Genomic DNA, 112589 nt, shown 5'->3' on the forward strand with positions numbered 1-112589 from the left:
GCCTCGGTCGCGGCGGCGTTTACGTAACTGACCGTTCCGTCGGCGACGGCGACGACGGGGTCGACGATGCGCTCGAGGGCAGCCGGCTGACCGTCACCGATCGACTCACCCTCCCGCGGCGCGTCGGGCTCGTCCATGAGCCTACACAGGGAGGCGTCGCCTATGAAGTGTGGTGGTTGCTCACCCGCCTCGGGGTCGAGCCCCGTGGCATCCGCCTCGAAATTCGGTGAACTCGAGCTAGAGCCGGGTCGAGAGACGCCACCCCGGCCGTTCATTCCCCAGGACCATGGTTGTTAATAACAGACAAACTTATGTGACGTTATCACATACCATGGTCCATGGCAGCAAGAGACGGCAGAAACGGAAGTTCACCGTTCGATCGACTCCGACAGAAACTCGATGCAACCGGGTTCCGTTGCCGAGACTGTGGATACGTCGACGAAAACGGCAGCTGGCAGGCGGCTACCTCGGGAGCGCAGGTCACGTACCAGCACAGCTGTCCGAAGTGCGATGCAGTCTCGACTCGTGATCTGCGTCTCGAGTGAGACGATCCCTTCTCCGGTGCTCAACGGACGGTGAGCGACGTGGCTGTCTCGACGTAGACTCGCTCTCCAGCCGATCGAGTTCCCCAGCGCAACGCCGTCGTACTCCAGACTCGAGGAGCTACGAATAACACGTCCGTTCGACGCACTGGTCGAACAGCCTCGCGAGTCGGTCGGCGACCGGCCCGCCGCCGATATCGACGCCGTCTATCGACGCGACGGGACGGAGTTCCCACGTCGAGTTCGTAAGAAAGGCTTCGTCGGCCTCGCGGACCGTCGCTGGCACGTACCGTCCCTCGTGAGTCGAAATTCCGGCCTCCATCGCCAGCTCGAGGACGGCCTCGCGGGTGATCCCTGGCAACACGGGGCCGTCGGTCGTCGGCGTATAGAGCGTGCCGTCGTCGACGAAGAAGACGTTGCTCGTCGCGCCTTCCGCGACGTGGCCGTCGACGTCGAGCAGCAGGGCCTCGTCGCCGTCTGTGAGTTCGGTCCGGGCGAGGATGCCGTTCAGGTAGTTGTGGGTCTTCGCCGCCGCCGGAATCGCCGCGTCGGGGATCCGGCGTGTGGAGACGGTCTCTACCGTCGCCGGCCCGTCCCAGACGGGTTCGCCGTCGAGACCACCCCGTGGAAGGGGGGCGACGTAGACGACGACCGTCGGATCGACCTCGGGGTCGGGGGTGAGTTTTCCGGGCTGGACGCCGCGAGTAATCGAGAGGCGGACGTACGCGTCCGCGAGGTCGTTCGCAGAAAGCGTCTCGTCGATCCGCCTGCGGAGGTCAGTCCGCGAGAGGCCGTGGTCGATCGCGAGGACGTCGCAGGTTCGCTCGAGGCGGTCGGCGTGGGCGGGCCACTCGAAGAGGTCGCCGCCGTACGCTCGCAACGTCTCGAAGGCGGCGTCGCCGTACCGAAAGCCGCGGTCCTCGACCGAAACGGTCGCCTCGCCGGCAGGGACGAGTTCGCCGTCGACGTGATACAGCAGTTCGCTCACGAGGTCTCCCTCCACTCGCGAGCCATCACACAGAAGTTCCGGATCATCCGCTTGCCGAACTCGAGCGAGGTTTCCCGGCCGCAGGCGCCGTCGTCCGTGCCGTCGGCGTCGCGCGTCAGGATGCTCTCGGGGTGAAACTGGACGCCGACGTGGGGCAGTTTCCGGTGGCGGACGGCCATCAACACCTCGCGTTCGTCCGTGGTCGTCGCGGTCTCACACAGGGCGTCGGGAAGCGCGTCGCGTTCGACAGCGAGCGAGTGATACCGACCGACCTGAACGCGCTCGGGAAGTCCCTCGAAGACGCCGTCGCCGTCGTGGGAGACGACGGAGGGTTTACCGTGGACGACCTCGGGGGCGTGGACGACGGGCGCGCCGTGGGCCGCACACAGCGCCTGGTGCCCGAGACAGACCCCCAGGATCGGGTACTCGGTCTCGGCGAACAGGGGACTCGAGATTCCTGCCTCCGCGGGCGTGCCGGGGCCGGGTGAGACGACGATTCCCGTCGGATCCAGTTCGCGCACGTCCGCGAGCGAGATCGCGTCGTTGCGCCGAACGACCACCTCGTCGGCGAGTTCACCCACGTACTGGACGAGGTTGTAGACGAACGAGTCGTAGTTGTCCACCACGAGCACGCGCGTTTCGCTCGGGTTCGCGGTCACGGCCGATCACCGTCGGTTCCGACCGCCATCGCCGCCCGCTCGCCGAGTGCCTCGTCGACGGCGGTCACGAGCGCTCGCGCTTTGTCCAGGGTCTCGTCGTACTCGCGGTACGGATCGGAGTCGTGAACGATCCCCGCACCGACCCGGAGGTGGTACTCGTCGTCGTGGCGGACGAGCGTCCGGATCACGATGTTCATCGTCGCCCGGCCGTCGAAGCCGAAGACGCCCACGCTGCCCGTATAGGGGCCGCGGCGGGTCGCCTCGCGCTCGTCGATGATTTCCATCGTCTTCGGCTTCGGCGCGCCGGTGATCGTCCCGCCGGGGAAAACGGCGGCGATCGCGTCGGCGAGCGTCGCGTCCGCACGCAGGCGGCCGGCCACGTTCGAGACGAGGTGCATCACCGCCGAGTAGCGATCGACCCGGCGATACTCACTGACCTCGACGCTGCCGTACTGACAGACCTTTCCGAGATCGTTGCGTTCGAGATCGACCAGCATGGCGTGTTCGGCCCGCTCTTTCTCGTCGCCGAGCAGGTCGGCCTCGAGTGCCTCGTCCTCGTCGGGCGTCTCCCCGCGCGGACGGGTGCCCGCGATCGGCTCCGTCCGGACGAACTCGTCGTCGCGCTCTAAGAGCAACTCGGGACTGGCACTCACCAGATCCACGTTTCGGAACTCGAGCAGACAGGAGTACGGCGCGGGGTTGACCCGCCTGAGGGCGTCGTAGGCTGCGACGGGATGGACCGCCGCGGGCGCGACGAGCCGTTGGGAAACGTTCGCCTGGAAGGTATCGCCGTCGCGGATCGACTCCTTGACCGCCCGGACCCGGTCGGCGAACGCTTCCCGGCCGCAGTCGCTCTCGAACGTCGCCGTCGCCGCCGTCGTCGGCGGCTCGCCGACCGAGCGGTCGCCCTCGCGGATTCGCTCGACGAGTTCGAGCGCTCGTTCCTTGCCCCGTTCGTAAGCCCGCTCCGGATCGTCCTCGAGGCGAGGACAGGCCCCAATCCGTAGTACCGTCTCGCCGTCTCTCGGCTCCTTCCAGGCCGCGAGCCGGTCGTAGACGGCGACCTCGAGGCGTGCCAGCCCCCGATCGTCGTCGGCCGATCCCGGCAGTTCCTCGAGTTCGCGAGCGACGTCGTACGAGAGCCAGCCGATCGCGCCACAGGGGTAGGGAATCGAGCACGCTCCGCGGACGAGCCGTTCGCCGGCGAGCAGTCCCTCGAGTGCAGCGAGCGTGGGTGAGCCGTCCGAGCGGGCGACGGCGTCCGGGCCGACGGTGAGTCGTTCGACCGGATCGACGCCGAAGTATCCCCAGCCCGACTGACCGCCGGTCGTCTCGAGGATGGCTCCGCCATCGTCGTCTCGTGCGCGTCTGTAGGCGAGAAACGGGTCCGTGACCTCGAGGCGGACCTCGACGGGGATCCGCACGCCGGACGGAGCGTCCCGCGCGACGCGACGAAACGCCTCGAGCGTGGTCACGACCCGGGCCATGGCAGGAACGTGAACGCGACCGACTAACCGTCTTGCGGTTCGACGGCCGCCGAGGCGGGTTATCGAACCTCTGCACGGTCGATCCAGCCCTGAATGCGCGTCGCCGAGATGTCTGTCTCCTCGGCGAGTGCCTCGGCATCCGCGGCCGCGAGGTCGCGTACGGTCTCGACGCCGGCGTCGGCGAGTCGGTCGGAGTAGGCCGGCCCGATACCTTTGATGTCGTCGACCGGCACCGGCTGGACCGACTCGCCGGCTTTCTCGTCCGTCGGTGCGGCGTCTGCCTCCGACGGACCGGTCGCCTCCGCGGGCTCGGCCGCCTCGTCTGGACGCTCGCTTTGCTGGGTCAGCGAGTCGGTCGCGGCTGCGGCGTCGCTTCCCGCCGCGGCCGACTCCTCGAGGTCGGCTTCCTCGTCGGTGCCGTCTCCGTCGCGTTCCTCGGCGGTCTCGTCGCCTTCCACGAGATCGGCCGCTGCCGGTTCTTCGTCGCCGGTCGGCGAGACAGCGTCGGTCTCGGATACCTCTGCGGGATCGCCCGGAACGGCCGCGTTCGATTCGGTCGCGTCGTCCGACTGGCCGCCCTCGCGCTCAACGGTCACTGCGACGTCCCGGTCGCGCCGTCGCTCGGAACGGGAGTCGCCGAGTCCGAGCAGCGACTTCAGTTTCTGGAGGATCGCCATTACCATCACGTAGGTTGCGTCGTCACATAAAGTCGTTCGATCCTGGCAGTAGTCGGAAACGACGTGTTCGGCACGCCTCGACTACAGCCGTTCCCGCAACGCCTCGTTCATCACCTCGACCGGCGCGTCCGCGCCCGTCCAGCGCTCGAAGGCCTCGACGCCCTGGTAGAGCAACATCCACGCGCCGTCGATCGTCGCCGCCCCGCGATCCGCCGCCTCGCGAAGTAGCCGAGTCTCGAGCGGCCGATAGACCGCATCGAGAACCGTCAGGTCGCCGTGTAACGCCTCGGCCGGGACCGGCGAGACGTCCTCTTCCATCCCGACGCTGGTCGCGTTGACGAGCACGTCGGCATCCGCGAGCAGGTCGGGAACCGACTCGAGGTCGTGACCCGACGCTCCCGGGACCTCGTCGGCGAGGTCGTGAGCGTTCGGTTCGGTCCGGTTCGCAATCGCAACGGTCGCGCCGGCGTCGGCGAGCCCGAACGAGATCGCCCGTCCGGCCCCGCCAGCGCCGACGACGACCGCGCCGGCCCCCTCGAGGTCGACGTCGACGCGTTCGAGCGCCCGGAGCGCGCCGCCGGCGTCGGTGTTGTGTCCGGTCGGCGGCCCTTCGCCGGAGAAGTCGATCGTGTTGACCGCACCGATCCGCCTCGCCAGCTCGTCGGGTTCGACGTGTGCGAGGACGTCCTGTTTGAACGGGATCGTTACGTTGAGCCCGCGAACGCCCAGGGCGTCTGCGCCCTCGAGCGCCGTCTCGAGGGTCACTGGATCGGGTTCGAACGTGACGTAGCGTGCGTCGATGCCGAGTTCGTCGTAGGCCGCCTCGTGCATCGGCGGCGACAGCGAGTGGGTGACGGGGTTTCCGATGAGACCGAATACCTGCATACCGGCTCTCGGTGCGGCGGGGTCAAGAATCGGTCGGAGTTTGGCAAGTTCCCGTCGTGATCAGATGGAACGTCGTGTCCGGCAGTTTTTCGTAGGTTCCCTCCTTTTAGCTGCGTATGTCACAGCAGATCGCTCGGCGGGACACGCGTTTCGGGACGAGCCGGCGACAGTGGTTGGCGATGCTCGGTGGTGGGAGTGCGATGGCACTGGCCGGCTGTCTCGGCGACGACGGAACGGGCGAGGCCGACGGCGAGGTGCCGATCGACCACGACGAGACGCCGGAGGAGCTGCCGGCCGTCTCCGGGTCGTACGACACGAACACTCCCGCGTCATTCGAGACGCTGAATCCGATCTATAACACCGAGTCGGGTGCCGGAACGGCGATCGGCAGGGCGCTCGACCAGGGATACACGTTCGACGCGAACGACGAGCTCGTTCCGTTGCTGTACGACCTCTGGACGGACGACAACGAGGTCTGGGTGTTCGAACTCCGGGACACCCTCGAGTTCAGCGATCCGTACGGCCAGGTGACCGCCGACGACTTCGTCTACCTGATCCAGGAACTCCACCAGGCCGACTGGGCGGCGACGGCAAACGCGGTGGACTGGGCCGACGTCACCGTCGTCGAGACCGGCGACCTCGAGTTCCAGGCCGAGCTGCCGAGTCCGTCCCCACTGTATCCGGAGTCGTTCGACCCGCTCGAGTACCCGATCCCCAGGGAGCTGGTCGAACCGTACGTCGAGGACGAAGACCTCGAGGGGCTGCAGCAAAACGACGAACTGCTCGAGTTGACGTTCACCGGCAACCTCGGTCCGTACGTCCTCGAGGAGTGGGACCGCGGGTCGGGAACGACCTACAGCCGCAACGACGACTACTATCTGCAAGACTACGCCGACGAGCTCTCGCCGTGGTTCGAGAACGCGCCGTACTTCGAGGAGGCCTCGATCGATATCGTCGAGGAACAGTCCTCCCGGCTCGGCCAACTCGAGACGGGCGAGGTAGACGCGACCGGCATTCCGCCGGAGCGGTTCCAGGAGTTCGACGAGGATCCGACCGTCAGGGTGCTCGAGATCTTACAGCCGTTCAACCAGATCATGGCGATGAACATGCGCGACAACGGCTGGAACGCGGGACCCGGCAACCTGTTTCGGATCGTCGAGTTCCGACAGGCGATCTCCGCCGCCATCGACAGAGAAGAGATCATCGAGGGCGTCTATCGTGGCACTGCGGAAGAACACCACACCTGGCAGCCGGCGTGGTCGGAGTGGTACCCCGGCGAGGACGCGATCACGAAATTCGGCGTCGGCGATACGTACGGCGAGGCGGTCGCCCGCGACCTCGCCGAGGACGCGTTCGCACAGTCGGCGTACGACTACCAGTTCGACGGCGACGAGCTCGTCACGCCCGACGGTGACCAGGTCGTACTCGATCTGCATCACAGCGCCGGCCAGGAGACCGAACAGCTCTACGCCGAGGTCATCGCGGACGAACTCGAGGCGAACCTCGGGATCGAGGTCGAGGTCGAGCCGATCGACGGCGTACGGTTCGCCCAGGACTTCTGGACCGCCGATCCGGTCGGGGGGACGGACGAGGTCCGTGGCGAGGAGGTCAGCTGGGACGGGATCGCCAACCCGAACAATCCCGGGCCGCGGGACGTGACCTCGGACGAAGCCTGGGACATGTCCGTCGTACTCGGACTGAACACCTACCCGCGAAATCCGCTGACCAATCAGGCGTTTTTCAACGGGGCGAACGCCCGCTACAACCCGACCGGCTGGTATCCCGAGTTCGACGCCGCGGGACTGATGCAGGAGGCACTGACGGCGACGACCGAGGAGGAAATCGCAGACGCGATGGAGGAGCTGTTCGTCCGCATCTCAGAGGAACAGCCCTACATCATGCTGGTGTTCGGCCCCGACATCACCGGCTACAACCCGGACCTTCGCGGACCGATCACGGCGTTTTCGAACGGCTGGGACTTCGCTGCGTGGCACCTCGAGGAGTGAGACGATGACGGGCGATAGGGAAACGCGACCATGGGACTGACACGGTACGTCGCTGCACGGCTCGCCTGGGCGGTCGTCGTCTCGCTGATCATCGTCACGATCGCGTTCGTCTTGCTCTCGTTCGCGCCGGACCCGAACGTCCAGCAGGCGGCGACCCAGGCCGCACTCGAGGGCGGCGATCCCGAGGCGGCCGCGGAGCGAGTCGAACAGCTACGCGGGCTCGACCAGCCGATGCACGTCCGGTACGTGGACTTCGTGACGGGCGTGTACACGCTCGAGTGGGGCTGGTCCGACAGTCGCAACCAGCCGGTGACCGAGGCGTTGCTGGAGTCGCTGTACTATACGGCGCAGTACTCGATCCCCTGGACGATCCTGACGTTGCTTCTCGGGCCGCTGGTCGGCGTCTACTCGGCGGCCAACATGTACAGCTGGCGCGACCACGCCGTGACGGGCTTCGTCTTCGCCGGCTACGCGATGCCGAATTTCTTCTTCGCACTCGTGTTGTTGCTCGTGTTCGGGATCTGGCTCGAGTGGATTCCGGTGGTCTACCAGACCGGGGTGCCCGTGTTCAGCCTCGCAAACGCCATACAGCTGATACTGCCGGTGTTCGTCCTCGTGACGGGGTCGCTCGCCGCGACGGCACGGGTCGCCAGAAACGAGTCGGCCGAGTTCATCAACGCCGAGTTCATGAAGACGGCGAAAGCGAAGGGCGTCTCGCCGTTCCGTGCCTACGCCTACCACGTCATGCGCCCGACGATGGTACCGCTGTCGACGACGCTCGTCGGACAGTTGCTCGCGCTCTTTTGGGGGTCGTCGCTGCTCGTCGAGGTCATCTTCGGCATTCCGGGTCTCGGACGGACGACCTTCGACGCGGTGATCGCACAGGATACGAACCTCGTCCTCGGGGCGACGCTTACGTTCACGTTTATCGCCGTGGTCGGGAACCTGATCGAGGACGTCGCCTTCACCGTTCTCGACCCGCGGATCAGCTACGACGACAGGTAACTATGGCAACGAAAAAACCGGACCAATTCGATCAGGTCGACTGGGACGAGCTTTCGACCGGAACGCGAACCAGACTCTCGCTCAACACCAAACTGGCGGCGCTTACGGTCATTCCGGTGCTCGCCCTCTCGCTGTACGACTGGCAGTTCGTCGGTCCACGCGAGACGATCGCCGAGCAGCTGGGTGCGCCGTTCGGACTCGCCGGTGTCGTCGAGACGGCGGGGCTCGCGTTCGATCCCGACCCGGTCGATTACATGTTCGCGGTGACGTTGCTGCTGTTTCTGTGGTACATCGTCGTGCCGATGGTACAGAATCCGCGGCTGACGACGTACTACTGGAACGAGTTCAAGCGAAACCGGCCGGCGGTGGCGAGTCTCGTCTGGCTCGGGTTCGTCTTCGTCGGTGGGTTGCTCGGCCCGCTGTTCGTCGACGAGCCGGCGACGAACGTCCGGGAGGGCCACCAGCCGCCGGCGTTCTGGGAGATCAACGCGGCACACACCGGCCAGTGCGTCGGCGACGTCGTCGACGGGGCCTGTCAGGGAACCTGGCAGTATCCGCTGGGGACGACGCGAGCCGGCGAGGACGTCTTCGCGTACGTCGTCCACGGGATGACGGTCAGCATGCAGATCGCGTTCATCGTGACGTTCATCGTCGTCGTCGTCGGTATCTCGGTCGGAACGATCAGCGCGTACGCCGGCGGCTGGGTCGACGAGTTGTTGATGCGCGCCACCGACGTCGTGCTCTCGTTTCCGACGCTCATCATGTTCCTGCTGATCGTGTACATCTACGGCACGACACTCGGCGTGTTCATCATCATCTTCGCCGCCTTCGGCTGGGGCGGAACGGCGCGATACGTCCGGAGCAAGGCGCTTTCGGTCTCCGAAGCGGAATTCATCAAGGCGAGCAAGATGAGCGGCGCGAGCCTCCCGCGGGTAGTCGTCCGTCACGTGATCCCGAACACGGCAAGCAGCATCATCACGCAGCTGACGCTTCTCATTCCCGGATTCTTGCTGTTCGAAGCCCAGCTCGCATTCCTCGAACTCGGCGCGGACGTTCCCTCGTGGGGACGGCTCATCGAGGCCGGGCGACACGACCTGTCGTTCGCGCCGTGGATCGTGCTCGTGCCGGGGTTCGTCCTCTTTCTGACGATTCTTGCCTTCAACTTCGTCGGTGACGCGCTGCTCGACGCGTTGAACCCCGAAGCGAACGCGGAAGTCGACAGAACGGAGGCGATCGAATGAGCGGGAACGATACGTTGTTGGCCGTCGAAGATCTCACGACGACGTTCGAGACCGAGTCGGGGCGGCTCGTCGCCGCAGACGGCGTCGACTTTGAGGTCGACCGCGGTGAGACGGTCTGTATCGTCGGCGAATCCGGCTCCGGCAAGACCGTCGCGACGGAGTCGATCACGCGACTCGTCGCGGAACCGCCCGGACGCGTCGAGGGGTCGGTTCGCTTCGACGGCCAGGAGCTTACGGAACGAAGCGACGAAGAACTCCGAGACGTTCGCGGAAACCGGATCGCTCACGTCTTCCAGAATCCACAGGAGGCGATGAACCACTGTTACAGCGTCGGCTGGCAACTCGTCGAGGCGATCCAGGTCCACGACGACGTCTCCGAGGAGCGGGCCCGGGCGCGAGCGGTCGAGTTGCTCGATCGGGTCGGCATCGCGAACGCGAGCACGCGGATCGACGACTACCCCCACGAGTTCTCCGGCGGCCAGAAACAGCGGCTCATGATCGCGATGGCGCTCGTCACCAACCCAGACCTGCTCGTCGCCGACGAGCCGACGACCGCCCTCGACGTGACCGTCCAGGCACAGATTCTCGATCTGCTCTCCGAGCTCCAAACCGAGCTGAACATGGGGCTGTTGTTCGTCACCCACGACTTAGGCGTCGTCGCAGAGATCGCTGATCGGGTCGTCGTGTTGTACGCCGGCAAGGTGATGGAACGCGGTGACGTCTACGACGTCTTCGACCGGCCCGCCCACCCCTACACGCGGGAACTGCTCGCGTGTCTCCCCGGCAGGGGCGAGACGCTTGCAGGCATCCCAGGTTCGCTGCCGGATCCGACGGATCCGCCGGACGGCTGTCGGTTCGCCGATCGGTGCGAACACGCACGCGAGGCGTGTACGGTCGGCGACCAGCCCCCGGAACGGACGATCGAGCCGGGCCATGCCGTCTCCTGTGTCTACTACGGGCCGGAGTACGACGACGCGGTCGTCAGCTCCGAGCTCGATCGGCCGGGGCCGAACGACCCGGAGGTGAACCGATGAGTCCCGAGCCGTTGCTCTCCGTCCGAAACCTGAAAAAGTATTACCCGATCACACGCGGGCTGCTCTCGCGACGGGTCGGATCGGTGAAAGCGGTCGACGGCGTCAGCTTCGACATCTACCCCGGCGAGACGCTGGGGCTCGTCGGAGAGAGCGGCTGTGGCAAGTCCACGGCCGCGGAGACGATCGTCAGACTCGAGGAGCCGACCGACGGAAAGGTGATCTTCAACGGGGGCGGCCGCGACGGATCGACACCCAGCACCGACGGTACACGTCCGCATCCAAACGACGTAACCGAGTTCGACGCGGCGGAACTGACGGCGTTTCGTCGGGACGTCCAGATGATCTTCCAGGATCCGTCCTCGAGTTTCGACCCGCGGATGACCGTCGGCGGATCGATCGCGGAGCTGTTGTACGTCCACGGGATGACCGACCGACACAGACGACGGGCGATCGTCGAGGACCTCCTTGAGCGCGTCGGCCTCTCGGCGTCGGACTACGACCGGTACCCACACGAGTTCTCCGGCGGCCAGAAACAACGGATCGCACTCGCCCGCGCGCTCGTTCTCAACCCCGAACTCGTCGTCGCCGACGAGCCGGTCTCCGCGCTCGACGTCTCCGTCCAGGCGGAAGTGCTCGCGCTGATCGACGATCTCCAGCGGGAGTTCGACCTGTCGGTGCTTTTTATCAGCCACGACATGGCCGTCGTTCGGGAGATCTGTGACCGCGTCGCGGTGATGTATCTGGGCGAGATCGTCGAGATCGGCGACACCGAGGCGGTGTTTTCGAACCCACAGCACCCGTACACGGAGGCGCTGGTCTCTGCGGTGCCGACGCCCGACCCGCACGCGAGCCGCGAGAGCATCGAACTGCGTGGACCCGTCCCCGAACCGTCCGACCCGCCGAGTGGCTGCCGGTTTCACACCCGCTGTCATAGGGTCGTCCAGCCCGAGGGCCTCGACCTCGAGCAGTCACACTGGCGCGGACTGTTGACTCTTCGAGCGGAGCTCGAATCCGGCACGCTCGAGGTTGCGAAGTTCCGCCGGAGCGCCACGGAAGACGAGCCCGACTCGACAGAACGGGACGATAGTGCCGTCAGACGGCGGATCCGAGCCGAGTTCGGGCTCCCGGAGACGCTCTCGGATCCGGACGCCGAACGAACGCTCACGCAGGCGTTGAGACGGCTCGTCGACGACGACGGCGACCGCGCCGCAGAACTGCTCGCCGAACGGTTCGTGACGCCGTGTGAGACGACCGAACCGGCGGTTACCGATCACGGGGACGGACACGGATCGGCCTGCATCCGCCACCGCGACGAACACCGATCGATCGAACAGGTCTCGAAGTGACGCGGCCGACGCGACGACGAGCACCCCGCCCCGCCCCGCGGCAACGCTTTTTAAGGCCCCGGACGAAAAGCCGGTGATGGATCTCGACAACCATGCCGAGGAACTCGCCTCCGACCTCGGTGTCGACAAAGAGGAGGTCAAAGCGGACTTATCGAACCTCGTCGAGTACAGCGTGCCGATCGACGAGGCCAAAGGGAGCTTGCGACGCAAGTACGGCGACGACACGGGAAGTGGCGGGACGACGCCGTCGACGGTCGACGTCGCCGAGATTACGTCCGACTCGAGTGCGGTGACGGTCACCGCACGGGTGTTGACGGCGGGGAAGCGATCCATCCGCTACCAGGGCTCGGATCACGTCATCGTCGAAGGACGACTCGCCGACGAGACGGGGGTCATCGACTACACCGCCTGGGAGGAGTTCGGCCTCTCGCCGGGCGATACGATCACGATCGGCAACGCCTCCGTCCGGGAGTGGGACGGTGAGCCCGAACTCAACCTCGGCGAGAGCACGTCGGTGTCGTTCGCCGACGAGGAACTCGCAGTACCCTACGAGATCGGCGGCGAAGCCGACCTCGCCGACCTCGAGACGGGCGACCGCGCACGGACCGTCGAAGTGCAGGTCCTCGAGTGCGACCGTCGGACGATCGACGGCCGGGACGGCGAGACCGAGATTCAAAGCGGCGTTTTCGGCGACGAGAGCGGCCGACTCCCCTTTACGTGCTGGGAGCCCGATCCTCTCCTCGAAGAGGGCGCGACCGTCCGGATCGAGAACGCTTACGTCCGGGAGTTCCGGGGCGTTCCCGAGGTCAACGTCTCCTCGTTCTCGACGGTCGCTCCCCTCGAACGTGAGGTCGACGTCGGCAGCGACGCCACGGCGATGGCGATCGGCGAGGCGGTCGCGACCGGCGGCGTCTACGACGTCGAACTCGTCGGCAGCGTGCTCGCGGTGCGAGACGGCTCCGGATTGATCCAGCGCTGTCCCAAGTGCAACCGGGTCATCCAGAAAGGACAGTGTCGAACCCACGGCGACGTCGACGGCGTCGACGACCTTCGGGTGAAAGCGATTCTGGACGACGGCACCGGCACCGTCACCGCCGTCCTCGACGACGAACTCACCGAGTCAGTCTACGGCGGGACCCTCGAGGACGCCTTAGAACAGGCCCGCGAGGCGATGGACCAGGAAGTCGTCGCCGACACGATCCGAGACCGAATCGTCGGCCGGGAGTACCGTGCGCGTGGACACCTCTCGGTCGACGAGTACGGCGCGAACGTAGACGTGAGCAGCTTCGCGGAGTGTGACGACGATCCGGCCGCGCGTGCGGCGGCCTTCCTCGAGGAGGTAGAGACATGAGCGCGAACGGCGAGGGTGGTGGCCGGGAGATCGCCTACCGGCTCTTTGCCGCCGAGTACGACGACGCGACGCTTTCACACACCGAAAGCGACGAGGAACGCGCGCCGAACTACGTCGTTACGCCGACGGGCGCGCGGATCAATCGGCTGTTCGTCGTCGGCACCTTGACGGAGGTCTCGCGAGTCAACGAGGAGATGGTTCGGGCCCGCGTCGTCGATCCGACGGGGGCGTTCGTCGTCTATGCCGGCCAGTACCAGCCCGACGAACTCGCCTTCTTAGAGCGGGCCGAGCCGCCATCGTTCGTCGCCGTCACCGGAAAAGCCCGCACGTTCGAACCCGACGACGGCGACCGGGTCTACACCTCGGTTCGTCCCGAAAGCATCGCGACCGTCGACGCCGACACCCGCGACCGCTGGGTCGTCGGCGCGGCCGAACAGACCCTCGAGCGGGTCGCGACCTACGCCCACGCCGCGGGACTCGAAGCGTCCGGCGGCGGCCTCGCCGATGCCTTGCTCGAGGCCGGTCTCGAGGACGGACTGGCACACGGTATTCCACTCGCACAGGATCACTACGGGACGACGCCGGCGTACCTCGAGGGGCTTCGCGAGCTGGCGGTCGACGCGGTTCGGGTCGTCGCCGGCGATCGCGATCAGGTCGAGCCGTTCGATCTCGGACCGGCCGATACGAGTGCCGACGCGTCGTCGTTCGCGACGCTCGCGCGGACGGGCGATCGTGAATCGGACGAGACGCGTTCCGAGCCATCGGACGAGACGCGTTCCGAGCCGATACCGGCCGGTGGCGTCGCCGAGACGACCGGCGAAACCGAGCCCGAGACCGAGACGACCGACGACGCCCCGGCGGTCGAGACGAGCCCTGACGCGACCGACGAGGAGCCATCCAGCGTGGTGACCGCTGGCGACGGCTCGAGCATCGACGAGGAGTCGCCGTTCGGAGTGGACGAGAGCGAAGACGACGCAGACGAGGACGAACTCGGCGACTTCGAAACTGGCGGCCTCGACGACGAGATGTACGAGATGGACGACGAGGAACGCGAGGAGCTCGAAGCGAAGTTCGGCGCGGAGTTCGCGACAGGAGCTGAACTCGACGAACCGGGCGAGGCGGACATCGACGTTCCCGAACCCGACGAGGCGGACATCGACGTTCCCGAACCCGACGAGGAGATCGCTACGGACGACGACGCCGACGAAACCGACGCTGCCTTCGAGGGCGATCTCGAGGACGCGTCGGAAGACGGCAGCGACACCGAATCCGACGTCGAAGACGAGTCCGATGTAGAACCCGCTGTCGACGACGAACCAGCTGTCGACGACGAGATCGACCTCCAGTCGGCCGTCGTCGAGACGATGACCGACCTCGACGACGGCGACGGTGCCGACCGCGAGGCGGTGATCGCCACGGTCGTCGACGAGACCGACGCGAGCGCGGACGACGTCGAGGAGGCGATCCAGAACGCCCTGATGAGCGGGCGCTGTTTCGAACCCGACGACGACACCCTGAAGGCGATCTGACCGCGTGATCGCATGAGCCGGAATCGACGGTCCGCCTCACCGATTCTCGAGCCAGTTCCCGACGAACCAGCGGCCGTCGCCGACCTCGGAGCCGAACGGGCGCTCGTGATCGCCGACTACCACGCCGGCTACGAGGCCGGCCTGCGATACGAGCGCGGTCTCGAGGTGCCGAGTCGCGCCGACGAGCGCCGCGAGCGTCTGCGTTCGTTGCTCGAGCGAACCGGCGTCGACCGGCTTCTCGTCCTCGGCGACCTGATGCACTCGATCGGCGACCCCGGCGGGGCAGAACGGGGCGAACTCGAGGTGTTGTTCGAGTCGCTGCCGGCAGACGTCGGCGTGACGCTCGTGAAAGGCAACCACGACGGAGCGATCGAGACGTGGCTCGATCCCGACGGGGCCGAACGTCGACAGCGTGACGTGACCGTCGTCTCCGGGGACGGAACGCGAGTTGGGTCACTCGGTATCTGTCACGGCCACACCTGGCCCGCACCCGAGGTGCTCGCGGCCGACGTCGTCTGTCTCGGTCACGAACATCCCTGCGTTCGCCTCGAGGACGAGGTCGGGGGCCGTCGCGTCGAACCCGTCTGGCTGCGCGGACAGCTCGATCCGACACCGTTCGCGGATGAGTACGACGAGATGACGTTCGCCGACGGCCCACCTCGGCTCGTCGTCGTGCCGGCGTTCAACGACCTCGTCGGCGGGACCTGGGTGAACGTCTCTGAGCAGTCGTTTCTCGCGCCGTTTCTCCCCGACGGGCTCGACGCGGGCGAGGCGTACCTGCTCGACGGGACGCGGCTGGGCCCGTACCGAAGTGTTTGATCTCCCGACGCGTTTCCCGTCTCCGGGACGTCGATCACTCCTCGAGAATGCCGTCGTCTTTCACGTTCGGCGCGCCGACGACGAGTACCGTCCCGTCCTCGCGAGCCGCGAGCTGTCGCCAGGGTTCGGGCGGAACGAGCAAGCAGTCGTCCCTCCCGAGTTCGACGACCGATCGGTCGTCGTCTCGTTCGATCGTCACGTCGAATCGGCCCTCGAGGACGACGTACAGCTCTTCCTGTTCGTCCTGGCGGTGGTAGGCGTTTTCCTCGCCGGCCTCGTACTCCCAGACGGCCGGTCGCATCCGCTCGGCCTGGAGGTCGTAGCCGATCGACCGCAGCGTCGGTCCGTCCTCGAACTCGCGTGCTTCGGCGTTCTCGAGTGATACTTTCGTGTACATACGCCGGCGTTCGTCGGGCGTCGTGAAAAAATCACGCCCGGTATCTGGCCGCGCTCGAGTCGACTCAGGCGGGCGTCTCGCTCGAGTCGATCCCGTCGATCCGGACGAAGCCGTACTCGCAGTCGACGCAGTGCCACTTCACTTTCTCGCCGAGGTGAACCGTCGTACTCGCTACACGGTAGAAGGTGTCGGCACCGCACTCCGGACACTCGTGCTCGAGTTCGTGAGCCATACCGGGAGTCGAACCCGAATCGAGTTCAAGGTACTGATTTACCCCACAGGCGGTCGATCGTCTTCCGATCGACATCGGAGTTAAGTGACGAGCCTGCGTCCGCTCGAGCATGACGATCTACACCGGCCGCGGTGACGAAGGACAGACCGATCTCCGAGATATGACCCGGGTTTCGAAAGCGAGTCATCGCATCGAGGCCTACGGCGCGGTCGACGAACTCAACGCGTTGCTCGGAACCGTCCGGCCGACGGGATACGAGGACGTCGACGACCGCCTCGAGGCGATCCAGAACCACCTCCACGTCGTCCAGGCGGACTTCGCGAACCCCGAAGCCGGCGACGACGATCCGGTCGTCGAGTCCGACCACGTCGAGACGATCGAAGACTGGATCGACGAGTACGACGAGGAACTCGAGCCGCTAACGTCGTTTATCCTTCCGACGGGAAGCGACCACGGCGCACGGCTCCATCACGCACGCACCGTCTGTCGTCGTGCCGAGCGACGGGCGGTAGCGCTCGCGTCCGAAGAGCCGGTCAACCAGCAGGCGATCGAGTACCTGAACCGGCTGTCGGACGGGCTGTTCACGCTCGCTCGCGTCGTCAACAAACGCGACGGCGAACCCGAAGACGAGCCGTCCTACTGAGATCGGCGACCACGCCGACGAGCGCGTCGGCTCCCTCGGAATCTGCTTCGACCGGCTCCTTCCTCGAACGTTCACTCCGTGGGCAGCGACCGCTGATCGACGTATCCGGACCCTCGGCTCACTGACGAAACGCCGTCTCGAGCGATGGCAGCGACGCGAGGGGCCGTCTGCGGCCACGACCTATCCTGTCCTTTGACACCGGTCTTTATTTGCGTGGTACAGACTCCCATCCGGATCCATGAACAAGCACTTCGAAGACGCCTGGTACTACCTCACCCGCGCCAGCGAACACGCCAGACTCGGCCTCGAAGAACAGCTCGAGCCGGTCACGACGAAATTCCGCGAGCTGAGCGGCCACGAACCCGAACCCGAACCGGACCGTCTCGAGGCATTGCTCGCAGACGCTCGAGGACGTGATCGCGTGGGATTTTCGAAAGGAAGGCTTAAGTTGGACCGTCAGGTACCGTCGAACGCGGGTTGGTGATCTAGTCCGGTTATGATACCTCCTTCACACGGAGGAAGTCGGCAGTTCAAATCTGCCCCAACCCACTCGTAATTTAATCGAAGTTGAATCACGCGACGGCGGTTGATTCGAGGGGATACGCCCCCTGTTCTCGCGGTGCATTGATGCGCTCGATGCACGATCGTATGAGCGACCATCCAGCCGGGTAGCGAATCGTTTGAAGGAGCAGTCCCATAAACCCCGACGATCGGTTAGGGTCGAGAGCAACGACGCACCCCCGGACTCGGTGCGTGCCGCGACGATCGTTCCCCGAGCGAGAGTAAGCGACGACGGTCCAAACCAAGCGCACCCCCACCCCGGGGTAGGGGGTTCTATGCGCCACCAAAACGTACAGTAAGTAATGACAGACCCGACCGAACACTCCCCCGAAGACGTCGAATCGATGGAGCACTACGAACGCCAGCAAATCGCCGGTCAATACGGGGTAGACGCGAATCTCTCCGGGGACGAGTTACTAACAGAATTGAAAAACGCCGTGCGGGAACCAACGCCAGGAGTCGCCAGTCAGTACTCCCGCGAGGACATCGAGAGCATGGAGTACTACGACTGGCAAGCACTCGCGCCCGATCTTGGTGTTGAGCCGAATCAGTCCCCAAACGAACTCGAAGAGCAGCTGCTAGACGCAGTCGAGAGCAGTGAGAGCAGCGACGACGAGAACGACGAGGCGCAACCCGAGGCACAGGACGAACCCGTTGAGGACGCGCGTGAGAGCGACGACGATGAGAAGGAACCGGTCGAGACTGAGCAAGCAGAGTTGGTCGCGTGGGAGCGTGACGAACCCGAGAATGAGATCGATTACGAGTCACTACGTTTCGAACCCGAGACCGACGACGAAGAAATCGATACGCGAGTAGACATCGATATCGCAGATTACTACGACGACTCACCTACTGAAGACGCAAGACAGGGCAGTGACGAGACGGACGGGGAAGGCAACGGGGTAGCGAGAGTAGCGAGAAAGCTTAGAGTCGAAGGTGAGACGCGTCACTTGAGGAAAGAGTGCATCACGTGCGCGTCGCCCGCGACGATTCACTACGGTGATGAGAAAGCGCTGTGCGAAGGGTGCAACACGATCTACCCGATTGACTCGCTCGCACCGAACCGTGACAACAACGACGACGAGCAGGAACCGGTCGAGCACCAAGGTGGAATCGAGAGCGAATGCCCGTCTTGTGAAGGGCGAGTGACTTGCGCCGGTGCGCGCGCCGTGTGCCGCGAGTGCCAGTCAATCTTCCGAGTCGATCGAGAGAGTGACGATGAACTGACTCTCGCAGACGCGTTCTCAGCGTAAGCGCACCCCCACCCCCCGGGGGAGGGGGTAGAATTACTGATTATACTACTATCATAGACCCCGTTTTTGGAAGATAATGACCCTAAACACCCCCTTCAAACCACCGTTCCGACGCGTCAAAATCGTTTAGAAGTGTTCTAAAGCTCTTAGCAACAGCGCCATCAACCCCGTTAACCCCCACCCCGGGGGTACCCCCACCCCCGGGGAGGGGTGTAGTTAGTGCACGTTTTGTCCAGAAATCAGCGAGTGAACCAGTGACGACGCGAAACCGACGACGGCGTTATAGTGAGAGCGAACAAGTCGTGCAGAGAGCGGCGAAAGTAGTTGACCCGTGACCGAACGTTTTGTCCAGAGTCGAGTCGTGGCCGCACGGGGAATTGTCGTCGGTGAGTCGATCATGCAGTGACGGATCGATTGGTGACGGCGGCTAGGGTACCCTCACCAGCACCCTCCCCACCAAAAACGCAAGAAGGCGTACGGGTCGAGTGAGGGTGGCTAGGGTGGTTAGGGTGGAGACCAAGGGTATCCCTATCTTTACCCTTCTATGATCTTATGTTCTTGTTTTAGTTCTTACCTCTTCATTTCCAGCTTCTGAATTTACCCTAGCCACCCTAACCACCTACCAGTTATCCTTACGCCGTATGGCGATTTTAGTGGGGAGGGTAGTGGAAAGGGTACCCTCTCCACCCTCTCCATCGACTCGGTGAATATGGGTTGACTCATCGATTCTCAACTGGCGACGGCAACGGTTGTAATTTGGTCAGATTGTGAGTCTCTAACCCGGACTGTGAGTAGAGTAATAATCCTGATATTGATTTTGTAAATTGGTCAGAACGGCATTCTCTCGCACGTACTCGTAGTCTCGCCAGTGTCAGTTAGTGGGTGAGTCGCGCAAAGGTTTTATAAGGATACGAGACTTACATAGGATTAGACGGAAACCCAACCGGCACTGATCGATACTTCAAATCCACTTCCCACTTCGATTCATTCCCGCCGGTCAGAAAGCGACGACCCACGCACTCGACTCAATTCAATTCACTTCCGCGTGGTTCACTTCCGACTCACTTCCCGGGTCGTCGCCGGTTCCGTACACAAGCGAACATCGGTGAACCACGATGGAAAACCCAAACACAACAGACACGAACGGAGACAAGCCCGCCCGAATCACTTTCGATAACGGCGAGACGACAGAGACGATCGACGCAGCGCACCACTTTGTGAACAAGGATCGGTGCGTGTGCATCTACGAGTTCGCGCGCGAAACGGGGATCGATCTGCGAATCCCGCTCGAATCTGTGTACAGCATCGACACGCGCGGTAGTGTAGTCGAGAAAATTTGTAGTTCTGGTTGCAACGGGGGTGAGCGGTAATGGCGACGAACGACGAGACCCCACGCGAAATGCAGCAGGAAGACGTCTTCCGTGCGATTTGTCCAGTTTGCGAGTCGCACGACGTTTACACTCGACCCTTCGAGCACGTGTGTTGGTGTCGTGGATGCGGTGAGCAGGCGGATGAAGTGACGTGCGCGTTAGCGTGGGAATCCAAGTATCTGAGCGAAGAGGAGCAGGAACAGCGCGAGCAGGATCGATACCGCTACGACATGGTTTTCAGCGCACCGCGAGGTGAGCGATAGATGGCGAACGACGACGGTGACGAGTGGGCGGATGAGCGGTTCGGCGACGCGGGCGGTGCGAGCGGTGACGACGAGCGCATGGAGGGTCGACACGTCCCTGACGGGGACGACGAGTACGAACAATTCGATCTTGGACTCGGTGAGAGCGACGATGAAAGCGATGGGAGTGTCGAGTACGACGCCGATCAATTCTTCGCCGAGAGCGATGAGAGCGATGAGAGTGACGTTTTAGAGGCGGAGTACGGCGCGGAAGATCTCACTCTCGAAGAAGTGTTCGCCAAGATCGAGCGCGACGGTGTCGACGCGGTCTCGATCGAGACGCGCGAAGAGATCGTGCAGGCGCACGAGGAATCGACTCTCGACGTGTTAGGCGAGGTCGGTGCGGTGCACCCCTCGAATCTCGAAGTGTACAGGTGGTACGAGGTGCTTGAGCAGTACAAGGCGATCGAAGCCACTCCGGGCACCCCGAAGCGCCCAGCTAGAGAGTTGGCGGTGAAGACGCTTGAGTACGAGTACGAGTGGATGTGTATTAGCGACCGGTCGAAGCCCGGGAAGTACGACTTGTGGACGTACGACGCGGAAACCGGGTGGTCGAACGACGGGTCGAGCGTGATCCGTGAAGTGATGTCTGAGGAGTTGGACGGTCACGCGACTGAATCTGAGTGCAATCACGTTGAGCACTTAATCGCTAACAGGCACAAGGTGCACAGTGACGAGTTAGACGCTGGCAACATTGACGAGACGTTAATCCCGCTCGAAGACGGCGTTCTCGTGCTCGAATCCCTGGATTTAGACGATGACGGTCGGATTGATCCAGGGACCGCGGAAATCAAGCCTCACGACCCTGAGCACCGCTTCACGTACAGACTTAACGCCGCGTGGAATCCGGACTCTGCGAAACTCGAAAGAGTAGACGCATTCCTCGAAAATCTCACGTCGGACGCGACAGGCGAGCGAGACGAGGACTTGATTTGGGAATGGTTCGGTCACACCCTTACCCCAGAGTACGAACCGAAAGGATTCTTCATTCTGCACGGGAACGGGAATAACGGGAAAAGCCTGTTATTCGAACTGTTAATCCAGGTTCTCGGTGAGGAGAACACGTCAGGAACTCCGCTCTCGAAAATCGTTGATAACCGGTTCTCGTCGTCAAGAGTCGTTGATCGAATGGCGAATATCGCGCCGGACATCGCCGGAACGATCATTTCGGACATTAGCGATTTGAAAGCGCACACTGGTAACGACAAGGTCGAAGTTGAGCCGAAGGGGAAGCCCGCGTACGACGCGTACAACAGCGCTACGATGTTGTTCGGGGCGAATGAGCCGCCCGCGTTCGTTGAACAGTCGGACGCGGTGAAAGACAGGTTGTATCACGTTGAGTTACCGTACCGTTTCGTCTCGGATCCGGACCCGGATGATCCGGCGCAGAAACAGGCTAAGTCACGTTCAGAGTTACTCGATGAGCTCACGTCGGACGGTGCGCTCGCAGCAGTACTGTACCGAATGGTTGAGGGTGCACGGCGCATCCAAGTGCACGGGGATTTCAGCGACGATCGAACGCCGGACGAGCGGATGGAATCGTACGAGGAGGAAGCCGATCCGATCGCGTCGCTGGCGCGTTTCGCGTTCGAGAATGACCCGAGTGCCGCGGTTGCGCTCGACGACATCAAAACCTTGTACGATAAGCTGGCCCCGCAGCGTGGTTGGCCGCAGAAGGATAAGAAAACGATCGGTAAAGGACTCGGTCGGTTAACGAGCTTAACGTTCTCGACCGGTCACTACTTGCGTTCGTGGGGTTCTGAAGACGGTGACCGCCCGCACGTGTACAAAGGAATCAGATTCACCGGGGACGCTGTCGACACACTCGGTGAGGACACGACTCACGCGGACAGGTACCGTGAGCAGTTAGGACTCACTGACGAGTCGGGTGACGACGAGTCGAGTGACCCGGTGACGCCGCTCAACGAGTTAGAACCGGGACGGTTCGACCTTCGAGGAACGATCGATAACGTGCGTGACGAGCCGGTGCCGTGGTTGGACGATCAAGGAGTTGTGCGTGACGAGACTGACTCGTACAGGTACGAGATCGTTGAGAGTCGAGAGTTCGCGGACGCGGGCGAAGGAGCGGAAGTGCTTGTCAAGGACGCTATCGTCACGTCGGATGAAGCCGATCTTAAGATCCAAGTCGTTGCCGGGTTGACGGAAGTGCTCGTCATCGATACGGGTGACCGGGACGATGATCAGCGCCGAGTAGACGAAACCCCAGCCAATCCTGAAGAGCTTGAACCGGAATCGAGTGAAGGAGACGAAGCGGTACCAGTGCCGGAAGACGCCCTCGAAACCGTGACTGACGAGATCGAAGGTGTGAGTGACAAGACGGGTGACTGGGAAATAACGACTGTCGAAATCGAAGGCCCTGGGAAACTCGACATGTGGTACGTCGATCACCGTGACGTAGCGCACGATCGTGAGAGAGGACCGTACAAGGTTCACGCGCACGAGAACGGTTGGACTTGGATGTACGTCGGTGAGATGGAAATGTTCTCCCGTGCTGAGGATCGACTCGACGAATTAGTCCCTGTTGAAGAGCACATCGAACAGACAGAGACACCGGAAGCCCCGCCTCAAAGTCAGCGGAAAACAAGCATCTACCACCGGGTTAGAAAGGTAGATGAGTCGCAGGAAGATGAAGGCGCGGACGTGTCGACAGTCGTTGCTATTGAAGCCGGGAATCTCTGTTTACACCCTTCGACAGTACAGCGAGATATTGAGTCGATGATTGAATCCGGTCGTCTCACCGAAGTCGCCGAAGGGCGGGTGATGCAATCTTGAGCCGAGCGCAACGGGTCAAGTCGCGCTCAAAGTCGGCGAAGCTACGCCCGTACAAAGCTGATTTACTCGCAAATCTCCCGCGCCCTGAGTACCGGTGGCGGTGGTCTGAGTGCGATTTGTCGCCTCGAATCCTTAATTGGCTTCGAGACCGCGGGCACGTCGAGCAGGTTCGGCGAGGTTGGTGGCGGACAACCGGAGAGATAGCCGAGTACGTCGAGAATCTGTTCGACGAGGAACTCACGTGCGAGACTGGCGTACGCGCGATCGGTGGTGAACCAGGCCGGTACGACCCCGAGCGTGATTACGAGGACCCGGCGGAATCGATCGATCCAGGAACCGCGCAGCGTACGATCGACGGTGGCGAGTACCTGCTTCCAGAGGAGTTCTGGAGTCCGTATGCGAACGCGGAAGTTGAGCAGGCGCGCGAGTCCGGGCGGGAAGGCGGGTTGAAAGCTCATCAAGATCCAGAGGATATCCCGCCCGGTCAACTCACGATCGACGATCTCACTGACGACGAGGAGTAACCCTTCTAAAATTTCTGGTTGCGTGTAGTTGAAACCCGTTCTCAGGCCTTCTAACCATTGTTCTCGAAGGGTGCGTGACTGTGAGTCTCGGAAGAGCGACTGTGAGTCTCGCCCTACCCCGTGAGTCGCTTAGGGTTCTCGACCCTAACCCCCCTTTAGAGCTACCAGCGCGCACTCTCGGTTGAGGTTCGACAAAACATGAGTGTGATTAACCTGTCCTCGAACGGGGCAGGGTACGGACGAATCGACACGGAAGACGCAATCCTCGCGCCAGCATTCTTGATCGGTTCACTAGTGATGAGCGGTATCGCTACGATCGAAGTGTTCGGGTTCAATCTCGCGGATACGGCGTATTCCGCGGCGGGTCTTGACCCTAGCTGGGCGTTCATCATTTCAGTACTCGCTTTAGCGGGTGCATGGGTGACGAACGAACCTGACCTCTCGAAGATGGACGACGAGTACACGTACATCGTTGCGGGTATGAGCGGTATACTCGTTGCTAACGAGTTCTGGGCCTACGCGCACGACTTGATCACGACGAGCGACGCAATCGGTCTCGTCGTAGTCGTGATCATGGCAGCCGGGTTCTACGTCGTCAGCTACCTCGGGTAATCGGGAGGTACGGACGTGAACACAATTATTTCGAGGTGACAAAACCATGAGCAACGCACACATCGACGGACGGCAGTTGCACAGTACGGTCGGTCCCCCAGCGCGGTTCGGCGGGGTGAGTCGACGCGGGTTCTTGCGCCGGAGCGCGGCGGTGACCGCGGCAGCGGCAGCGCTCACTACAGGGACGGTCGCGGCAGACGAGGACGGTGACGGTGAGAGCGACGACGAGGATGAGCTCGAAACCGATGAGTACCGAGTTGAGGATTACGACGATTACGTCTCTCAAGACCGGGACGTGGAGCGCTACGGGAGAGTCCCTTCCGCGCGCGAAGCTGCGCGAATGGCGCTCTTAGGAGGGACGTCGATCGGTCAAATGTCGCTAACCGCGGCGGGAGTCACTGACGCGGAAGCGAGTACGCGGGATTACGTTCACGAGTACTTTTTCGGGCCTTTCCAAATCCCAGATAGCTACACTGACGACGAGGCTTTGATCGACGCGTGGTACGACATTTTGAGTTCGCAGCAGCAACTCGACAGAGACCTCGATTCTTGGCTCAATTCGTTCGAACCTTTAGAATCCCAAGCGCACGGTCTCATTCAAATCGAGACGATGCAAGGGATCAACGCTGGTGAGACAGCGAGTGAGATCGAAGCCAGGTGCCGGAACGCGGTCCGCAGGTTGTACTCGACGGTTGAGAACAATCTGTTCGTGTACGTTGAAGAAGCCTTACTCCGGGTTGTAGGGGATTACTTCTTGACAGCATCGAAAACGTCGTTCGGTGCTGCTCCGGATTTCTACATCCCATCAGTTTACGGGTTCGAGGATTTGCATCAGCCAGGGATGCACGTCGCGCATTGGAGGTTAATGGATGGAAGAGTCCTTGAGACCGGCGTTTCGCAGTGGCTCACTGAGGGTGGCGAGGATGATGGGGAGACGCTCTACATTCACCCTTTCATTGATTCTCATCAACTTGATTACGCCGAGGACCGGTGGGAGTTCGTTCCTGAGGGCGACGATGAGCGTGACCGGTTTATCGTTAGCTACGAACCCCCGTCGACGATCTCAGACGAAAGTTATCGATTGTTCGAGTACGGTGACGACGATGGTGAAATGGACATACGGTCTCGCGCGCGAGACATGCTTGACCTGTTGTACGAGCAAATCCAGGTGCTTGACGACGAGATCGAGACGTTCGTCGCGGACGCGCTCGCAGAGTACGACGCGGGTGACTTCCCAATCGAAGATGTGGACGCGACGGCGCTCGCAGAGCAAATGGGGATCGACTGGCAGGACACTGGATTCAGCGGTTTCGCCGCTATGTCCGCGGCGGTACGCGGGTACTCGACGAACACGGATTACGGGATGGACATACATCACGTCGAGGAGGATCGAACGTACGAGGACTCGATGCTCCTACTGTTCGGCCCGTGGTCGCCTGATTCGAGCACGGTCGAGTACGACGACAGGTACGTCAGTCTCGACGCTACGGACGCCGGTGAGCATGTAGTTGTAGTCGAGGGGCCGCCGTACGACGGTGAGCATGTAGTTGTAGTCGAGGGTGAGGAACCGGTCGTAGTTCCGCGCGCGGAAATCTCGCTCGCAGGTGAGTGGGACGGTGACCCGCACAGTCTCGCGTTCGAAATCGATCTTAGCGGTGAGATCGACGCGGATGAACTCACCGAAGAAGACATCGAGTACGTGGAAGCGACTGTCGATGAAGCTGTAGTCGCTGGAGAAACGTACACGATCCCCGGTGAGGACGACGAGGAGTACGGTGACGAGTACATCCAGGCGTTCGTGTCCACGTCGGACGGTCTCACTGAGATTCCGCGGAGTGACGAAATCGAGATTGAAGCGATTCGGAACGTTGACGGTGAGCCCGTGGATTCGATGGCGTTCAGGCAGGGCGGTCAAATCGAGTTAGACACGAACGCGACTGAAGAGATTCTCACGCGGCACTTGTGGACGCAAAGCCGTCACCAAGAGGCAGGCGGTACAGCGCCCGGGTCGAGCCCGAGCGGTGACGGTGGTCCGAGTACGGGCGTTCTCGCGCTCGCGGCGGGCGGGGTGCTCGCGGCGTACGCGTACGCCAGAGGCAAAGAGGGAGGTGAGTGATCATGGCACGAAACACAGAGATTCACGACACGGTGGGGATCGATCGACGAACGTTCATGAAGGCTTCAGCGGCGAGCGCACTTGCGGCGGGAGCGCTCGCTAGCGGAGCGAGCGGTAGTGTAGCCGCTCAGGAGGATGGAAGCTCGGTCTACGACCGTGATCCGTGGGGGTTCGACGGTGAAGAGCAGTCCACGGCGAGTACGTACGTTATGTCGCTCATGGACGCGTTCGACGCTTCGAGCGAGTTCACCGGCGGTGAACCCGGGTTCTCGACGCTTTGCGACTGGTTGTACGGGGAGTTCGACCCGGACGATCCGGACGATCCATCGAGTGTCGAAGCGGCAGCGTACCATCACGGTCGCGGTGTGCGCGATGTCGCGGACGAGGTTTGGCTTACGCTGCACGAAATCGTCGAGGACGTCGAGAATCACGCGATCACCGCCGCAGTGCGCGAAACCGCGCGTGCATTAGAGGAGAATCGGTCAGAGTCCGAAGCTCGCGGGTTAGCGCGAGGCGCGGCGATCGAAGCAATGATCCCGTGGTGGACCGCGGGCGTGATGCAAATTAGTTCGTGGTTCCAGCGCGCTCACGATCTGGCCGAGGCTCAACGCGCCGCGGGTGCGAGCGAGAACGAAGTAACGATCCGGAACGCGGAATTGTCCGGTCTCGGTGACGCGCGAGCGTACGATCTTATCGAGTTCTCCGTCTCCCCGCTCGACACGGATTTCGACCCGTTCACCGCACTCGCGTTAGTGTTCCGTACCCCTGAAGACGAAGACGAGGATCAGGGTGTCGAGTACGAAGTGTTCTCCCCGTTCTTCCACGACAATTGGACTGACGATGAGTCGAACAATCTCATCGATTACACGTCCGATCTCGAAAGCAAGGTTGACGCGTACGAGCAGTCGATCGACGAGGATTACGACAACTTCCGAACGAACGATCGGCAGGCGGACGGTACCAGCTCAGGAACGATTGAGGATCCTGTACGAGTAGAGCAACTCGACGCGGATAACGGCGAGTTCGGTCTCGCGCCGCGAGATGCTTTCGCCGAGTTGTTCGATTCTGGCGAGTTCAGCAACCGTTACATTCTGCCGAAATCGTTTGTTACAGAGTTCAACGACCGCGTTTTCGAGACTCGTAGCGCGGTTGAGGATCTTGTGAGTGACGCGTACGCGGTTCACGAGCGCGGTTTGTCGCTCCCGTTCGAGGACATGATCGAGCCTTCGAGTTGGGTCGAGTCAGTCAGTAAGGACTGGATGGACACGAGTCACGACGGGTTCGCCGCGAGTCTCGCCGCGTGGATCGGTTACGCGACGAATCTTGAACTCGACATGACCGTGAACGTCGGCGGTGAGACGGTCGAAGGGGTGCTCGCAGCGGGGCGAGACGTCGAAGTCGCCGAGCACTTCGACGAGCACGAGTTGAACACTGGCACGTTCACCTACGACGATGAGGAACTCGACGTTGAATGGTCGACGCACACGAGCAGCGACGACGCCGAGCAAGACCCAGTCGCAGTCCCCAGAGGGTCGATCATTAGTGTCCGCGTGGATCCAGGTGAGACTGACGCCGAGATCACCGAGTACACGTTCGAAATCGAGGGTGTAGACGGTTCGTTCTCGGGCGAACCTGTCGATCTCGACGGTGTGTATGAGGGAGCGATTGTCCCGGGTCAACTCATCGACGCGATGGGTGCGGAAGGCGACGAACACACTATCTCTGGCGAGGTAGTGATTGAAGAAGAGGAGGGTACAACGACTCGAAGCATCGACGAAGTTACGATCGAGCTCATCGACGATCCTGAAGAGGACTGGCGGATCGGTCGAGAGTACGAGCAAATGACCGGGTTCGTAGCTACTGGCAACGGTCTGTACGAGTTCGACGACGAGGACGTGACGGTCGAGTCCGTGATCAACGCGGACGGAAACACGGTGATCGACGGGTGGATCGAACTCCCCCACGCGAACACGCAGTCGTTCGAAACGGACGACCTCGAAGCGGACATTGAGCGCGCTGTGAAAGCTCAGGAAGGCACGATTGAGCATCACGCGTCGAGCGGCGGTGGCGCGGTCGTTGACGCGGGCGACGGTGGCAGTGGCGGTGTGAGTCTCGCGGCGGTCGGCGCGGGCGGACTCGGTATCGGCGCTGTTTGGGCGTTTCTTCGATCCAGACAGTGACTCTCAATCCCTGTCTCTAAAATTTCTGGTTGCGTGTGGTTGAACGGACGTTACAGGCCTTCTAACCCTTGTTTGTGGAGGGGGCGCGACTGTGAGTCTCGCGGAAGCGACTGACAGTCCGCGCCGGTACTGGCAGACCCTAACCCGTCTCTTGGGGGACTGTAGTCTATGTTATCTTGTAATGATACCAGTAGCAGCATTGAAACTGGTTCCTTTCGAGGAACTCGTCGTAGTCGCGGCGGCAGTCGTTATCCTCGAATTCGCTGGGGTGCCAGTCATCAGCACCGCGTGGAACCTGTTGATCGAGTTCGTGCAAGCGATCGTTGACGAGGTGAGCTTCACGTGAGTACTGTGAGGCGCGCGCAAATCCTCGCAGGCGCGGTTCTACTCATCATAGGAGTGTTGGCGCTCACGGTCATTCTCGGCGCTCCAGTAGCCGCGCAAGAAGGCGAGGACGTGACCGAGAACGCGACTGACGAGATCGAAGGCGCGCTTGAGTACGAAGAGAGGATCGACGCGACAACAGTGGTGAAGGATTGGCATTACGACTCGAATTCGGAAGAGTTCGTGATCACGTTTCACAGCGACCGGTCATCGCTCGTAACGATTTCTGAAGTCATTATCCCCGAAGACAGCGACGGGGAAGAATCCGGGCGTTTCTCTGTTGAACGCGTCTCTGTCGATCGAGGAGAAACGACTGTACACTTCGACTCAACCGATCGAGGAGACGGGACTTTCCTATCATTCACAACCAGCGACTCTATCAGACAGGGAACTGGCGCGTGGATAAGCACGTACGAATCAGACAGTGACCTCGAAGTACTGACGTACGTGAGCGAACCGTTCGCTTGGGCGGGCGGGACACTCATCGGTGTTAGCGCGTTCCTATTCGGGTTCTGGCGGAAAATCCGGAAGCGGAAGAGCAAGAAAGTGGTGAAAGCACAACCATGACAGGCACTCAACCAACGTTCGAATCGAAGCGAGATTACGCCGTGTACCTGCTCGGTGAACACAAGTTAATCGTAGCAGGCGCGCTCATCGCAGCAGCGATACTAATCGCTTACAGAGGCATCGACGTTTCAATCCCACCGTGGGCGGCAGCGTTCAGTGTAGCGTACATCCTGTTCGGTATCCCCGCGTACCTCGCAGGATCGAACACGGGACGCCGGTTTGATGTGCAGGAATGGGAGCGCGTATTCCACATTAACGGCGCGACTGACGAACGTGAGCTGTATTTCGTCGAGAAAGAGTACTGGCAAGAGAACAAGGAAGTAACCGGCCCACCGCCACGTCGAGTGAACGACGAGCAGGACTTCGAAGCCAGGAAAGTCGAGTACATGGACGACGTCGACAAGATCCGAGTGCAAGGTTCCCGGTTCGATGAGACGAAAGACGGTGACATGGTTTCGTCACGAACCCTGGTTAAAGAGATTCACGAGACGCTCGAAGACTCTCACGCGAAGCTCAAGGATATCAGGGACAAGTGGTCTCGAATGTCGATCGATATGAAGGAAGCGACGATCAACCAAATCGCGGAAGGCTTCGAGCGAGGTGTGAACCCGGGGAGTGGGAAGGTTCAAGCGATTTGGAAGGAAGCTGAGCAGGATTTAGACGAGCAAATCGATGAGGAAATCCCGGGAATCACGCACGATCACGTAGCTGAGGACGACGAGGTTTGGGACGCGTACGTCGAGAACCCTGAGTCTCCCGAGTCGAACCCGGGCGAAGAACGCCCCTAACCCGTCTTAACCGGGTTCGAGTGCTTGTTTTACGTAGGTGATTCGATGAGTAACAGTAGCGGTAACGATAACGAAGTGTACGTCCCGTCTCAGGCGCGAGAATGGCAGGAAGGGAACGGTCACAGGCCGAATCAAGAGGTTCTCCCGCACGCGGGAGTGATTAAGGATCCGAAGGTTCGTCGAGCGCTCACGCTCATTTTCAACTTCTACGACCCGTACGAATGCAAGCGACCGGATTTAATGCCGGAGCACGCTCGGGACTTGGATATTGTTCGGAAGATCCTTGCAGCGCACGGTACCGAGACGCTCACGGAAGCGATCGGTACGGGCGACATCCCGCAAATGCGGCACATGATGGGTGACACGACGCAGAGAGCCGACATTTCGGGTGTCCGCGCAATCGACGACATTGACGATCTCATCGACGTGAGCGTTCTCCTTTGGTACATTTACGGGTTCATGGGGAAGGGGAAATCCAGCTTTGCTATGTTCACTGGGGAACGGTGGAAGCGGTACAACCCGACCGGTGAAATCGGGTCGAACATTCGGGATTTCGACGCGAAAGACGAGTGGATCGACAGTTACGGGACTCTCGACCAGTGGCTCAAAGAGAAACCGGACACGCCTAAACTGTTCATTTTCGACGAGGCGAACAGTCACGCGGGCGGTCACGGTCGAGACGGTCATGAGGCGAAGACGAAGCTCGGTCCGATGATCTACAAGATCCGGAAGTGGTCGGGGAACATGATCATTATCGGGCACGACGGGAAAGACATCACTCCGCTCGTGCGAGAGTTAGCGACGATCGTTCACAAGGAGGGAACCAAGGATGCTTCTTTCTACCAGTCGATTCGGAACCGGAATCCGGAGGGTATCATTCAGGAAGTCACTGGTATTCCGGACACTCGATGGGATTTCAACGACGAGGAGGCGACGGATTGGAGTTGGGAAGATTACCGTGAGATCGATAACGACGAGCACACACCGGATCACTCGACCGGCGAGTTAGCGCGTGAAACGGCGATTTACACAGTGATTCGAGGGAAGCAACAAGGCATGACAAACGAAGCATTGGCGGAATTCGTGCCTTTCAGCGATGAATGGGTGCGTCTACGCTGGAAGGATTACGACGAGCACGGAAAGTACCAAGATATCGTTGGGAAGGTAGAGGACACAATCAAGTGACAGCGGCGAGTTCTAACAACCCAAGCAACAACCCCTCCCCTACGTAGTAATAGGAACACTGACCGCAGGGAAGTGTGAAAATGTAGTTTTGTGGTTTCAGCCATATATTAGTGAAATTAAAGAGGAGTAGATATATATCACGCGCGAAGCGCACGCGATGCGCGAGAGAGAGCCTACCCCGTCTCTTGAGCGATCGATCCGTACAGTCGAGTATGAGCGAGAACGACGAAACGCGCGAATCGGCAGACTCGACCGACGAGGAACCCGATTCTCCCGGGTCGAACCCCGGGGGAAGCACCGGGAAGATAAGGTTGCAAGTTCGCGGAATCGAGGGAGGGGACGATCATGCCGAGTAATCAGACAGTCGGTCGATCGTCGAAGCGAGCGCGAGTCGGCGCGGCGATCGAAGCGTGGGTGTGCAAGACCTACGGGTTAATCCCGGATCATAGCAAGAAAGCCGACGCCAGGTACAAGAACGGAACCCCAGTCGAAATTAAAGGGTGCATTCACAGGAAGAGCAACGGTCGAGGGGGAACGAAAGAAGGCGAGTTCTTCATTTACGAACACGCTCACAAGTGGCTCAGACGGAGCGACGGGTACTACGTGTTTGTTGTGTACGAGATCGGATCAAACGGGAGTACGGTGTTAGACGTCGATGGGATGAAAATCTCGATCGTTGCGAAACAACGCCGTCACGCGAGCAAGCTCCCGTACTTCCGGTTTCACGAGTCCGGTCATCCAGGACGGAATAATGAGCGTGAGAAGCGGTTCAAAGTCAGTGATATCTTCTAACCCCTCAAAATTTTGTAGTTGTAGTTGAAGCGCGACGCGGGACGGGGAACCACTCCCGCCCGCGGTCAGGTGAGTTAGTCAGTGTCGAATGGGTCGAACAGGCTCCAGTACCACTTGACGCGCCGAAGCGCGCCGAGAAAGTGTTGTCCGTCGTCGAGTATGAACGGTTGGATTTTGACTCAGAAATGAGCCTACCCCGTCTCTTGTGCTAGCGAATCGAATATCCATTATGGAGGCAGTGTACGTCGACACAGACGGTCGAACACCCCTCGAAAAACCTGTGGAGGAACGACTCAGATTCGAAAACCGGTTCATCGAAAAAGTCGATATCCCTACTGGCGAGGACGGCGAACCGGATCGAGAAGCGTGTTGGGAATGGACAGCCGGAACCGACCGTTACGGGTACGGTCAGTTTTTCGTCGGATCGTTAACGCCGCCAAATGGCGATACTGACATTGCTCACCGAGTGGCGTATCGACTCTGGCACAACGTCGTTCACATCGAGGGGGAGTGCTTAATGCACGAGTGCGACAATCGTCGATGCTGTAATCCGCACCACCTACAAGCAGGATCCCAGCAGGAAAACATCGATCAGGCGAGCGAGCAAGGGCACATGTCCGTGAAAGGGGTCGATCGTAAGGACGGGTTCAGCGAGGACGAGATACGGGAAATTCGCCGGTTGAACGACGACCCGGACTGGGTTCAAGCCGAAATCGCTGAAGAGTTCGATGTGAGTACGACCGCGATTAGTAAGATCGTGCGCCGGGAATCGTACGCGTACGTCGAGTAGCCCGGTTCACGCAGTGGTTTTCTGTTCAATTTTGTCGTGAAGTTCGAACAGCGGTTCAACATCGCTGGCGGCGTATCGTCTCACGGCTTCGATGAGCTCATCTGGCGCGCTACCGTTCATGATTTTCTCACCCATGTCGAGCATGTGTTTCCCCGTCACTTTCTCCCCGTTCCACGTCGGCGCGTCAGCTTCGATATTGTGCATCGCCAGCGCGTCATCGAGCGAGCAGTAGTACCCGAGATCGGCTTTGAGATCCAGGATCAAATCGACATGGTCACACGCCTGTAAGAGCAGATATAGACGATCGATAGTGTCCGAGTCAAGTTCACCCGTAACCTTGTACGCCCGGTCTTTGAGGATGGGAATATCGTACGAGTCACCGTTGTAAGTGACGAGTTCGACTCTTTCGCTGGTGTCGTGACGAGCGGTCACCCAGTCGAAAAAGTCGTCGAACATTAGTTGCTCGTACCGGAACGTCGCCCCTTGACGGAACAGCACTTCCGTTTCGACCGTTTCCCCGCGAGCAGGCTGGTACCCTACGGTGATGCAGAACGGTTTCCAGTCACTCGGGTCGTCGAACGCAGGATCGGAGACGAGCGGAACGGTCTCAATGTCGAGAGCAAGGCGTGGAGCCATGAGAGGAGTGCTCTCTCATCTACGAGTATAACTGGTTGGAATGTTACTCAGTCCGTTCGGTTGATCGAATCCACCTGTCGATGAGTGTGTTCACGTCGGTGACACCGGCGACTCGCCCGCGTTCGTACGGGTCGAGATCGGAAGGGCGGCGGTGAGTCGAGTCGATGAGCGAGCGCTGGATAGTGGATTGAAGCTCAATGAGTGTGTTCACGTCGAGATCGTTCGGGTCGGTCGGTTCCAAGTCGGTCATACCCCGGGACTCACGCGTTCGAAACCTTGTTTCCTCGTAATCTCGGTCACGTACTGATAGACACCGCTGTACGAACGAGATCGACGACGATGAGCACAGCAGCGACGACGATGGACGCTGCGAGTACATTGTCCCCAGCAACACCAGCGAGCACCAAGACCGCGCCAGTGAGACCGATAACAGCCCCAACGAGACCAATCGCACCCATGCGCACAAATACCGCGTGAAACAACTTGTAGACTCGTAAATTATAGTTGTAGTTGGGTTCTTTACCGGAGTTTTATTACGACTTGTTGAGGTTATTGACGTGAATGAACTTTCCTGAAACCGAGATGCCCGATATTACGAGCCAAACGGTTGTGATCGGTGCATTCGCGCTTGTTTGCGGAACTGTAGTTGTAGTTTTACTCGGAGTTTTCGCTGAGGTGATAACAATAGACACGGCTGCGTTCACTGTTTCATCATTACTTGCAATCGCTACGTTCGGATACGTTGTTTTGACATACAGCATGGCGAAATCGATGGAAGATGAAATGGAGCATTCTAAAGAAGTATTCAAACTCCGCAGGAAAGATGATATTATTTCGGTAATCGAGAACGAGGTTCGCCCGGTATTGATCGATGTCCGACGGAACCGATCGACGTTCAACGCGAACGATATCGGACAGTACGATAGTACAATGATTGACGGAGCGATGTATCACCGTCTCCCCCGGTTAGACATGAGTTTCGACGATCCAGGTGAACCTGCGACATTATCTAAGGAAGTCGATGTGAATGCAGGTGATGTGTACCATTATTTTCACACAGTGAAGAAATACCGAGATACGTACGATAAAGCGGTTCACGAGTTGTCGATGTGTATACTGGAGAACCACGATGACTTGCCGATAGACACAGATAAGACGCAAGAATACGCTGAATCCGCTCTTTCACTTGAGGCTATTGGGGTTTCGAGATCAGCTTGGAAAGTAGCGAAGGAAGATGTTACACCGTTACGAGCGGAGATCACTGACCTGACCCGTGACCTCTCCGAATTGAAACGTGAAATAAAAGAGTCCGGTCACACACTCGCGCAGGATCTAGGTAGTGCCGAAGCTAATCTCAAACAAGAGTATTACATCACAAACTCCGATCTATAGAACCCTTGGAACCTGTACGATTATAGCCTCATATAAGAAATAGTGACAGCACGATCATGGGGAACGACATCATGGATTCCGTTGAGGGGCCTCGCACGATCCGGATTTTCCGCGATTTACTAATGATTGCAGTTTTATTGTTCGTTCTCGGGGTGGTTTTAGCTGAACTGTACGGGTTCCCGTGGTTGGAGCGCTTCATGCAGGGTTTCGTCGATAATCCGGGAATCTTGCTTGATATAGCGGGCATCATATCGTTCTTTATCCTGCTGTTCATCGGTGCTCGATTTGTTTTGAAGCACGTCGAGTAGTGCGTTCCCCCGATATCTTTTCAACTGACGAGTGAGTTAGCTGAGTCATCATGAGCGATAATGGCGGGGTGGCGGGGCTCATCGTTCTACTAGTGACGACCGGTTTGTACGTCGCAATCACGGGTGTTGTTGTGGGTACGATCTACGTGAGCGGCATGAGTCTCGTATCCTTGTTAACCGGGGATTCGAGTACCGTGACGGTTCCTGTTGCCACGGTCTGGGTGGCAGGCGGAGTGGCGATCGCAGTCGGTTGGTTCCTTGCTGTTTACCAGGGGTACTTGTCGATCACTAGTGGTTCTGCGACCGGTAGTGGTAGCGGTCGTCGGCGGTAGGTGAGCACCCTAACCCGTCTCAAGGGGTAGTAGATCCAAGTATCGAGTATGAGTGAAACAACCCTCAAACCCGAAACGAACCACTTCCTACTCGGTGCGTGCGGAACCGCTTTCGTCGGAGGACTCGGTTTCGCGTACTTCGAGTTCCTCTCGACCGGTCTATTGTTCATGGCGATAGCGATAGCGTGCGCGGTTGCTGCCGACAGTCGATTCGGAGGACGGTGAGGACCGATGAACCAGGTGACTCTCACGGAGTGCGGTTGTTCACCGGAACGCCGACTCATCGGTAATTCGGCGTGTGACGCGGTGCACCCGGACGGACGGTTGATTTGCACGAAACCCCCGGGTCACGACGGCCCGCACTCGGCGTGCACACCGAGCGAACACCCGTTGGAGGTATGGGATCGATGATATCGATCGGCGCGGTCCTGAGTGCAGCGGCGAGTGGGATCGTTCTGTTAATCGTGTTTGGTACGGGGTACGCGATCGGTGGAGCGACCCCACGCCACGAGGGGAACAATCGTGAGACGGACGATGGGACGGTTGAAATCGTTGAATCGTCTCCCGGTTACGTCACGTTACGAATTAGAGGCGAGCACGTGCTATCAGACGCTAAAAGCAAGATCAACATCCACCCCTATGCGGAACGGTTTAAGGATGGGTGGATGACAGTTAATTTGACGTACCGATCAGCCCCCGAGGAGTATGATGAGTTGCGACGTGAGCAAGCGGAGTCGCTTAAAAATCTCGTCGACGATGACGAAAACGGTGAGGATCGATGAACGTTTCTGAAAACGCCGCGCGTATCGTGACGGATGAGCAGGGTGGTGTGACGGTCGAAGATCAAGGTGACGCGTTTGGAACGTTCGGTGTCGGATTACTCGCTGTGATCGTTGAGTGCGTCCCGTGCCAGTCGCTCCCCGCGGGGGTGACGGTCGCGCACGTCGATCCGGGCGACGGTGACTTGGTGGACCGAGTGACCGTACACTACGACGTCGTTCGGGAGCACTCGGTCGAGTGTCAATCTACGTTCGCTGCATTCGAATAGAGTGTCCGAGAATACTTCAATCGAGGACAGTACAGCCTGTTTTGACCCGAGAATCTACCTTCCCAACCCACATTCATCACGGTTTGTAGGGACGTTTGTGAGCTTTGAGGACACACCCTAACCCGCCTCTTGGGGTAGTAGGTGCGAGTGTTACATGCAATGATCGAGCAAGATTCCAACCAATCACGGTCACAGACGAGTGAGGTTCGAGCATGCGAATGAAGAACTATGAGCAGAAAGACGGAAAACGAGTCTGGTTAGAACAAACCGAAGTACAGCTGCTACTCAGCAAACTCCCAAAACGCGAAACCGAGCAGCACATCGGTGTTAAACTCGGGTGCAAAGGAGGCACTCGACGCGCCGAAGCGGCAGCAGTCACACCGATCGACGTTGTGCGGAACAGCAATGGGACGTACCATCTACGGATTTGGTCGGACGTCGAGAAAACCGGAGAGTACCGCGAAACACCAATCCCGGTCGAACTGGCGACAGAGATCAACACGCTAGCGAACGCAAAAGGACTCGACCCGGACGAGGCAGTGCTTGACGTTACGCCGAAAACACTGTACCGGTGGGTGAAGCGCGCAGCAGAACGATGCTACGCCGAGACAGGCGACGAAGGCTGGTTGTACGTCGATTACCACGACCTCAGGCGAACGTGGGGAACACACCTCTTAGAACAGGGAGTCCTCCCGAGCGTGGTTATGACGTGGGGTGGTTGGACAGACTGGGAAACGTTCTTGAGGCATTATCTTGGAGAATTCTCTCCAGAGGCGCTGAAGCGGGAGCGGTCGAAAGTCGATTACCTTGAAGGTGATTCATCGGTCGTAAACGACCCGCAAGCTCACCTAATGCCGGTCGGAACAACTCACGCGCACCGATCGTAACCCCCTCAAAATTTTGTGGTTGTGGTTGAAAACAGGCGTTTCAGGGGTGTTAGGAGTGCGAAAACAGACGTTTCAAACGCCCGTATTTGGAGTGTTGAGTGGTTGAGTCAGCGCATGACAATCTTTGTATCCCTCGAATGAGAGTGACGAGATAATGGCTGTGAGCGCGGAACAACTCATCGACGATATCGATGCGGACAGGATCGAGAGTCTTGCCGATCGGTATCAATCTCTCTCGAAGTACGAGCGGGCACAAATGAACGAGGCGACGATCAGGCAACAGTACATCAACCCGTTAATCAGAGCGCTCGGGTGGGATACGACGAGTGACCAAGTGCTCCCCGAGCAACGAACTCTCACCGGTGACGCGGATTATGCTCTTTCGCTCAACGGTCGAGAACAGTTTTTCATTGAAGCGAAACGACCTGCGAAGAGTCTCGACGATACGCGCCGAGTCCGTGGAGAAGAGCAGTCTTTTGCGGTTCAAGCGATTGACTACGCATGGCACCAAGGGTGTGACTGGGCGGTTCTCACTAACTTCGAAGAGCTTCGACTGTATTTCTCTCACGTCCCCAAGGACAGGGTTGACGAAGGGCTCGTCTTTGAGCTCAGTGTCGATGAGTACGCGACTGAAGACGGGTTAGAGAAACTATCTAAAATCTCGAAGGCAGCGGTTCGAAACGGGTCTCTCGACGCGCTTGAACGGACGCGTCAACGTGACACGGTAACTGATGAGATTCTCAACGTTCTTTCGAAAGCTCGAATCCAGTTAACGACCGACGTGCACGAATCGCACCCGGAACTTTCGATGGATGAACTTCGGGAAGGCGTGCAGCGTATCCTTGACCGGTTAGTCGTGATGCGAGTCGCCGAGGACCGGTCGATTATCCCGCGCGACACGCTGTTGAAAATGACCGAGTCGTGGGAAGAGACGACCATCAACCGCGACGTTCGAATGCTCGTCAGGGACTTGAAGAACGCGTTCCGGGACTTCGACTCGGTGTACAATTCAGAGTTGTTCGCAGAGCATCCGTGTGAGAACTTCGAGATCGATAACGAAGTTCTTCAAGACGTTATCGAGGATCTGTACGAGTACAACTTCTCTCACATCGATGCAGACGTTCTCGGGTCGATTTACGAGGATTACCTTGGGCACGCGATCGAAGACCAAGAAGACGATCAAGACTTAGAACTCATTTCGCAGCAGGATGAGCGGAAAGAGGGAGGGGTGTACTACACGCCCGTCCCGGTCGTCGAGTACATTGTCGAAGCGACTCTCGGCGAACGCTTGGACAGTATCATGGCCGACGTGAAAGCCGAGTTAGACGGGGACGAACCGGATTTTGAAGCTGCGAGAAAGCACTTCGACGAGATCGAAGATATTCGATTCTTAGACGTTACGTGCGGGTCAGGGTCGTTCCTAATCAAAGCGTACGACCTCTTCGAGTCGTGCTACGATGAATTCAAAGGCCTCGTCAATGACGCGAAAGAGGACGGTGAGTTGTTCGGATTCTCGAACGCTCAACGCCTTCCGGATGATTACCGGCAGAGGATCCTCCGGAACAACATTTACGGGGTTGATCTGGACTACCAGGCGACTGAAATCGCGTCAGTAAACCTGTTGCTAAAGGCGTTGAAGAAAGACGAGAAACTCCCGACGATCCTTGAGGATAACATCAAACAGGGGAACAGCCTGTTGAACGGTTCTCCCGACGAAGTAGCCGACGTAATGGGTATTTCCGAGGAGGAAGCAGAGGAACTCGGGGCCTTAGATTGGGAAAACAAGTTCGACGACGTCTTCGAGGAAAACGGTGGTTTCGACGTTATCGCCGGGAACCCGCCGTGGGGAGCCGACATTGACGAGATCGACGCGTGGTTAGAAAGTGAGGAAGAGTACGACCTCGCTGTTAACCAGTACGACTCGTACGAGTTGCTCATCGAGTTAGGTGACGATCTGTTAACCGAGAATGGGACACTTGGGTTCATTATCCCTGATTCGATTTTCAACGAGGATTCCGTTCCGTTGCGACGCTGGTTAGTCGATGAACGCCAGTTAGACCGGGTTCACAAGCTCGGTGAAGGCGTGTTCCCGGACGTTTGGGCGGCGACAGCGATTGTACAGTACACGATCGCGGATCCGGATCCGGAGAACGAAGTCGAAGTCTCGCTACTCCAGAAAGAAGATCGAGAGACGATGATGGGTTCCGGCGGGGAAGCTCTCGGTAGCGTTGTCGGGAAGAAAAGCCACGTGACGCTACAGAAGCGCTTCCAAGAAGCGGACGGGTACACGTTCGACGTGTGGGCGTCCGAAGAAGATCACCGGATCATGGAGGCAATGACGACCGGTACAGTCGATTGGAGCGATGTGCTCGATAATGGGCGCGGTGACGAGATCGGTAAAGACGGCGAAGTGATGAAATGTCCGTACTGCATGGAATGGGATACGTTCCCGCAGAGTCGAGCGAAATCGAAAGGCGGTGGGTACTACTCGAAAACGTGCACTCACTGCGGTGAAGAGTACGAATTCGAAGAAGCCGTCACGACGAAAGAGATCATTCAACCGACCGAGACCGAGGACTGTGATTTACCGATTTACTTCGGTGAGCACGTAAGCCGATACCGGACGGAAGGTAGCGCGTTCATTGACGCGGATATCGACGGGATTGGTCTCAAAGACGATTGGCGATTCGAACCACCGAAGCTGCTGATTCGAGAGGCAGGTGTAGGGTTCTATGCGACGGTTGATTACACTGACGCGCGGTGCCTGAAGTCGGTCATGTCGTTCCGACCGTTAGAAGACCCGGAGGAACCGTACGACCAGTACGATTTAGAGTATTTCTTAGGGTTCCTGAACACGCGAGCGATGCTGTACTACTACGCGAAGCGGAAAGGGATCGTTGAGTGGCAGTCGTACCCGCGACACCCTCAGTCGTTCATCATGTCTCTCCCCATCCCGGCGGTTGACTTTGATGATGAGGACGAGGTTGAAGCGTACGAGGAGTTTGTCGAGTTAGTGCGTGAAGCGATCGAGTCTGACGGGAAGGTCGACGAAGACCTTGATTGGGAAATCGAGAAGCGAGCGCTCGATCTGTACGGGATCCAGGATGAGAACCGTCCGCGGATTTGGAATGAGCTCAAGGAATTGCAGCGACTCCGGATTGTACGAGAATTGTTCCCGGATGGCGGTGACGAAGACGACGATTAGTTGACGGGGACTAAGTCTCGGTGTCTGAATTGAACTGGGAGTACGTCACCCGACTCGACAGCGCGTACGCGATACGAGAGCCGGTCTAAGCCCCGACCGGTCTCACTACCTAAGTCATCCTCGAAAACGTCCACGACGACGCACTCGGCACCGTGGAATCGATTGTCCGGATCCTCACTCCCAAGGTACACGCTGACTTTGTCCCCAGTTGAGTACGGTTCCGAGGACGGTTGCGGAATATCTTCCATACTGCGTTTTGACCCTAACCCGTCTTAAGGGATAGTAGCCCTTAGTATCAGTTAGAAGGGGAGCCGGTTGGGTCGTCGCCCCTTCTGGAATCGTGGTTGAGCAAGGTAATACGGGTGGGAGTCCCGGGCGGAGATGTCAACTCCGCCGTTTGCTTGCGACCGGGCGGGTGCTTGTCCCCGCTCGCTGTTTTCAAAGACTCAGTGAGGTGTGGTTGTAGTTTTGTAGTCGGGAACAGGCGTTTCAAACCTTGTAACGCATACAAACGGACGTTTCAAACGTCACATATTGAACGCGTCACGCCTCAACTCTCGCTTCTGCTGTTCCGATCGAACGTCGTAATGATCCGAAATCACTCTCTCGCTCACGTCGAACCTCGAAGCTAAGAGAGATGGATCATGTCCTTGGTCGAGCCAAGCGGTGATTGACGATCGGCGGATATCGTGAGGGGAGACAGCTTTCTCGCACTTCGAGGAGTAATCCGCACAGTCACACGTTGAAGAGTAATCCGAACAGTCCGTGAGACGATACACTCGACGACGAATCGTTGATCGAGCCATTCTACCGTACCGAGTCGTGAGTAGACTAGATCGGTTGAAGTCGTCAGTAGAGTCGATCCGGCGATCCTCGATGTAATGTTTGAGGAGAGAACATACCCACCCGTGCAGATTCACTTCCCTTTCTGACCCGACTTTGTTCTTGAGGGGAGTGTGGGTCTCTGGCCGGTGGTTGAGTTCGATATACATTTCGTCGAGATGCAAATCCTTTAGATCGAGTGATCTGAGCGCGCCGATCCGTACTCCCGCTGTCCAGCAAAGCGCCAGGATTACGTGGTCGATCGACGCGTACTCGTAGCGCTCTAGCTCATCGAGGAGTGCCCCCGCCCGGTCAGCCGAGATTGATCGGTCGCGCGCTTTACCCCCGCGAGTCGGGAGTACAATCGATTCGGACAGATCGTTCCCGGGAACTCCCGACCAACCCATTCTCTCGACGAAACGGAGGAACAGGCGAACGACGCTTAGCTGGTTGTACATCGTATTACTGTTAATCTCGTCAGCCCGTGCGCGGCGGAAGCGAGAGATGTGAATCGGTTCGATCGACTGTAGTCGACTCACCCCCACGCGCTCACACCAGAGACGGAATTGCTTTAGCTGATAGCGATGGTTTTGAATCGAACTCGCAGAGAGTTCCGTCGATCGTTCAGTCAGGTACGCTTCAATCGCTTCTTGAGGTGTTACGTCGGTCATGGTCTTACGACCGACTGGATGCGCCGTCACACGGTCCGTGAGCGAGCGCGCCGAGACTTGTGATCTATTCGAGGCTACAGCCAGCCCCCTTCACCTGTAGTCGGAAGCCCGCGCAGCGAAGCGAGCAGGAACCGATATCGGCAGTCGGTGGAAGCGGAGCGCAGCGCCGAAGGCGCGAGCACCGAACCGCGAAACCGCGTGGAGCGAAGACCGAATCCTGCCCCAACCCACTCGCTCACTTCGTTCGCGAGAACCCACAGATAGCGTAGGGACGTTTATAGGTAGTTCCAGCATTGACAAGCTAGATTCCCTCAAGTCCCCCTATCGGGGGTCGTCGCCGTTGTGCGGTTATACAAAATGCTTTGTTGAATAGCTGCTGAACGATGGTTAGAGTGGCTCACAGAGCTTTTCTATGTTGATGATGGCGAACATGAGGACAATTTCACGGAACTGTCGATACCAGCCCAGCGCTCGCACGGCATCGCCGAGCGAGCGCTTCGTTGTCGAGTACGACGTTTCGGCCATCCAGCGCTGAGCGTAGCCTTTTGTCCGGATAAGCGTGTTGTTCCCTGTCGTGAGTGGTTTCGATCCACGCTGTAAGATCAGTGGTTCGACACCGAGGGCGTAGAACTCGTATTTGGTGTGCCAGTTGTGGAAGGCTTTGTCAGCAGCGACGGAAAGCAGGTCGTCCGCGTTCCGGCGGACGACCTGCGGCCCTGTCTTCGTATCGTGTTTCCACCGGGCTGAGATATGAACGTCAAGAACTGCAAGAGACTCTACATCGGTTAATGTGGTCACTTTCAGCGTCTGCACGCTATTCCCGGATCGCTGACGGTAATACGATGATGCAGCGTGTCGGTCGAAGAACGTACTGTCGAGAGCGACGTGTCCAGACTGCGGGTGTTGCTGCGCTGAAACGCGCAGCAACGCCCGCCACACCCACATTTTCAGCCGATCGAACGACTTGTAGATCGTGCTGTAATCCGGCAACTCGTCCTGATCGAGGCCAAGTACGTCACGAACCTCAGACATGTACTTCAGCCGGTTCGGCGTTTCACGGTAGCTATGGCCCTCTTCGAGCCGAAAACAGTGCAAAACGACATGTACCCAGCGGGCGAACCCGCCGCTGGCGGGCTCGCCCGCGTGCTTCCCCAACGCTTGTTTGGCTAGGTCTCGACACTGCTCAACGAAGTCGAGGATATCGATTTCCATACCAACCTCGATTTCCTCGACTTCATCCTTCTAACCCGTGATATCAGCTGATTAGATCGCTCTTCAACAGAGCACGATCTTCGGTATCGATATCCGTAAGGTTACAAAGCCGAGTCAGAAGATGCTTCAAGGCGCGTGAGCGGTACTGATTTCCTTGTCGTGTGAGCCACAACGCCTCCGAATCATCGTACATCGGGATCGTCTCCCGCTGTTTGATCCATTTATCCAATACATCGGCTGTTCTTGTTTGAAGGCTCACGATCCAGTTGTCCCTGTTTTTCGAACTCTCCTCTTTCGGGATACGAAGCACATTATTGTCGACGTCTACCCATGACGGTGTCGCTCGAGCTACCTCGATTGGTCGTAATCCAGCATCCAAGCTTACGAAGACTAATGATGGAATCTTCCACCCGTTGGCACGATCCCAATCGTCAGGCGTAACCTCCGATTTGGGTTTCTCGAAACGCTGAGCTAAATAGATCCGCCAGCGCTCGCGTTCTTCGGGTGTAAGACTATTATACGATGGAATCGATCCATATTCGAGAGTGGCTTCACGAATTTTACTTCGTTCCTCACGAGTCAGAAAATCTCTCGGCTGGGACGAACCACCAGAATTGAAGCGGATATCTGGCTCCCACTCATCGAGTCCATGCTTGTGATGTCTCCACTTCAGCAGCATCTGAACTGCCTTCTGGCAGTTATCCTTGTGGGCGTTGCTCTTCTCCTCGTATGCCAATTCCTGCATCCACCCATCCGCGTGCTCGTGAGTTACATCAGCGACATATCGTCCTTCTTGCTCCCAGACCCACCGGTAAAACATGTCCATCCGGTATGCTCTAGCCCGCACTGTCTCGAAGGCATACCCATTGACTTTGTCTGGATTCTTCCCGAACGTGAGCAACCACTTGAGACAGTCCTCACGTTGGGACCGATAGTCAGATAGTTGACGTTCGTTGAGCAATTCTTCGCTTGGTTCCGTGACTACCGTGATACCGTCCAGATCGGTCATGATTGCCCCCTGAATCTTACATCGAATGTGATTGCCGGGGCAACAACATGAACCGCAAGACGGCGTCGGGGTAACACGGCTTCGATTACGTGTTTGCCCTGTGGCATCGTATTCACCTGAGGTTAGCCACGGACCAAAACCGCAAGACGAGAAAGGGATTGGGATGCTCCGACGGGGATTTGAACCCCGGTCATTGCCTCGAGAGGGCAATATGATTGGCCGGACTACACTATCGGAGCCCACGTCGCTTACACTCGCTCGTTACCCGCTGGACTGTTTAAGGGTTCCGTTTCGGCCCCGGGCTGTCGGGGACTGACACCCACGGAAGGCTCGTGATTGGGTCGGGAAATCGTTACAGCGGACCGCATCACTCGTCGAGGGGTGACTTGGCTGCCTCGGGCTCGTAGCCGTCGAGGCTGATGATGTTCTCGCGGCCGACGCGGAGCTTGCTGATCGTGCCTTCTTCTTCCATATCCGAGAGGAGCATACTGACTTTGGATTTCGACCAACCGGTCTCGTCGACGATGTCGACCTGTTTCATCCGCCCACCGTTCTCGCGGATGAGGTTGACGACGCGATCCTCGTCGGTCATGAGTTCCTCGGTGGCGACCGGCTCCGGCTCGGGAGCTACCGACGGAGGCTGTTCGTCTGTGCCGTCGTCGTTCGAGTCGGCGGTCGATCCACCGTACCGGTACCAGGCGAGCGCACCGCCGAGACCGAGAACGGCGACGAGTCCGGCGGCGAGCGGCCAGGCTGACGCGTCGTCCTCGTCGTCACCGTCGGTCGTAGTCACGTTGTCGGTGTCGTCCTCGGGTGGTTCGAGAACGACGCGGGGTTGGCCGTCGTGGAAGTCCCGTTCCCCGCTCCAGGAGACGGATGAACTGTCCTCGAGCGACGGGCCGGTGTACTCACCGTCTGGCGTCGTATCGGCGAGGACGAGCCCGTCACCCGGTTGGATAACGAGTGACTGGCTTGGACCGATGTAGAGTCCGCCGTCGAAGACGTCCCCAACGACGACAGTCTCGTCGTCGGTGGACGCGAAGTTTGTCCACGTGAACGACATCTCGACGTAGCCCATGGCGTTGGGTCGGTAGTCGACCCCTGCGGTCCGGTTGAACTCGGTCGCGTCCATCTCGCGATCGGTTTCGGCCGTTCCGGTGTCGGCCAGTCCCTGCGCCTGTTCGGTAAAGCGGACGTAGAAGTCGGTTTCCTCTTCGGTGAACTCCTCGGCGAACTCCTCGAACGCGCTGACTTCGTCGTCGTCGAGCAGCCGTTCGTACCGGAACGTCCACGTCGCGTCTCCGTTTTCGTGGACGGTTATCTCGAAGGTCGTACTATCGAAATCCTGAGACGTCTCGTCCTCGGGGGCGGAGTACTGCTCGAGGCGGTCTCCGGTGTCCCGGGTATCACCGGCAGCTGGCTGGTCAGTCACAGCGGCCGAATCCGTGGCAAGAACCACACCGCCCGAGATAGCGACGAGTACGACGACGACGGCGAGTCCGACCAGAGCCGACCGATACATTCGTTCTACACTACGTGGCACAGCTAAAAGAGCTTGTGAATCGAAGACGACACCGTCACGGACGAGTATATGTTTATATTACGATAATAATAGCTCGTTACCGACGGAGCATCGACGCGGGGTCATCACGACGGCCTCGACTTCGACACGCACAAAGTGAGCGACGCCATACCGACCGTCATGATCACCAACCTCGCACAGGGGGTTAACGCGTTCACGAGTAACGTCTTCCTCGTCGACGGTGAACGAACCGTCCTCGTCGATGCGGGATCGAACTTCGACGTCGTTTCACGCGTTCGCGACCGCGTCGACGACCTCGAGGCCGTCGTGATGACCCACACCCATCCCGACCACGTCGGAAACCTCCCGGAAGTGAAAGATGCCTTCGACGTCGACGCGTGGGGATACGACCGGTCCCAGTCCGGGATCGACTACGCGATCGAAGACGAAACGGACGTCCAGCTGGGCGACGACGAGTACGTCGCCGTTCACACGCCAGGGCACAAAGACGACCACCTCTGTTTTTACTCTGAAGCTGCGAGCGTGCTCTTTGCCGGTGATCTGGTCTTCCAAAACGGCAGTTTCGGTCGGACCGACCTCGAGGAGGGCGACCGTGCGACGCTCGTCGAGAGCATCGACCGCGTAACGGAGCTGATCGACGGGGACCTCTCGGAGCTACACGTCGGCCACGGTCCGAGCGTCACGAACGAGCCCTACGATCACGTCCAGCTCGCGGGGCAGATGGCCCGCCAGATGTAAGACTCGAGAGCCCGCCGGACGGAGAGACAGCACGTTCGTGGATAGTTCGTGTCCTGAAAAGGACAACGTTTACACTATCGTGTGCGCCGTATTCGACTATGCGAGAGAACGTACTTCTGATTGGCGGAGGCGGGCGCGAACACGCCATCGCCCGTGCACTCGAGGACAGCGAGGCGCTACGCGCCTCGAGCAGTCGGACTGCGTCCGACGACAGCGAGGCCGACCTCTACGCCTGTGCGAGCAACCGCAACCCTGGTATCGCACGGATCGCCTCGGGCTTCGAGACGCTCGAGGAGACCGATCCCGAGGCGGTCGTCTCCTACGCCGAGGAGGTCGACGCGACGCTCGCGGTCGTCGGTCCCGAGACGCCACTCGAGGCGGGTGTCGTCGACGCCCTCGAGGATGCGGGCGTCTACGCCTTCGGCCCGCGGGAAGCCGACGCCCGCATCGAGACGGACAAGGCCTTCCAGCGGCGGTTCATGGCCGAGAACGACGTGGCGGGCTGTCCCGACTACGAGGTCTTCGACGACACCGAGGCCGCCTGTGAGTTTATCGACGAGTACGACGGCGACCTCGCGATCAAGCCCGCCGGGCTCACGGGTGGCAAGGGCGTCAAGGTCATCGGCGACCAGGTCACCGCCGAAGAGGGCAAGGCGTACATCCGCGACTCGGAGTACGACCGGATCGTCCTCGAAGAGCGGCTAGTCGGCGAGGAGGTCACCATCCAGGCGTTCGTCGCAAACGGCGACGTCAGGACCACACCCGCCGTTCAGGATCACAAACGCGCCTACGAGGGCGACGAAGGACCGAACACCGGCGGCATGGGGAGTTACTCTGATGCGACCGACGAACTCCCGTTCATGACCGCGGACGACTACGAGCGAGCCGTCGAGATCATGGAGGCGGTCGTCGACGGCCTCGAGGACTACCGGGGCATCCTCTACGGCCAGTTCATGCTCACCGCCGAGGGGCCAAAGGTCGTCGAGTTCAACGCCCGCTTTGGCGACCCCGAGGCGATGAACACCCTCCCCGTCCTCGAGACCGACTTCCTCGACATCCTGGTGGCCGCCCGAGACGGCGAGCAGTTGCCCGACCTCGAGTTCAGCGACCAGGCGACGGTCTGTAAGTACGCCGTACCGGAGGGGTATCCGACGGACCCGAACGCCGGTGCGAAGGTGCGGATCGACGAAGAGAGCGTGGCGCGGGCAGCCCGCGCCACGGATAACTCGAGCGGCGATGAGCCGCGAGAGAGCGCTGGCGATGCGCGGTTGTTCTACGCCAGTGTCGACGAACGCGACGACGGCATCTACACGACGACGTCGCGATCCTTCGCCGTCGTCGGCCTCGCCGATACGATCGCCGACGCCGAGGAGATCGCCGAGGACGCCCTCGAGGCCGCCGGCGAGGAGGGACTGCGGATGCGCCACGACATCGGTGAGGAAGGACTCGTTCAGCAGCGAATCGACCACATGAACGAGCTTCGCGGCGAGTAGGGTCGGTTCTCCCCCGTCACGTTCACCACAATCCGTGACTGCATCTGGGACGGTCGACCCTCCTCATGTCGGAACTATCACCTGCCCACGAGAATGACCCATTTATATGGGAGACGCAGCCTCGAGCGAACCTGCCGGTCCCGGTGAGCGGGTATACATCGCTCTCGGCGTCGTCTGTGCAGTGGTCGCGGTGTACGTCTACCCGATCGTGTTCGGGCCGGCGGCGATCTACTTCGGGGGTCGACTGTACGGGCACGGCTCACAGCCGACCGGCGTGATGGTCGCCTCACTCGGCGTTCTCGGACTGTTTCTGGGACTCCTGTACGGTCTTAGTGTTCAATAACGACGACTCGTTCAATTCTGGATCAGATCTGTTCCGGGGGCTCGGACTGGAACCGCTTTGCGACGACGACGAAGATCCCGATCACCACCAGGTACAGTTGCCAGCCGTCGACGGCGATGGGGGCCCGCCGGTCGACAGGTCCGGGATCCGGATCCGGCGTCGGATCGGCGGGCGTGGCGACGTGAGTCTCCGCCCTCGAGGCCCCGTCACCGACGCTGACGTCCTCGAGGTCGACGACCGTCTGGACGAACCCTTCCTCACTCGAGAGGTAGGCCTCACCCTCGAGGCGGAAGAACTCGTCGTGGAGCGGCCAGAGAGCGTTGATGCCGTCGAGGTGGGCCCAGTCGAGTGCCAGATGGGCGAAGGTGTGGACGAACAGCGCGACCCACGCCACGTGGACGCCGTACTGACCGAACCGACCCCGGAGCCACGACTCCGACCGGCGGGTGTCCCACCACAGCGCGGCGGCGACGACAGCGGTGAACACGTAATTGTGCAGGAAAGTGCGGTGTGCGCCTGCCATCACCCATCCCGCGAGGGCGTCGGCTTCCGGGAGGAGAAGGGCGGCGACGATCACGAACAGCGCCTTTCGGTCGTAGTACCGTCCGAGGAGGCCAGCAGCGAGCAGCAATCCGAAGCCGACGTGGACGGTCGAGGCGGGCATCACCGATCACCTATCGCCCTCGAGTGTGTACTTCGCCGGCACCGCCGCGATGGCGGTTACCACGGTGACGAGTTGCCAGCCCGATTCGACGAGACGGAGCCGGCGTTCGCTATCGGCCGGGTTCGCCCCGTCCGGCGTCGGGTTCACCCAGGTCTCGACGTGGTGGGTGCTCGGCCGTCCGGTCGTCTCGAGGGCGAGCCACCCCTCCCCCAGGTCGAAATAGGTCTGGACGACGCCCTCCTGGTTCGAGAGGACGAGCCGGCCTGAGACGACGTAGTAGCGATCGACCAGCGGATAGAGCAGGGCGACCCCGACGGAGGTACCGAGGTCGAGAGCGATGCCGGCGACGACGAACGAGGCGAGAGCGACCCACGCGACCCGGACGCCGTAGAAACCGTATCGGTCCCGGAGCCACGACGTCTCCCGGCGTTCTGTGTCCCAGTAGAGGACGCCACCGACGACGGCAGCGAGGAAGACGGAGTGAAAGGCCGCGTTCGTCGCCTCGGGGACGAGGAGACTGACCGCGACGTCGAGGTCGGGAAGGGCGGCCGCGAGTCCGACGGTCGCGATCGAACGCCGATCGAACGCGACGCCAAGGAGAGCAACCCCAAGAAGGACGCCGACGGCGACGTTGACGAGCGTCGGTGCCATAGGCGGAGATTCACTCGAGTCGCCATAAGCCTCCGGGCCACATCCGTACGGCCCGTTCGCGTAGGTTCTTGTGTTCTCGCCGCGAACGTTCTGGGCAGTGACAGACGACGGACCCTCACGACACGACCGCGTGACCTGCCATCCGACGCCCGGTTCGGCCAACTCACTTTCTCACTGGACCAGCGCCCGCCATCCCCTGCGGGTGGCGATCAACTACGTCGTCGTCTGGCTCGTGCGAATCTCGCCGAGTCTCCGGCTGAAACGCTGGCTCCTCCGACAGATTGGCGTCACCGTCGGTGACGGGGTCTCCTGGGGCCTCGAGGCCACGCCGGACGTCTTCTGGCCCGAGCTCATCACCCTCGAGGACCACGCGGTGATCGGCTACGACGCGACGATCCTCTGTCACGAGTTCCTTCAGGACGAGTACCGCACGGGTGAAGTCGTCGTCGGTGAGCGAGCGATGATCGGCGCCGGCGCGATACTCCTTCCGGGCGTCGAGATCGGCGAGGGCGCAAGCGTCGCAGCCAACTCGCTGGTCACCCGTGACGTGCCCCCCGGCGAGACGGTCGCCGGCGTGCCCGCGACACCGATGCAGTCGCCGGACGACACGGAGACCGACGGGTAGCTCCCGTCGTCTAGACGACCCCCTCGAGCACCGACGCGCCCGCGACCGAGGCGACAGTGATGAGGACGGTCCAGACGGCGATGGAGACGGTCATCCAGGCGAACGTCGAGCGACCGCGTGCGCCCAGGCCGAGTGCGAGGACGGCCGCGAGGTGGACGCCGGTGACGATTGGCCCGAGAAGCGCCAGCCCGGGGAGTCCGTAGGCGTTCCAGATGCGCCTGGCTCGAGCGTATCTCGCCGGTTCCTCGCCGTCCCGGCGACTGGCGAGCCAGGCGGCAACCCGCCGGTGAGCGAGCACGATGGCGTATATGGGAACGACGTTCCCGGCGAAGGCGACGACGGCGACGACGGCGGGATCGAGACCGAGCGCGACGCCGATCGGGACCACGACGAGCACCTCAAGCCACGGGATCGCAGCGAGGACGAATACGAGCAGGTACTGCCAGGGGCCGCTTGCGGCGTCGATCAACTCGCGAGCGCGTGCGTCGACGCCGCCTTCGAGGAGAGAAGAGAGCGGGAGTCCGATCACAACCGAGTCGAGAACGGCGAACACGGGAGAGCTACAGCGACGGCCAGGCTTTCCGGGCGCGGTTCCAGGAGGTGAGATCGGCGACCCAGCGGGCGGCGATGAACTTCTTCAGGTTCTTCGCGGGCAGGCCGCCGAACGTATCGACGGGCAGCAGCTTGACGTCGTGGGCGACGGCTTTCTCGCCGACGGAGATGACGGTTCCCTTGTCGTCGTGTTCCCAGGTCTGCAGTGGGCGGTTCTCGATGACGCGGGCGATGTTCTCGCCGGCGACCTCGGCGGCCTGCCAGGCGGCCTGTGCCGTCGGCGGTGCCGGCTGGCCACCCTGGTCGATGATCGCCGAGTCGCCGATCGCGAACACGCGCTCGTCGCTGGTCTGGAAGTTCGCCTCCGTGTTGACGCGGTTGTGTTCTTTCGCGAGGTCCGCATCCTCGAGTGCGTCCCGTCCCGTAATGCCGCCGGTCCAGACGAGCACGTCGTACTCGAGAGAGTCGCTTTCGTCGAACTCGATGGCGTCATCGGTGGCTTCGGTGATCGGGTCGTCGGTGTGGATCCGGACGCCGGCCTTCTCGAGCAGATCGCGCAGAGCCTGCTGACACTCCGGATCGTTACCGGGGAAGATCTCCTCGAGAGCCTCGACGAGGTGGATCTCGATGGGAGCGCGGTGTTCGTCGCGAAACTCGGCGATCTCGCCGGCGATCTGGATGCCCGAGAGGCCGGCACCGCCGATGACGATCTGGGCGGGTTCGCCACGCGTCGCATCCTGACTCGCGGCCGTGATAGCGTCGTGGATCTCGAGTGCGTCGTCGAGGCTTTTGAGCGTTAGCGCGCGTTCTTTCAGACCTGGAATGCCGTAGAAGGCCGTCTGGCTGCCCAACGCGACGAGGACGTAGTCGTACTCGACGTCGTCGCTGTCCTCGAGAGAGACGACCTGGTCGTCGACGTCGAGACCCGTAACGCGGTCGTGGACGAACCGGGTCGCCGGATCCGCGATCTCCTCGATCGGGATCGTGATGTCGGACCGGACGGCCGGATCGCGAACGACGCGGTGGGATTCGTGGAGAACGAGGTGATAGTCCGTTTCCGAGATCCAGGTCAGTCGGGTACTACCGCCGAGCTCGGATTGGAGCTTCGCGATTGCACCGGCGCCGGCGTATCCGGAACCGAGAACGACGACGTTCTCTGTCATAGGGGACAGTCCGCTAGCCTCTGATACAAAGGTGTTGAAACGCTGATGGCCGTGTGTGCCGTTCACACTCGCTCTCGGCCGTGTTCGTGGTTGCACGTTCACGCACGCCGACCTGTCGAGACCGCGCTGTCTCGTCACAGAATGCGCTTTCCGAGCGCGCTCGCGGCGAGTTCGACGGCCAGGCTCGCGGTCTCGTTTGCCTCGTCGAGGATCGGATTGACCTCGACGACGTCTATCGAGCGCAGGATGTCGTCGCGCTCGTCTCGCCTCGAGATCGCCTCGAGAGCGGTGTGTGCCTCCCGATACGTGACGCCGCCCCGAACAGGCGTCCCGACGCCGGGGGCGGTCCGGGGGTCGAGCCAGTCGAGGTCGAGGCTGACGTGGACGCCGTCGGTATCGTCGGTTGCGATCGCGAGAGCGTCCTCGACGACGGCGGCGATCCCGCGTTCGTCGATGTCGCCCATCGTAAATGCCGTCACGTCGCTGTCGCGAACGCGTTCGCGCTCTTCCCCGTCGAGACTTCGAAGGCCGACGTAGACGGTCGATTCCTCCCGGACGCCGGCGGTGTGGGCCCACTCGAGGTCCGCGAAGATGCCCTCGCCGAGGACGGCTCCGAGACCCATCCCGTGGACGTTCCCGCTCGGCGAGGTCTCGGGCGTGTTACGGTCGGCGTGGGCGTCGAACCAGAGCACGCCCACGCCTGGATCTGCCTCGCGTGCGGATCCCCGTATCGTTCCGATCGACAGCGAGTGATCGCCGCCGAGGACGAGCGGGAACGCACCGTCCTCGATGATCTCTGCGACCCGATCGTCGAGGCGAGTACAGACCGCCTCGATCTCGCGGAGGTACTTCGCGTCGCCTCGCTCCGGCGGACGCGCGTCGGGGTCGCGTTCCTCGGGACTGGGGACGAACAGGTCACCCGCGTCGACGGGTTCGACGCCGGCGGCCTCGAGTTCGTCCGCCAGCCCCGCGTACCTGATCGCCGACGGTCCCATATCGACGCCACGGCGGTTCGCGCCGAGATCCATCGGCACGCCGACGATTCGAACCGGTCTGCTCATGGGTCGAGTACACCGGTCGGCCGTTTAGTTATACTGCCGGACGTGAGTCGTGAAAAGATTCTCGCCGCTCTTGGGTGGCGAGAACCGTCACACAGTTACGTCCGATAGTATTACCCGGCGGGATCACTCGCCGTTTCGCTTGCCGATCCAGTCGGCGAACCTTCCCTCGAGTAGCGTCTCCGTCTGGCGGTCGACGTAGGCCCGTTGCATCCCGGTGATCGCCGCCGCGAGCGAGTCGCCCGATTCGACGCGACGGGTCACTTCCTGATGTTTCCAGCCGGCCGGCGTCACGCCCTGGCGCACCCGCCGGCGGAGCGGATAGAGATACTTCGCTGCCTCATCGTCGGTCAGTCCGCGATTCGTCAACCCGTCTTCGGCGTGAGCGAGCAGGTCCTCGTAGATGCGCTCGCGATCGGTCGTCTCCTGGCCGTCGTTCGTGATCCAGGTCAACTCGGCCTCGAGGCCCTCCCGCATCGCGGCGTAGAAGTTCTCCCTGGCGAGGCTCCACTCGAGTTCGACCACGGGGTGTTCGAGTCGGGTCAGGCTCTCGAGCAAGCCGGCGAAGGCGGCCTGGACGGCGACCGAATCTCGGACGGTCGGCTGGGCGGGGACCGGCCGAAACTCGATCCGGGCGTTGGCGGCCGACCGCGTGGGACCGTCGAACACCGGCCGGACCCACCGCCAGTACGTGCCGTGTTTGCGCCGGAAGTGAGCGAACTCGTCGTCGAACCGGTCGCCAGCCGTGACCGGCATCGGGACGAGCGTGTCGTCGGCGGCAATCCGATCGACAGCCTCCTCGACGCTCTCTAGGTCCCGCGGAAACCGGACCTTGCCGGCTCCGGTCGACGGATCGTTCAGCACGGTTTCGAAGACGCTGATCCGGTGTTCCATCCATGCCTCCTCGAGGACGCTCTCGGCCGTTGCGTCTTCGTCGTAACAATCCGGCGGGAAAAACGGCGAGTTCACACAGACTGCGAGCAACGGTCCGGCGATCCGAACGGCGTAGTTGAAATACGCCGGGAGGTCCTCTGCGTGAGGCACCTGGTAGTGGGGCTGGATCGACGTGATGAGACTCTCCGGCATCACCGTCTCTGCCGACAGCGAGACGTTCGGCGCGTCGATCGTCATCCCCGCGGTCTGGGCCTGCTCGGTGTTCGCCATCGCGTGATAGCGCGCCGCGGCGCTCATGTTCGTCGCGATTCGGATCGTCCGTCCATCCGCGGTCTGTTCGACGCTGTCGGTCAGATACTCCCGGGCGCGTTCGCCTGCCGGCGGGATCGTCCACAGTCCGTCGCTGACCAGCCACATTCCCTCGGTGTGAGTGACCTCGAGTGCGGTCTGGAGGCGGGACTTGACTTCGGACTCCTGGGCACGCAGTCCGTGGGCGTTCAACGGCTGCGGACTGGTCGTCATCTCGGCGTTGTGCAGCCCGAGTTCCTTCTCGAAGCCGATCAACTCGAGCAGCCGACGCGGGACCCGCCGTAGCGACCGATCGTCGGCGTCGGTCGCGTAGAACTCGTACTCGAGGCCGACGATCGCCTGCGGGTTGTCGAAGACACCGTCCCGGACGTAGGCTTTGATCGTCTCCGCGTCGTCCTCGACGCGCTCTTGGAACGACGCGGCGTCGACGGCGAGGACCTCCGCGACGCGCGACGCCAGCACCTCCTCTGTCATGCCCGCCAGTGACGGGGGGAGGCCCTTTAAGCCCCCGGGCTCCGACCGAAGTCGGATGCGTTTTCATGTCCGCGGTACTCACACGGCACATGAGCGATCTCGAGATCGAGACGCCGATCCTCGACGACCATCTGCACCTCGATCCCGACAACGGGCGCGGACTCGAGGCGGTCGAAGACTTCGCGGACGCGGGCGGAACGCACCTGTTCGTGATCAACAAGCCGTCCTGGCAGTTAGGCGTCGACGCCGACTGCGGGGAGGACTTCCGGCCCGTCTTCGAGCGCACGATCGAGGTCGTCGAGGCGGCCTCGGAGATCCTGCCGGGACGGGCCTGGCCGATCCTCGGCGTCCACCCAGCCTGTATCTCACAGCTCGTCGGCGGCCGGGGCTACACCCCCGCCGAGGCCAGCGAGGTCATGCAGGAAGGCATCGACGTCGCCGCCGAGTACGTCGATCGCGGGGCGGCACTCGGTCTGAAGTCGGGCCGGCCCCACTGGGACGCCCCCGACGACGTCTGGGCGGCCTCGAACGACGTCATGCGACGGGCGTTCGAGCGCGCGGGCGAACTCGACTGTCCCGTGCAACTGCACGCCGAAGAGAGCGAAGAGATGACCGAGGTGATCGAGTGGGCCGAAGACGCCGGACTCGCCGCCTGCCGTGTCGTCAAACACTTCGCGGGCGGCAAACTCGAGGGACCGATCCCGAGCGTGATCAGCATGAAAGACGAACTCGAGGTCGCCACAGAGCGCGGCGAGCCGTTTCTCATGGAGACCGACTTTATCGACGACCCCGACCGGCCGGGCGCGGTGCTCGGACCCAAGACCGTCCCGCGGCGAGTCTCGTGGCTGCTCGAGGAGGGCCACGAGGACGCCGTCCGGAACGCACACGTCGAGACGCCACGGCTGGTCTACGACGTCGACACCGAGGCGACGCTCGAGTAGCTCGAGTCCGCATCTGTCGCGAAACCGCTCAAGTACCACGGTACGGGCCGAATTTCCCACAGAACCGAACGTTCAGCGCTCCTACCGGAGTGTAACGACGTTTTCGGCAGCACACAGGTAGAGAAAGGCATTTCACGCGGCCGGTGTAGGTCCCTGTATGAGCAATCCCCCCACCGAGTTCTACTCGGCGGAGCGCTGGCAGAACTGGATCGACCGTATCGACGACGAGGAGATCGATCCGGAAGACGAAGACTCCGCACGACTCCTGTTGAATCTGCAGGACGACACTGCTATCGCCGTCGCGAAGATCGTCTCGGCCTACGACGACGACATCATCGATCAGGACGACGCACTCGAAGAGATCGCCAAGGTACGTGAGATCGTCTTAGACGAGGTCGAGATCGACGACGAGGAGAAACGGATGCTCGTCGACGGCGTCCAGACGAGTCTCGTCTGCGTCTTCTTCGCCGCCGAGGAGTACGTCGCCGGTGGCCCCGCCGAAGAGGGAAGCGTCAGCGACTATCTCGGGGCAGCAGCCGACGCCGAGGCCGAAGAGGACTTAGACGCCGCGCTCGGGTACGCCGCCCAGGCCGGAACGCGCATCATCGACGGCGAGGAACTTGATATGACGATCGCGGAGGAACTCGAGTACGGACTCGTCACGGAGTGGATCAACGGACTCGACAGCCTCCAGAGCGCGATGAGCGATCCGGAGGTCGTCGAAGAGGACGACGAGTGAGACAGGGGCAGGAACAGGGGACGTTCTCGACGGCAGTCCGTACACGGTCGGAAGAAGTCGGGACGAGTCTCGACCATCTGCTCGGTCGAGAATCCACACTGTGGTTCGAGATGAGGTGACGTGACGGCCAGTCGAATACGCTCACGTCCAGACGCGAAGACACGCCGTCGAACAGAAGTGCAACTCGATGGATTTGTTCGACTCGCCGTCGACGTAAGTCGTGAGCGTGTACGCGATCTCGTCGTCCGACGTACAGTTGTCACATCTCATAGGCGAGCAGTCGACGAGCGGTATCTTGAGTATACCGTGGTTACTTTGGAAACGAACGATTAACGCGGGTCGAGAAACGGAATAGAACAGAACAGAGACGCGGACGAAACGCCGGCGAGCCGACCGGAGACGGAACTTAGGCGGGCGTGCTCTCTTCGGCCTCGAGTAACTCGTGGTAGCGGTTCCGGATCGTAACTTCGGAGATGTTGGCGACCTCGCTGACCTCGTTTTGGGTCACTTTCTCGTTGGTCAACAACGCGGCGGCGTACACGGCAGCAGCCGCCAGGCCGACCGGCGACTTCCCCGAGTGGACGCCACGTTCTTTCGCCGTCTCGAGCAGCGCACGGGCGCGACGTTCGGTCTCGTCGGGAAGGTCGAGTTCGCTCGCAAAGCGCGGGACGTAGCTCACCGGATCGGCGGGTTTGACCTCGAGGCCCAGTTCGCGGATCACGTACCGGTAGGTGCGGGCGATCTCGTCTTTCCCGACGCGGCTCACTGCTGCGATCTCGTCGAGGCTGCGGGGGGTGCCGGCCTGGCGGGCGGCGGCGTATAGCGACGCCGTCGCGACGCCTTCGATCGAGCGACCCGGTAAGAGGTTCTCATCGAGTGCACGGCGGTAGATCACCGAGGCGGTCTCGCGGACGTTCTCGGGGAGGCCGAGTGCGCTTGCCATGCGGTCGATCTCGCCGAGTGCCTGTTTCAGGTTGCGCTCTTTCGAGTCGCGCGTGCGGAACCGTTCGTTCCAGGTGCGCAGGCGCTGCATCTTCTGTCGCTGGCGGTTCGAGAGGGTCTTGCCGTAGGCGTCTTTGTCCTGCCAGCCGATGTTCGTCGACAGCCCTTCGTCGTGCATCATCTTCGTCGTCGGCGCACCGACGCGACTCTTCTCGTCTTTCTCGGCGGCGTCGAACGCACGCCACTCGGGGCCGCGGTCGATCTCGTCTTCCTCGACGACCAGCCCACACTGGCGACAGACGGTCTCGGCGCCTTCGCTCTCGAGACGACCGCCACACTCCGGACAGCGCGTTTGCTCATCGGAGGACTCGGTGGACTCCTCGTCGGTCGTGCGACGCTCACCGCTCCGCGTTCGGATCGGAGATTCTGTCATTGTATTGCAGCCAGGGCGGTGGAAAATTCTCTGACCAGCAATATATACGACCGAAACTCACTTAAAATCTTCGGTTCAACTGTAATGGGAGCGTGCCGCACCGGTGCTCGTTTCGCCCGTGGCTCGTCTGATGTGTCTCCGATCGGTTCGGTGGTATCGAAACCCTTACTCCCCGATGGCCGGTTCGTCAACGTATGAGCGACGACGCCGTAACTCCCGAGACGGTCCGCCACGTCGCGGAACTGTCCCGGATCGACCTCGATGAGGAGGAGGTCGACCGGTTCGCCAGCCAGTTCGCGGACATCCTCGAGTACTTCGAGACGCTCGATTCGGTCCCGGAAGTCGACCGTGAGGCCGACCTCGTAAACGTCATGCGTCCCGACGACGAACGCGACTCCCTCTCGAAGGAGGAAGCGCTCCGGAACGCCCCAGACAGCGAGGACGGCTACTTCAAAGGACCGAACGTCTCCTGATCATGTCGGCGAACATCTTCATCACCGAGACCGAACTCGAGGGTGCGGACGACGGACCGCTCGCGGGCACGACCGTCGCCGTCAAGGACAACATCTCCACCGACGGCGTCAGGACGACCTGTGGCTCTGCGATGCTCGAGGAGTACGTCCCACCCTACGACGCCACCGTGATCGAGCGCCTGAAGGAAGCGGGTGCGACGATCGTCGGCAAGACGAACATGGACGAGTTCGGGATGGGATCGACGACCGAAACCTCCTCCTTCGGTCCGACGGACAACCCGGCCGCACCGGGGTACGTCCCGGGCGGCTCCTCGGGCGGCTCGGCGGCCGCCGTCGCCGCCGGCGAGGCGGATCTCGCGCTCGGGTCGGACACGGGTGGCTCGATCCGGTGTCCGGCCGCCTTCTGTGGCGTCGTCGGTCTCAAACCCACCTACGGGCTCGTCTCCCGGTACGGACTGGTCGCCTACGGCAACAGCTTAGAGCAGATCGGTCCGTTCGCGGAGAGCGTCGAAGGTGCCGCCGAACTGCTCGACGTGATCGCGGGTCCCGACGACAGGGACGCCACCACGCGGGAGGACGGGGAAGATGCCGACTACGCCGGCGCGGCCGACGGCGACGTCGACGGCCTCGAGATCGGCGTCCCCACCGAGTTGCTCGAGGGAGCAGACGAGGGCGTCGTCGAGACGTTCTGGGACGCCATCGACGACCTCGAGTCCCAGGGCGCGAGCTACCACGAAGTCAGCCTGCCCTCGGTCGAACACGCCGTCGAGGCCTACTACGTGATCGCGATGTCGGAAGCCTCCTCGAACCTCGCCCGGTTCGACGGCGTCCGCTACGGCACCTCCGGCGGCTACGAGGGTAACTGGAACGAGGCCTTCGCCCAAGCCCGCGATGAGGGCTTCGGCGACGAGGTCAAACGCCGCATCCTGCTTGGCACCTACGCCCTCTCTGCCGGCTATCACGACAAGTACTACAAGAAGGCCCAGGACGCCCGCGCGTGGGTGAAACAGGACTTCGACGAGGCCCTCTCGGAGGCGGACGTCCTCGCCTCGCCGACGATGCCGGTCCCGCCGTTCGAACGCGGCGAGAGCCTCGACGATCCGCTGCAGATGTACCTCGCGGACGCGAACACCGTGCCGGTCAACCTCGCGGACCTGCCGGCGATCTCCGTTCCAGCGGGCGAGGCCGACGGGCTGCCGGTCGGGCTCCAGATCGTCGGCCCCGCCTTCGGCGAGGAGGAGATTATTCGAGCGGCGAGTGCACTCGAGTGACGTTGGTCACCGCCCGGCAGTGTCTCACTCCTCGTAGGCGAGATTCATGATCCACTGCGAGAAGGCGTCGCTGTTGGAATCGATCTCCTCTTCGCCGATAAACGGCGAGAGCATGTCGCCGGCCATAAGAAGCGTAAAGTCGAGGTCGCGAGCCGTCGGCGTGATGTAGTAGGTGTTGTGACCGTCGTAAATCGCCTCCTCGCGATCGACGAGCTCTTTCTCGACGAGCGATTCGACGATCCGACTTCCCTTCCGCGAGGAGACGTCGAGCTCTTTCCAGAAGTCGCTCTGGTGGATTCCGCCGGTCTCGCGGACGAGCGCGAGGCCGGCGCGTTCGTCCTCCGACAGTTCGGCTTCGATCTCCGCGACGCTCACGCGGACCACCTCGCGTTCGCGTCCGTGCTCGCCGCTACGGGAAGGAGTGCGTCCATGTGTGACTCACGGACGGCGACCTGCTTAAAACTGCCCTTCGAGGTCGACGTTGACGTCGACGCGCTCGTAGGTACTCCGACACGGCGGGCCGTCGGCGAACGCGTAGCCCGGATCGTCGCCGAGTACGATCAGCGACGAGGACGTCGTCCCGAAGCCGTTCTCGTGAAGACAGACGCCGTACTCGTGGTCGCCGAGCACCGACCGCGTGCGATCGAGCCACGGCTCGATGCCCTCGTCGGGTTCGGGCGCGAGAGCGTCCCGGACCGCCCGGGCGTTTTCGGCCTGCTCGGCTCCCAGCTCGGTCCGGCTCGCGGGGATCTCGACCCGGTCGTCGACGGCGACGTTGACGACGACGTGGACGCCCGGTTCGAAGTCGGTCCGTGCGAGCTCGCCGTCCCAGCCGAGCCAGACCGCTTCGGAGTCGTCCGCGACGACGAGGTTGAAGCCGGCGTACTCGTTCTCGGCAGTCGATCGCTCGACGGTTTGGACCGCCTCGCGGACGCTTTCACGCTCGAGGACGTCGGCGACCAGCAGTCCGCGCGAGCGCTCGCCGGCGAGGTCGACATCGTTCCAGCGGTTCGTGATTCCGGCGAAGAGCCCGTGTTCGTTGAACCCGATCCAGGTCCCGCCCGCCTTCGCGTCCCGGGGGGCGATCACCAGCGGCTCCTCGCTGTAGACGCCGGGGGGACGAGAGGGACGGTCACGGTATTCGTCGCGGTTGGCGGCGACGACGACCGGCGCGTCGTCGAAGACCCGCCACGCGAGGATGAGCGTGCACACGCTCGAGGGTAGTCACGACGCCCCTATATCAGTGTTGACCGCTCGCCGGCGTTCGAGTTCGAGGTCGGGGATGGACCGAAACGCCGACGCCGCGTTCAGTTTCCGCTTCCGGTTCCGTGAATCTGCTCGACTTCGGCTTCGATGTGTACTGAATCAGGAAAGTTCTGCGAGGCGATGTTTCGGGCGAGGTTGTCGTGACCGTGGATCTCGAGTTCGCGCGTGAAGACGGTGTAGCTCCACGAGGGGAACCGTCGTTCGTCGTCGGCGTGCAATCGGCAGTGCTGTGGGACGGTGAGGTCTTCGGGCGGATGCGAGTGCGGTCCTTTCAGCGCCGCACCTTTCTTCTCGGCCGTCGTCTTGATGTCGTCGACGATGCTATCGAGTGCGGCCCTGTCTCCGCTCTGGAGGGTAAGACGGGTGACGAACGTCATGGCTTGCTGTACACTCGTCCACGTCCGTGCCGTAAAAACCTGCTGAGACGCGCGTACGGCGGACGGGCAGTCCGATATTCTCTTAACGACTCATACGCTACGTTGAGTAATGGCAGTCGAAGCTACGAGCGCAGGCGCGATCCTCTTCCGCGACACGCGGGGCCGGCGCGAGTATCTTCTGCTCAAGAGCCGCCCCGGAGACTGGGAGTTCCCCAAGGGCGGTGTCGAAGGAGACGAAGAACTACAGCAGACGGCGATCCGCGAAGTAAAAGAAGAGGCAGGGATAGACCAGTTCCGACTCCTCGACGGCTTTCGCGAAGACTACGACTACGTCTTCGAGGCGAACGGCAAGACGATCCACAAGACCGTTCACCTCTTCATCGCGAAGTCCTACGAGGCGAGTGCGGAACTGTCGAACGAACATCGCGACCTGCAGTGGCGCGATTACGAACAGGCGGTAAACACCGTCACTCAGGACGGTCCGCGCGAGATCTTAGAACAGGCCCACGAGTATCTCGACGAACTCGAGGCCGACGGCGAGATCTGACCCGACGCCATCGGCGCTGACGGGGTCGACAGCAGCTGCTGTGTTCTGTCCCCGCGACGGTGTCAGCGTGACTCGAGCGCGCGAGCGTCGAACTCGAGTCGCTCGAGTCCGATCTCGCGGGCGTGGTCTATAACCGAGCGGTACTCCTCGGTAGTTACCTCCCGACCGATCTCCTCGTACCGTTGCTCGCGTGCGGCCTTGTAGTACGGCGTGTACTGGGCCATGACGTTGACGTAGGTCTCCGCCGAGAGCTCCTCGGCGACAAAGGAGAGCACCCGTTTCGCGCTCTCGACGTGATTCGGCATCACGAGGTGACGAACGAGCACCCCACCAGTTGCCAGCCCGTCGGCACCGATCTCGAGGTCGCCGACCTGGCGGTGCATCTCCCGTAGAGACGCTCTGACGTTCGTCCAGTAGTTCGGTGCCTTCGAGTACCTCGTCGCCGCGTCGTCGTCGCCCCACTTCACGTCGGGCATGTAGACGTCGACGATCCCCTCGAGTGCCTCGAGAATTTCGGGGCGTTCGTAGCCGCCACAGTTCCAGACGATCGGCAGGTCGAGTCCGCGTTCGTGAGCGATCCGGACGGCTTCGACCAGGTGTGGCGAGTGATGCGTCGGCGAGACGAAGTTGACGTTGTGACAGCCCTTCGATTGGAGTTCGAGGGCCATCTCGGCGATCTCCTCGGGCGTGGCGGATTCGCCCTGGGCCTCGTGGCTCGTTTCGAAGTTCTGACAGAACACACAGGTCATGTTACAGTTAGCGAGAAAGATCGTCCCGCTGCCGTGGCTTCCGCGGATGGGATCTTCCTCGCCGAAGTGTGCGAAGTGCGCGGAGACGGACGCGGTATCGTCGACTCGACACGCCCCGATCCGGCCGTCGGTTCGGTCGACGCCACAGTCGTACGCACAGAGATCACAGTCGGCGTATCGCTCCCACAGCGAGTCGGATCGGCGCTCGAACTCCGCCTCGGAGAGCGTTTGGTAGTTCGGAGTGGCGGGGTTGCCGGCGATCGAACCGCCGGATCCCGTGAATCGTCGCATGGACTGCCTACCCCGTGGACGAATTTGATCCTTTCGCCGCTAAAACGGTGTGTCACGGCTGGTTCGATCAGTCGAAGTGACTGTACGAACACCGAGAACCGACGGCCGAGACGAAACCGTCCTCGCTGTCGGTGTGGCTGCTCGAGTCCCGACGCGTCGGCCGATGCCACCAAACGTCTTTGGAACAGCGTTGATTGGGATCACCGACGATGTCTCAATCGTGATGGTCTCACGAGAACAAAAACGAAAAGGCGTGGCGATCTGTGAACGCTGTCAGTCGCCACACGCGGCCCGTATCTGGCCGAACGGACGGATCCATCTGATCGGATCCGGGACTAGTTGTACGTGCGGAAGTGACGACCTTCGGCTGGTGAACTGAACCTGCACGCGCCGAACGCTCTACAGCGGTACGACCGTCGACGATCGGTTGTGAATGCAAACCGCGTTTTCTAGCAGTATCAGTCCCGGTGGACGGTGACCGACTCGAGCAGGATGTCCTGGGCGGGGCGGTCGTTGGCGTCGGTCTTGGCCGAGCCGATCTCGCGGACGACGTCCATGCCGTCGGTGACCTTCCCGAAGACGGCGTGGCGGCCGTCGAGGTGTGACTGGGCGTCGAGCGTGATGAAAAACTGTGAGCCATTGGTGTTCGGCCCCGAGTTCGCCATCGAGAGGATACCCTCGTCGTCGTGACGGAGTTCGTCGTGGAACTCGTCGTCGAACTGGTAGCCTGGACCGCCACGGCCTGTTCCAGTCGGATCGCCGGTCTGGATCATGAAGTCGTCGATGATGCGGTGAAAGAGGACGTCGTCGTACAGGGGTTCGCCCTCGATCGTTTCGCCGGTCTCGGGGTCGGTCCACTCCCGCTCGCCCGTCGCGAGTCCGACGAAGTTCTCGACCGTCCGCGGTGCGCGCTCGTCGTAGAGTTCGACGTCGATGTCGCCTTTGCTCGTCTGCAGCGTCGCCGTGAGATCACTCATACGTCGGGCGACGACGGGATAGGTGAAAACGATGGTGGTATGAGTCGATCGACCGGGACGCGGATCGCCGTCGTATCGGCTGCTCCCTCACGTACATGTTCCTGGCCGTGGTCGACTTCCCCGTGAACATGAGTTCCGGAACGCACGCGACGGACGAGGTGACGCTCGCGACGCTTCCCTCTGGCGTCGCGGTCACGACGACCGTCCACACCTACGACGGGGCTGCTGACGGTCCGACGCTGTACGTACAGGCAGCCCAGCACGGTCGCGAGGTAAACGGGACCGAGCTCCTGCGGCGGTTCGATGAACGTTTCTCGCCCGCCTCGCTCTCCGGAACCGTGATCGCCGTCCCCGTCGCGAACCCGCTCACGTTCGATCGAGTCTCCTACACTACGCCCGAGATCTTAGACAGCGTCAACCCGAACATGAACCGCGTCTGGCCCGGCGACGACGCCGGGAGCCTCCACCAGCGAATGGCCGCGACGCTCTGGGAGTACGTCGTAAGCGCCGACGCCGTCGTCGACCTTCACACCGGCAGTCCCGACATGCTTCCACACGTCGTTTACCCGGACGGCGACGACGACGCCCGCACGCTTGCGGCGGCGTTCGGTACTGACCTCCTGCTCGCCGAGCCGGCCGGCGACGACGCGTCCGTGGCGTGGCATCAGCGTGGCTTCGACGGCAAGCTCCGCGTCGCCGCCGCGCGAGAAGGGATCACCGCGATCACGCCCGAGCTCGCCTACAACAGACGAATCCTCGAGGACGTCGTCGACGCCGGCGTCGAGGGGCTGTTCGACGTCCTTCGACAGGTCGGGATGCTCGAGGGCGAGCCGGCCGAGTGGGACGGGACGCTCGCGCACAACCACCTCGGTCAGGTTCCGGCGAGCGCCTCGGGGCTGTTCCGGCCGAACCCGTCGCTCGAGCTCGGCCAGCACGTCACCGAAGGTGTCGACCTCGGCACCGTCTACGATCCGGCGAGCTACGAGTCGCTTCAGCACGCAACGGCTGGCCGGGAGGGTATTCTGTACACGCTCACCCGCGAGGCGACAGTCGTCGAGGGGGACAAACTCGCGAGCGTGGCGGTGCTCGAGGTGTCGTAGTCACGCGAGCGCGTCTGCGAGCAGTTCGATCGGCGTCGGGGGACTCTCGCTCGCACCAGGGCGATGGGCGAGTTGCGTGCGACAGGACGCGCCGGGAGCGACGACCCGCTCGCCGTCGCTGCCGTCGACCTGGTCGTAGAGGATCGCAGCGATAGCGTCGCTCATCGAGGCGTGTTCGGCCTCGTAGCCGAAGCTGCCGGCCATCCCACAGCAGCCCGAATCGAGCGGATCGACCTCGTAGCCCGCTCGACGGAGGACGCCCACGGCGTGATGGTCTTTCGCCGTTGCCTTCTGGTGGCAGTGGCCGTGATACGTAAGCGAGTCCTCGACGGCGGCGAACTCGATTGCCTCGTCCAGTCGGAACGTATCGAGGTACTCACAGACGCCGTAGACGTTCCCGGCGAGGATGTGGGTGTCCTCGCCGGCGAGCAGATCGAGGTAGTCCGACTGGAACATGACCGCGTCGGAGGGCTCGATCACGACGACGTCCCACCCCTCCTCGATCAGCGGGACGAGTCCGTCGACGTTCTCGCGGGCGGTCTCGCGAGCCTCGTCGAGCAAGCCCTTCGAGAACGCGGGCCGGCCCGTATCGCCCAGTCCGTCGGGGACGGTGACGTGGACGCCCGCGGCCTCGAGGACGCACACGGCGGCTTTCCCGGCGTCGGGGTTGCTGTAGTTCGTGTACGTGTCGGGGTAGACGACGGCTGTGCGGTCCGCCTCGGCCTCGCTCATCCGCGAGCCGCCTCGCTTCGCGAACCAGTCACGGAACGTGTCGGCGTAGAAACGAGGCAGCGGCCGGTCGGCGTCGATCCCGACGGTCTTCTCGAGCAGCCAGCGCGCGCCGGGTAGCTTCGCCGCAGCGTTCGAGACAGGAGCGAACCGGCTCCCGAGCCGGGAGAGGTCGTGGACGTTCGCGAAGAGGCGATCTCGCACCGTCGCGCCGTTTCGCTCGTGGTACTCGTGAGTCACCTCGGCTTTGAGCTTGGCCATGTCGACCTCGCTCGGGCAGTCGATGGCACAGCCCTTGCAGCCGATACAAAGCGCCAGCACCTCCTCGACGAACTCGTCCGTGAAGGCCTCCTCCGGCGGGAGGTCGCCGCTCATCGCCTGTCGGAGAGCGTTCGCTCGCCCGCGAGTGCTCGCGATCTCCTCGCGACTCGCCCGGTAGGTCGGACACATCACGCCGCCGGTCGTTTCCTGCTCGCCCCGACAGCCGCCACAGCCGTGACAGAGCTCGACCATCCCCTGGAAGCCGTTGTCACACTCCCAGTTGAGTTCGGGCGAGAAGCCCGATTCGAACGCGTAGTCGGGCCCGAACCGGTGGTTCTCGGTCATGTCGGTCGGGTCGTCCTCGCGGAAGACGACCTGCCCCGGATTGAGCAGCCAGTCGGGGTCGAACGCCGTCTTCAGCGACTGGAAGGTCTCCCAGATCTGGTCGCCGTACAGTTTCCGGTTCCACTGGGTCCGGGCGCGGCCGTCGCCGTGTTCGCCCGAGACCGAGCCGTCGTACTCGACGACGAGGTCGGTGGCGGCGTCGGTGAGCGACTCCATGTCCTCGAGTCCGGCCTCCGTTTTCGTGTTCACGAGCGGCCGAATGTGGAGCACGCCCGGCCCGGCGTGGGCGTAGAAGCTGGCGTAGGTGTCGTGGGCCTCGAGGACGGCCTGGAAGTCGGCGACGAACTCGGGGAGGTTCTCCGGCGGGACGGCCGTGTCCTCGATGAAGGCGACGTGTTTCTCGTCGGTCGTCCGCGAGAGCAAAATCGGCAGCCCGGACTTGCGGAGCTTCCAGATCTTCGTGCGACTCTCGGCGTCGTGGGCCTCGAGCGCGTCGAAAGCGTAGGTGCCCGCCTCGAGGCTCACCCGCTCTCGCTCGGGATCGGGGTCGCCCTCGGGCTCGACGCCCGGACAGCGATCCGCGAGCAGGTTCGCGACCGTCCGTCTTCCGTCGGCGTCGTCCTCGGCGTAGAACTCGACGAGCAAGACGGCACCCGTCCCCTCGGGAAGCATCCGGGTCACGGGGACGAACTCGGCGCTGTCGCGCGCGAGGTCGATGAGCACGTCGTCTAACACTTCGACGGCCGCGGGATCGTGCTCGACGATCGGGGCGACGTCTTCCATCGCGTCGATGATCGTCTCGTAGGCGAGCAACGCCATCCCCTTCGTTTCGGGAACCGGCTCGAGGGCGACTGTCGCCTCGGTGACGATCGCGAGCGTTCCCTCGCTACCACAGAGCAGTTTCGCGAGGTTGACCGTCCCGCCGGACGCGTCCGGTTCGCCCGTGCCACGCGCTGCACCGCGGGCGTCCGCGACCAGCCAGTCGAGGTTGTACCCCGAGACGTTCCGTTTCAGGTCGGGGTAGACCGCCTCGATCAGGTCCCCCTCTTCGTCGAGGATACGGGCGACTTCGGCGTAGATCCGAGCTTCGAGGTCCGCCGTGCCCGCGTGCTCGCGGAGTTCCTCAAGGGTGACCTCGCCGAAGGTCGTGACGGTGCCGTCGGCGAGGACGACCTCGCACTCTTCGACGTAGGCGTCGGTCTTGCCGTACTGCAAGGAGTGTGCACCCGTGGAGTTGTTACCGATCGCACCGCCCAGCGCACTCTTATCGCCCCACGCCGGATCGGGGGCGAACTTCAGCCCGTGGGGGGCGAGTTCCTCGTTGAGTGACTCGAGGCGGACGCCGGGTTCGGCGGTCGCGGTCCGGGCGTCGGGATCGATATCGCACACGTCGTCCATATACCGGCTGAAATCGAGGACGACGGCCTCGTTGACCGTCTGGCCTGCGAGACCCGTGCCGCCGCCGCGCGGGAGTACCGGGATCTCCCGCCGGGCACAGTACTCCATCACTTCGACGACGTCGTCGGTCGACGTCGGGAAGACGACGCCGATCGGGGTAATCTCGTAGATGCTGGCGTCGGTGGCATACAGCTCCCTGGAGTATGAATCGAAGCGAACGTCGCCCTCGACGACGCGCTCTAGGTCCGCGACGAGTCCCGGCCGGTCGACGTCGTCGCTCCGGTAGTCGTAGGTGACGCGGTCGTCCTCCTCGGGCGGATGCGGCGGCCGGTCTGTTGCCATGGTGGTCTCGAGTCGGTTACCCGGAGGGATGCAAGCGGTCGGCAAAAGGTCGGCGGTTCGCGCTCCCGTCACTCGGTCGCTTGCCCGTCTTGCGTCCAATCCTCGAGCGCACGCAGTTCCTCGGCAACGTCGCCGATCGCCGCCGTCGGGAGCGTTCCACGTTCGGTGACGACGCCGGTGACGCAGTCTGCGGGCGTCACGTCGAACGTGGGGTTCAACACGTCGAGGTCGGCGTCGCCGTCGTAGACCGCTCCCCGGGAGCCGGACTCGAGGTTGACGTCCGTCCGGGTCGAGACCTTGTCCGTGGCGGCGACGGCGTAGACGGGAACGCCCTCGCGGGCCGCAGCGAGCGCCAGGACTCGCGTGCCGGTCTTGTTCACGACGCGGCCGTCGGGCAAGACGGTGTCGGCGCCGACGAGTACGCAGTCGATCGGTTCCCGCGAGAGGACGTGTGCCATCGCCGCATCCGTATGAAGCGTCACTGACCACTCGTCGGCGAGTTCCTCGGCGACGGCCCGCCCCTCACACAGGGGTCGGGACTCGGCGAGGTAGATTCGATCGGGGTCGGCGGCCGCGAGCGCCGCGAGAACCGTCCCCGAGCGCGAGAGCGTCCCAACGACTCCGCCGACGTGTTCGCTCGCGTTCGATGCGGCCGCCTCGTCGGCCTCGAGCGCGCGATCGATCCCCTCGAGTGCGGCCTCGTGGACGGCCGTCGCGTCCGCGCCGTCGGCTTCGGCCTCGGTCATCGCCCGGTTGACCCGGTTTCGGAGAACGGCCATCGAGGGACGAGCCTCGAGCAGTCGGCGTGCGAGTGCGGCGAGTTCGTCCCACTCGGCGTCGGTATCCTCGTCTCCGTCTCGCTCTCGGTCGTGGCGTCGCTCGCGAACCAGCAAGCCGGCCCGATCACGCAGGACCTCGAGGGCGCGGATCGAGAGGAATGCCGCGCCGTGGTCGTCGTCGGCCGCGATCGAACGGACGGTGGGCGCGACCCGTTCGTAGACCTCCCAGAGCTTCGGGACCGTCTCACGGTCGTCCTCGAGGATCGCCGTCGGCGAAACCCACTCGTAGTCGTCGTGTTCCTCGCTCAGAGTGACCTCGCGGGAACCACACTCGAAGAGAGACGGGTGGACGGCCCACTCCCGGCCGAGGTCAGGATCGTCGAACTGGACGGGCCGGGCCGAACGAACCAGCGAAACCTCGTCCTCGAGGCCGGTCTCTTCGGCGATTTCGACGCGAACCTGCTCGTCGGGTTCGCCCTCCGCGAAGCCGGAGACGCCGCCCCACCGGCCCGTGTAGGTGCCGACCGCGTCGCTTCGGCACAACAGCAGTACCTCGCCTCGATTGTGCAAGAACGCGGTGACGACGTGGGTCGGATCGTCGCGTTCGTGGCTCTCGGTCATACGCGAGGCGACGGGCGCTCGCGGGGAATCGCTTTCGGGGATCGACGCCGTACGGGCGACTATGCCACGAGTCGCGATACTCGGCGACACGCACGTTCCGTCCCGGGCCGACGAGATTCCGGCCTGGGTCGCGACCGAGATCGAACGCGCCGATCACGCGATCCACACCGACGACTTCGACTCGCCGGCGGCGTACGAACGGATCGACGCGCTCGCAGACGGCGACCTGACGGCCGCTCGCGGGAACATGGATCCCGCCTCGTTGGGGCTGCCAACGGCGACGACGCTCGAGGCCGGCGACGTCACCTTCGTCGTCACCCACGGCACCGGCGACCCCGCGGGCTGGTACGACCGCGTCGTAGCGACCGTCCACGAGCAAGCGGGGCCGGACGCGATCGGCGTCGCCGGCCACACCCACGAGGTGGTCGACGAGACCGTCGACGGCGTCCGGATCTGTAACCCCGGCAGCGCGACCGCGGCGAGTCCGGCCGACCGCGAGACGATATTCGTCGCCGACGTGGCGGGAGGCGACGTCGAACTCGAGTTACGGACCGGCTGACATCCTCCAGACGGCTAAAGCAGATGGGCTTTCGCCTCGATACCACTGTAACCGCTTCCGTTCCGATGAACTCTTCTTCGGTTTCGGTCAGTTTACTAGCTCTTATATACAGTTACGTGGACGAGCAGTTCATGTCCGAAGAGACGCCAGTTAGCCTTCGAATCGTCCGGGCGGTTGCTACACGCGAGGGTATCGATCCGGCGGAACTCCGGCCACCGCTTCACGACGTCGTCGACACGGACGCACTCGAGGCGCTGTTTGCCGACCCAGAGCGAGCCGGGACGGTCGAATTTACCTATCGCGGCTACGACGTCGCCGTCGAGCGCTCGGGCGACGTTCGGGTAACGGACGCGGATCTCGCTTCCAACGTGACCACGTCTCCGTCTTCGTCACCGTCGCAGGACGTCGTCGAAAACTGACTCATACGGACCGTTGTCCGTCTGTCCCGGCGCAACCGCGACCGTTCTGCGGGTGCACCGGGACATCGGTACAGCAATCCGTATCACTCCCCTCGGCTGTCGTCTCCGGTGACGGTGCGCTTTTGAGGCCGCTTTCCTACCTCCGAGTATGAAGCTACACGCCGTACCGGATCTGCCGGAGATCCGTCCCGGCGACGACCTCGCTACCCTCGTCGCCGACCGGGTCGACCTCGAGGACGGCGACGTCCTGACGGTCGCGAGCACGGTCGTCTCGAAAGCCGAGGGGCGGACCGCCGACCTCGCCGAGTTTCCCGCGAGCCCGCGAGCCCGCGAGATCGCATCCCGACTCGAGGCGATCACGGGCGAGCAAAAAGACCCCAGGTTCGCTCAGGCCGTCCTCGAGGAGAGTACCGAGTTACTGATGGAGGCTCCGTTCCTCCTCACCGAGACGCGGTTCGGCCACGTCGGCGTCAACGCGGGGATCGATCGATCAAACGTGCCCGAGCACGACCTGCTATTGTTGCCGAAACGCCCGAGCGAGAGCGCAGCGCGGATCCGTGCCGGGCTCCCCGCGGACGTCGCGGTGATCGTCACCGACACCTGCGGACGGCCGTTTCGACACGGTCAACGCGGCGTCGCGCTCGGCTGGGCCGGGATGCCAGCGAGCCGGGACTGGCGGGGCGAACGCGACCGCGACGGCCGCGAACTCGGCGTCACTGTCCAGTCCGTCGTCGACGAACTCGCCGCGGCGTCGAACCTCGTGACCGGCGAGGGTGCAGGTGGCACGCCCGCCGTCGTCGTCCGCGACTGGGCGTTCGGCGACCTCGAGGGCAGCGACGAACTGTTCCGGGAGGTCGAAACTGACTTCGTTCGCCAGGCGCTACGGGGGTGGCAGTACGAGCAATGACGGACTACGTCTCACCGCCCGACCGACCCACGCGGGCGATCGAACTCACGCCAGAACACCCTCCCGAGCGGATCGCGACCCTGGCCGCACGCGCCGAGGAAGAGGGGTTCGACGCCGCCTTCACGAGCAGTCACTACTTCAACCGCGACCCGTTCGTCACGCTGTCGCGGATGGCCGAGGCGACCGACGAGTTGCGACTCGGGCCGGGCGTCGTCAACCCCTACGAGTCCCACCCCGTGAGCCTCGCCGCCCGGACCGCGACGATCGACGAGATAAGCGACGGCCGCGCCCTCTTCGGTATCGGTGCCGGCGACCGCTCGAGCCTCTCGAATCTCGGCATCGAACGCGACCGGCCGCTCCGGCGCGTCCTCGAGAGCTTCCGGCTCGCTCGAAAGCTGTGGGCCGGTGAGACGGTCACCCACGAGGGAACGTTCACCGCTCGGGACGCCTCGCTGAACCTCCCGTCCCGCGAGATCCCGGTCTACGTCGGCGCACAGGGGCCGCACATGCTCCGGATGAGCGCGAAACACGGCGATGGCGTCCTCGTCAACGCCTCACACGAGCGCGACCTCGAGTGGGCCGCGGGCCAACTCGAACAGGGACTTACGGAACGGCCCGACGAGCGCGGTCCCTTCGAGTCACTGGCGTTCGCGAGCGTTAGCGTCGCCGCGACCGAGGACGCGGCACGCGAGGCGGCCCGTCCGCCCGTCGCCTTCATCGTCGGCGGCGCGGCCGAGCCGGTGCTCGAGCGTCACGACGTCGATCGCGAGGCCGCAGAAAGCGTCAGCGATGCCCTAGAGCGTGGCGATCTCCAGGAGGCGTTCGGGCACGTCACGCCGGCGATGATCGATTCGTTCTGTATTGCCGGGACGACGGAGACAGTCGCGGATCGGTTCGAGGCGGCACTCGAACACGTCGACGGGATCGTCGTCGGCTCGCCGCTCGGACCGGACCTCGACGAGGCGGTCGTCCGTGCGGGCGAGGCTCTCGAGCGAGCGACGGATTAACTCGAACTCGAGGTCACGAGGCTACCGAGTGCACCGAGCGTGAGCAGACCGAAGACGCCGACGCTGAAAATAATCAAAAGCATGCCGGCGGCGACCAGGATCGGCGCGAGGCCCTCGCCCATCGCGATGTCGGCGAAGTACTCGTTCATCTCGACGATGTTCTCGACGATGACGTTCAGCGCGATCGGGTTCATGTTCGCGGGTTGTAACCGGGAGTACTTGGCCGTGCCGGTCTCGTGGTCGGGGTAGAGACGACCCCGACCGTCGGTTCGGTACTCGTCGTTGACAGGTCAGCGCGTACCGTAATCACTAAGACGATGAGTTGCGGATTTCCGACACGAGGGGAGAGACAGATGTCAACGATACTCGATGGCGAGATGGAACAGCAAGGCGATCTCGAGTTGACCAGTCCCGCGTTCGACGACGGAGACGGAATGCCCGACTCGGTGGGATACGTCAACGAGAACGCGAATCCCGAACTCGAGATCTCGGGCGTACCGGACGAGGCCGAGTCGCTCGTGCTGGTGATGGACGATCCCGAAGCTCAGCCCGTCGCAGGCCACACGTGGGATCACTGGCTGGCCTGGAACATCGATCCCGACATCGGTACGATCCCGGAAGGGTGGGACGCCGACGGCGCGGTCGAAGGCTACAACGACTACGTCGAACAGGGCTACGGCGGCCCGTCGCCACCGGAGGGAAGCCACGACTACCGGTTCAAGCTCGTGGCGCTCGATACCGAACTCGAGACGCCGGCAGAGACCCGCAAGGCGCGGCTGGGCTCGACGATCGCGATGGAGGCAACGGTGCTGGCCTCGACCCAGCTCGTCGGTGCGTACGACGCCGAGCAGGGAACCGCCTTCTGACCGAGGGTGACGAATCACAGCCGAACGACGACTCGGCCGAGCGACCGTCCGAAGCCGTCGAGCCGTCCGTCCCGACGGCCGCGTACGGCGAGTACACCTGCAAGCGCTGTCAGACGACCGTCGAGCGGGGCTGGCGAGACGAGGAGGAGAAGGGATACGTCTGTTCGAGCTGTGAATCGTGGTAACCCGTCCAGAAGCTTTATGCATACCACGGGACTTTGTTCACATGCAATGGCGAAAGGTACGGTCGCATTCTTCAACGACACTGGCGGTTACGGCTTTATCGAGAGTGACGATGCGGACGAGGACGTGTTCTTCCACATGGAGGACGTTGGCGGTCCGGACCTCGAAGAGGGTCAGGAACTCGAGTTCGAAATTGTCGAAGCGGAGAAGGGCCCGCGCGCGACCAACGTCGAGCGCCTGTAAGACGGCCCAGTAGAGGTATCGTTTTCCGATCGCTGCGTCGATAGCGTAGCGACCCGTTTCTCGAGCCGGCGTTCGTGATCGAGTGCGGGAGTGATACGGGTTGCTGTCGAGGGTCAAGTTTCAACCGTGTGGTCGTCGTAGGTCCGTCGCCACCCGAACCCGAGTGATCTTGCTATGACCGAAGACAACACCGCGGCCGGTGACGTATCGGGCGGTTACACGACCGAACGCGACGACAGGTCGACGTTCGAGACGGTCTCGTCGGCGGCGTCGAACGGCACGCTGGCGCTGCTTGCCGGAGGGGTGATGCTTACGAGCGGCCTGCGGGCGCTGGCCAGGCGTCGTGTCGGGGGAGTTCTGAAACTTGGCGTCGGTGCGGCTCTCGTCGGCGTCGGTCTCCGTCAACGTCGCTCGAGCGGCGAGGACGAGGGGCCGATGGCGACAGAACGCGAGCCTGCGGGCGAGGGCAGGATCGACACCACCGACGTCACGTTCGGGGAGGGCAAGGAGCCGCGATCGAAGCCGGACCTCGAGGGGGATGCAGACGATCCGCGACGCGACACCGACGACGAACCCGTCGAGATCGATCTCTCGCCGTCTGCGACCGCCGACGAGCCGGGCGAGGCGGTCGGTCCCGATCCTGAACAGGCCCAGCCGACCCGGACCGAGGATACAGAGCCCGAGGAGAGCCCCGACGAGGACGTCTCACACCGCGAGGCGGACGTTCCCGACGCGGAATCGGAGTCGGAATCGGACGATTCCGCCGAAGAAACCGATGCAGCGGCCGACGAGGACGAAGAGACCGACGACTCCTGATCACCGCTTCGGCCCGAGCGATCGCGAGGAGTTGAGCACGACGAGGATGCTGCTCGTCGCCATCGCGACCGCCGCAAACAGCGGATTCAACAGCCCGGTTACTGCGAGCGGAATCGCGACCGCGTTGTAGACGAACGCCCAGCCGAGGTTCTGACGGATGCGGCTGTGGGTGTCGCCGGCGATCTCGAGCGTCTCGGCGACCGACCCGAGGTCGTCGGAGACGATCACGGCGTCGGCGGCGTCGGTCGCGAGTTTCGTCCCGCTGCCAAGTGCGATGCCGACGTCGGCGGCGGCGAGTGCCGGCGCGTCGTTGCTCCCGTCGCCGACCATCGCGACCGTCCCGCGAGACCGGAGTCGGCGAACGGTTTCGGCTTTCGCCTCCGGTGGAACGCCGGCGAAGACGTCGTCGACGCCCTCGACGTCACGGAAGCGATCGGCAGCTGCACCCTCGTCGCCGGTGATGACGACGACCTCGCGACCAGCGGCGACGGTTTCGACCGCGTCTTTCCACTCCTCGCGGGGCGCGTCGCCGACGACGATCACGCCCCGGGTTCGGTCGCCCCAGCCCACGGCGACCGGGACGTCACCGTCGGCGTTTGCGCTCTCGATTTGCGTCCGGAGTTCGTCGGGAATCGAGAGGCCGTGTCCGGCGACGAACTCGGGGTGGCCGACGACGACGCGGTCGCCCTCGACGCGGCCGGCGACGCCCCGGCGATCCCGTTCGAAGCCGTCGACGTCGGCGCTCGTCTCGGGAGCGTGCTCGGCGATCGCTCCCGCGACCGGGTGCTCGGAGAGGCGTTCGACCGCCCCGGCCCGCTCGAGCACGTCGTCTCCGTCCTCGCCGTCTCCGGTGTCGACCGTCTCGACGGTCATCGAACCCGTCGTGAGCGTCCCCGTCTTGTCTACGGCGACGACGTCGACGTCGGGGGCGTCCTCGAAGATCGTCTCGGCGGCGATGACGATCCCTCGCTTCGCGGCCGATTGGACCCCGGAGGCGATCGCAAGCGGCGTCGCCAGCCCGAGCGCACAGGGACAGGAGACGATCAACACGGTCAGTCCGACCAGAAGCGCGGTCGTCGGACTCGAGCCGAGTGCGAGCGTCGCCGCCGTCGCGATCGTCGCGACGACGATCACGAGCGGGACGAAGATCGTCGCGAGTTTGTCGGCGAGTCGCTGGACGCCCGGTCGCGAACTCTGGATCGTCCAGAGGAGATCGACGAGCCGATCCAGCGTGCTTTCTGCGCCCTCGCCGACCTCGACGACCAGCGGTGCGTCGGTGACGACGGTCCCGCCGCGAACCGGATCGCCCGGTTCCTTCCCGACGGGGAGTGACTCGCCGGTCACGAGCGACTCGTCGACCGCGGCCTCTCCTTCGGAGACCATCCCGTCGAGCGGAACCCGTTCGCCGGGACGAACGAGTAGGTTCTCGCCCGGCTCGACGTCGGCGACTGGGACCGTCTCGCCGTTTTCTCGCCTCGCTTCGTCGACTTGCTGTTCGGTCAGATCGGACAGGAGGCCGCCGGCCCGGCGCTTGACGACGCTCTCGTAGTAGGTGCCGCCGGTCACGACCAGGATGATCGCAACCGTGACGTCGAAATAGAGGTCCGTCCGGCCGACGGCCATCGCGAGCGTGCTGTAGGCGTACGCCGCAGTCGCCGCGACCGAGACCAGCAGGTCCATGTTCGGCATCCCTGCCCGCAGGCTCACGTACGCCCCCCGCAGGATCGGGTAGCCGGTGTAAAAGAGCACGAACGAGGTCATCAGCCAGATGTTCGCGAAGATGTAGAGCCGGTCGTAACTGCCGAGTTCGACGACGGGCTCGTAGCCGAAGTACGTCGGGTACAGAAAGAGGACGTACCACATCATCGCCATCATCCCGAACAGACCGCCGCCGACGAGAAACTTCACGAGCGCGGCGTCCCGTCCCTCGCCGCCGTCGGCGTCGTCGCGCTCGCGTGCGGTGTAGCCGAACCCCGAGACGATCTCCGGAAGGTCACGTTCGTCGACCGCGTCCGGATCGTAGGCGACGCGGACGGCGTCGCTCGCGTAACTCGCCTCGGCGGCGTAGACGCCCTCGGTGGCCGTTGCTCGTCCCTCGATGAACGCCTCGCAGGTCGCACAGTGCATCCCCTCGACCGAGAGGAAGGCGGTGTCGCCACCGGCGGACTCGAGGTCACGGTCGCGGTCGGCGTCGTCCTCGAGGGCTCGGTCGACCGCTGCGGCCTCGTCGTCGTCGACGTCCCCGAGCGCGCGATGGACCTCGAGACAGCCCCGACAGCAGAACCGCCCCTCGACGTCGTCGTCGGTGATCGGCTCCTCCGGCGTCGGAAGCTCACACAGCGTACACTGGCCGGCCTCCTCGCTAGCGTGTGACTGGAGATCGTGGCTCATCGATTCAAAGCGGCTGGTAGAACGGCAACGGCGGGTGCGGGAGGTGGATGCCGTAAAGCATCAGCCCGTGCTGGAGCGGGACGTACCCGAGGATGAGAAAACCGACGCCGAGCGCCCGGTGAAGTCGAACCCGGTTCGTCGCGGTCAGCGATCCGAGCGCCGTCCCGTAGATGAAAAGCGCCGGAATCGTTCCGAGTCCGAGGACGCCGAGTGCGAGCGCTCCCCGGACGGGGTCGCCGAGTGCGAACGCATAGAGGTACGCCGGATAGATGATCGGACACGGCAGCAGGCCGTGGATCGCTCCCAGCCCGACGATTCCGGGCGAGTTCGCGAGCCGATCGATGCGGTCGGCAAGCAGCGCCGAGAGCTGTCCGAAGACCGATCCGACGATGGGAATGCCGTGTGGAACGCCGGCTCGCCCCCGGAGGTAGTAGAGCCCGCTCGCGATGATGGCGATCCCGACCAGAATGCCCGTGGTTCCCCTGACGGCGTCGCCGACGGCCGTGATCTGGTCGGTCGATGCGAACGCGAGCGCGCCGGCGAGGCCGAACAGACCGCCGAGGGCGGCGTAGCTCGTGGCGCGTCCGAGGTTGAACAGCGTATGCTGGCGGACTTCGTACACCGACAGCGCGTTCGCACGACGCGAGTCGTCCGTCCCGAAGCGGTCTGCATACGCCGTCACGAGCGGTCCGCACATCCCGAGACAGTGAGCGCCCGCTAGCACGCCGACGAGAAGAAACACGACGAGATCGACGTGTTCGGTCGGAATCGCGTGAGCGCCGTGGGCCGGGACCGTGACCGAAACGAGTTCGACCGCCGTCAGAGACATAGACTCGAGTTACGCACCGGTCGTGTCGGTGTGATCGGAGAGCGGTCCAAACGCCGTGTACAACGCAGCGAAGATGATGACGACGTTGACGGCCGAGACGTACCCCGAAAGGCTCGGACGGCCAACGGCGTAGACGATCGCTGGAACGATCGCGAGCAGCCCGATCGCGACGACCAGCCGCGGTGAGATCCCTTCGTCTGCCATACCAACTGCTCGGGCTAGTAGACACTTAAACCTTCAACCCGTTCCCGAGGGTCGGGAACCGGAGTGGCCAGTAAGTGGGGGCTTTCCTTACGCCCGGGTATGGGTTCGGCAACACAACAGCAGACACAAACACAGGAACTCGACCAGGACGAGTTCGATCCGGTCGGGACGCTTACGCTGATCGGGTTGTACTTCCTGATCCTGCTCGCGATGTGGGTGTTCATGTACTTCGTCGAGTTCCTCGGGAACGATCCGACGGTCGTGGGGATGGTATGATGAACGAGGTGAGATAAGCATGCACGTTCACCAGTACGAGAAACTGTGGCTGGGGGCCGCTCTCGTTCTCATCGTCGCGATCATCGCGACGATTACCTACGGGACGGTCGGGCTCGGTATCGCGATGGTCGACGACTCCGAAGAGACCGTCAACCCGAGCAACTTAGGCGAGGTCGAGGGCTTCGACGACCCGGGCGTAACCCAGGTCGGTGAAAACGAGTACGACGTCCACGTCATCGCCTTCCAGTTCGGGTACGAGCCCGGCGACGAACAGCTGTTCGAGCCGATCGAGGTTCCCGAAGACAGCACCGTCAACTTCTACGTGACGAGTTCGGACGTGATCCACAGCTTCAGCCTCGTCGGGACGAACGTGAACACGATGGTCATCCCCGGCGAGGTCGCCACGATGACCGTCGAGTTCGACGAGCCCGGAGAGTACGGCATCGTCTGTAACGAGTACTGTGGTCCCGACCACCACAATATGGAAGGGAAACTCGAGGTCGTCCCCGAAGACGAGTTCCACCTCTTCGAACTCGAGGGCGTCGAGGCACCCGAAGACGACGAGGTCGAACTCGGCGCAGACGCCACGTTCACCGCCACCGTCTCGAGCGACCACCACGACGAACGAATCGTCCCGGTGACCCTCGAGATCGGCGAGGAGACCCTCGAGGAAGAACTCGCCGTCGGAGGCGATGCGTCTGCCGACCTCGAGCTCGCCGTCGACACCGACGCGCTCGGAGCCGGCGAACACGACTGGACCGTGACGATCGAAGACGAGACGGCCGACGGACAGCTGGCCGTCCTCGAGGAGAACGAAACAACGGAGGAATAACGTATGGGTACCTACATCGACGACTTTCCGGCGGAAGCGAAAATAGTCAGGTCGGCGTTCTATACGTCGTTCGTGATGCTCGCCCTCGGCGGCATCGCCGGGCTGATCCAGACGCTTCATCGGACCGACGTCTTCCGGTTCATAGATGGGGATACGTACTACACCGTGCTCACGGCCCACGGTGTCTTCCTCGTGATCGCCTTCACGATCTTTTTCCTCGTGGGCGTGTTCACGTGGGCGGTGACGACGAGTCTCGACAGGGGTGTCGAGAACATCCGCGTTACACAGACGTGGCTCGGCCTGATGACGGTCGGCTCATTACTCGCTGCGATCGCGATCCTGGCCGGCTTCATGGAGGAACCGCCGTCGATCCTGGGATCGGAACTAAGCGCGGACGTGTTGTTTACGTTCTACGCGCCGTTGCAGGCACACCCGCTGTTCTATGCGGGATTTGCGATCTTCATCGTCGGCACCTGGCTTGCAGGTGCTGACTGGTTCCGGTCGTACTTCGCCTGGAAGAAGGAAAACCCCGGCGAGCGGACCCCGCTGCCGACGTTCATGGTCCTGACGACGATGATCATGTGGTACATCGCGACGCTCGGCATCGTGACGTCGGTGCTCGTCTTCCTGCTGCCGTGGTCGCTCGGCATCATCGAGAGCGTCAACCCGACGCTGACGCGGACGCTGTTCTGGTTCTTCGGCCACCCGGTCGTCTACTTCTGGCTGATGCCCGCGTACCTGCTGTGGTACACGATGTTGCCGAAGTTCGCCGGCGGCCGGCTGTTCAGCGATCCGCTCGCACGCGTCGTGTTCATCCTCTTCCTGTTGCTGTCGACGCCGGTCGGGATCCACCACCAGTATCTCGACCCCGGCATCGCGGAAGGGTTCAAGTTCGTCGCGATGACGAACACGATGTTCCTGCTGCTACCGAGTCTGCTGACGGCCTTTACGGTCGTCGCGAGCATCGAACACGGCGCTCGCCAGCGCGGCGGCGAGGGACGACTCGGCTGGCTGAAGGCCCTTCCCTGGAAGGATCCCGTCTTTGCCGGGATGATTTTCGCCGGTCTCATCTTCGCCGCTGGCGGCTTCTCCGGGATGATAAACGCCGGGATGAACATCAACTACCTCGTCCACAACACCATGTGGGTGCCCGGTCACTTCCACCTCACCGTCGGCACCGCCGTGGCGCTTACGTTCATGGCCGCCTCCTACTGGTTCGTCCCGCAGGTGACGGGCAAACAGCTCGTCGGCCGCTCGGTCGCGTTCGTCCAGGTCGTCCTCTGGTTCGTCGGTATCACGATCATGGCAAACGCCATGCACCGCGCCGGGCTGGAGGGACAGCCACGCCGGACCGCGGAACCGGAGTACGAGTTCTTCGAGTGGAGCTCCGCGATGGGAGAACTCAACGCACAGATCGCACTCGGCGGGACGATCCTCGTCGTCTCCCTGCTCCTGTTTTTCGCGGTGATCCTGGCGACGCTGATCGCCGGCAGTCGCGACGGCTCCGTCGAGGACAACGTCATCCCCGAGCCGCTTTCGGGCCCCGAGGATTCGCCGGCCGTCCTCGACAACCTCAAGCTCTGGACGGCGATCGCAGTGGTGCTCGTGATCCTCGCGTACACGCTGCCGCTTGCCAGCATCGCCAGCCGCGGCGGGCTGGTCCCCGAGGGCATGCCGACGCGTCCAATGGTCGTCGAACCGCTCGTGTTGTACGCACAGGTCGCGGTCGACTACGCCACAGGGGTGATCGCCTGATGCGCATCTCCCGTGCCGCGTTGCTCATCGTGATCGCGTTTACCGTCGTCGCCGCGGTCGAGCTCCGGACGCTGTTCGAGCTGTTCGGACTCGAGGTCTCGCCGGTGACGACGGCACTGATCACGGTCGTTGCGATCGTTGCGATCGTGCTCTGGGCAGTGTTGACCGACCTCGACGCTGCAGATTCCGAGTCGGACGACGACGAGTCAGGAACCGATCCGGAGTCGAACGCCGAAAGCGTCCGAACGGCCTGATACTATCGGACGTAACTGTGTGACGATTATCGCCACCCCGGGGCGGCGATACTCGTTCACGACGTACGTCCGGCAGTATGAGCTGTCGACGCTTCTTGCCCGTCGAAGCGACTCGAGTCGATCGTCGGTCGCCTCGAGAACCGATACTCATTTTCGCGCCTTCGAGACGGTAACGACGCCTCTCATAGCTGGGCGATAAAATAACTACAACATGATACTATTTCTAGTCTGGGTCCGAATGCCGTGTCACTAGATACGGAGGCACACATAATAATAAATATGATATATTGGTGTGATCTCTCGTCACTAGGTAACGTGTAACTCTACTACACCACATATATTTATGAATATTTTGAGATGTATAAATATAATCGGAGCGTTTAACTATAACGATAGTTCAACATCGAACCGGATGGGATACGTTCGTGGTAACGATCCGTGCGAAATGATTGGTATAGGACAAGAGCTGTTCGATGCCTCCGTGGGTGACGGGACAGACTCGCCCCTTCTCGAAGGGTGGGTTCGATGAGCGACGGCGACTCGATCGAGACCGACGGCGGTGTGCGGTCGGACGGGACGTCTCGATCCGTCGACTACCTGGACGCCAAGATCAACCTGTTCAACCCCGCGACGCCGTTCATGCGGGATCACCTGACGGTGATCTGGGGACTGTTTGCGGTGTGGGTAGTGTTCACGTTCGGGCCGGTGACTGCGACCGCGATCGCGACCGATTTCATGACGAACACGCACGTGCTCGGCTTCCAGCTCCATTACCTTCTGACCGCGCTGGGTTCGCCGATCGGAGCGTTGGTCCTGTGTGCGATCTACGCCTGGCAGCGCGATCGACTGGACGCCCGGTACGGTATCGATCACGAGACCGAATCCGAATCCGAAGTCGAGGCCAGCACGGCCGTCGCCACCGACGGCGGTGAGCAGCCGTGACCGGACCGGTGGTTCTCGAGGCCGCGACCGGTCTCTTCGACGGCGGGTTCAAACTTCTTCCGGCGCTCACGCTCGCGGCGATGCTCGTGACCTTTCTGGGCGTCGGGTACTTCTTCCGCGTCGCGGCGGTCGACGATATGTGGGTCGCCGGCCGTTCGATCGGTGCGGTCGAAAACGGGATGGCGATCGCGGCGAACTGGATGAGCGTCGCGGCCTACCTCGGCGTCGCGTCGACGGTCGCGTTGCTCGGCTACTTCGGACTGGCGTACGTCGTCGGCTGGACGACGGGCTATTTCATCCTGCTCATCTTCATGGCCGCACAGTTCCGTCGCTTCGGCAAGTACACCGCGCCCGACTTCGTCGGCGACCGGTACTACTCGGACCTCGGTCGGGCGATCGCCGCCTCGACGACGCTTCTGATCGCGTTCGTCTACATCATCGCCCAGGGCAACGGCCTCGGGCTGATGGCGCAGTACATCTTCGGCGTCTCCTACGAGGTCGGCGTCGTCTTGCTGATGGCGATCACGATCGGCTACGTCGCCCTCTCGGGGATGCTCGGTGCGACGAAGAACATGGCGTTGCAGTACGTCATCCTCATCACCGCGTTCTTGCTCGGTCTCTATGCTACCGGCTGGACGCAGGGGTGGTCGACGGTCCTGCCGTTCGTCGAGTACGGCAACCAGGCGACTGCGATGGCCGAGATCGAGCGCCAGTACACGGAGCCGTTCACGGACGCGAGCTACTACCACTGGATCGCACTCTGTGTCAGCCTGATCGCCGGCACCTGTGGGCTACCGCACGTCCTCGTTCGCTTCTACACCGCCGACAACGAGCGCAATGCCCGCTGGGCGACCGTCTGGGGGCTGTTCTTTACCCTGTTGCTGTTTCTGGGAACGACCGCCTACGCCGCGTTCGGCTCCCGGCTGTACCAGGAAAGTGACGTCACCGGCGACTACACCGAGATGACCGGGACGGAGTCGGACACGCTGGTCGTGTTGACAACCCACCTCGCCGGCCTCCCCGAGTGGCTGGTCGGTATCGTCGCCGCGGGTGCGATCGCCGCCGGGCTGGCGACGACCGCCGGCCTGTTCATCTCGGCGTCGTCGGCCGCTGCACACGACATCTACACCAACCTCTACAAGGCAGACGCCAGCCAGCGCGAGCAGATGATCGTCGGCCGCCTGACGATCCTCGTGCTCGGAGCCGTCGTCACGTACCTCGCGCTCAACCCGCCCGCGCTCATCGCCGAGGTCGTCGGCATGTCGTTCGCACTCGCCGGCACCGTGTTGTTCCCGGTGTTCTTCCTCGGCCTGTGGTGGGAAGACGCCACCCGCGAAGGTGCGATCGCCGGGATGCTCGTCGGACTGTTCTTTGGCTTCGGATCGATCCTCAACGAGATCCTCCCGCAGTACGTCGGCGCGCTCTCCGGGGACGCGATCTTCCCGACGTTCGCGACGATCGTTCCCGCGACGTCGTCGTCGCTCGTCGGCGTCCCTGCAGTCATGCTCACGATCGTCGTCGTCTCGCTCGTCACCGAAGCGCCACCGGAAGATGTAAAACGCCTCGTGCGGCAATGTCATAGTCCTGAACCGATGGCGAAGATGCAAACCGCCGAAGACGTCGCCACCGACGGCGGCGAGCCGGCAGACGACTGACCGGAGCCGACACCAATGTACGATACGATACTCGTTCCGACCGATGGAAGCACCGTTGCCGAAACTGCCGTCGAACACGCGATCGACGTCGCCGACACCTACGACGCGGACGTTCACGCGCTGTACGTCATCGACGTCAGTGCGATCGACGTCAGCATCGGCGGTGAGCAGGTACAGCGCATCAAAGACGGGCAGTTCGACGAGATGCCGGAACTCGAACAGCGGGCCACCGAGGCCCTCGCGGCCGTCACCGACCGCGCCGACGAGCGCGGTCTCGCGGTCACGGAGACGATTGCAACCGGCCGTCCCCACCGAGAGATCACCGAATACGCCACGGAAAACGACGCCGACCTGATCGTGATGGGCTCGGCCGGCCGTAGTGGCGTTCGCCGGGCGCTGCTCGGCAGCGTCGCCGAACGAACCCTCCGGACGGCGACGATCCCGGTACTCGTCGTCGACGCCCGCGAGGACTAGTCCTAACCGCCGTCTTCGCGCCGTCACCTCGAGTCTCACCGCGGCAACTCGAGGACGAACGCAGCACCGCCCAGCTCGGACTCCTCGACACGGACGTCGCCGTCGTAGCGGTCCACGAGCGTGTCCACGAGGTAGAGTCCGACGCCGGCCGCCGGATGTTCGAGGCCGGCCTCGGTACGTCCGAAGATCGCGTCGCGTCTGTTCGGCGGAATCCCGGGTCCGTCGTCGGCGATCCGGACGGTGACGGCGTCCTCGTCGACGTCGACGCCGACGTCGACGCGTGGCTCGTCGGCGTCGTTGTGCTGGACCGCATTGTTGAGGAGGTTGTGAAACACCGACGAGAGCAGCTCGTCCGCTCGCACCTCGACGTGAGGTATTTCGCTCGCGCCGCCTCGGCCACCGCCGACGACGAACGTCGCCTCGGGGTAGGCCGCCCGGCGACTCTCGAGTTCGGCCGTCAGGACGCGGTGTATGTCGACGCACTCGAGGCGTTCATCCGACGCTGATTCCCCACGGTCCTCGAGACTCTCGAGGAAGTCTCTAACCGTCCGCGTCAGATCGACGACGTGCTGGCTCGTCTCCTGGACGCGCTCGAGCATCGGCTCGCCCTCTTTGTCGACGTGATCCTCGAGTTCCTCGCTCCAGCCGATCGCGACGCTCATGTCGTTGCGGATGTCGTGACGGACGATCCGGTTTAATACCCGGAGTTGTTCGTTGGTGCGCTCGAGCCTCCGCTCGCGTGTCTTGCGCTCGGTGACGTCGCGGGCGATCGCGAGAAATCGCTCGTCGTCCTCGAGTCGGATCGTTCCCAGGTTGATCTCGACGGGAAACTCGGAGCCGTCCGCACGTCGGTGACGTCCCTCGACGGTGATCGGCTCGCCGTACTCGTATCCGGTCCACAGTTCGTCGAGTTCGTCGGGGTCGATGCCGACTTCGACGTCGTGGATCGTCATCCCGACGAGCGTTTCGTAGTCGTATCCGAGCCGGTCGCAGGCTCGCTGGTTGGCGTCGAGTACGACGCCGTCGTCGTCGTGGACGATGATCGCGTCCGGGGAGTGTTCGAAGATCGACCGGAGGGACGCGTCGGTCCGCTCCGACCGCCCCGGTTCGGCCCCGGTCGTCTCGACCCACGACTCGAGCCGTCGTTCGAGTCGCTGCTTCCAGCCGTCCTCACGGATCACGTAGTCGGTAACGCCGGCAGAGATCGCCTCGCTCGCGACCCGCTCGTCGCCGGCGGCGGTACAGAGCACGAACGGGAGCGTCGGCTCGATCGCACGGACGGCCTCGAAGAGGTCGAGTCCGGTCCGATCGCCGAGTCCGTACTCGCTGACGACGCAGTCGACGGGTCGGTCGTCGATCACCGCCGTCGCCACAACCGGTGTGGCCGCCGTCGTGACCGTCACGTCCCCTCGCTCGAGTCGTCGCTCGACCTGTAGGCGGCGGTTCTCGTCCGGATCCACGTAGAGGACCGTGATCGTCGCGGTCATCGGGCGTGAGACGTCCGTCGATAGCCCGCTCGTGGCGACCGCGCCCGGACACAGCTCGATCGCGTCGTTTCCCCCCGATCCCGGTCCGGCTTCGCGCTCCGTCGCGTCGCCGGTATCTCTCGCTGTGTATCCATCGTACCCGGGAGAGAGCATGACGGAAACCATGAACATACTCCTAATTATCAATGATTGACGATTGTCGAAGCGCTCATACTGTCGGTCATGGTCCTGTGAACTGGCGTGTGCCAGAACCGGCGGTACAGCGTGTGTCAGCCCGTCCGCTCTCACGGATGGGTCACGTACGTATGACCGACAGTATCAATATCGGACAGCTTGCCGGGGAGAACCACCAACGCGTGACTATACAGCAATTGCGACGGGAAGCTCCGTCGCTCGAGAGACGTCAAACGATCGCTGCGACGGTGACACCGATCGCCACGACCGCCCCCATGACGACGTGAAGTCCGTCCCAGGCGACACAGAGCGGTTCTCGAAGTCGTGGACGGGTGAGGTAGTACGTAAGCGCCATCGAACAGCCGAGCACCGGGAGCATGAGCGCCACGGGTAACGGCCCGCTCTCGGGCATCACGAACGCGAGCAACACGATTATCGCGACGACGTCGCCGGCGTACAGGAGCCGTCGAGTCGTCTCGACGCCGTATCGCGTCGGCAACGTCGAGACGCCGTCCCGTTCGTCGGCCTCGAGGTCGGGGACGTTACACGTTTCGACGCCGACGGCGTAGCGAACGAACCAGAAGACCACGAGTGCAGCGGTGGCCGTCGTCGGGACCGGGTCGGGCGACAGCGCGACCGGTAACAGCGTCCCCAGGATCGCCGTCGGTGCCGCGATGACGGCCGTGTTGAGCAGGAACACCTCCTTGACGCGCCCGGCGTCGCCGATCGACAGCCACGGCAACGAGTACACCACGCCCGCCACGCCGGGGACGAGCGTCAGGCCGACGGCGATCGCGTCGCCGACGACGGCGGTGATCGCGACTGCGACGCCGTAGCCGCCGACTGCGACGATCGCCACGAGGACGGGCCGGGAGTAAAACGCCTCCCGTGACCGGGGTTCGACCTCGAGATCGTCGCCGCCGATCCGGTCGGTCACGTCGTCTAAGACGTACACCGAGACGGCCACGAGCGGGACGACGATCCAGGAGGCGTTGGGCTCGATCGACAGCAACACGGAAGTGACGTAGACGTTCGCAAGCGCCGACGCGCCGAGCAACGCGGGACTGTTCTTGAACGCGGCCACGAGCTGTCGCGTCGCATCCCGGGACGTCGCCGCCAGCGTCATTCGCCCCCTCCCGGCTCTCGCGTCCCGTCGAACGCGGGATCGATCCGCGATCGACCCGTCGCTCTCGAGCGCTCGCGATCGTCGGAACCAGCGTAGCGAGAGCGACGAGCGCCCTCGAGAACTGCACTCATCGTGTCGTTCCGTTCGGGTCAACGGACTCGACGGACGACCCTTACTGTTTCGTCCGCACGCCGCCTCGTGGAGTCTCCCGGTCGAACGCGTCGACTGTGGTAGGTGCAGCGACTCTTTCAGCTTATCGAAGATATTCATGCTCCGCCGTCGTAACCGCGTGCATGCAACGGTTCACGCGACGTGACGCCTGCCTCGCCGTGGGGGCGGTCGGTTCGCTCGCCCTCGCGGGCTGTCTCGCCGCCCCGGGCGGCGATCCCGGAACAGGAGACAGCGACGATGACGATGATGATGACGACGATGACGACGGCGACATCCCCGACGACGTGGAGTACGACGTGTTTCAGCTCGGTCCGTCTCTCTCCCGGCCACACTGGGCCGAACACGACGACCGGCCCGGGTTCGTCGCCCTCGCCGAGTCCCCACGGGACCTGTGGATGATCGACGACCCCGACGAGGTCGACGGCCTCGAGGAGTGGGTCACAGCGACCGACTTCGAGGCGTCGGTGATCGTCTACGTCGGAACCGTCGCGCCGAATGCGTGTTACACCGACCTCGAGGTGACGGAGGTCGCGGTCTCGAGCGAACGCGTCGGCGACGAGGACGAGGACGAGGTCGAGGCGATCACGGGCACCGCCCGGGCGATCGACACGAGCGACGACGACGCCGCGTGCGCTCAGGCGGTCACCTATCCGTCCGCGCTCGTTCGCGTGACCGACGAGGACCTCCCCTCGGTAGCCGCGTTCACCGTCACGGACGGCTGGGGCGAGCCCGCCGACCTCGACACGACCGGCGGCGTGATCGACCCCGACGCCCTCTCCGGCTACGTTCGCCCGTCTCGTGATCCCCAGACGATACCCGACGACCTCGAGTGTCCCGACGAGGCGTTCGAGCGCCACTGGTCGCCCGACGACGAGGTCGCGTGGGGCGAGGTCCACGCCGAGGGCGAGCCCACGCTCGCCATGCGCGTCCACAACCCCCAGTACGACGGTGACGACGAGACGCGGGCACTCGAGTTCGAACGTGGCGACGAGGTCCAGGTCTCGATGCAGAACGTGGCCGACCGGCCCGTCGACACCGGAAACAGGTACAAGTACGCCCTCGAGGTGCTGACAGACGAGGGCTGGCAGGACGTCCGCGGCACGACCGACGACGTCCCGCCGGGGTACACCGACGAGGCAGTCGTCCACCGACCGGGAGAAGGCTTCGAGTGGTCGATCGAACTGACCGAAGATGGAGTGCTCGACGGACACGTTCACGAGAGCCGCCTCGAGGTCTGTCCCGACCTTCCGGCGGGACGGTATCGGTTCTCGTTCTGGGGGGCAATCGGCGAGGAAGCGCTTGCGGTCGCGTTCGACTACGTCAGCTAACTGACGTGGTGTCGGGTCAGCGCTCGAGCGAGACGGTCGTCGGCGTCTCGTGTTGGCTGTTGTCGCCGACGGGGCACCGCCGCGTCACCTCGACTCCGGGACGTGGGATGTGTATGCCATCGGCGTTCGACCGGTCACAGCTCCGGCCGATGACCGAACGGTAGCAGATACAACGGCGCGAGGTCGTCGGAAAGATCGAGGGCAGCCGCGACGTCTTCGTCTGCAAACGCGCCGACCGGACAGCTGTTGAGTTCGCGGGCCTCACAGACGAGGTGGACGTTCTCCGCGGCGTGACCCGCCTCCATGTGGACGTACCGATCGCCGTGGGCCGGGTACTGACGACGCGTTCGGTCGTAATTCGCCGCCAGCACGATCGTCGTCGGGGCGTCCCGAACCACCGTCTGATCCATCGCGGCCCGCACGAGGTCGTCGTGGACGGTCGTCCCGAGGGCAGTCTCGAGAACGTGTGTGGTCGGCTCGTAACGGTACAGCCCCGCCTCGAGGTCGTCGCTACCGCCCGGGGCGACCTCGAGGAACGCGATCGCCATACTACAGCGCGTCGGCGATCTCGCCGAATAGTTCTTCCTCTCGATCGGCGATATCGCCGACGAGCGTGGCCGCCTCCTCGAAGTGGGCAGGCTCGGGCTCCTCCGCCTCGAGAAGATCCGAGAGCAGATCCGCGAGACGGTGCCACTCGTCGCCGATGGTCGCCATCCGTCCGGCGACGTCGGGGCCGAGCCCGGTCCCGGTTCCGAGCTCCTCGAGCGCGTCGGCAAAGAGGTCCCGATAGGCCGCGCGTTCGCCGTGTTCGTCGATGCTCGCGACGGCGGCTCGTACCGGGTCGGTCGGTTCGTGTAGCTCCGGCCACGCCGAGAGATACGTCGCGAACGACCGCACGGCGGGGATTCCCTCCTCGCCGGGACCGCGTGGGTCGCGTTTGACCGCGAGCGGATCGACCATGTACGTCGCCGCCCCTCGAAGTCCGGCCGCCGCCGCGTCGGTCTCGTCGCCCGTCGTGGGACGGGTCACGACCAGGTACTCGTGTTCGAGGTCGACGACCTCGTCGGTGTGCCAGGCCTCGGCAAACGTCGACCGGGAAAGCTCCTGGCGGTCAGTCGTCGCTGGATCGGAAAGCGACACGCAGTCTTCGCTTTCACCCTCGCCGTCGTTCTCGTCGTAGCCGACCACGACCGCCACGTGCGGGGGAACGTGACGCTCGTTTTCGGAGAGGTACTCGAGGGCGTCCGGATCGAGGAAGACGACGACGGGATCGCCATCGTCGACGTGGCCGAGGAGTTCGTTCCAGGCCGTCTCGAGGTCGTCGCCGCTTCCGTACCGGTGTGGGACGTCTAGGTGTTCGAAGAACGCCCGTACGAGCCAGGTGGGACTCGTCCGGAACGTCACCCAGGGGTCGTCGGGCTGGTCGTAGAGGACAAACGCGGGGCCGCCGCCGATGCCGAAACACGCCGCCTCGCTGTACTCCCAGTCGTAAAACGCCGCGACGTTTCGCAACGACGCGGCGCCACAGTGGACGCCAGTCTGATGGGTGTAGCCGTCGACGTACTCCATAGCCCGACGCCGTACCACTGGCAGGCAGTTAACGGTTCGTGTGCGTTGGTCACACGGAAAGGCGCTGTGAGCTTTTTATCCGTCGGCGTCGTACCGTCGCCGACCCGCTCGAGCGTGTGACGAGGTGACGGTGACGGACGACCGTCGCTCCGAGAGCGAGAATCACACTCGAGGAGGTGTATCACGTATGGACATCAGCAACGCTGTCTCGACCGAGTACCTGGATTTCACACACGACACTCCCGTCTCGAAGCTCCGTGGCGCGTTCGAGGACCCGAGCGTCAGGGGCGTTCTCGTACACAACGAAGGCGAGTTCAAAGGCGTCGTCACACGACGTCAGCTCACGCGCACGCACCATCTGCCGGAGAAGAAGGTCGGATCGCTCGTCTGGCCCGTCCCCCGAGTCACGCCCGAGGAGGACGTCCGCGAGGTCGCCCAGCTCATGATCGACAGCGACTCGCGGCTTCTCCCGGTGTTCGAGGGCGAACAGCTCCGTGGCGTCGTGACCGCAGACGCCCTCCTCGAGGAGGTCCAGTCCTACCTCGACGCGGCCACCGTCGGACAGGCCTCGAGCAGGGATCTGCTCACCGTCGAGCCAGACGCGACCTTCGGCAAGGCGTTGAGTGTCATGCGCGACAACCGGTTGATCCATCTCCCGGTCGTCGACGACGACGAGGCCGTGGGGATGCTCAGCCTCCACGACCTCACCGATCTCGCGGTACGAGACGTTACGAAGAGCCAGGGCGGCAACCCACCCGGCTTCGACGGCCACGGCGGCGAGGGCTCTCGCGAGGGCTACAACGCGACCGGCGGCTACGGCGCACGCGAGGGCGAACTCGCCCGCATGCTCGAACTTCCGGTCCGGGACGTGATGGCCACACCCGTCGGGACGGTCCGTCCCGATCGCACGCTCGAGACGGCCGTCCACGAGATGTTCGACATCGGCAGCTCCTCGTTAGTCGTCGAGAGCGCCGACGGCCGCCCCCAGGGCATCGTCACGAAGACCGACGTCCTCGAGTCGCTCACCTGGAGCGCCGAGAGCACCCGTGCCGTCCAGCTGTTCGGTGCCGACCTCTTCGACGATATGACCTACGACGAGGTGCTCGAGATGATCGACGCGATCGACGACATGGACAGCGACATGGACGTTCTTGACGCGAAGATCCACCTTCACGAACACGACGAGAAGCTGCGTGGCACGTCGCTTTTGCTCGCACGAATCCGGCTGTACACCGACAACGGTACGTTCATCGCCTCCGGCGAGGGCTATGGCGCGAGTCACGCGATCCACGAGGCCAGAGACGTCCTGAAACGGCGCATCCGCGAGGAGAAGACCTACGGCCGGAGCAAGAAACATCCCGACGAGGAGTTCTGGGAGAAGCGGTTCGGCTGGCGACTCGAGGAGTGACGTGAGATGGTGGCTCTCCCGAAGGTCCGGTTCCGTGACAGCCGGCCTACAGTTTAACCCGGTCGGTCACGAACGGACGACGCATGGACTACCTCGTGGCCGTCGACGGCTCCGAAGAGGCAAAGAACGCACTCGCGTACGCTACCGACGTCGCCGACGCGATGGACGGCTCGATCACGGTCGTTCACGCGGTCGACCCGGCCGTCTACGAGGAAGGCGCCAGCGAGCCGATCAGCGGTCTCGCCGACGCCGAAGGACGGCTGGTTATCGAGAGCGTCGACGACGCCGAAGAGCGCGCACTGGCGATCCTCGAGGATGCAGAACGGGTTACACAAGAACTCGGGGCGACAGTCGAGACGGAGTTACTCTACGGACAGCCGGTTTCGGCGATCACGGACTACGCCGAGGGATTCGACGCCATCTTCGTCGGCCACCGCGGTCGTTCCGAGCGAACGGACCTCCTCGTCGGTAGCGTCGCGAAGTCGATCGTCGAGCGTGCAACAGTCCCCGTGACGGTCGTTCGGTGATACGGAACGGACGTACGGCAGTCAGTGTGGGTCATAACGACGGCTGTGAATCGGTACCGGTGCAACCGAGACCCGTCTTGCGGTTGCACCGGAACATAGCCACAGCCATCATTATCAGCCCTCGGGTTCGGCGTCTGACTCCGGATCGGCGACGTCTGATTCGGTCGCCGCGTCGTCGACCGTGATCGTCACCGGTTCAACGTCCTCGCCGAACGCGTCGTCCGTCGTCTCGCGATCGAGGACGCGATCGAGGGTGACGATCGTGTTGAGTTCCTGCTGGACCTGATCGACGACGCCGCCGACGAGCTCGCTCGGCTGGATCGCCGTGTACTCGTAGGGGTTGTTGCCGGCTCCCTCGCTCGCGCGTTTCTTGCGGTGTACCTTCTCTTCGTCGTGTAGCTCCGCGAGCGCTTCCCGGACCGTACTCGGGTAGAGGCCGGTTCCCGTGGCGACTTCTTCGGAGGTGCTTCCGGGGTGAGCGAGCAGGTGGATGTAGATCTTAGCTCGCGTCTCCGTATCGAGGATCCACGAGAGCAGATCGACGATCCGACCGTCGACCTCCTCGACGGCCGCGCTCGCTACGCCGTCGGTCGGTTCGTCGGCATCGTCGTCTTCGACTGTCGGTCGGCTCCGGTCGTGCTCGTCCGGCCGGGCCTCGTCGGTGTCGTCGGAAGGCATGTTATCCTCTCGTGAAGGGCTCACACGACTAAAGTCGTCTGCTTTTTCGTACCAATCTCGATCGCCTATCGATACCGCCCGGACGGCAACGGGCGTCACGAGGCGTGTGCCGTTCGACTCTTCGCGAGAGGCGAGTACATCGTAGCATGCCGACATCGATCCCGAGCGTCGCCCCTCTCGGCGATCGGCACCGGTACGTCTCTCACGTGATCCGTTCCCGGGGCCGACGAACGGGCGAGTGGGGCAGGGACTGACGACGTCGCTGCCGGGGTTGTACGGAAGGTATTCAGTACGATCACAATTTCAGTTATTTTTATAGATTAATAGGCCATAACCCTTATTTTGCTTCCTCCCTCCCTATCGATCGATGGGTCCCCGGTATCGTACGCGAACAACTTCGAAACGAGATGTTGAGTGTCAGCGTCCCGAGTGCCACCGTTATCAATCGAGGATTTCGCCATGACTGCGTCGGAGACCGGGATCGGTGTCGTCGGTCTCGGGGGGATGGGACAGCTCCACGCCGAGAGCCTCCGCGACCTCGGAGCCGACGTCGTCGCCGGTGCGGACCTCGTCGCGAAACAGCGCCAGCAGTTCGCCGACGAGTTCGGCGCACGGACCTACGACGATCACGAGAAACTGGTCGCCGACGACGCCGTCGATGCGATCGTCATCGCCACACCGAATCGGTTTCACGAACCGATCGCAGTGGCCGCACTCGAGGCCGGACACGACGTCCTCGTCGAGAAACCCCTCGCACACACCCTAGAGAGCGCACGCCGGATCGCCGAGGCCGAGGCCGAGGCCGACGCGTTCTGTATGGTCGGCTTTCACAACCGCCACACCGCCGCCACGGCCATGCTCGAGGCACAGAAAGCACAGGGTCGGTTCGGCGAGCTAACCCACGTCGAGGCCAACTACATCCGCCGCCGCGGCGTTCCGGATGCCGGGTCCTGGTTTACGAACCCCGACCTCGCCGGCGGCGGTGCACTCATCGACATCGGCGTCCACGCGCTCGATCTCGCCCTCTACGCGCTCGACTTTCCCGAGATCGAAGAAGTTACCGGCGTGACCCGCAGTACGTTCGGCGACGGGACGGAGTACGCCGACCCCGACGACTGGGGCTGTGAGCCCGACACCTACGAGGTCGACGACTCCGTCACCGCCTTCGTTCGCTGTGCCGACGGCCGGACGATCAGCCTCGAGGCGGCGTGGGCGAGCAACCGCGAGTCGACCTCGGAGGTCGTCGTCCAGGGAACCGACGCTGGTGCTCGGTTCGAGCTCGGCGACAGCGATCTTTCGATTCTCGAGGCTGGCACCGCGGGCGTCGACCACTACGCCGACGTCGAGCTAACCGGCGATCCGAGCCAGACGGGGTATGCGACTCAGGACGGACTGTTCCTCGAGGCCGTCGCGACCGGCGAGACACCGTCGACGAACACGATCGAGCAGGCTCTGACCGTCCAGCGGGTCGTCGACGCGATCTATCGCTCGAGCGAGACGGGCCACACGCAGCGACTCGCGGCCGAGCCGATCGAGGAGTCTCCAGCCCGGATCCGCTGTCGGGAGTAACGACTCGAGCCGACGTTCGACGGAAAAACTGTCCCGACCGGTTCGACGGCCGAACTGGTCTAGATAACTTCCTCGAACTCGTTGTGGCCGTGGATGTCGACGCCCTCTTCGGTGATCTCACAGAGGAAGACGCCGTTGCCGGAGCCGGTGTCGCGCTCGGCGGCGGACTTGATGCCCTGTGCGGCGATCGTCGTCGCCTCGTCGTTCGAGAGGTCGTCCTCGTACTCCTGTTCTAGGTGACCGTAGGCGAGTTGCATCCCGGAGCCGGTGACGGTGTAGTCGTCTTCCATGACGCCGCCGGCAGGGTCGATGCTGTAGACGTGACTTCCCTCTTCGTCGATGCCACCGAGGATAGGATGGATAGCGAAGAACGGACCGCCACGGGCGAAGTTACCCGCAAGCGTCGACAACGCTTCCATGCTCATCTGTTCGCCCCGGCGAGCCTCGTAGAGGTTGACCTCCGCGCGGAGAGTCGAGATAAACGACTGGGCACCGCCGACACTGCCGACGAGCGTGAGCGCGGCGTTTGGGTGGATCTGTTCGACCTTCTGGACGTTCTTGTTCGAGACGAACCGACCGCCGAGACTGGCGCGCATGTCGGTGGCGATGACGACGCCGTCGGCAGTCGAGATGCCGATCGTCGTCGTACCGGTCTTGTTCACGTTCTCGAGATCCGACAGGGAGAGATCGTTCTGTGGGAGCGAGCCGACCTCGGGATCGTAGGGGTTCGTATCGTCAGCCAGTCGATCGGCCGTTCGGGAGAATTCGGAGTCGTGTGTAGGCGTTCGCATTGCGAGTCACTAACGGTCGCCACCGTATAAAAGACCGGCGTTCGACACTGGCGTTTCCGCTTTCGGGACAGTGGCGATCGTCGCTACTATCGAGGTGGGTACGCGTTCACTGTCACGGGTATCCGGCTTTGTCGTGAAGAATTACTGGTCGGCGTTGGCGTTCTCGTAGGCCGTCTCAATGCGAGCCAGGAGCCGGTGCAGCGGGAGGGTAACCCCGGCTTGCCGGGCGGCGATCGCGAGTGGCATCGTGATGATACCGATCGCGATACTGAGCTGGTACAGTGCGAACATGGTCGCGTAGTGCACGCGGGATTTCATCGAGCTTCGATGGTGGTTCAGACGGTTCGAGTATATAAGTGTTGCTAAGAAGAGAATACATAACGATCGTCAGTTGAGGTGTCGGGTCGACGCTTTCATGCGATTAAAATACGGTTGACGAGAATACAACTGTGGTGGGACTCGAGGCGGAATACGACTATCCTGGCGGGAATTGGCCGGGACAATTCTCATAACATATGGCCATTATTCGGCTCACGTGCGCACCGTCGCACGCAGGATACTCGACGGGACGGAACCGCAAAGCAGGAAACCCTCCGGAACGACGGGCCACTATGACCAACTATCTCGTTGCGATGGAGGCTGCATGGCTGGTCCGGGACGTAGAGGCAATCGACGACGCGATTGGCGTCGCTGTCAGCGAGGCCGGGAAACGGCTCAACGACGAGGGTCTCGAGTACGTCGAGGTCGAGGTCGGTGCGACCGGCTGTCCGGCCTGTGGGGAACCGTTCGACTCCGCGTTCGTCGCGGCCGACACCGCGTTGGTCGGACTCGCCCTCGAGATGGAGGTGTTCAACGCCGACAGCGAGGAACACGCCTCGCGAATCGCAAAAAGCGAGGTCGGCGGCGCGTTACGCGACGTCCCGCTGTCGGTCGTCGAGGTCGTCGAAGTCCCCGAGGACGAGTAGGAGCTACCCAAAGCTCTTTCTATAACCCGTGGTTATTGTGCGATATGGAGCTTCCCACGCCAGAAGATCTCAAACAGCGCCGTACCGATCTCGGGTTGACCCAGAGCGAACTCGCGGAGGAGGCCGACGTCTCACAGCCGCTTATCGCCCGGATCGAAGGTGGTGACGTCGATCCGCGGCTCTCGACGCTGCGTCGGATCGTCAACGCCTTGGAGACGGCCGAAAGCGACGTCATCCGGGCCGAAGACCTCATGAACGAGGCGGTCGTCGCCGTCTCGCCCGACGAGCCGGTCAGCGAGGCGGCGACGCTGATGGAGGAGGAGGCGTACTCGCAACTGGCGGTCATCCAGGACGGGATCCCGGTCGGCTCGATCAGCCAGAGCGACCTCGCCCAGCTCGACGAGGATGCACGCGACGAGCCAATCGAGGAACACATGAGCGAGAGCTTCCCGACCGTCTCGCGGGACGCGACGATCGACGAGATCAGCAACCTGCTCGATCACTACAAGGCCGTCATGATCACCGAGGAAGGCGAGACGGTGGGTATTCTCACCGAAGCGGATCTTGCCGCGCGGCTCTCCTAACGGTCGTCAGCTCTCGTCCGCGTGGGCCTCGAGAAGCTCCCGGTATCGGTTTCGGATCGTCACCTCGCTGACGTCTGCTGCTTCCGAGATCTCGTGTTGTGGGATGTCTTCGCCCGTCAGCTGTGCGGCCGCATACAGCGAACTCGCCGCGAGGCCAACCGGGTGTTTGCCGCTGTGGACGCCGGCGCGTTTGCCCGACTCGAGTAACTCCCGGGCCAGCCGTTCGGTCTCTCCCGACACCTCGAGCGCCGAGGCGTATCGGCCCACGTACTCGAGGGGATCTGGCGGCTCCATCGGCAGTTCCAGTTCGCGAACCAGGTAGCGATACGTCCGGGTGACCTCGAGGCGTTCGACCCGGCTCACCGTCGCCAGCTCGTCGACCGAGCGGGGAAAGCCCGCCTGTCTCGTCGCCGCATGCAGCGTGGCCGTTGCCATTCCTTCGATCGATCGTCCGGGAAGCAGATTCTCCTCGAGGGCTCGCCGGTAGAGGACGCTTGCGGTCTCGCGAGCGGACTCGGGAATCCCGAGTGCGCTTGCCATCCGGTCGATCTCGCCGAGTGCCTGTTTCAGGTTGCGCTCGCTCGCGTCCTGGGTCCGGAACCGCTCGTTCCAGGTCCGGAGCCGGTTCATCTGTCGGCGCTTTTGCTCTGAGAGGTGGCTGCCGCCGGCGTCTTTATCGCGCCAGTCGATCCGGGTCGAGAGTCCGCGGTCGTGGATCGTGGTCGTCGTCGGTGCGCCGACGCGGGATCGCTCCTCTCGTTGCTGCGGGTCGAACGCCCGCCACTCCGGGCCGTGGTCGATGCGGTCGGCGTCGACGACGAGTCCGCAGTCGTCACACACCAGTTCGGCGTCGCTCGAGTGGGCCACGAGCGGGCCATCACACTCGGGGCAGTCGTGGGCCTCGTCGGTTCGGTCCGTCGTCTCGCAGTCGTCCGCTACGTCGAGTTTCGTCGAGTGCATTGTCAGTACGACGTTCGTTCGTGTTCGGCCGGGGTCGGAACGGCCGTGACAGTCGCCAGTATGTAATAGTGTCTAATTACTTTATCCCCTACAGTCGAGGTTTGATAATCAGAATCGGTTAACGAAGGGTGGGCGACGGACCGAGGACTCCACGCTCGAGGCGCACTCGACGAATCGGCTCGGAGTGGCGCGTCACTCCTCGTGGGCAGGCTCCGTCACCGAGACCGCGACGTAGACGAGTCCCGCGAGCCCGAAAAGCGCGATCACGATGCCGACGATGGTCAACACCGTCAGTCCGCTCTGAAACATCCCGACGAGCAACACGATCAACCCGAGAGCGAACGTGGCGAACGGGACGGCGAACGCCTTCGATTCGCGGTCCATGTCGGGTCGTATTCGCTGCACCGACGTAAGTATGATATTCATACTGATACAAATTCAGCTCTACCGACCGATGTTACCCGCTTAGTCCGTCTCGTGGTACTACTTCATCAGCGACATTTTTTGTGGGATCGGCTCGTACGCTCGGGTGCATATGGCGGACGAACACGACGACCGCGAGACGAATCGAGGTACCGACCGTGGCATCGTTTCGCGAATCAAGCGCGTGTTCAGCCGGGGTTAACCCTGGCCCCGTCATCCCATCCTCGAGCGATTTTTCGTCGGTGTCGAGAACGGCTCCCGATCGTTCTCGGGACAGCCTGACGGCTGGTCTGCACCCTGGTCGCAATAAGACAAACGTACGTGATATTTCATTGATCGATGTAATAACTTGTGGATCGATTGTCGTATTTGGGAGAAAACAACAAACACTTACGAATCGCGGTGGCATTTGCTCGAGATGCAACGACGAAACGTTCTCGCCGGAATCGGTACCGCGGCACTTGCGAGTATCGCGGGCTGTCTGGGAACCGTCGGCCTCGACGAACACGAGGCGTCCCCGGCCGGCGTCGACTCCGACGTTCGCTCGGAGACGGGATACGAACTCGTCGGCGTCGAGGAGGTCGGCGTCGAAGAGACCGTCGGTGCGGCCGGTCTCTCCGAGACGGTCGTCGTCCGGAACTATCTGACCGAGTGCGAGAAGGCCGTCGGCGTCGAGCCGATCGGTGAACAGCGCGCTGCCGTGTTTACCGTCCTCTCGACGCCACAGGTCGGCGTCGCCGGGTGGAACGTAAACCCCGTCGAGGAGATGTCGACCGCGGAACTCGTCTCTCTCGTCGAGGACAACTACGACGATATCGACAATATCTCCCACGAGGACGACGACGAGTTCTCCGTTCTGGGCCAGACGACGACGCACGCTACGTTCACCGCCGATGCCGTCTTCGACGGCGTCGACCTCGAGGTGAACCTGCACGTGACCGAAGCCGTCGAGACGGACGACGACTTGCTCGTGACGATCGGCGTCTATCCACGGGAGGTCGAGCTCGAAGAAGAAGAGAACGTCCGCGAACTGATCGCTGCGGTGACCGAGACGCTCGACGATGAAGATGCTGATGAGGGGACGGACGACGAGGGCGCTGACGACGAAGACGACGGCCTTCTGGGCTAATCGCTCGATAGCACGGGACTACATCGCCATCGATTGGCCGCGGAACGTCGGACAGTCGGGTGATCAGCCTGGACGCGTTCGGACTCGATTCTCTGGCCGAGACGGACGACAGCGCCGACGACTCATACAGATTGCAGTACCGATGTCCCGGTGCAACCACAGAACGGTCGCGGTTGCGCCGGGACAGACAGACAACGGTCCGTATCAACGACTGCGTTGTGACGCCGTCTCGAGGGTATCCTCGCGATACTCTTCGACGACGGCGTCCAGTCCATCGTGGTGGGCGTTCGCCTGCGGAACCCGAAGCGGGGAGACGCTGACCCGGCCCTCGACGACAGCCCGTCGGTCGGTACCCTCGGGATCGGGCAGCGTGTCGGGATCCATCCGTTCCCAGATCCGATCCTGAAGCGCGATCGAATCGCCGTTCAGCGTCGCGTCCATCTCGTAGCGACTCGAGGGACGGGTGAGCTCGAGGGGTGCGGGATCGCCGTCTGGGACCGGCGCGTTGACGTTGAGATACGCCGCCGGGTCGAAGACGTCTACGTGCTGGGTGCGTTCGACGAGATAACACGTCGCGCGAACGGCCTCGCGAAAGTCCTCGCGAGTGAGTTCGCCGGTACCGTACTCGTCGATGGGGACGTACAGCGAGCTCGCGATGGCCGGGACGTCGAAGAACGCGGCTTCGACGGCTGCGCTGACCGTCCCCGACCGCCCGATGGCGTACTCCCCGAGGTTCGCACCGTGGTTACAGCCGGCGACGACGAGGTCGGGGTCGGGATCGGGGCCGAGTTCGCCCATCGCGGCGACGACGCAGTCTGCGGGCGTTCCCTCGACGGCGTAGCCGAGCTCGTGATCCCGGACGGAGACCTCACTCGAGATCGACCGCCCGACCGCACTCTGGTCGTCGGCGGGGGCGACGACGGTCACGTCGCCGACCTCGGCGAGTCCGTCATAAAGTGCCCGCAGGCCGGGGCTGTCGATCCCGTCGTCGTTGGTGAGAACGATCTCGGGTGCCTCGCTCATGGGATATAGTTGGACTCGGCGGCGAAAAACGCTCGGGTTCCGGCGGAAGGGTGTCCGGTTAGCGGATGGCATCGTGGAAGGCCGTGGAGGTTTTGACCCAGCGACCGAGGTCGTCAAGCCCCAGTTGTACCAGGGTCCACGATCCACGATAATGACGGGGTCATACTGTCGGTCATGAATGATAGCGTTTCGATAGTTTCCAGGTCATCGCTTCACCGTTGCTCGGCCGCTTCTCACGCTATCGTTGTGCCCTTTAGAATTTTAACGGACAGGAACGAACGATACGACAGAGAAGACATGACGACAGATACGAACAACGAACTCACCCACCATCTGGCTGTCGGCGTCGGAAGCGTCGTCTTCGCTGCATTACTGTGGTTGGTGGGATACCACGAACAGCGGGTCGTGGGGGCAGTCCCGTGGTTTCTCCTGGTCCTGGTGATGAGTATCGGGCCGACGATGAGGCTCTGGCCCGGTATCAGACGCCGGTTCTCGGGGAACTTCCCGGTGAACTGGCGATCGGAACTGGGGATCTGGTTTGCGATCTGGGGCGTCGTTCACCTGCTCTTCGTGTTCCAGGCGAGAGACTGGGACGTCGTCGGCTACCTGGCAGACATGAGCCCGTGGGCTTTTGGCTCGCTCGTAGCCGTGATCATCGCAGTCGGACTCGCGGCCACCTCGAACAACCAGGCCTACGATTACATGGGCGGGAAAGCATGGAAGTGGCACCAGACCGTCGGTGCGTACGTGATCTTCTGGCTTCTCGCCGTCCACATCTACGACAGGGCGTATCACCGACCTGGGTTCCCGTCCGACGATCCGCTCCACTGGCTGTACCTGATCACACTCGTTCTTGTCGTCGCGCTCCAGATTGCCGCGTTCGCCGCGGTCGTCTCCCAGTACCGGAAGACGGGTGAGTATCCCTCCGGGCTGTCCTGATCGGCAGGGCCCGACGGCCCCGCGTTCTTACGTGATCCGGTCGACGACCGTCTCCTCGTCGACGACGAGGTTGTAGGCTCTCTCGTCGTCGTTCCACAGCGCCAGGACGGACTCGAACGAACAGACCTCACCGTAGTCGGCCTCGAGCAGCGCCCGGTTGAGCGCCGTCTCCTTTGTGCAGACGGCGTAGTGGTCGACGTCCTCGCTGCCATCGCTTACCTTGAACAGCGGGTTGGCGTCCTCGCCCTCCGAGAGCGAGCGGCTGAGCTTCGCCGCGACGAGGTCGATCCGGTTCGTGACGTGACGATCCATCTCGGCCATCTTCGCCCATCGGCTCGTCTCGAGTTCGAGCTCGACCCGCCGACGTCCGTCCAGCCGGAGGATCGAGTAGGAAAACTGGACGTCGACGTTTCTGAACTCGCCGGGATCGTGATCGTCGTCGCTCGCAGCCTCGTCGAGGCGACGCTGGAACGGCGGCGTCTCGAGATCGGGTCGAACGTCGAACGACCAGCCTCGATCCGACGGCGTCTCGCCGGGCCAGAGCCGGACGGCGGGGCTGTAGACAGTGACCTCGCCGGCGCTGCTCTCGTCGTCACCGGCGTCTGCGTCTCGTTCGCCGTCGCCACCACACGCGCCCACGGGTGCGACCCGCTCGCCCTCGACCGCCCGCTCGAGGTCGCGCAGGCCGATGCTCGTGTGCTTGTCCGCGGGTGCCATCGCGAGCACGGTGCCGTCGGGAGCGAGTGCCTCGAGATACGACCGCAGGACGGCTTCGGGATCCTCGAGTTCGCTGAGGACGTTACACATGAGGACGAGGTCGAACCCCTCACCGTCGACGTCGGCAGGATCGAACGTCTCCGCGGTCGTCCGGTGGACCGTCGGGTGGACGTTCCGGCCGGTCTCGGCGAGCAGCTCCTCGAGGACGTCCGCGGCCGCGCTTGGCTCGATGGCGTGGTACTCCACGAGCGCGTCCGCGGGGAGGGAGTCGGCGAGTCCGAGCGCGGGGCCGCCGACGCCGGCGCCGACGTCGAGCACGCGGAGGTCCCGGCCCAGCAGTTCGCGCTCGGCGAGGTCCTCGAGTGCGTACTGGACGGCGGCGTAGTACGGCGGGAGGTGGTAGATCGCGTAGCCGGCGGCGGTGTCCTCGTCGTACTCGACCGGGCGACCCTCGAGGTAACGGGCCTTGAACCGGCGGACGACCGACCGCAACAGGTCGCCGGAGGCCCCTTCGTTCCAGTTCGGTCCGTAGCGGTCCGCGAGCAGCTCCTCGAGGCGGTCGGCGTAGCGGTCGGGGAGCCGTTCGACGGGTTCGCGCCGCGGCGGGATGGGCTCGTCCTCGACGGGGACGAAGGTGTCGTCGTCGGTCTCGACCAGCCCCAGATCCGGCGCTTCCTCGCGGAGAAGCTGTCTGACGACTGCCGGGTGGGGCCTGCCCTCGACGTACTCGCTTACCTCCTCGGGATCGATCGGGCGGACCTGTCGGAGGTACTTCGCGTTCTCGCGGACGGCTTCGCGACGATCGCTCACTCTCGATCACCCGCGTGCCACCGGTCCCGGGCGTCCCGGTACAGCGACTCGAACTCGGCGGGGTCGGCCTCGGCGATTCTAGCCGCGGCCGCCGCGACGTCGTCCGCGCCGTCGAACGCTCCCTGGATGTCCGCGTACACACGCGGCGTGCCGTCGGTCACCTGCTCCGCGAGCTCCCGGAGCCCCTCGTAGATCGGCGTCTCGAACCCCTCCGGCACGGTCTCGGCTGCCAGCGCAAAGGAGAGGACGGCGGTGTGGGCGGCCGCCTGCACCGACTCCATCGCCTCGTCGTGTTCCGTTGCGGTCGTCTCGATCATCTCGTTTCCCCGCTCTCGGAGCGTCTCGAGGATGTTCGCCGAGACGGGGCCGGGCTCGTCCCGGACGACGGCGATCGATCCCGGCGCGCGCTCGGGGGCGAAAAGCGGGTGGAGACTCACCCGTTCGCGGTCGGGGGCGTGAGCAGCCATCGCCTCGAGCGCTGGTTCCATCACGCCCGAGACGTCGAGCGTGGCCGTCCTCGATTTGTGGGCGTGGGCTTCGATCGCCGCCTCGACGGCGGTCATCGGGACGGCCAGACAGACCGCCTCGAAGCGTTCGTCGGTCTCGAGGGAGACGGCGCGACCGTCGACGGCCTCGGCGGCGACCTCGGCGGCGGCCGCGTCGACGTCCGTGAACGCGACCGACGACTCAGTGGCGATCGCGTCCCCGAACCAGCGACCCATCTCGCCCGCGCCGACGATCAGTACGTCCATCGGGTGATCGTACCCGGCCCCGTTCCAAAAGCCGTTCGATCGACGGAACCGGACTCCAACGCTTATTCGCCTTCGGGGTGGACCCACCACATGAGCAGTGCGCTCGATTCACGTCAGCGCGACCGCTACTCCCGACAGCTCATGCTCGAGGGCTTCGACGACGCCGACCAGACGCGGCTGCTCTCGAGTCGTGTCCTCGTCGTCGGTGCTGGCGGGCTCGGCTCGGCAGTCATCCAGTACCTGGCGGCAGCCGGCGTCGGCACCATCGGCGTCGCCGACGACGGGTGCGTGACACGCTCGAACCTTCAGCGACAGGTCCTCCACGGCGTCGACGACCTCGAGGATCGAAAGGTCGACAGCGCGGCTCGCTCCGTCGAGCTCTTGAATCCCGACGTCACGGTCGAGACCCATCCCGATCGGGTCGAGCCCGGGACTGCCCCGTCGCTGCTCGAGGACTACGACGTCGTCGTCGACGGCCTCGACCACTTTCCCGGCCGGTTCGTGTGCAACGACGTCGCCCGCCTCCAGGAGACGCCGTTCGTCCACGGCGCGGTCTACGGCCTCGAGGGCCAGACGATGGCGTTCCGTCCCGGTGGTCCCTGCTACCGGTGTCTCCTCCCCGAGGCACCCGATCCCGGGGCCGTCCCCTCCGACGAACCGATGGGAATTTTCCCAACGCTTCCCGGCGCGATCGGCTGTCTCCAGGCGACAGAGGTCCTCAAACTCCTGCTCGAGTACGGGACGGTGCTCGACGACCACCTGCTCCGGTACGACGCGACGGACGCGACGCTTACGAAGACGGCGCTCGAGCCGGCTCCCGACTGTCCCGTCTGTGGCCCCGACGGTGTCGAGTCGGTCGAGGACCTCGCGTACGACGATCGGTGCCGGATCGAGCGCTGACGGTCGCGGACCGCCACGGAGCCGGTCGTCAGCGACAGATCACCTGCCGCGAACGTGGGTGTAGGCTTCATACCCTCGTCCGGTGTAGGGCGGCCCCATGGACGGCGTCGACGACAGCGAGCGACGGAGCGACGACCCCGAGTACACCTTCCCCGACGGCGTACCGGACCGGCTTCGCCGGCGGTTTCTCTCGGCCGTCGGCGCGAGCGGACTCGCCGCACTCGCCGGCTGTGCCGAGCTGCTCGAGGACGACGATCCGGACGACGACCTCGAGCCGGACGACGACCCCGACGAGCCCGACCCAGAACGCGAAGAGTACCTCGACTACACCGACCTCGAGACGATGCAGGTCGACTGGATCCCCGAGGAACTGGTCGTCCCTCTCGAGACCCAGATCGCCCACGACGACGAGGAGATTCGCTTCCGGTTCCAGTTCGACTCGCCGGAGCCCTACGGCTGGTACCACGACATGCTCGTCTACGAGGACGGCCAGTGGCGCGAACTCGACGCTCCGAATCCCGACGTCGCCGACCCCGACTACGGCGCGACCGAGTGGCACGAGGGCTTTACCGAGGATCGGATCTCGTTCCTGCTGGGCGACGGCAGCGTCCAGGGGTTCGCGGAGTACGGCGGCTGGCTGACCGCGATGCTGGGCGTTCGCTCGCTGCCGGGTGCGGTCGAAGGCGAAGACGTCGAAGAACACCCCCACCTCGGCGAGGAACTCGGCCAGGACGACGTCCGGAAGTTCATCCCCCAGTCCCGGGAGGGCGAGTGGTGGGAACACGACTGGGACGCCGTCCGCCCACAGGAGGAACTCGAGGAGATGCTCGCCGAGGGTGAGTTCCTCGACCTGCCGATCTGGCGCGGTCACCGGAGCAATCCCGTCGGCTACGCGACCAACCACTTCGTCCTCGAGCACCGCCACGGAGCCATCGAGGGCGAGGACACCTACGACAGCCAGGAGTGGGACGAAGACGACGGCCCCGAGTACATGTTCGACCCCGACGTCGTCGACGACGGGGCACTCGAGATCGACGACGTCGAGGACGGCGAGATCGATCCTCAGGACGACGTCTACTGGCTCGAAGAGGAGCACATGGTCGAGTTCGACTCCGACGTCGCGGCGTTCGAGGGTGCGGTGGTCCCCAGACGCGTCCTCCAGGAGCCGACCGAGGGCGAGGCCGTCTGGGAGGCCCGCGGCGAGTGGGACGACGGCATCTGGACCGTCGAGATGCGACGGGCGCTCGAGACGGGCTACGACGGCGACGTCCCGCTCGAGCCCGGCGAGGTCTACGAGTGGACGCCGGCGGTCCACTGGGGGTCCGAAGAGCGGTGGCACCACGTCGGTTACCCGTACCTGCTCGGACTCGAAACCGATCCCGAGCCGCCCGAGGACGAGGAGGGCGACCCCGTCGAGGAGGCGACGCTCGTCGCCGAGACGTTCGAGGACGAACCCGACTGGGACGAGATCGAGACGTACACGATCCCCTGTATGTACCCTGGACAAGTCGACTGGACGTGGCTGACCAGCGGGCTCCACCCCTACGAGGACGAGATCAAAGACGCCGAAGTGAGCATCTGGGGATTCCACGACTACGTGCTCGACGATCCCGAGCGGTTCGCACAGCGAAACGTCGACCTCGAACTCGACGACGCGCCACGGGAATGAGACTGGTCGACGGACGATCCATCCCGTCGCTGGACGGTACCCCACGTTAGCGTGGTGTCCTTCCGTCTCATCTTTGCCGCACTCGCCAGGTACGGTGACCGGATCGTCCGTCGGTTCGAGACGCCCTTCGCGGGACGGTTGATCGTCCTCGCGGTCGTCGTCGGCGTGGTCGGCGGGCTCGGTGCGGCGGCGTTCCGATATATGATTCTCGTCGTTACGTTCCTCTTTTTCGGAGCCCACTCACAGGACGTGCTCGTGGAATCGGTCGTCGCCCTCCCCTGGTACTACCGCGTGCTCGCGCCCGCCATTGGCGGCGCACTCGTCGGACTGATCATCGTGTACGGCGGCGAGCAGGTGAGTGGCCATGGCGTGCCTGAAGTCCTCGAGGCGATGGACCGACGGGACGGCGTGATCCCCGTCCGGATCGCTCCGGCGAAGGCGGTCGCGTCGGCGATCTGTATCGGCTCCGGTGGGGCGACCGGCCGCGAGGGACCGATCGTCCAGATCGGCGGGACGTTCGGCTCCGTCGTGGGACGGCGACTCGAACTCTCGGAATCGAAGACGAAGGTGTTGCTGTCGGCCGGCGCAGCCGCCGGCATCGGCGGCACGTTCAACGCCCCGCTGGGCGGGATGATCTTCGGGTGGGAAGTGCTCCTCGGGAGGGTCACGAGGGAGTCGATACCGGCGATCGCGGTCGCCTCCGTGGTCGGGACAGTGACGGCGAACGTCGTCGTCGGGCTCCCCGACCCCATCTTTTCGGTGCCGGCGATCGAGGTGGTGAGCTACTGGGAAGCGGTCGCATACGCGGGTCTCGGCCTCGTCGGTGCGGTCGTCGCACTGACGTATACGAACGCGCTGTACGCCGTCGAAGACGCCTTCGAGCGGCTCCCGGTCGGTGACGCCACGAAGCCGGCGCTGGGCGGATTGGGTCTGGGCGTTCTCGCGCTCTCGGCCCCACAGGTCCACGCGACGGGCTATCCGGTGATCCAGGATGCCCTCGTGGGTGCGTTCCCTCTCGAGGTCGTGCTCGCGTTCGGCGTCGCAAAGATCGTCGCGACGAGTCTCACCCTCGGTAGCGGCGGCTCTGGTGGGATCTTCGCGCCGGCGCTTTTCATCGGAGCGATGATGGGAAGTGCCTACGGAACGGTCCTCGAGGACGCGTTCCCGGCGGTCGTCGGTGATCCTACCACCTACGCTGCCGTCGGCATGGGTGCGGTGTTCGCCGGTGCCGCCCACGCTCCGCTGACCGCCATCGTCATCGTCTACGAGTTGACGGGTGACGTCCGGATCGTGGGCCCGCTCGCGATCGCCTGTCTCCTCAGCACGGTACTGTCGCGACGCGTTCTGGAACCGAACATCTACACGATCGGACTGCTCGAGCGCGGCGTCGACGTCGACTCGAGGCGGTTGCTCTGATTCGCACACGGCGGTCTCCAAAACAGCGTTCGTCGGTTGTCCCGTTACAGGAGCCGCACGTTGGCAGCGTGCATGTCGCTCTCGTCGATCGGGTTTGGCTCGACGATGTCGAGTATTTCTCTCGTTTCAGGGTCGATGATCGACATGCCGGGTGTGTCGCCGGTTGAGGCGTGTGGGTCGCCCGATTGCGGTTCCGGACCCCGGAGACTCGCCAGCATGTAGTCGTTTCCGGGCGTGCCGGCGACGATGTCCGGCGCGGTGCCGGTTTCTTCGACGTAGTCGATGACGGTGAGCTCTTCGGTGTCGATGACGACCGCGTCGTTCGTCTCGCGGTTGAACACCCAGGCCTCGGAGATGTCGTCGACGTCCTCGAAGGTCGGACCGAACCAGATCCCGTGGGCGTCGAAGCCGCCGCTGCTGCCGCTTGCGATCACTTCCTGGTCGTCGGCGTCGTAGACGTACCACTGGCCGACGCCACCGGACTCGTGGCTCGACGGTGCGCCGCCGGTGAACCAGAACCGGTTCGTCCCCGGCTGTCTGATCACGCCACAGTTTGCCCGGAGTTCGTCGGGCATGATCACCTCGTCGATCTCGAAGGCCTCGATGTCGACTCGCACGACTGCTGCGTCGTCGATCCCGGCTCCGACCGTATGATACGACATCGAGCCGTCCTGGGTGATGTCGTGACAGATCGGCTGGGGATTGGGCATCGGTCCCTCCTGGAGTTCCTCGTGTTCCATGAAGTCGATCTCGTCGACGATCTCGAACTCGTAGTTCTCCCAGTCGGCCTCGACCTCCCGGATCGCCGCGTCGTTGATGACGTCGACGATGATCCGCTCGTCGTTTCGTTCTTCGCCCTCGAGCATCGCACTGTAGGCCCGGACACCACCCATGTGCGTCCCGGGACCGGTCTCGACTGTCTCGACGATCTCCCGGGAATCGGCGTCGTAGATCGTGAGCGTGCCGGCACCGGTGTCTGCCGACACCGCGTACTCCCAGTCGCTCGTGAAGTCGATCAGGTGCGGGCCGACGATGTCGGTACCGTGGACCTCGCCGACGTCGATCTGGTCGACCTCCTCGTACCCGATCGGATCGGCGTCGGGGTCTTCTTCGAGGATGTGGACCGTGTCGGTCCCCTGGTCGGTGAGCCAGACTTCGTAGTCCCGAGCCGTTTCGGCCGGTTCGTCGTCGGCTGTATCGTCCCCAACACACCCCGCGAGCGCGAGTGCTCCTGCAACTGTTCCGGCCTGGATGAACCGCCTCCGCGTGTGTCGTGTAGACATGGTACAATATTCGAACGTCCACTACATAAATCCTTGGGATGTGTAAACTATATTCACGAAAATGATTGTCGGGTATTACTCGATAGAGGGACAAGGTCGTTTTTATCGACTAAAACGCAGTATTATAGCTTGCTGTCACATCTTCACCCAGATGGATTGTGTGCTTTTGTGTCACTATTATACAAGAGATATGTGGGGAATCATTTCCGAGATGTCAGGCCGCCCTGTAAGCGGCGATCAGAAGAACTGCCGCGAGTGCCAGCACGGTCACGAGTGCGGGAGCCAGGGCGTCACTGTCGTCGTCGGCCGGCTCGTCATCAGTGCCGTCTTCGTCTGCGGACCCGTCGTCGCCGTCGGCGGTCGTCTCATCGTCCGTACCGTCCGAATCGTCCTCGAGCGTCTCCCTGTCGTCTTCGTCCGGCGCGTCGTCCTCGAGGTCCGGCTCGAGGACGTCGCCGCCGCCGTCGACGTGGACCTCGAGGTCACCCGAGAAGACGAACGGTGGCCACTCTTCGGTCAGTTCGATCTCGGTGTTCTCCGTATCGACGACGATCGTCGACGTCGGGGCGTCCTCGGCGACCTCGAGGACGACCGTCGCAAGTTGACCGTCGCCCTCGGCACCGCCGGCGACCGGATCGCGCCACATGTGTAACTCGGCGACTCCCTGCTCGTCGTCGTGGAACGCCTCAGACTCGACGGTCGTCTCCTCGCCGAGTTCGAGGAACGGACCGGGCTGAAGTTCGACGACCTCGAGGTGGTCGGGCTGGTAGTCCAACCGGAACTCGATTCGCTCGACGGCGTCGGTGGTCGTCCGGCCGTCGGCGCGCAACAGAACGTCGACTTCGATCTCCTCGCCCGGCTCGGCCTCGATCTCGTCGTCCCCGAACTCGATGACTTCCGGCGCGTCTCCCGCCGCGGCCGTTCCAGCGAGTGGCCCCGCGGCCACCAGTCCGGCGGCCAGCAACGTGGCGACGACCACGACGACCGCGCCGTCTCCCTCGCGGTCGATCATGGCGGTGTCAACTCGATTGTCACCGGGGGCATCTCGACGAACGCCGTCTCGTAGCCCGCGTGTCGCGAAACCTGTGGCGCGGTATCCACCTCGAGGATGAGTTCGCCGCCGTCGGGTGCCTCATCGAGCGCCACGCCGTAGTGGTAGCCGAGTTCGTGATCGAGCGTCTCGGTCAGCGAGCCCTCCGCGAGGACGTCGCCGTCGTCCTCGAGGCGGTAGGACAGTCCCATCATCGGCAGGATCGAGCGGTTGTACGGCGTCCGGGTCGACACTGCGAGATAGTACTCCTCGTCGTCGACGAGTCTGGAGCCGGGCGCTAAGAGCGTCGTCGCGAGCACGGCGTCGCCGGTGGTGGGCGTCCCCTGCAACTCGCCCGGCAGTTCCATCGCGGGCGGGGTCTCGCCCTCGTCGGGGCCGCGCGAGAAGGTGCCGTATCGGTTGTTGTCCTCGGTCTCCTCCCACAGTTCCCGGTCGTCGTTGTCTCCGTGGTCGTCGTTGTCTCCGTGGTCGTCGTTGTCTCCGTGGTCGTCGTTGTCTCCGTGGTCGTCGTTGTCTCCGTGGTCGTCGTTGTCTCCGTGGTCGTGATGATCGTGGTCCATGGCCGCGACGTGGTTCTCGAGTGCCCCCTCTCGACCCCACTCCTCTTCCTCGAGGTAGACGACGCCGCCGACGACCTCCTCGCGGAACTCGTCGTCGAACTCGAAGGTGAACGAGCCCTCGCCGGCCTCCTCGAATCGGCCGTCGAACTCGCCGGTCGTGCGCGCGTCGATCGAGCCGACACGAACCTCGGCTTCGTAGGTGCCGTCTTCGCCGAGGGGGACGTTGTTGCCGACGTGAAAGCCCATCTCCTGGGAGATCATCGGCCACGGGGCGTAGGTGTCGCCCGGCTCGCCCTCGGGCCCGACGCTGAGCTCGAGGCCGGTCTCGACGGGAACGATCATCTCGGTCTCGGGATCGCGGACGGTCACCATCAGGTGGACGTCGTCGTCGTCGGCGACCTCGGCGACCTCGACTTCCTCGCCGGTCACGTTCCAGAACTGGTGGGGGTAGGTCACCATCGGGACGAGTTCGTACTCACCCGCGGAGACGGGTTCTAAGTGTCGCATCGCCTCGAAGTGAGTCGGAACGTACACCGCGTCGGGCGGATCCTCGACCTGCGGAAGTTCCGGGGCGACGGTCGGTTCGGACGGTTCGTCGTCGTCATCGTCGTCGTCATCTTCCGGCTCGCCGTCGTCGGTCTCGTCGTCACCGCCGGCACAGCCGGCCAGTACGGCCGCGCCTGCAACGCCGGCGGCCGACAGGAGGTGGCGTCGTCCAACTCGTCGGTCGGTACCTCGAGCGTCTGTCGTGGGTCGCTTTCGGGTCATGGATCTGGTCGTGGGAACGAACGGAGCGGTCGCGGCGGAACCAACGCGTTCGCGCGTCGCCGGACGAAGAAGTACTGGAGGATGCCGTTGTTCACGCGCCGACCGACCGAGGTCTCGTCGGCGAGCGCCGCACCGGTGATCGCCTCCCGGACGCGCACGAAGTCGGCAATCTCGCGCTGGAGCGAGAGAAAGTGCAACCCCGCGCGGTCGTCGTCCGTCGAATCGAAATCCCGCCGGAGGAGGATCGGTTCGCCGTCCACGCGGGCGCTGGCGGCCTTCTGGGCGTGGCCGACGACCCCCCGCTGGCTTGCTGTCTCGAGGACGTCCTCGGCGACTTCGGCCACCCGCGGATCCGAGTCGAACCGCTCGCCGTGTTCGCCGACGAGATCGTCGTCCGCGTGCGTGGGGCTGAACATCTTCGCCACCCGCTGGAAGTGGTTCTCCTGGTGCCACCAGTCCCGGAGCTGGAACTCGATCGTCGAGACGTGTTCGGTCGTCGCCCCCTCGAAGGGGCCCTCCTCGATCGTGACGCGGTCCTCACTCGCCTGGGCCTCCCGGAAGCCGTTCATGAAGCCCATGAAAAGCGGTGCCTCCTCGGGAATCGGCGCGTCGTCGGGCACGCCGGAGACGTCGCGGTTCTCCTGCGGGAGTCCGGCCCCAACGAAGCCCGTCCGGCGGTCGACGCGCTCGAGGAGGTCGGTCACGTCGGTCACTTCCTGGCCGTTCGCCGTCTCTGCGTCGCCTACGAGCGCCTCCTCGGCTTCGATCACGGCGTCGGGTCGATCACTCGCCAGGTGAATCAGCAGGTCCGTCCGATCGAGCTCCGGTTCCTCGAGGTCGCTCAGCGACTCGGGTGCCGGCAGGTCGACCGCGTCGGGGAGGTCGGCGTCGAACCGGTCGAAGTACGACGGGGAGTAGCCCACGGTGAACAGCAGTCCCTCGTTGCTCCACTCGAAGGCCTGCTCGAGGTCCGCGAGCGCGTCGGCGAACGGCTCCTGTGTCTCCTCAGGGTCGACGCCGTCGGCGAGGTCGACGTAGCCGAGCACGTGGTGTCGTGGCGGCCGGACGTTGCCGTGGTCGTCGGTCGGCAGAAACTCGTTCCAGGCGTGCTGTCGGGACGGAACGGTTTCGGGATCACCCTGTGGGACGTCCTCGAGGCCGCCGTTGGAGTCGAAGCGGTCGACACATGCCGCAAGTCCGACGGACCCACCGGCAGCTACGGCTGATTTGAGGTACGCTCGACGCGACACCGAACCGGGATCGAGGATACCAGGCGTCATTTCGGGTCGAGGGATCCAGTCATGGGTGACCTTTCCCGCTGCGTGAGACCATTGTTGAGTACTACCACACTCGTCTCCGACAGATGACGGCCAGTATTGATTAATATTGTGGTAACTACACTAATTATGGGCATCAACCAAACCTGCCCAGTGGAAGCAGCAAAATTTTGGGTTTTGTCCTAATTACGAAGATTGCAATGGTGTACCGGAAAGAGTATCCGCATACTACACCGTTATTGACGGTCTACACAG

General features: G+C 63.0%; 114 protein-coding genes and 2 tRNA genes (1 of these 116 running past the window's edge). 66 read left to right on the plus strand and 50 right to left on the minus strand.

The features are described 5' to 3' along the window. Positions 1-137: the 5' end (the start) of a bacterio-opsin activator domain-containing protein gene (locus QQ977_RS12660; RefSeq protein ID WP_285926137.1), read on the minus strand. 1714 nt of this gene lie to the left of the window's left edge; 137 of the gene's 1851 nt are visible here — the first part of the coding sequence; its start codon is at positions 135-137; the stop codon falls past the left edge of the window. 201 nt (positions 138-338) lie between these two features. On the opposite strand from QQ977_RS12660, the gene QQ977_RS12665 reads away from it, so the two are divergent. After that, positions 339-545, plus strand: a complete 207-nt coding sequence (locus tag QQ977_RS12665; RefSeq protein ID WP_285926138.1) for an HVO_0649 family zinc finger protein — start codon at positions 339-341, stop codon at positions 543-545. Between the two features lie 118 nt (positions 546-663). On the opposite strand, the gene QQ977_RS12670 is transcribed toward QQ977_RS12665, so the two are convergent. The 5 genes from QQ977_RS12670 to QQ977_RS12690 form a co-directional block, all read right to left on the minus strand. Beyond that, entirely contained in the window at positions 664-1545 is an 882-nt protein-coding gene (locus tag QQ977_RS12670) for an aminotransferase class IV (protein WP_285926139.1), read from the minus strand. Continuing rightward, the gene (locus QQ977_RS12675; protein ID WP_285926140.1) at positions 1527-2189 is read right to left on the minus strand and encodes an anthranilate synthase component II; all 663 of its coding nucleotides are present in this window, start codon (positions 2187-2189) and stop codon (positions 1527-1529) included. Before QQ977_RS12675 ends, QQ977_RS12670 begins: the two co-directional genes overlap by 19 nt. Continuing rightward, on the minus strand, positions 2186-3676 hold the full coding sequence (gene pabB, locus QQ977_RS12680; RefSeq protein ID WP_285926141.1) for an aminodeoxychorismate synthase, component I: 1491 nt from the start codon (positions 3674-3676) through the stop codon (positions 2186-2188). The genes QQ977_RS12675 and pabB overlap by 4 nt, the downstream gene beginning before the upstream one ends. Positions 3677-3735: 59 nt before the next feature. Next, on the minus strand, positions 3736-4353 hold the full coding sequence (locus QQ977_RS12685; protein WP_285926142.1) for a helix-hairpin-helix domain-containing protein: 618 nt from the start codon (positions 4351-4353) through the stop codon (positions 3736-3738). A gap of 81 nt (positions 4354-4434) precedes the next feature. Continuing rightward, positions 4435-5238, minus strand: a complete 804-nt coding sequence (locus QQ977_RS12690) for a shikimate dehydrogenase (RefSeq protein WP_285926143.1) — start codon at positions 5236-5238, stop codon at positions 4435-4437. 116 nt (positions 5239-5354) lie between these two features. On the opposite strand from QQ977_RS12690, the gene QQ977_RS12695 reads away from it, so the two are divergent. The 8 genes from QQ977_RS12695 (at position 5355) to QQ977_RS12730 (ending at position 15569) form a co-directional block, all read left to right on the plus strand. After that, positions 5355-7244: an ABC transporter substrate-binding protein gene (locus QQ977_RS12695; RefSeq protein WP_285926144.1), complete on the plus strand. Its 1890-nt coding sequence runs from the start codon at positions 5355-5357 to the stop codon at positions 7242-7244. A 30-nt stretch (positions 7245-7274) separates the two neighbouring features. Next, a complete protein-coding gene (locus QQ977_RS12700; protein WP_285926145.1) occupies positions 7275-8249 on the plus strand; it encodes an ABC transporter permease in 975 nt (324 codons plus the stop codon). Between the two features lie 2 nt (positions 8250-8251). Next, positions 8252-9490 (plus strand): ABC transporter permease, encoded by a 1239-nt coding sequence (locus QQ977_RS12705; RefSeq protein WP_285926146.1) that lies wholly within the window; start codon positions 8252-8254, stop codon positions 9488-9490. Then, the gene (locus QQ977_RS12710) at positions 9487-10524 is read left to right on the plus strand and encodes an ABC transporter ATP-binding protein (protein WP_285926147.1); all 1038 of its coding nucleotides are present in this window, start codon (positions 9487-9489) and stop codon (positions 10522-10524) included. Before QQ977_RS12705 ends, QQ977_RS12710 begins: the two co-directional genes overlap by 4 nt. Continuing rightward, on the plus strand, positions 10521-11870 hold the full coding sequence (locus QQ977_RS12715) for an ABC transporter ATP-binding protein (RefSeq protein ID WP_285926148.1): 1350 nt from the start codon (positions 10521-10523) through the stop codon (positions 11868-11870). The genes QQ977_RS12710 and QQ977_RS12715 overlap by 4 nt, the downstream gene beginning before the upstream one ends. 76 nt (positions 11871-11946) lie before the next feature. Next, positions 11947-13221: a Single-stranded DNA binding protein gene (locus tag QQ977_RS12720; protein WP_285926149.1), complete on the plus strand. Its 1275-nt coding sequence runs from the start codon at positions 11947-11949 to the stop codon at positions 13219-13221. Beyond that, positions 13218-14750, plus strand: coding sequence for an RPA family protein (locus QQ977_RS12725; protein WP_285926150.1), 1533 nt, complete (start codon positions 13218-13220; stop codon positions 14748-14750). The genes QQ977_RS12720 and QQ977_RS12725 overlap by 4 nt, the downstream gene beginning before the upstream one ends. A gap of 12 nt (positions 14751-14762) precedes the next feature. Then, positions 14763-15569, plus strand: coding sequence for a metallophosphoesterase (locus QQ977_RS12730; protein ID WP_285926151.1), 807 nt, complete (start codon positions 14763-14765; stop codon positions 15567-15569). Positions 15570-15603: 34 nt separating this feature from the next. Here the strand turns inward: QQ977_RS12730 and QQ977_RS12735 are convergent, their stop codons facing one another. Next, positions 15604-15966, minus strand: coding sequence for a cupin domain-containing protein (locus QQ977_RS12735; RefSeq protein WP_285926152.1), 363 nt, complete (start codon positions 15964-15966; stop codon positions 15604-15606). Positions 15967-16030: 64 nt separating this feature from the next. Further along, entirely contained in the window at positions 16031-16198 is a 168-nt protein-coding gene (locus tag QQ977_RS12740; RefSeq protein ID WP_285926153.1) for a hypothetical protein, read from the minus strand. Between the two features lie 109 nt (positions 16199-16307). Between QQ977_RS12740 and QQ977_RS12745 the strand changes: the two genes are divergently transcribed. The 16 genes from QQ977_RS12745 to QQ977_RS12820 all read left to right on the plus strand — a co-directional run bounded on the left by QQ977_RS12745 (position 16308) and on the right by QQ977_RS12820 (position 33058). Next, positions 16308-16841 carry a cob(I)yrinic acid a,c-diamide adenosyltransferase gene (locus QQ977_RS12745; RefSeq protein ID WP_285926154.1) on the plus strand — a complete coding sequence of 178 codons (534 nt, stop codon included), beginning with the start codon at positions 16308-16310 and terminating at the stop codon, positions 16839-16841. Positions 16842-17079: 238 nt separating this feature from the next. Beyond that, positions 17080-17325 (plus strand): DUF7553 family protein, encoded by a 246-nt coding sequence (locus QQ977_RS12750; protein ID WP_285926155.1) that lies wholly within the window; start codon positions 17080-17082, stop codon positions 17323-17325. Beyond that, positions 17316-17390 (plus strand) — tRNA-Val (locus QQ977_RS12755). Before QQ977_RS12750 ends, QQ977_RS12755 begins: the two co-directional genes overlap by 10 nt. Before the next feature lie 314 nt (positions 17391-17704). Continuing rightward, positions 17705-18655, plus strand: a complete 951-nt coding sequence (locus QQ977_RS12760) for a hypothetical protein (RefSeq protein WP_285926156.1) — start codon at positions 17705-17707, stop codon at positions 18653-18655. A 1633-nt stretch (positions 18656-20288) separates the two neighbouring features. Continuing rightward, complete coding sequence (locus QQ977_RS12765) at positions 20289-23120, plus strand: DNA primase family protein (RefSeq protein ID WP_285926157.1); 2832 nt, start codon at positions 20289-20291, stop codon at positions 23118-23120. A gap of 116 nt (positions 23121-23236) precedes the next feature. Continuing rightward, a complete protein-coding gene (locus tag QQ977_RS12770; protein ID WP_285926158.1) occupies positions 23237-23644 on the plus strand; it encodes a hypothetical protein in 408 nt (135 codons plus the stop codon). Between the two features lie 198 nt (positions 23645-23842). Beyond that, entirely contained in the window at positions 23843-24256 is a 414-nt protein-coding gene (locus QQ977_RS12775; protein WP_285926159.1) for a hypothetical protein, read from the plus strand. Between the two features lie 46 nt (positions 24257-24302). Then, positions 24303-26372 (plus strand): hypothetical protein, encoded by a 2070-nt coding sequence (locus QQ977_RS12780; RefSeq protein ID WP_285926160.1) that lies wholly within the window; start codon positions 24303-24305, stop codon positions 26370-26372. A gap of 2 nt (positions 26373-26374) precedes the next feature. Continuing rightward, on the plus strand, positions 26375-28552 hold the full coding sequence (locus QQ977_RS12785) for a hypothetical protein (RefSeq protein WP_285926161.1): 2178 nt from the start codon (positions 26375-26377) through the stop codon (positions 28550-28552). Positions 28553-28733: 181 nt separating this feature from the next. Then, entirely contained in the window at positions 28734-28898 is a 165-nt protein-coding gene (locus tag QQ977_RS12790) for a hypothetical protein (RefSeq protein WP_285926162.1), read from the plus strand. Then, positions 28895-29503 (plus strand): hypothetical protein, encoded by a 609-nt coding sequence (locus QQ977_RS12795; RefSeq protein ID WP_285926163.1) that lies wholly within the window; start codon positions 28895-28897, stop codon positions 29501-29503. Before QQ977_RS12790 ends, QQ977_RS12795 begins: the two co-directional genes overlap by 4 nt. Continuing rightward, positions 29500-30291: a hypothetical protein gene (locus QQ977_RS12800; protein WP_285926164.1), complete on the plus strand. Its 792-nt coding sequence runs from the start codon at positions 29500-29502 to the stop codon at positions 30289-30291. The genes QQ977_RS12795 and QQ977_RS12800 overlap by 4 nt, the downstream gene beginning before the upstream one ends. Before the next feature lie 45 nt (positions 30292-30336). Beyond that, positions 30337-31476, plus strand: a complete 1140-nt coding sequence (locus QQ977_RS12805) for a hypothetical protein (RefSeq protein ID WP_285926165.1) — start codon at positions 30337-30339, stop codon at positions 31474-31476. Between the two features lie 212 nt (positions 31477-31688). Further along, positions 31689-31832, plus strand: coding sequence for a hypothetical protein (locus QQ977_RS12810; RefSeq protein WP_285926166.1), 144 nt, complete (start codon positions 31689-31691; stop codon positions 31830-31832). Continuing rightward, entirely contained in the window at positions 31822-32268 is a 447-nt protein-coding gene (locus tag QQ977_RS12815; protein WP_285926167.1) for a hypothetical protein, read from the plus strand. The genes QQ977_RS12810 and QQ977_RS12815 overlap by 11 nt, the downstream gene beginning before the upstream one ends. A 229-nt stretch (positions 32269-32497) precedes the next feature. Continuing rightward, the gene (locus QQ977_RS12820; protein WP_285926168.1) at positions 32498-33058 is read left to right on the plus strand and encodes a hypothetical protein; all 561 of its coding nucleotides are present in this window, start codon (positions 32498-32500) and stop codon (positions 33056-33058) included. A 6-nt stretch (positions 33059-33064) separates the two neighbouring features. Here the strand turns inward: QQ977_RS12820 and QQ977_RS12825 are convergent, their stop codons facing one another. Continuing rightward, on the minus strand, positions 33065-33694 hold the full coding sequence (locus QQ977_RS12825; RefSeq protein WP_285926169.1) for a ribonuclease H-like domain-containing protein: 630 nt from the start codon (positions 33692-33694) through the stop codon (positions 33065-33067). Between the two features lie 561 nt (positions 33695-34255). On the opposite strand from QQ977_RS12825, the gene QQ977_RS12830 reads away from it, so the two are divergent. The 5 genes from QQ977_RS12830 to QQ977_RS12850 all read left to right on the plus strand — a co-directional run bounded on the left by QQ977_RS12830 (position 34256) and on the right by QQ977_RS12850 (position 40866). Further along, positions 34256-35086, plus strand: a complete 831-nt coding sequence (locus QQ977_RS12830) for a hypothetical protein (protein WP_285926170.1) — start codon at positions 34256-34258, stop codon at positions 35084-35086. Positions 35087-35142: 56 nt separating this feature from the next. Then, positions 35143-35394, plus strand: a complete 252-nt coding sequence (locus tag QQ977_RS12835) for a hypothetical protein (protein WP_285926171.1) — start codon at positions 35143-35145, stop codon at positions 35392-35394. A gap of 739 nt (positions 35395-36133) precedes the next feature. After that, a complete protein-coding gene (locus tag QQ977_RS12840) occupies positions 36134-36508 on the plus strand; it encodes a hypothetical protein (RefSeq protein ID WP_285926172.1) in 375 nt (124 codons plus the stop codon). A 478-nt stretch (positions 36509-36986) separates the two neighbouring features. Further along, entirely contained in the window at positions 36987-37661 is a 675-nt protein-coding gene (locus QQ977_RS12845; protein ID WP_285926173.1) for a site-specific integrase, read from the plus strand. 160 nt (positions 37662-37821) lie between these two features. Further along, on the plus strand, positions 37822-40866 hold the full coding sequence (locus tag QQ977_RS12850; RefSeq protein WP_285926174.1) for an Eco57I restriction-modification methylase domain-containing protein: 3045 nt from the start codon (positions 37822-37824) through the stop codon (positions 40864-40866). A gap of 527 nt (positions 40867-41393) precedes the next feature. Here QQ977_RS12850 and QQ977_RS12855 read toward each other — a convergent pair. The 5 genes from QQ977_RS12855 to QQ977_RS12875 form a co-directional block, all read right to left on the minus strand. Further along, the gene (locus tag QQ977_RS12855) at positions 41394-42359 is read right to left on the minus strand and encodes a tyrosine-type recombinase/integrase (protein WP_285926175.1); all 966 of its coding nucleotides are present in this window, start codon (positions 42357-42359) and stop codon (positions 41394-41396) included. A gap of 387 nt (positions 42360-42746) precedes the next feature. Then, on the minus strand, positions 42747-43571 hold the full coding sequence (locus QQ977_RS12860) for an IS5 family transposase (protein WP_285926176.1): 825 nt from the start codon (positions 43569-43571) through the stop codon (positions 42747-42749). Between the two features lie 43 nt (positions 43572-43614). Next, positions 43615-44580, minus strand: a complete 966-nt coding sequence (locus QQ977_RS12865; RefSeq protein WP_285926177.1) for a tyrosine-type recombinase/integrase — start codon at positions 44578-44580, stop codon at positions 43615-43617. 164 nt (positions 44581-44744) lie between these two features. Next, positions 44745-44819: transfer RNA gene (locus tag QQ977_RS12870), tRNA-Glu, on the minus strand. 128 nt (positions 44820-44947) lie between these two features. After that, entirely contained in the window at positions 44948-46102 is a 1155-nt protein-coding gene (locus QQ977_RS12875; protein ID WP_285926178.1) for a helix-turn-helix transcriptional regulator, read from the minus strand. Positions 46103-46282: 180 nt separating this feature from the next. On the opposite strand from QQ977_RS12875, the gene QQ977_RS12880 reads away from it, so the two are divergent. The 3 genes from QQ977_RS12880 to QQ977_RS12890 all read left to right on the plus strand — a co-directional run bounded on the left by QQ977_RS12880 (position 46283) and on the right by QQ977_RS12890 (position 48697). Continuing rightward, on the plus strand, positions 46283-46861 hold the full coding sequence (locus tag QQ977_RS12880; RefSeq protein ID WP_285928710.1) for an MBL fold metallo-hydrolase: 579 nt from the start codon (positions 46283-46285) through the stop codon (positions 46859-46861). Between the two features lie 98 nt (positions 46862-46959). Beyond that, positions 46960-48354, plus strand: a complete 1395-nt coding sequence (purD, locus tag QQ977_RS12885) for a phosphoribosylamine--glycine ligase (RefSeq protein ID WP_285926179.1) — start codon at positions 46960-46962, stop codon at positions 48352-48354. A gap of 106 nt (positions 48355-48460) precedes the next feature. Beyond that, complete coding sequence (locus QQ977_RS12890; RefSeq protein WP_285926180.1) at positions 48461-48697, plus strand: hypothetical protein; 237 nt, start codon at positions 48461-48463, stop codon at positions 48695-48697. A gap of 22 nt (positions 48698-48719) precedes the next feature. Here the strand turns inward: QQ977_RS12890 and QQ977_RS12895 are convergent, their stop codons facing one another. After that, positions 48720-49361, minus strand: a complete 642-nt coding sequence (locus QQ977_RS12895; protein WP_285926181.1) for a metal-dependent hydrolase — start codon at positions 49359-49361, stop codon at positions 48720-48722. Positions 49362-49367: 6 nt separating this feature from the next. Continuing rightward, positions 49368-50012, minus strand: coding sequence for a metal-dependent hydrolase (locus QQ977_RS12900; protein ID WP_285926182.1), 645 nt, complete (start codon positions 50010-50012; stop codon positions 49368-49370). A gap of 97 nt (positions 50013-50109) precedes the next feature. On the opposite strand from QQ977_RS12900, the gene QQ977_RS12905 reads away from it, so the two are divergent. Then, the gene (locus QQ977_RS12905; protein ID WP_285926183.1) at positions 50110-50637 is read left to right on the plus strand and encodes an acyltransferase; all 528 of its coding nucleotides are present in this window, start codon (positions 50110-50112) and stop codon (positions 50635-50637) included. A gap of 10 nt (positions 50638-50647) precedes the next feature. Here QQ977_RS12905 and QQ977_RS12910 read toward each other — a convergent pair whose 3' ends face one another. The 4 genes from QQ977_RS12910 to QQ977_RS12925 all read right to left on the minus strand — a co-directional run bounded on the left by QQ977_RS12910 (position 50648) and on the right by QQ977_RS12925 (position 55087). After that, positions 50648-51190, minus strand: a complete 543-nt coding sequence (locus QQ977_RS12910; protein WP_345783337.1) for a small multi-drug export protein — start codon at positions 51188-51190, stop codon at positions 50648-50650. A 7-nt stretch (positions 51191-51197) separates the two neighbouring features. After that, complete coding sequence (locus QQ977_RS12915) at positions 51198-52352, minus strand: NAD(P)/FAD-dependent oxidoreductase (RefSeq protein ID WP_285926184.1); 1155 nt, start codon at positions 52350-52352, stop codon at positions 51198-51200. Between the two features lie 134 nt (positions 52353-52486). Further along, complete coding sequence (gene rocF / locus QQ977_RS12920; RefSeq protein WP_285926185.1) at positions 52487-53413, minus strand: arginase; 927 nt, start codon at positions 53411-53413, stop codon at positions 52487-52489. 123 nt (positions 53414-53536) lie between these two features. After that, complete coding sequence (locus QQ977_RS12925) at positions 53537-55087, minus strand: hypothetical protein (protein ID WP_285926186.1); 1551 nt, start codon at positions 55085-55087, stop codon at positions 53537-53539. 89 nt (positions 55088-55176) lie between these two features. Between QQ977_RS12925 and QQ977_RS12930 the strand changes: the two genes are divergently transcribed. Continuing rightward, entirely contained in the window at positions 55177-56028 is an 852-nt protein-coding gene (locus tag QQ977_RS12930; protein WP_285926187.1) for a TatD family hydrolase, read from the plus strand. 157 nt (positions 56029-56185) lie between these two features. Continuing rightward, entirely contained in the window at positions 56186-56767 is a 582-nt protein-coding gene (locus tag QQ977_RS12935; protein ID WP_285926188.1) for a DUF2150 family protein, read from the plus strand. A 141-nt stretch (positions 56768-56908) separates the two neighbouring features. Here QQ977_RS12935 and QQ977_RS12940 read toward each other — a convergent pair whose 3' ends face one another. Together QQ977_RS12940 and QQ977_RS12945 are read right to left on the minus strand one after the other, a co-directional pair. Then, positions 56909-57037: a hypothetical protein gene (locus QQ977_RS12940; RefSeq protein WP_285926189.1), complete on the minus strand. Its 129-nt coding sequence runs from the start codon at positions 57035-57037 to the stop codon at positions 56909-56911. Positions 57038-57173: 136 nt separating this feature from the next. Beyond that, complete coding sequence (locus QQ977_RS12945; RefSeq protein ID WP_285926190.1) at positions 57174-58142, minus strand: transcription initiation factor IIB; 969 nt, start codon at positions 58140-58142, stop codon at positions 57174-57176. A 194-nt stretch (positions 58143-58336) separates the two neighbouring features. On the opposite strand from QQ977_RS12945, the gene gatC reads away from it, so the two are divergent. Then, on the plus strand, positions 58337-58615 hold the full coding sequence (gatC, locus tag QQ977_RS12950) for an Asp-tRNA(Asn)/Glu-tRNA(Gln) amidotransferase subunit GatC (RefSeq protein ID WP_285926191.1): 279 nt from the start codon (positions 58337-58339) through the stop codon (positions 58613-58615). A gap of 2 nt (positions 58616-58617) precedes the next feature. Continuing rightward, a complete protein-coding gene (gene gatA / locus QQ977_RS12955) occupies positions 58618-59886 on the plus strand; it encodes an Asp-tRNA(Asn)/Glu-tRNA(Gln) amidotransferase subunit GatA (RefSeq protein ID WP_285926192.1) in 1269 nt (422 codons plus the stop codon). 24 nt (positions 59887-59910) lie between these two features. Here the strand turns inward: gatA and QQ977_RS12960 are convergent, their stop codons facing one another. The 3 genes from QQ977_RS12960 to QQ977_RS12970 form a co-directional block, all read right to left on the minus strand. Continuing rightward, complete coding sequence (locus tag QQ977_RS12960) at positions 59911-60261, minus strand: helix-turn-helix transcriptional regulator (RefSeq protein WP_285926193.1); 351 nt, start codon at positions 60259-60261, stop codon at positions 59911-59913. Between the two features lie 81 nt (positions 60262-60342). Then, the gene (locus QQ977_RS12965; protein WP_285926194.1) at positions 60343-61098 is read right to left on the minus strand and encodes an NRDE family protein; all 756 of its coding nucleotides are present in this window, start codon (positions 61096-61098) and stop codon (positions 60343-60345) included. Positions 61099-61193: 95 nt separating this feature from the next. Then, a complete protein-coding gene (locus tag QQ977_RS12970) occupies positions 61194-61529 on the minus strand; it encodes an uS10/mL48 family ribosomal protein (protein WP_285926195.1) in 336 nt (111 codons plus the stop codon). A gap of 109 nt (positions 61530-61638) precedes the next feature. On the opposite strand from QQ977_RS12970, the gene QQ977_RS12975 reads away from it, so the two are divergent. Further along, positions 61639-62076, plus strand: a complete 438-nt coding sequence (locus QQ977_RS12975) for a bis(5'-nucleosyl)-tetraphosphatase (RefSeq protein WP_285926196.1) — start codon at positions 61639-61641, stop codon at positions 62074-62076. A gap of 62 nt (positions 62077-62138) precedes the next feature. On the opposite strand, the gene QQ977_RS12980 is transcribed toward QQ977_RS12975, so the two are convergent. Together QQ977_RS12980 and QQ977_RS12985 are read right to left on the minus strand one after the other, a co-directional pair. Continuing rightward, positions 62139-63116, minus strand: coding sequence for a radical SAM protein (locus QQ977_RS12980; RefSeq protein ID WP_285926197.1), 978 nt, complete (start codon positions 63114-63116; stop codon positions 62139-62141). 458 nt (positions 63117-63574) lie between these two features. Further along, positions 63575-64093 (minus strand): peptidylprolyl isomerase, encoded by a 519-nt coding sequence (locus tag QQ977_RS12985; protein WP_285926198.1) that lies wholly within the window; start codon positions 64091-64093, stop codon positions 63575-63577. Positions 64094-64221: 128 nt separating this feature from the next. Here QQ977_RS12985 and QQ977_RS12990 point away from each other — a divergent pair, with 128 nt between their 5' ends. Next, positions 64222-65193: a succinylglutamate desuccinylase/aspartoacylase family protein gene (locus QQ977_RS12990; RefSeq protein ID WP_285926199.1), complete on the plus strand. Its 972-nt coding sequence runs from the start codon at positions 64222-64224 to the stop codon at positions 65191-65193. Here the strand turns inward: QQ977_RS12990 and QQ977_RS12995 are convergent, their stop codons facing one another. Continuing rightward, positions 65194-68268, minus strand: coding sequence for an FAD-binding and (Fe-S)-binding domain-containing protein (locus QQ977_RS12995; protein WP_285926200.1), 3075 nt, complete (start codon positions 68266-68268; stop codon positions 65194-65196). It abuts the gene before it with no gap. A 68-nt stretch (positions 68269-68336) separates the two neighbouring features. After that, complete coding sequence (locus QQ977_RS13000) at positions 68337-69668, minus strand: NUDIX domain-containing protein (RefSeq protein ID WP_285926201.1); 1332 nt, start codon at positions 69666-69668, stop codon at positions 68337-68339. A 61-nt stretch (positions 69669-69729) separates the two neighbouring features. Here QQ977_RS13000 and QQ977_RS13005 point away from each other — a divergent pair, with 61 nt between their 5' ends. The 4 genes from QQ977_RS13005 (at position 69730) to QQ977_RS13020 (ending at position 72560) form a co-directional block, all read left to right on the plus strand. After that, positions 69730-70227, plus strand: coding sequence for a metallophosphoesterase family protein (locus QQ977_RS13005; RefSeq protein ID WP_285926202.1), 498 nt, complete (start codon positions 69730-69732; stop codon positions 70225-70227). A 131-nt stretch (positions 70228-70358) separates the two neighbouring features. Next, on the plus strand, positions 70359-70646 hold the full coding sequence (locus QQ977_RS13010) for a HalOD1 output domain-containing protein (protein WP_285926203.1): 288 nt from the start codon (positions 70359-70361) through the stop codon (positions 70644-70646). Positions 70647-70794: 148 nt separating this feature from the next. Then, complete coding sequence (locus QQ977_RS13015) at positions 70795-71553, plus strand: coenzyme F420-0:L-glutamate ligase (RefSeq protein WP_285926204.1); 759 nt, start codon at positions 70795-70797, stop codon at positions 71551-71553. Next, entirely contained in the window at positions 71550-72560 is a 1011-nt protein-coding gene (locus QQ977_RS13020; protein WP_285926205.1) for a 5,10-methylenetetrahydromethanopterin reductase, read from the plus strand. The genes QQ977_RS13015 and QQ977_RS13020 overlap by 4 nt, the downstream gene beginning before the upstream one ends. On the opposite strand, the gene QQ977_RS13025 is transcribed toward QQ977_RS13020, so the two are convergent. Next, on the minus strand, positions 72557-72754 hold the full coding sequence (locus QQ977_RS13025) for a hypothetical protein (RefSeq protein ID WP_285926206.1): 198 nt from the start codon (positions 72752-72754) through the stop codon (positions 72557-72559). The genes QQ977_RS13020 and QQ977_RS13025 overlap by 4 nt on opposite strands. A 159-nt stretch (positions 72755-72913) precedes the next feature. Between QQ977_RS13025 and QQ977_RS13030 the strand changes: the two genes are divergently transcribed. From QQ977_RS13030 to QQ977_RS13040, 4 genes are all read left to right on the plus strand, one after another. Further along, entirely contained in the window at positions 72914-73426 is a 513-nt protein-coding gene (locus QQ977_RS13030) for a YbhB/YbcL family Raf kinase inhibitor-like protein (RefSeq protein WP_285926207.1), read from the plus strand. Further along, positions 73423-73611 carry a DUF7573 domain-containing protein gene (locus QQ977_RS17350; protein ID WP_430540850.1) on the plus strand — a complete coding sequence of 63 codons (189 nt, stop codon included), beginning with the start codon at positions 73423-73425 and terminating at the stop codon, positions 73609-73611. The genes QQ977_RS13030 and QQ977_RS17350 overlap by 4 nt, the downstream gene beginning before the upstream one ends. A 46-nt stretch (positions 73612-73657) precedes the next feature. After that, positions 73658-73852: a cold-shock protein gene (locus tag QQ977_RS13035; RefSeq protein WP_285926208.1), complete on the plus strand. Its 195-nt coding sequence runs from the start codon at positions 73658-73660 to the stop codon at positions 73850-73852. A gap of 174 nt (positions 73853-74026) precedes the next feature. Further along, a complete protein-coding gene (locus tag QQ977_RS13040; RefSeq protein WP_285926209.1) occupies positions 74027-74668 on the plus strand; it encodes a hypothetical protein in 642 nt (213 codons plus the stop codon). Here the strand turns inward: QQ977_RS13040 and QQ977_RS13045 are convergent, their stop codons facing one another. Genes QQ977_RS13045 through QQ977_RS13055 form a run of 3 tightly spaced genes read right to left on the minus strand, consistent with a single transcriptional unit; the run spans position 74669 to position 78092 of the window. Beyond that, positions 74669-77059, minus strand: coding sequence for a heavy metal translocating P-type ATPase (locus tag QQ977_RS13045; protein WP_285926210.1), 2391 nt, complete (start codon positions 77057-77059; stop codon positions 74669-74671). Positions 77060-77063: 4 nt separating this feature from the next. Beyond that, the gene (locus tag QQ977_RS13050; protein ID WP_285926211.1) at positions 77064-77888 is read right to left on the minus strand and encodes a sulfite exporter TauE/SafE family protein; all 825 of its coding nucleotides are present in this window, start codon (positions 77886-77888) and stop codon (positions 77064-77066) included. Between the two features lie 9 nt (positions 77889-77897). Continuing rightward, positions 77898-78092 (minus strand): cytochrome-ba3 oxidase subunit, encoded by a 195-nt coding sequence (locus QQ977_RS13055; RefSeq protein ID WP_285926212.1) that lies wholly within the window; start codon positions 78090-78092, stop codon positions 77898-77900. Between the two features lie 99 nt (positions 78093-78191). On the opposite strand from QQ977_RS13055, the gene QQ977_RS13060 reads away from it, so the two are divergent. The 7 genes from QQ977_RS13060 to QQ977_RS13090 all read left to right on the plus strand — a co-directional run bounded on the left by QQ977_RS13060 (position 78192) and on the right by QQ977_RS13090 (position 84280). Then, the gene (locus QQ977_RS13060) at positions 78192-78368 is read left to right on the plus strand and encodes a hypothetical protein (protein ID WP_285926213.1); all 177 of its coding nucleotides are present in this window, start codon (positions 78192-78194) and stop codon (positions 78366-78368) included. Between the two features lie 19 nt (positions 78369-78387). Continuing rightward, positions 78388-79200, plus strand: coding sequence for a cytochrome c oxidase subunit II (locus QQ977_RS13065; protein ID WP_285926214.1), 813 nt, complete (start codon positions 78388-78390; stop codon positions 79198-79200). 3 nt (positions 79201-79203) lie between these two features. Beyond that, the gene (locus tag QQ977_RS13070) at positions 79204-80955 is read left to right on the plus strand and encodes a b(o/a)3-type cytochrome-c oxidase subunit 1 (protein WP_285926215.1); all 1752 of its coding nucleotides are present in this window, start codon (positions 79204-79206) and stop codon (positions 80953-80955) included. After that, a complete protein-coding gene (locus tag QQ977_RS13075) occupies positions 80955-81209 on the plus strand; it encodes a CbaC protein (protein ID WP_285926216.1) in 255 nt (84 codons plus the stop codon). Before QQ977_RS13070 ends, QQ977_RS13075 begins: the two co-directional genes overlap by 1 nt. A 525-nt stretch (positions 81210-81734) precedes the next feature. Continuing rightward, positions 81735-82151, plus strand: coding sequence for a DUF4212 domain-containing protein (locus QQ977_RS13080; protein ID WP_285926217.1), 417 nt, complete (start codon positions 81735-81737; stop codon positions 82149-82151). Continuing rightward, positions 82148-83806, plus strand: coding sequence for a sodium:solute symporter family transporter (locus tag QQ977_RS13085; RefSeq protein ID WP_285926218.1), 1659 nt, complete (start codon positions 82148-82150; stop codon positions 83804-83806). The genes QQ977_RS13080 and QQ977_RS13085 overlap by 4 nt, the downstream gene beginning before the upstream one ends. Positions 83807-83821: 15 nt before the next feature. Further along, positions 83822-84280 carry a universal stress protein gene (locus QQ977_RS13090; protein WP_285926219.1) on the plus strand — a complete coding sequence of 153 codons (459 nt, stop codon included), beginning with the start codon at positions 83822-83824 and terminating at the stop codon, positions 84278-84280. 35 nt (positions 84281-84315) lie between these two features. Here the strand turns inward: QQ977_RS13090 and QQ977_RS13095 are convergent, their stop codons facing one another. The 3 genes from QQ977_RS13095 to QQ977_RS13105 form a co-directional block, all read right to left on the minus strand. Continuing rightward, entirely contained in the window at positions 84316-85932 is a 1617-nt protein-coding gene (locus QQ977_RS13095) for a PAS domain S-box protein (protein ID WP_285926220.1), read from the minus strand. A gap of 238 nt (positions 85933-86170) precedes the next feature. Then, on the minus strand, positions 86171-87067 hold the full coding sequence (locus QQ977_RS13100; protein WP_285926221.1) for a UbiA family prenyltransferase: 897 nt from the start codon (positions 87065-87067) through the stop codon (positions 86171-86173). Further along, complete coding sequence (locus QQ977_RS13105) at positions 87064-87198, minus strand: hypothetical protein (RefSeq protein ID WP_285926222.1); 135 nt, start codon at positions 87196-87198, stop codon at positions 87064-87066. The genes QQ977_RS13100 and QQ977_RS13105 overlap by 4 nt, the downstream gene beginning before the upstream one ends. 162 nt (positions 87199-87360) lie before the next feature. On the opposite strand from QQ977_RS13105, the gene QQ977_RS13110 reads away from it, so the two are divergent. Continuing rightward, positions 87361-88566, plus strand: coding sequence for a hypothetical protein (locus QQ977_RS13110; protein ID WP_285926223.1), 1206 nt, complete (start codon positions 87361-87363; stop codon positions 88564-88566). 134 nt (positions 88567-88700) lie between these two features. On the opposite strand, the gene QQ977_RS13115 is transcribed toward QQ977_RS13110, so the two are convergent. Beyond that, a complete protein-coding gene (locus QQ977_RS13115; protein WP_345783338.1) occupies positions 88701-89114 on the minus strand; it encodes a SagB/ThcOx family dehydrogenase in 414 nt (137 codons plus the stop codon). Position 89115: 1 nt separating this feature from the next. Then, positions 89116-90135: a BtrH N-terminal domain-containing protein gene (locus QQ977_RS13120; protein WP_285926224.1), complete on the minus strand. Its 1020-nt coding sequence runs from the start codon at positions 90133-90135 to the stop codon at positions 89116-89118. A 187-nt stretch (positions 90136-90322) separates the two neighbouring features. Between QQ977_RS13120 and QQ977_RS13125 the strand changes: the two genes are divergently transcribed. Beyond that, entirely contained in the window at positions 90323-91543 is a 1221-nt protein-coding gene (locus tag QQ977_RS13125) for a CBS domain-containing protein (RefSeq protein ID WP_285926225.1), read from the plus strand. 83 nt (positions 91544-91626) lie between these two features. After that, a complete protein-coding gene (locus tag QQ977_RS13130) occupies positions 91627-92070 on the plus strand; it encodes a universal stress protein (protein ID WP_285926226.1) in 444 nt (147 codons plus the stop codon). 114 nt (positions 92071-92184) lie between these two features. On the opposite strand, the gene QQ977_RS13135 is transcribed toward QQ977_RS13130, so the two are convergent. Then, the gene (locus QQ977_RS13135; RefSeq protein ID WP_285926227.1) at positions 92185-92748 is read right to left on the minus strand and encodes a helix-turn-helix domain-containing protein; all 564 of its coding nucleotides are present in this window, start codon (positions 92746-92748) and stop codon (positions 92185-92187) included. A gap of 459 nt (positions 92749-93207) precedes the next feature. On the opposite strand from QQ977_RS13135, the gene QQ977_RS13140 reads away from it, so the two are divergent. After that, entirely contained in the window at positions 93208-94317 is a 1110-nt protein-coding gene (locus tag QQ977_RS13140; protein ID WP_285926228.1) for a Gfo/Idh/MocA family protein, read from the plus strand. Between the two features lie 59 nt (positions 94318-94376). On the opposite strand, the gene psmB is transcribed toward QQ977_RS13140, so the two are convergent. Further along, positions 94377-95108: an archaeal proteasome endopeptidase complex subunit beta gene (gene psmB, locus QQ977_RS13145; protein WP_285926229.1), complete on the minus strand. Its 732-nt coding sequence runs from the start codon at positions 95106-95108 to the stop codon at positions 94377-94379. Positions 95109-95249: 141 nt separating this feature from the next. Then, a complete protein-coding gene (locus QQ977_RS13150) occupies positions 95250-95399 on the minus strand; it encodes a hypothetical protein (protein WP_285928759.1) in 150 nt (49 codons plus the stop codon). 320 nt (positions 95400-95719) lie between these two features. Between QQ977_RS13150 and QQ977_RS13155 the strand changes: the two genes are divergently transcribed. Both QQ977_RS13155 and QQ977_RS13160 read left to right on the plus strand, forming a co-directional pair. Then, positions 95720-96073, plus strand: coding sequence for a DUF555 domain-containing protein (locus QQ977_RS13155; RefSeq protein WP_285926230.1), 354 nt, complete (start codon positions 95720-95722; stop codon positions 96071-96073). A gap of 44 nt (positions 96074-96117) precedes the next feature. Further along, positions 96118-96657, plus strand: coding sequence for a CBS domain-containing protein (locus tag QQ977_RS13160; protein ID WP_285926231.1), 540 nt, complete (start codon positions 96118-96120; stop codon positions 96655-96657). Between the two features lie 6 nt (positions 96658-96663). Here the strand turns inward: QQ977_RS13160 and QQ977_RS13165 are convergent, their stop codons facing one another. Then, positions 96664-97617 (minus strand): transcription initiation factor IIB, encoded by a 954-nt coding sequence (locus QQ977_RS13165; protein ID WP_285926232.1) that lies wholly within the window; start codon positions 97615-97617, stop codon positions 96664-96666. Between the two features lie 192 nt (positions 97618-97809). Then, positions 97810-98001: a hypothetical protein gene (locus QQ977_RS13170; protein WP_285926233.1), complete on the minus strand. Its 192-nt coding sequence runs from the start codon at positions 97999-98001 to the stop codon at positions 97810-97812. A gap of 457 nt (positions 98002-98458) precedes the next feature. Here QQ977_RS13170 and QQ977_RS13175 point away from each other — a divergent pair, with 457 nt between their 5' ends. After that, a complete protein-coding gene (locus QQ977_RS13175; protein ID WP_285926234.1) occupies positions 98459-99169 on the plus strand; it encodes a DUF6517 family protein in 711 nt (236 codons plus the stop codon). Between the two features lie 204 nt (positions 99170-99373). Here QQ977_RS13175 and surE read toward each other — a convergent pair whose 3' ends face one another. After that, positions 99374-100192 (minus strand): 5'/3'-nucleotidase SurE, encoded by an 819-nt coding sequence (gene surE / locus QQ977_RS13180; RefSeq protein WP_285926235.1) that lies wholly within the window; start codon positions 100190-100192, stop codon positions 99374-99376. A gap of 297 nt (positions 100193-100489) precedes the next feature. Here surE and QQ977_RS13185 point away from each other — a divergent pair, with 297 nt between their 5' ends. Continuing rightward, positions 100490-101131: a hypothetical protein gene (locus QQ977_RS13185; protein WP_285926236.1), complete on the plus strand. Its 642-nt coding sequence runs from the start codon at positions 100490-100492 to the stop codon at positions 101129-101131. A 27-nt stretch (positions 101132-101158) separates the two neighbouring features. Here the strand turns inward: QQ977_RS13185 and QQ977_RS13190 are convergent, their stop codons facing one another. Beyond that, entirely contained in the window at positions 101159-102658 is a 1500-nt protein-coding gene (locus QQ977_RS13190; protein ID WP_285926237.1) for a small ribosomal subunit Rsm22 family protein, read from the minus strand. Beyond that, positions 102655-103410, minus strand: a complete 756-nt coding sequence (locus tag QQ977_RS13195; protein ID WP_285926238.1) for a prephenate dehydrogenase/arogenate dehydrogenase family protein — start codon at positions 103408-103410, stop codon at positions 102655-102657. The genes QQ977_RS13190 and QQ977_RS13195 overlap by 4 nt, the downstream gene beginning before the upstream one ends. Before the next feature lie 90 nt (positions 103411-103500). Between QQ977_RS13195 and QQ977_RS13200 the strand changes: the two genes are divergently transcribed. The 3 genes from QQ977_RS13200 to QQ977_RS13210 all read left to right on the plus strand — a co-directional run bounded on the left by QQ977_RS13200 (position 103501) and on the right by QQ977_RS13210 (position 107395). After that, entirely contained in the window at positions 103501-104310 is an 810-nt protein-coding gene (locus QQ977_RS13200) for a HesA/MoeB/ThiF family protein (RefSeq protein ID WP_285926239.1), read from the plus strand. A 97-nt stretch (positions 104311-104407) separates the two neighbouring features. Further along, complete coding sequence (locus tag QQ977_RS13205; RefSeq protein WP_285926240.1) at positions 104408-105979, plus strand: ethylbenzene dehydrogenase-related protein; 1572 nt, start codon at positions 104408-104410, stop codon at positions 105977-105979. A gap of 51 nt (positions 105980-106030) precedes the next feature. Then, positions 106031-107395, plus strand: coding sequence for a chloride channel protein (locus QQ977_RS13210; RefSeq protein WP_285926241.1), 1365 nt, complete (start codon positions 106031-106033; stop codon positions 107393-107395). Positions 107396-107439: 44 nt separating this feature from the next. Here QQ977_RS13210 and QQ977_RS13215 read toward each other — a convergent pair whose 3' ends face one another. From QQ977_RS13215 to QQ977_RS13230, 4 genes are all read right to left on the minus strand, one after another. Then, positions 107440-108678, minus strand: a complete 1239-nt coding sequence (locus QQ977_RS13215; protein ID WP_285926242.1) for a YncE family protein — start codon at positions 108676-108678, stop codon at positions 107440-107442. A 214-nt stretch (positions 108679-108892) separates the two neighbouring features. Next, a complete protein-coding gene (locus QQ977_RS13220; RefSeq protein WP_285926243.1) occupies positions 108893-109690 on the minus strand; it encodes a cohesin domain-containing protein in 798 nt (265 codons plus the stop codon). Beyond that, entirely contained in the window at positions 109687-111057 is a 1371-nt protein-coding gene (locus QQ977_RS13225; RefSeq protein ID WP_285926244.1) for a DUF7350 domain-containing protein, read from the minus strand. The genes QQ977_RS13220 and QQ977_RS13225 overlap by 4 nt, the downstream gene beginning before the upstream one ends. Continuing rightward, positions 111054-112337 carry a DUF7405 family protein gene (locus QQ977_RS13230; protein ID WP_285926245.1) on the minus strand — a complete coding sequence of 428 codons (1284 nt, stop codon included), beginning with the start codon at positions 112335-112337 and terminating at the stop codon, positions 111054-111056. Before QQ977_RS13230 ends, QQ977_RS13225 begins: the two co-directional genes overlap by 4 nt. Positions 112338-112589: the final 252 nt, after the last annotated feature.

The organism is Natrialbaceae archaeon AArc-T1-2 (assembly GCF_030273315.1).
Classification (GTDB): domain Archaea; phylum Halobacteriota; class Halobacteria; order Halobacteriales; family Natrialbaceae; genus Tc-Br11-E2g1.

What these genes read in the sequence shown, in the direction of transcription:
- QQ977_RS13060 (WP_285926213.1), top strand. Translation starts at nt 78,192, where the DNA reads ATGGGTTCGGCAACACAACAGCAGACACAAACACAGGAACTCGACCAG.
- QQ977_RS12745 (WP_285926154.1), top strand. Translation starts at nt 16,308, where the DNA reads ATGACGATCTACACCGGCCGCGGTGACGAAGGACAGACCGATCTCCGA.
- purD (WP_285926179.1), top strand. Translation starts at nt 46,960, where the DNA reads ATGCGAGAGAACGTACTTCTGATTGGCGGAGGCGGGCGCGAACACGCC.
- QQ977_RS13105 (WP_285926222.1), bottom strand. Translation starts at nt 87,198, where the DNA reads ATGAGTGCAGTTCTCGAGGGCGCTCGTCGCTCTCGCTACGCTGGTTCC.
- QQ977_RS13110 (WP_285926223.1), top strand. Translation starts at nt 87,361, where the DNA reads ATGCAACGGTTCACGCGACGTGACGCCTGCCTCGCCGTGGGGGCGGTC.
- QQ977_RS13130 (WP_285926226.1), top strand. Translation starts at nt 91,627, where the DNA reads ATGGACTACCTCGTGGCCGTCGACGGCTCCGAAGAGGCAAAGAACGCA.
- QQ977_RS13025 (WP_285926206.1), bottom strand. Translation starts at nt 72,754, where the DNA reads ATGAACCCGATCGCGCTGAACGTCATCGTCGAGAACATCGTCGAGATG.
- rocF (WP_285926185.1), bottom strand. Translation starts at nt 53,413, where the DNA reads ATGAGCAGACCGGTTCGAATCGTCGGCGTGCCGATGGATCTCGGCGCG.
- QQ977_RS12665 (WP_285926138.1), top strand. Translation starts at nt 339, where the DNA reads ATGGCAGCAAGAGACGGCAGAAACGGAAGTTCACCGTTCGATCGACTC.
- QQ977_RS12790 (WP_285926162.1), top strand. Translation starts at nt 28,734, where the DNA reads ATGATACCAGTAGCAGCATTGAAACTGGTTCCTTTCGAGGAACTCGTC.
- QQ977_RS12760 (WP_285926156.1), top strand. Translation starts at nt 17,705, where the DNA reads ATGACAGACCCGACCGAACACTCCCCCGAAGACGTCGAATCGATGGAG.
- QQ977_RS12805 (WP_285926165.1), top strand. Translation starts at nt 30,337, where the DNA reads ATGAGTAACAGTAGCGGTAACGATAACGAAGTGTACGTCCCGTCTCAG.
- QQ977_RS12865 (WP_285926177.1), bottom strand. Translation starts at nt 44,580, where the DNA reads ATGACCGATCTGGACGGTATCACGGTAGTCACGGAACCAAGCGAAGAA.
- QQ977_RS12835 (WP_285926171.1), top strand. Translation starts at nt 35,143, where the DNA reads ATGGGGAACGACATCATGGATTCCGTTGAGGGGCCTCGCACGATCCGG.
- psmB (WP_285926229.1), bottom strand. Translation starts at nt 95,108, where the DNA reads ATGCGAACGCCTACACACGACTCCGAATTCTCCCGAACGGCCGATCGA.
- QQ977_RS12715 (WP_285926148.1), top strand. Translation starts at nt 10,521, where the DNA reads ATGAGTCCCGAGCCGTTGCTCTCCGTCCGAAACCTGAAAAAGTATTAC.
- QQ977_RS13040 (WP_285926209.1), top strand. Translation starts at nt 74,027, where the DNA reads ATGACCGAAGACAACACCGCGGCCGGTGACGTATCGGGCGGTTACACG.
- QQ977_RS12930 (WP_285926187.1), top strand. Translation starts at nt 55,177, where the DNA reads ATGAGCGATCTCGAGATCGAGACGCCGATCCTCGACGACCATCTGCAC.
- QQ977_RS13125 (WP_285926225.1), top strand. Translation starts at nt 90,323, where the DNA reads ATGGACATCAGCAACGCTGTCTCGACCGAGTACCTGGATTTCACACAC.
- QQ977_RS13080 (WP_285926217.1), top strand. Translation starts at nt 81,735, where the DNA reads ATGAGCGACGGCGACTCGATCGAGACCGACGGCGGTGTGCGGTCGGAC.
- QQ977_RS13155 (WP_285926230.1), top strand. Translation starts at nt 95,720, where the DNA reads ATGACCAACTATCTCGTTGCGATGGAGGCTGCATGGCTGGTCCGGGAC.
- QQ977_RS13020 (WP_285926205.1), top strand. Translation starts at nt 71,550, where the DNA reads ATGACGGACTACGTCTCACCGCCCGACCGACCCACGCGGGCGATCGAA.
- QQ977_RS13115 (WP_345783338.1), bottom strand. Translation starts at nt 89,114, where the DNA reads ATGGCGATCGCGTTCCTCGAGGTCGCCCCGGGCGGTAGCGACGACCTC.
- QQ977_RS12975 (WP_285926196.1), top strand. Translation starts at nt 61,639, where the DNA reads ATGGCAGTCGAAGCTACGAGCGCAGGCGCGATCCTCTTCCGCGACACG.
- QQ977_RS13230 (WP_285926245.1), bottom strand. Translation starts at nt 112,337, where the DNA reads ATGACGCCTGGTATCCTCGATCCCGGTTCGGTGTCGCGTCGAGCGTAC.
- QQ977_RS12735 (WP_285926152.1), bottom strand. Translation starts at nt 15,966, where the DNA reads ATGTACACGAAAGTATCACTCGAGAACGCCGAAGCACGCGAGTTCGAG.
- pabB (WP_285926141.1), bottom strand. Translation starts at nt 3,676, where the DNA reads ATGGCCCGGGTCGTGACCACGCTCGAGGCGTTTCGTCGCGTCGCGCGG.
- QQ977_RS13165 (WP_285926232.1), bottom strand. Translation starts at nt 97,617, where the DNA reads ATGCACTCGACGAAACTCGACGTAGCGGACGACTGCGAGACGACGGAC.
- QQ977_RS12840 (WP_285926172.1), top strand. Translation starts at nt 36,134, where the DNA reads ATGATATCGATCGGCGCGGTCCTGAGTGCAGCGGCGAGTGGGATCGTT.
- QQ977_RS12800 (WP_285926164.1), top strand. Translation starts at nt 29,500, where the DNA reads ATGACAGGCACTCAACCAACGTTCGAATCGAAGCGAGATTACGCCGTG.
- QQ977_RS13065 (WP_285926214.1), top strand. Translation starts at nt 78,388, where the DNA reads ATGCACGTTCACCAGTACGAGAAACTGTGGCTGGGGGCCGCTCTCGTT.
- QQ977_RS12860 (WP_285926176.1), bottom strand. Translation starts at nt 43,571, where the DNA reads ATGGAAATCGATATCCTCGACTTCGTTGAGCAGTGTCGAGACCTAGCC.
- QQ977_RS12685 (WP_285926142.1), bottom strand. Translation starts at nt 4,353, where the DNA reads ATGGCGATCCTCCAGAAACTGAAGTCGCTGCTCGGACTCGGCGACTCC.
- QQ977_RS12880 (WP_285928710.1), top strand. Translation starts at nt 46,283, where the DNA reads ATGATCACCAACCTCGCACAGGGGGTTAACGCGTTCACGAGTAACGTC.
- QQ977_RS13035 (WP_285926208.1), top strand. Translation starts at nt 73,658, where the DNA reads ATGGCGAAAGGTACGGTCGCATTCTTCAACGACACTGGCGGTTACGGC.
- QQ977_RS13170 (WP_285926233.1), bottom strand. Translation starts at nt 98,001, where the DNA reads ATGGACCGCGAATCGAAGGCGTTCGCCGTCCCGTTCGCCACGTTCGCT.
- QQ977_RS13120 (WP_285926224.1), bottom strand. Translation starts at nt 90,135, where the DNA reads ATGGAGTACGTCGACGGCTACACCCATCAGACTGGCGTCCACTGTGGC.
- QQ977_RS12985 (WP_285926198.1), bottom strand. Translation starts at nt 64,093, where the DNA reads ATGAGTGATCTCACGGCGACGCTGCAGACGAGCAAAGGCGACATCGAC.
- QQ977_RS12690 (WP_285926143.1), bottom strand. Translation starts at nt 5,238, where the DNA reads ATGCAGGTATTCGGTCTCATCGGAAACCCCGTCACCCACTCGCTGTCG.
- QQ977_RS12750 (WP_285926155.1), top strand. Translation starts at nt 17,080, where the DNA reads ATGAACAAGCACTTCGAAGACGCCTGGTACTACCTCACCCGCGCCAGC.
- QQ977_RS13215 (WP_285926242.1), bottom strand. Translation starts at nt 108,678, where the DNA reads ATGTCTACACGACACACGCGGAGGCGGTTCATCCAGGCCGGAACAGTT.
- QQ977_RS12875 (WP_285926178.1), bottom strand. Translation starts at nt 46,102, where the DNA reads ATGTATCGGTCGGCTCTGGTCGGACTCGCCGTCGTCGTCGTACTCGTC.
- QQ977_RS12730 (WP_285926151.1), top strand. Translation starts at nt 14,763, where the DNA reads ATGAGCCGGAATCGACGGTCCGCCTCACCGATTCTCGAGCCAGTTCCC.
- QQ977_RS13050 (WP_285926211.1), bottom strand. Translation starts at nt 77,888, where the DNA reads ATGTCTCTGACGGCGGTCGAACTCGTTTCGGTCACGGTCCCGGCCCAC.
- QQ977_RS12720 (WP_285926149.1), top strand. Translation starts at nt 11,947, where the DNA reads ATGGATCTCGACAACCATGCCGAGGAACTCGCCTCCGACCTCGGTGTC.
- QQ977_RS12990 (WP_285926199.1), top strand. Translation starts at nt 64,222, where the DNA reads ATGAGTTCCGGAACGCACGCGACGGACGAGGTGACGCTCGCGACGCTT.
- QQ977_RS13015 (WP_285926204.1), top strand. Translation starts at nt 70,795, where the DNA reads ATGAAGCTACACGCCGTACCGGATCTGCCGGAGATCCGTCCCGGCGAC.
- QQ977_RS13075 (WP_285926216.1), top strand. Translation starts at nt 80,955, where the DNA reads ATGCGCATCTCCCGTGCCGCGTTGCTCATCGTGATCGCGTTTACCGTC.
- QQ977_RS13140 (WP_285926228.1), top strand. Translation starts at nt 93,208, where the DNA reads ATGACTGCGTCGGAGACCGGGATCGGTGTCGTCGGTCTCGGGGGGATG.
- QQ977_RS12935 (WP_285926188.1), top strand. Translation starts at nt 56,186, where the DNA reads ATGAGCAATCCCCCCACCGAGTTCTACTCGGCGGAGCGCTGGCAGAAC.
- QQ977_RS12810 (WP_285926166.1), top strand. Translation starts at nt 31,689, where the DNA reads ATGAGCGAGAACGACGAAACGCGCGAATCGGCAGACTCGACCGACGAG.
- QQ977_RS12775 (WP_285926159.1), top strand. Translation starts at nt 23,843, where the DNA reads ATGAGTGTGATTAACCTGTCCTCGAACGGGGCAGGGTACGGACGAATC.
- QQ977_RS13200 (WP_285926239.1), top strand. Translation starts at nt 103,501, where the DNA reads ATGAGCAGTGCGCTCGATTCACGTCAGCGCGACCGCTACTCCCGACAG.
- QQ977_RS13030 (WP_285926207.1), top strand. Translation starts at nt 72,914, where the DNA reads ATGTCAACGATACTCGATGGCGAGATGGAACAGCAAGGCGATCTCGAG.
- QQ977_RS12780 (WP_285926160.1), top strand. Translation starts at nt 24,303, where the DNA reads ATGAGCAACGCACACATCGACGGACGGCAGTTGCACAGTACGGTCGGT.
- QQ977_RS13205 (WP_285926240.1), top strand. Translation starts at nt 104,408, where the DNA reads ATGGACGGCGTCGACGACAGCGAGCGACGGAGCGACGACCCCGAGTAC.
- QQ977_RS12785 (WP_285926161.1), top strand. Translation starts at nt 26,375, where the DNA reads ATGGCACGAAACACAGAGATTCACGACACGGTGGGGATCGATCGACGA.
- QQ977_RS13055 (WP_285926212.1), bottom strand. Translation starts at nt 78,092, where the DNA reads ATGGCAGACGAAGGGATCTCACCGCGGCTGGTCGTCGCGATCGGGCTG.
- QQ977_RS12940 (WP_285926189.1), bottom strand. Translation starts at nt 57,037, where the DNA reads ATGAGATGTGACAACTGTACGTCGGACGACGAGATCGCGTACACGCTC.
- QQ977_RS12890 (WP_285926180.1), top strand. Translation starts at nt 48,461, where the DNA reads ATGGGAGACGCAGCCTCGAGCGAACCTGCCGGTCCCGGTGAGCGGGTA.
- QQ977_RS12825 (WP_285926169.1), bottom strand. Translation starts at nt 33,694, where the DNA reads ATGGCTCCACGCCTTGCTCTCGACATTGAGACCGTTCCGCTCGTCTCC.
- QQ977_RS13220 (WP_285926243.1), bottom strand. Translation starts at nt 109,690, where the DNA reads ATGATCGACCGCGAGGGAGACGGCGCGGTCGTCGTGGTCGTCGCCACG.
- QQ977_RS13100 (WP_285926221.1), bottom strand. Translation starts at nt 87,067, where the DNA reads ATGACGCTGGCGGCGACGTCCCGGGATGCGACGCGACAGCTCGTGGCC.
- QQ977_RS12895 (WP_285926181.1), bottom strand. Translation starts at nt 49,361, where the DNA reads ATGCCCGCCTCGACCGTCCACGTCGGCTTCGGATTGCTGCTCGCTGCT.
- QQ977_RS12855 (WP_285926175.1), bottom strand. Translation starts at nt 42,359, where the DNA reads ATGACCGACGTAACACCTCAAGAAGCGATTGAAGCGTACCTGACTGAA.
- QQ977_RS13000 (WP_285926201.1), bottom strand. Translation starts at nt 69,668, where the DNA reads ATGACCGAGAGCCACGAACGCGACGATCCGACCCACGTCGTCACCGCG.
- QQ977_RS13045 (WP_285926210.1), bottom strand. Translation starts at nt 77,059, where the DNA reads ATGAGCCACGATCTCCAGTCACACGCTAGCGAGGAGGCCGGCCAGTGT.
- QQ977_RS12765 (WP_285926157.1), top strand. Translation starts at nt 20,289, where the DNA reads ATGGCGAACGACGACGGTGACGAGTGGGCGGATGAGCGGTTCGGCGAC.
- QQ977_RS12980 (WP_285926197.1), bottom strand. Translation starts at nt 63,116, where the DNA reads ATGCGACGATTCACGGGATCCGGCGGTTCGATCGCCGGCAACCCCGCC.
- surE (WP_285926235.1), bottom strand. Translation starts at nt 100,192, where the DNA reads ATGAGCGAGGCACCCGAGATCGTTCTCACCAACGACGACGGGATCGAC.
- QQ977_RS12695 (WP_285926144.1), top strand. Translation starts at nt 5,355, where the DNA reads ATGTCACAGCAGATCGCTCGGCGGGACACGCGTTTCGGGACGAGCCGG.
- QQ977_RS12900 (WP_285926182.1), bottom strand. Translation starts at nt 50,012, where the DNA reads ATGGCACCGACGCTCGTCAACGTCGCCGTCGGCGTCCTTCTTGGGGTT.
- QQ977_RS12915 (WP_285926184.1), bottom strand. Translation starts at nt 52,352, where the DNA reads ATGACAGAGAACGTCGTCGTTCTCGGTTCCGGATACGCCGGCGCCGGT.
- QQ977_RS12725 (WP_285926150.1), top strand. Translation starts at nt 13,218, where the DNA reads ATGAGCGCGAACGGCGAGGGTGGTGGCCGGGAGATCGCCTACCGGCTC.
- QQ977_RS13070 (WP_285926215.1), top strand. Translation starts at nt 79,204, where the DNA reads ATGGGTACCTACATCGACGACTTTCCGGCGGAAGCGAAAATAGTCAGG.
- QQ977_RS13150 (WP_285928759.1), bottom strand. Translation starts at nt 95,399, where the DNA reads ATGTTCGCACTGTACCAGCTCAGTATCGCGATCGGTATCATCACGATG.
- QQ977_RS13095 (WP_285926220.1), bottom strand. Translation starts at nt 85,932, where the DNA reads ATGGTTTCCGTCATGCTCTCTCCCGGGTACGATGGATACACAGCGAGA.
- QQ977_RS12820 (WP_285926168.1), top strand. Translation starts at nt 32,498, where the DNA reads ATGGAGGCAGTGTACGTCGACACAGACGGTCGAACACCCCTCGAAAAA.
- gatA (WP_285926192.1), top strand. Translation starts at nt 58,618, where the DNA reads ATGTCGGCGAACATCTTCATCACCGAGACCGAACTCGAGGGTGCGGAC.
- QQ977_RS12710 (WP_285926147.1), top strand. Translation starts at nt 9,487, where the DNA reads ATGAGCGGGAACGATACGTTGTTGGCCGTCGAAGATCTCACGACGACG.
- QQ977_RS12970 (WP_285926195.1), bottom strand. Translation starts at nt 61,529, where the DNA reads ATGACGTTCGTCACCCGTCTTACCCTCCAGAGCGGAGACAGGGCCGCA.
- QQ977_RS12815 (WP_285926167.1), top strand. Translation starts at nt 31,822, where the DNA reads ATGCCGAGTAATCAGACAGTCGGTCGATCGTCGAAGCGAGCGCGAGTC.
- QQ977_RS13005 (WP_285926202.1), top strand. Translation starts at nt 69,730, where the DNA reads ATGCCACGAGTCGCGATACTCGGCGACACGCACGTTCCGTCCCGGGCC.
- QQ977_RS12705 (WP_285926146.1), top strand. Translation starts at nt 8,252, where the DNA reads ATGGCAACGAAAAAACCGGACCAATTCGATCAGGTCGACTGGGACGAG.
- QQ977_RS13010 (WP_285926203.1), top strand. Translation starts at nt 70,359, where the DNA reads ATGTCCGAAGAGACGCCAGTTAGCCTTCGAATCGTCCGGGCGGTTGCT.
- QQ977_RS12830 (WP_285926170.1), top strand. Translation starts at nt 34,256, where the DNA reads ATGAACTTTCCTGAAACCGAGATGCCCGATATTACGAGCCAAACGGTT.
- QQ977_RS12995 (WP_285926200.1), bottom strand. Translation starts at nt 68,268, where the DNA reads ATGGCAACAGACCGGCCGCCGCATCCGCCCGAGGAGGACGACCGCGTC.
- QQ977_RS13225 (WP_285926244.1), bottom strand. Translation starts at nt 111,057, where the DNA reads ATGACCCGAAAGCGACCCACGACAGACGCTCGAGGTACCGACCGACGA.
- QQ977_RS12845 (WP_285926173.1), top strand. Translation starts at nt 36,987, where the DNA reads ATGCGAATGAAGAACTATGAGCAGAAAGACGGAAAACGAGTCTGGTTA.
- QQ977_RS13135 (WP_285926227.1), bottom strand. Translation starts at nt 92,748, where the DNA reads ATGCCTTCCGACGACACCGACGAGGCCCGGCCGGACGAGCACGACCGG.
- QQ977_RS13185 (WP_285926236.1), top strand. Translation starts at nt 100,490, where the DNA reads ATGACGACAGATACGAACAACGAACTCACCCACCATCTGGCTGTCGGC.
- QQ977_RS13090 (WP_285926219.1), top strand. Translation starts at nt 83,822, where the DNA reads ATGTACGATACGATACTCGTTCCGACCGATGGAAGCACCGTTGCCGAA.
- QQ977_RS12740 (WP_285926153.1), bottom strand. Translation starts at nt 16,198, where the DNA reads ATGGCTCACGAACTCGAGCACGAGTGTCCGGAGTGCGGTGCCGACACC.
- QQ977_RS13195 (WP_285926238.1), bottom strand. Translation starts at nt 103,410, where the DNA reads ATGGACGTACTGATCGTCGGCGCGGGCGAGATGGGTCGCTGGTTCGGG.
- QQ977_RS13160 (WP_285926231.1), top strand. Translation starts at nt 96,118, where the DNA reads ATGGAGCTTCCCACGCCAGAAGATCTCAAACAGCGCCGTACCGATCTC.
- gatC (WP_285926191.1), top strand. Translation starts at nt 58,337, where the DNA reads ATGAGCGACGACGCCGTAACTCCCGAGACGGTCCGCCACGTCGCGGAA.
- QQ977_RS13175 (WP_285926234.1), top strand. Translation starts at nt 98,459, where the DNA reads ATGCAACGACGAAACGTTCTCGCCGGAATCGGTACCGCGGCACTTGCG.
- QQ977_RS12945 (WP_285926190.1), bottom strand. Translation starts at nt 58,142, where the DNA reads ATGACAGAATCTCCGATCCGAACGCGGAGCGGTGAGCGTCGCACGACC.
- QQ977_RS12700 (WP_285926145.1), top strand. Translation starts at nt 7,275, where the DNA reads ATGGGACTGACACGGTACGTCGCTGCACGGCTCGCCTGGGCGGTCGTC.
- QQ977_RS12925 (WP_285926186.1), bottom strand. Translation starts at nt 55,087, where the DNA reads ATGACAGAGGAGGTGCTGGCGTCGCGCGTCGCGGAGGTCCTCGCCGTC.